The sequence below is a fragment of the Nocardioides speluncae genome (assembly GCF_003121585.1).
GTDB classification, from domain to species: domain Bacteria; phylum Actinomycetota; class Actinomycetes; order Propionibacteriales; family Nocardioidaceae; genus Nocardioides; species Nocardioides speluncae.
Genome location: NZ_QEOO01000011.1, coordinates 1 through 110,250 on the forward strand (window position 1 = coordinate 1; position 110,250 = coordinate 110,250).

Sequence of the window (110,250 nt, forward strand, 5' to 3'; positions counted from 1 at the left end):
TCGGGCCAAGCTTGCGATGGGTCACGAACACGGAGGAGAACCAGCCGGTTCACCCTGCCAGCCAGCCCCGGGCCAGCCACCACTGACACTCACAGCTTGCGAAGGGTGGTGCAGGTCCGGAGCTCCGCTGGCGGCGGTTAGCTCACGCTGATCTGGTCGCCGTTGACGGTGAGGGTGACCTCCTCGAGGTCGGCGACCGAGCCGGCCTCGGTGCCGTTGGGGCCGCCGGTGTTGGTGCCGTCCTCGACCGAGAACATGCTGCCGTGGCAGCCGCAGACGATGTTGCCGTCCTCGACCGAGGAGAAGATGCAGCCCTGGTGGGTGCAGGTCGCGGAGAAGCCCTTGAACTCCCCCGCCGTCGGCTGGGTGATCACGACGTTCTCGTCACCGAAGATCTTGCCGCCGCCGACCTCGATGTCGGACGTGGCCGCCAGGCCCGCCGCCGGCGCAGACGAGTTGCCGTTGCCGGGCGTGGACTCACCTGTGTTCGGCGTCTGGCTGTCCTCGGTGGCGGTCTGGTCACCACCGTCTCCGTCGTCCCCGCAGGCGGCGAGGAACGGTACGGCGACGCCTGCCGCAGCGGCTCCGGTGAGAGCCTTGCGCCGACTGATTCCAGGAGAGGTGGTCACGTGATGCTCCTTCAAGCCGAGAGTGATTGAAACCAGTACTACGACGACGCTAGCCAGTCGGTTCACCGATCACGACGCCGCGCGACAACTCTCAGCAGATTCCAAGCAACGTCCTACGAGACCTTCTTGCGGCTGGCGGCCTTCTTCGCGGGTACCCGCTTGACCGGCGGCTTGCGCTTGGACACCGTCGCCTCGCGGCCGTTCAGCAGCGGCGCGAGGTAGCGGCCGGTGTGGCTCTCCGGGCTGGCGACGACCTGTTCCGGCGTACCCTCCGCGACCACCATCCCGCCGCGCGAGCCACCCTCGGGACCCATGTCGACGATCCAGTCGGCGGTCTTGATCACGTCCAGGTTGTGCTCGATCACCAGCACCGTGTTGCCCTGGTCGACCAGCCGGCCGAGCACCAGCAGCAGCTTGCGGATGTCCTCGAAGTGGAGGCCGGTGGTCGGCTCGTCGAGCACGTAGACGGTCCGGCCGGTGGACCGCTTCTGCAGTTCGCTGGACAGCTTCACCCGCTGCGCCTCACCACCCGACAGCGTGGTCGCGGGCTGGCCGAGCCGGACGTAGCCGAGACCGACCTCGCACAGTGTCTTCATGTGGCGCGAGATCGCCGGCACCGCCGCGAAGAAGTCGGCCGCCTCCTCGATCGGCATGTCGAGGACCTCTGCGATGGTCTTGCCCTTGTAGTGGACCTCGAGCGTCTCGCGGTTGTAGCGAGCACCGTGGCAGACCTCGCACGGGACGTACACGTCCGGCAGGAAGTTCATCTCGATCTTGATCGTGCCGTCACCGGCGCACGCCTCGCAGCGGCCGCCCTTGACGTTGAACGAGAACCGGCCCTGCAGGTAGCCGCGCATCTTCGCCTCGGGCGTCGCCGCGAAGAGCTTGCGGATGTGGTCGAAGACGCCGGTGTACGTCGCCGGGTTGCTGCGCGGGGTCCGCCCGATCGGCGACTGGTCGACGTGGATCACCTTGTCGACGTGGTCGGTGCCGGTGATCTTGCGATGCCGGCCGGGCACGGTGCGGGCGTTGTAGATCTGCTTGGCCAGCGAGGTGTAGAGGATGCCATTGACCAGCGTCGACTTGCCGGAGCCGGATACGCCGGTGACGGCGACGAACATGCCGAGCGGGAAGGTGACGTCGACGTCGCGGAGGTTGTGCTCGCGGGCACCGTGGACGGTCAGCTCGCGGCCCTTGGTCCGCGGCCGGCGGATCGGCGGCACCGGGATCTCGCGCCGCCCCGACAGGTAGTGGCCGGTCATCGAGTCCGGGTGCTCCAGCAGGCCGTCGACTGAGCCGGAGTGGACCACCTGGCCGCCGTGCTCCCCCGCGCCCGGACCGATGTCGACCACCCAGTCGGCGGTGCGGATGGTGTCCTCGTCGTGCTCGACCACGATCAGCGTGTTGCCGAGGTTCTTCAGCCGGACCAGGGTCTCGATCAGCCGCTGGTTGTCGCGCTGGTGGAGGCCGATGGACGGCTCGTCGAGGACATAGAGCACGCCGACCAGTCCGGCGCCGATCTGGGTGGCCAGCCGGATCCGCTGCGCCTCGCCGCCAGACAGCGAGCCGGACGGCCGGTTCAGCGACAGGTAGTCGAGGCCGACGTCAAGCAGGAAGTTGAGCCGCTCCTGGATCTCCTTGAGCACCCGCTCCGCGATCTGCCGCTCCCGCTCGCTCAGGTCGAGGCCGCGCAGGAAGTCCGCCGTCTCGCTGATCGGCAGCGCACACACCTCCGCGATGCTCTTGCCGCCCATCGTGACGGCCATCGACACCGGCTTCAGCCGGCTGCCGCCACAGGCGGGACACGGGACCTCGCGCATGAAGCCCTCGAACCGCTCGCGGCTGGTGTCGGACTCGGCCTCGCGGTGGCGGCGCTCGATGTAGACCTTCACGCCCTCGAACTCGCTGTAGTAGCTGCGCTCGCGGCCGTAGCGGTTGACGTGGCGGACGTGGACCTTGGTCGGGTGGCCCTCGAGGATCGACTTCCGCGCCTTCTCGGGGAGCTTCTCCCACGGCGTGTTCAGGTCGAAGCCCAGCTCATCGCCGAGCGCACCGAGCAGCCGCAGGAAGTAGTCGGCGATGTGGGCGCCGGTCCAGGGCTGCACCGCACCCTCGCCGAGGGTGGCGCCCGGATCCTGGATCACCAGCTCCGGGTCGACCTCCATCCGGGTGCCGAGCCCGTGGCACTCCGGGCAGGCGCCGAACGGCGAGTTGAACGAGAACGACCGCGGCTCGAGCTCGTCGGTGTCGATCGGGTGCTCGTTGGGGCAGGCCATCTTCTCGGAGAACTTCAGCTCACGGCCGGGGTCGCCGTCGGGCAGATCGACGAAGTCGAAGACGACGAGCCCGCTCGCGAGGTTGAGCGCGGTCTCCACCGAGTCGGTGAGCCGGCGCTTGGACGACTCCTTGACCGCCAGCCGGTCGACCACCACCTCGATGGTGTGCTTCTGCTTCTTGTTGAGCGACGGCGGGTCGTCGAGCGGGTGGATCTCGCCGTTGACCCGGGCCCTCGAGAAACCCTGCGTCTGCAGCGACCGGAACAGGTCGACGTACTCCCCCTTGCGGCCGCGGATTACCGGCGCCAGCACCTGGAAGCGGCGCCCCTCCTCCAGCGCGAGGATCCGGTCCACGATCTGCTGCGGCGTCTGCCGCTCGATCGGCGAGCCACAGGTCGGGCAGTGCGGCCGGCCGGCACGCGCGTAGAGCAGGCGGAGGTAGTCGTAGACCTCGGTGATGGTGCCGACCGTGGAGCGCGGGTTCTTCGACGTGGACTTCTGGTCGATCGAGACCGCCGGCGAGAGGCCCTCGATGAAGTCGACGTCGGGCTTGTCCATCTGGCCGAGGAACTGCCGTGCGTACGCCGATAGAGACTCGACGTACCGGCGCTGGCCCTCGGCGAAGATCGTGTCGAACGCCAGGCTCGACTTGCCGGAGCCGGACAGCCCGGTGAACACGATGAGCGAGTCGCGCGGGAGGTCGAGCGAGACGTCCTTGAGGTTGTGCTCGCGGGCGCCCCGGATGATCAGCTGATCGGCCACAGGTGTTGTCCTCGGACAGGTTGGTCGGGTGCGGTCTGGTGAGGTTGCGGCGAACAGCCTAGCCAAACGTTCGAACACCTGTTCGCAGGACTCGCCATGTCGCCGTCATGGGATTCAATGACTCCATGACCGGCAATGTTCCCGCGCCTCAATTGTCCGAGCCCGATCTGACCGCCGTGCACGACGCAACCACACGCTACCTGCAGACCGTAGACGCCAGCACCGACAGTTTGCTCCGCGAGCCCTCGGTCCTGCCCGGCTGGAGCCGTGGCCACGTCGTCGCGCACGTGGCCCTCAACGCCCTCGGGTTCGCTCGCGCCCTCGACGGCATCACCCACGATAAGCCGGCGCCGATCTACGACTCGCAGGAGCGGCGGGACGCCGACATCGAGGAGTACGCCGGGTTCCCGGCCGACCGGCTCCGCGAGGTCTCCTTCGACGCCTGCGGCCGGCTGAAGGCCGCGTTCGAGCGCGAGTACGCCGCCGACGCGACCATCCATCGCACTCCCGGCGGTCCGGAGTGGCCGGTGTCCGAGCTGATCTCGACCCGGTGCCGCGAGGTGGAGATCCACCACGCCGACCTGCTGCTCGACTACGGCCCCGGCGACTGGCCGGAGCAGTTCGCCGAGTACCTGCTCGAGCTCGCGGCGTACGACCGCGGCGACGAGCACAACCTGCAGCTGCGGACGCCGGCCGCCAAGGTGGCCGTGGGCGACGGCAGCGGTCCGGAGATCACCGGATCGGTCGCCGATCTCGCCTGGTGGCTGCTCGGGCGCGGGACCGGCGACGGGCTGAGCGGCGAGCTGCCGGAGCTCGGGCCCTGGCACCGCCGTCGCTGAGGTGGCGCCGCCAGGTGGCTAGCCGCGGCGCCAGACGTAGTTCCAGTTCTGTGTGTACAGCCGTGCGGTCCGGGCGCCCTTGATGCCGAGCACGACCTCGTCGCGGTCGGCAGCCGGGTCGGTCCAGTTGTGCGAGCCGGTGAACACGCGCGTGGCCCAGGGGTCGCGGCCGATCACGCCGTTCACGATCAGGAGCTTCTGGTGGGTGTGCACCCACCGGTGCCGCGTGCCACGCCAGGGCACCCGGCCGGCCGTCAGCACCCGGCGTACCTCACCGCCCGGTGCGGCCCCGAAGATCACCTTCACGTCGCAGCCCTGCCGGCGCAGCGCCACCAGCCGGCGGGCCCCGGCCAGTCCGCGGCCGCCGTGCATGGCGCTCATCGCCACCCGGATCCGGGTGTGACCGCCGAGCCCGGCCCGCTTGGCGCCGGTGCAGCGAACCGGGTCGAGGTAGTCGAGCCACGGGTCGGGCGCGGTCCGGCCGGCCCCGGGTGCCGGGTAGAAGCCCTGAAGGTACGACGCTTGGTGCGCCTCGACGTACGGCCGCGGCACCGGCTCGTCGTGCTTCATCTGCTCGAAGACCCGCGCGAAGGAGTCGTAGACCGGCGAGGCGCCCGCGACGCTGAACAGGTCGTTCCACTGGTTGTCGACGGTCTCGCCCACCGTGTTCGCCGAGGTCACCAGCGTCACGTCGGCGACCCCGCCGGCCTCGCTGAACAGGTAGAACTTCGTGTGGTTGCCGCCGGTGGTGCCGCGGCAGCTGTGGTTGCAGAAGACCACGTAGCTGGCGGCGCGGACGTTGTTGCCGAGGCGCCGCTGCAGCCCGAGCGCCGGCTTCGAGCGGCGTGAGCTGTCCAGGACCATCCGGATCCGGACGCCGCGGTCGGCCGCCCGATGCAGCGCGCGGGCAACCGGGCCGTCGGAGAACCCGTACACCGCCACCCGGATGACTGCTCCTGCGGGCGCGGCGTCGATGGTCCTCACGAGATAGGCGAGGATCCGGCGCTGTTCGGCGACCGTGCCGAGCGGGTCGTTGAACACCGGTCCCCAGGCTGGCCGGAAGCTCGGCGCCGGCCCGGCCTGGTCAATGACCGGGGACGGCTCAGTGCCGGCCGGCGCGGCGGGGATCAGGCTCAGCAGGGCGAGGGTGAGGACGGTGGCGACGGGGCGGACGCGCGTGGTCACCCACCCAGCACAGCCGGGCCATCGGACCTACTCCCCCACGCCGGTCGACGCTCACGCCAACAACTACTGCAGACTCGCCGAACGTCGTGCCACGCCTAGGCTGGGGCCATGGAAACGACGTACGACGGCGAGGTAGCGGCCGGTGGCGATCCGGACATTCGGCAGCTCGACAGGCTGGTGATCACCAAGCTCGCGGTGGATCAGCAGATGTCGAACAACTGCTACCTGCTGCGCTGCACGGCGTCCGGGGAGCAGCTGCTGATCGACGCCGCGGCCGATCCCGACCGGCTGCTGTCGCTCGTCGGCGAGGGCGGCCTGGCCGCCGTCGTGACCACCCACCAGCACTGGGACCACCACCGCGCCCTCGCCGAGGTAGTCGCGGCAACCTCGGCGGTCACCTACGCCGGCGCCCCGGATGCCGACGCGATCACCGAGCAGACCGACGTACCCGTCACCGTCAGGCTCCAGCACGGCGACCACGTCCGGTTCGGCGAGGTCTCGCTCGAGGTGATCTCATTGGTCGGCCACACTCCCGGCTCGGTCGCGCTGCTGTACGACGACCCCGCCGGCCACCCGCACCTGTGGACCGGCGACTCCCTCTTCCCCGGCGGCGTCGGCAACACCTTCGGCGACGCCGCTGCCTTCCAGACCCTGATCGGCGAGGTCGAGGAGAAGGTCTTCCACCGCCTCCCCGACGACACCTGGTTCTACCCGGGCCACGGCAACGACTCGACGCTCGGTGCCGAGCGCCCCAAGCTCCCCGAGTGGCGCGAGCGCGGCTGGTGATCGGGCGAACGCGACGTCGCGAGGCCCGTCGCCAACGGTTCGAGCGGGAGTTCGCCGCCAACGCCAGCGTTGCCCTCGACCTCATCGACATCACCGAGCTTGCCTGGCACGACTGCTACGGCGAGCCGACGTTCCGACGAAGTGCTCGAAGACCTACTGACTCTCGCGAACGGCGACATCCACGAGCTCGTCTCAGCCTGCCTGCTCGCCGGCAGCGACTGGCGAGACCTCCGTGTGTCCGCCGACACCCTGCGCTGACAACCCCACCCGGCTGTTGTCGACGTACCAGCGCGCTGACCCGGCCCGTCTTCACGCGCACGGGCGTCGACCCGGCCGGTCTTGACGTCAGTTGGTCAACAAGAGCCGGGTCAGCGCTCCACAGCGTGAAGACCGGCCGGGTCAGCGCTCCACAGCGTGAAGACGGGCCGGGTCGGCGGGCGTCAGCCGAAGCGCCACATGTAGTACCAGTTCTGCGCGTAGAGCTTCATCGTCCGCTCGCCCTTCACGCCGAGGACGACCTCGTCGCGGTTGACGGCGCTGTCGGTCCAGTTCAGGGAGCCGGTGTAGACGCGGGTGGCGAGTGGGTCGTCGCCGATCTTGCCGCTGATCAGCAGCAGCTTCTGATGGGCGCGCAGCCCCTTCTCGCTCGACAGCCGCCAGATCACGCCGCCACCGGTCAGGATCGAGCGCACGCCCTTGCCCGAGGACGCGCCGAAGATGACCTTCACGTCGCACCCGGCCTTCTGAAGCTCGACCAGCCGCCGGGCACCGATCCGACCACGGTCGCCGTGCATGGCGCTCATGGTGACCCGGATCTTGGTCCGGCCCTTCAGGCCGGGCCGAGCCGCGCCTGTGCAGGAGACGTTGTCGAGGTAGTCCAGCCACGGGTCGCGACCGCCGTCGGCGATGCCGCGCGCGGGGTAGAAGCCCTGGAGGAAGGTGCGCTGCTCGGCCTCGACGTACGGCCTGGCCACCGGCTGGTCGAGCTTCAGCTGCTCGAAGACGCCGGCGAACGCGTCGTACACCGGCTTCGAGCCGGCGATGCTGAACAGGTCGTTCCACTCCTGGTCGACGTTGCCGCCGGTCATGTTGCCGGAGCTGACCAGCACCACGTGGCGGACGCCGGCCGAGGAGGTGAGCATGAAGAACTTCTGATGGTTCACACCCAGCTCGCCGCGACAGCTCTTCTCACACTCGACGAGGTAGCTCACCGCGCGGGGGTCGTCTCCGACCTGCGCCCGCAGCCTCTCGGCAGGTGCCGGGATGTCGTGGCCGCCGTCCAGCACGATCCGCAGCCGTACGCCGCGGTCCAGCGCCCGGTTCAAGGCGTGCCATACCGACCGGTCGTTGAACACGTACATCGAGATCCGGATCGTGCCGCCGGGCGGAGCGCCGTCGACGACCTTGATGATGTACTCCAGGATCCGGCGCTGGGCGCCGAGGTCGCCCATCGGATTGTTGAAGACCGGCCCCCAGATCGGCCGGAACGGCTTCGGGTACGACGGCACCGGCTGTGCCGGGATGGCGACCGCCGCCCGGCGCGCCTCTGGCTGCCGAGGTGCGGCGTTGGCGTCGTCGATGAGGACGGCGAGCGTGATCGGTAGGACCGTCGCGATCAGCGCGACGACGAAGGTACGGACGGGGAAGGACATCCGGAACTCCTGCAGTGGGGAAGTGCTGCTCTCCAATCACACCGCAGTGGCGTCCGAATACCGTGCAGAATCGCCGAGGTCTGCGCAAATTGCGCAATCAGGGCGTACGGCCGGTCAGTGGTAAGTGACCTTCACCTTCTCGGTCACCGGCACCGCCTGGCACGCGAGCCGGATCCCGTCGGCGATGTCCTCGTCGTCCAGGATGTCGTTCTGCAGCATCTTCACCTCTCCCTCGAGGATCCGGCAGGCGCACGCACTGCAGTGCCCCTCCCGGCACGAGAACGGCGCCGGCACCCCCTTGGCTTCGAGGTGGTCGAGCAGCTTCGTCCCGGGCTGCCAGTCGTCGAAGCGGTAGTCGACACCGTCGAGCTCGACCTCGACCGTGCTCGGCACCGACGGGCCGTCGGGCGGCCCCTCCTCGTGCTCGGCCGCGTCGATCTCGGCCTCCGCCTGGGCAGCGGCGACGACATCACCGAACGGGTTGCCGCCCAGCGAGACGAACTTCTCCTGATGCCGCCGCTCGCGCGGGAAGCCGAGCGCCTTCAGTGCGTCGGTCACCGCCTTCATGTACGGCGCCGGGCCGCACACGAACGCGTCCCACGTCGAGTACGACGCCGCGAAGGCCCGCAGCTGTGGCTCGCTCGGCAGGCCCTGGACCGACACCAGCCAGTGCACCACCTGCAGTCGCTCTGGGTGCTCGGCCGCGAGTGCGGCCAGCTCCGGCGCGAAGATCACCGAGGCCTCGTCCTGGTTGGCGTAGAACAGCACCACCCGCCCGCTCCCCGAGGAGAGCGCGGTCTTGGCGATCGAGATCACCGGGGTGATCCCGCTGCCACCGGCGAACAGCAGCAGGTCGGCGTCGTACGACTTGGGCGTGAAGATGCCGCTCGGCGGCAGCACCCGCAGGGTGTCGCCCGGCTGCACGTGGTCGCAGATCCAGTTGGACGCGTATCCGTCCGCGGTCCGCTTGACGGTGACCTTCGGCGGTCCGCCGTCGACCGGGCTGCTCGACAGCGAGTAGCAGCGCGCCGCCACACCGGTCTGGTCGCTCGGGATCGCCACGGTCAGGAACTGGCCGGCTCGGTAGCCGAAATGCTCGGCGATCGACTCGTCGACCTCGAACACGACCGACCGAGCGTCCCCCGTCTCCTCGATCACCTCGAGCACGGGCAGCTCGTAGGAGTCAGTAGCCATCCTCGGCTCCGATCGAGATCCGGCCGTCACGCACCGCGCGCTCGATGCTGTCGCGCAGCCGCGGGCAGCCTTCCGGTACGGCGCGGCCGCCGGGCTGCTGGGCCTGCCGGGCGAACTCCGCGCACTGGCCCAGCGCCTCGGCGTCCCACTGGATCGAAGTGTGGTGATGGCTGTTCTTCTTCACCCGCACCCGCGCCAGGCAGTCCAGGCAGTCCACCTCCACCATCCGCGCCTGGGTGTAGAGCCGCTGGTCCTCCAGCGTCTCGGCGCTGGTCGGCCGGAACGAGACCATCAGGAGCCAACCGCCGCGTCTGCCTCGGCCTTGCGGGCGAGGTTCTCGGCCACCTCCGCGTGCCAGTACTCGTTGGCCTTCGTGGTGTCGACCTCGAACTCGAAGCGCTCGGTCATCTCCGGCAGGACGTCGGCCTTGTCGACGTAGAACTGCTCGTACCAGCGGCGCAACTGGTAGACCGGGCCGTCCTCCTCGCAGAGCAGCGGATTCTGGACGGGCGCCTTGCTCAGCCAGATCGCGACGTCCTGCTCGAAGCCCTGCTTGAAGGTGTCGGAGTACCGCTTGCCGATGTAGGCCGCGGTCTCCTCGTCGACGCCCTCGGGCTTCTTGACGCACACGCCGTACTGCAGCCGGAACGAGTTCGGGCTGGTCGCGATGTGGCAGTTGACCAGGACCACGTCGGTGACGAAGCCCTTGTAGTCGGTGTTCAGCCAGTTGATCATGTACGACGGCCCGAAGTAGGTCGCCTCCGACTTCAGCACCAGGTCCTCGTCGCCGTACCCCTCGCCCTTCATGTCCGGCCGACCGGTGGAATCCATGAACTGGGTCGCCATGTGGCCCTCGAACACGTTGCGGAAGTTGGTCGGGAAGGCGAAGTGCACGTAGAAGAAGTGCGCCATGTCGACCATGTTGTCGATGATCTCGCGGCAGTTGGCGTTCGGTACGTCGAGCACCTCCCACGTCCAGTCGGTGTACGCGTCGGTGCCGATGCCGGGCACCACCGGCGGCAGGATGTCGTGGTCGGCAGGGCTGCCCTCCGGGTCGTACCAGACCAGCAGCTGGCCGTTGCGGATCGCCGCCGGGTAGGCCTGGGTCCGGGCCCGCAGCGGCACCCGCCGCGCGTACGGGATCGCCTTGCACTTGCCGTCGCCGCCCCAGCGCCAGTCGTGGAACGGGCACGCGACCTCGTCGCCCTTGATCGAGCCCTGGGTTAGGTCGCCGCCCATGTGCCGGCAGTAGCCGTCGACAACCTGGAGCTCGCCGGCGCTGTCGCGCCAGACGACGAGCTTGCCGCCGAACGCCTGTACGGCGTGCGGCTCGCCTGCGGTGAAGTCGCGCTCCAACCCAAGGCAGTGCCAGCCGCGGGCGTACCGATCCGGCGGCGCTCCGGGGTCGAGCTGCCTGGTGTCGCTCATCGAGCGCTCCTTTCCGCTGCATGCCGACGTCTAGACGAATACTAGAACAGGTTATAGTTTTCAGTGACAAGGCGCCACCGAGGAGGCCCCCGAATGAGGAGGCACAGTTGAGAGTCGCACTCACCAGCGAGCAGGAACAGCTGCGAGAGGAGCTGCGCGACTACTTCTCCCAGCTGGTCACCCCCGAGCGGCGGGCCGCGCTGTCCTCGGCGTCAGGCGAGTTCGGCGACGCGACGGTCTACAAAGAGGTGATCCGCCAGCTCGGCACCGACGGCTGGCTCGGCATCGGCTGGCCGAAGGAGTACGGCGGCCAGGACCGCTCCATGGTCGAGCAGCTGATCTTCACCGACGCGGCCGCTGTGGCCGGCGTACCGGTGCCCTACCTGACCCTGAACACCGTCGGCCCGACGATCATGCGCTTCGGCACCGACGCCCAGAAGGAGTACTTCCTGCCGCGGATCCTCGCCGGCGACCTGCACTTCTCGATCGGCTACTCCGAGCCGGAGTCCGGCACCGACCTCGCCTCGCTGCGCAGCAAGGCCGTGCTCGAGGGCGACAGCTGGGTGATCGACGGGCAGAAGATGTGGACCTCGCTGATCCAGTACGCCGACTGGATCTGGCTGGCCTGCCGCACCGAGCCCGACCTGCCCCGCCACAAGGGACTGTCGATCCTGCTGGTGCCCGCGGACGCCGAGGGCTTCTCCTACACACCCGTGCACACGGTCTCCGGCGTCGGCACCAGCGCGACGTACTACGAGGGCGTGCGGGTGCCGGCCGAGAACGTCGTCGGCGAGCGTGGGGGCGGCTGGGCGCTGGTCACCAACCAGCTCAACCACGAGCGGGTGGCGCTCACCTCGGCCGCGCCGCTGCGGCACTCCATCGACCTGGTGCGGGCCTGGGCGCAGGAGACCAAGAACCCTGACGGCACCCGGGTGATCGACCAGGAGTGGGTGCAGCTGCTGCTCGGCCGGGCGCACGCCCGCACCGAGGCGCTCACCCTGCTCAACTGGCAGCTCGCCTCAGCCACCGCCGACCTCTCCCCTGCCGACGCCTCGGCGACCAAGGTGTTCGGCTCCGAGCTCGCGACCGAGGTCTACCGGTCGCTGATCGAGATCGTCGGGCCCTCCGCGATGCTGGCCGCCGGCTCGCCCGGAGCTGCACTCGCCGGCCGGCTCGAGCGCTTCCAGCGGTCGTCGCTGGTGATGACGTTCGGCGGCGGCACCAACGAGATCCAGCGCGACATCATCGGGTACGTCGGCCTCGGCCTGCCCGCGGCGAAGCGCTAACGAAAGGGCCTGGACTACTCCATGGATTTCGAATTCACTCCCGAGCAGGACGCCGCCGGCGAGCTTGCGGCCACGATCCTTGCGAAGGGCACCACGCAGGAACGGCTGCGCGAGGTCGAGCAGGGCAGGGACCGGTTCGACCACGAGCTGTGGCAGAGCCTCGCCGACGCCGGCCTGGTCTCACTCGCGATCCCCGAGGAGTTCGGCGGCGCCGGCCTCGGCCTGCTGGAGCTGTGCCGCGTGCTGGTCGAGGCCGGACGCACGGTCGCACCGGTCCCGCTGGCCACCCATGGGCCGAGCGCCCTGCTCCTGGCGGAGCACGGCAGCGCCGACCAGCGGGAGCTCTGGCTGTACGGCGCGGCGACCGGCGAGCGGTTGGTCACGGCCGCGGTTGCTGAGGACTCCTCGCACCTCCCCGAGCGGCCGACGGTGACCGCCGCCGCCAATGGTGACGGCTGGCTGCTGACCGGCTCAAAGGCGCTGGTGCGGGCGGCGGCCCACGCCGACCTGTTCCTAGTCACGGCCTCCACGGCAGACGGGGTGGCCGTGTTCCTCGTCGAGCCGGGCGAGCCCGGCGTATCGATCGTTCCCCAGCACACCACCGATGGCGACACCGTCGGACGGCTCGACCTGGACGGTGCCGCCGTCGGGTCGGCGGCGATGCTGGGCGCGGCCGACGGCACGGTCGCCACCCGGCTCGGCCAGCTGCTGACCGTGGCGAGCGCCGCCGAGCAGCTCGGCATCACCGAGGGCGCACTCCGCCTGACCGCGGCGTACGCCAAGCAGCGCGAGCAGTTCGGCCGGCCGATCGCGACCTTCCAGGCGGTCTCCCAGCGGCTCGCCGACGGCTACATCGACGTACTCGCCCAGCGGCTGACGCTGTGGCAGGCGGTCTGGCGGCTGTCGGAGGGACTGCCCGCGGAGGCGGAGGTGGCGACGGCCAAGCTGTGGGCGGCCGACGCCGGCCACCGGATCGCCCACACGGCCGTGCACGTCCACGGCGGCGTCGGGATCGACCTCGACGGGACCGCGCACCGCTACTTCACCGCCGCGAAGCGCTTCGACTTCGCGTACGGCGGAGCCACCGAGCAGGCGATCGCCGTCGGCCGCACCCTCGCCGCCGAGCCGGTCTGACAGACCCTGGATTCCGGAGTCAGTCGGCCGCGACCCGGAAGCGACCCTGACCGAGCCGGGTGAGGGTCAGCGAGCCGGGGACGCCGTCGGCGTCGTCTCCAGCGAAACCCAGCCTGCGCTGCCAGCGGGCGTACGCATCCTTGGTCGGCGGGTCGAACAGGCCGTTGACCCGCAGCGACAGACCGAGTTCCTTGTTGAGCGCCTTCTGGATCAGTTTGACGCCCGGAAGCACGCGCATCGCCTGCGCCTGTTGCTCGACGTTCGCCAGGCTGACCAGCGGCAGGGCCGAACCCGGACGTCCGGCCGGGACCGGCGGCCCGGACAGCTCGCTCACGACGCCCGGGATGACCGAGCGACCGACCTGCCTGATCCGGGCGTCTCCAGGACAGCCTTTGCCGCGGGCCTCCGACCAGAGCTCGCCGTCCGGTACCCGGCCGGCGAAGATGCCCGAGGCCGGGAAGTTGCCGTTGATGCCCATCCGGTGCCAGCCGATGCCCTTGGTGCCGCCCCGAGAGGACCGCAGGCGCACGGCCGGGATCTGGTGCGTCGTACACAGCCAGGCCACGAGATCGATCAGGCCCGCCAGCTGGTTGTCGCTCCACCGAGGGACTGGGTCGGGGCTGGGCGGGTCCGGGTTCCAGAGCACGCCTGCCCCGTCCCAGCTCTCGACGGTGATGCAGTCGTGGTTGCCCTCCAGATTCGCCGTCGAGCGGATGTCGGTGTCGATGTACTGTTCGACCCGGCCTCCCCGGTCGACGTAGAAGTGGGACGTGGCCGTTCCCGGCACACTCATGCTGGGAAACAGCGACGGCTCATTGGAGACAGCGGTGTGGAGTACGACGCGGCGCTGGCCGCTCGACTCTCTGTGCAGCGCGCCGCCCGGCGCGTATCTCCTGACCGGTCTGAACTCGCCTTGCGGGTAGACAGCCATCTCGCACCTCCTATCGTGCTCTCAAAACCAGGCTGCTTAGACGAGGGGGGCGAGTGGCGTCTTGGATACCTTCCTGGGGTTTTCTTTGCCTAGTGGGTATCTCCGGAAGTTCGTCGAGGGTATGAGTGGTCAGGGTGCGTGCAGCGCAAGGCGTCGGAGGGAGGCGGGCCGGTGGCCCGTCGACCGACGACAACGCAGCGATGTGCGTGCCCTGGCCGCTCAGACCCCGACGAACTTCCGGAGATGCCCACTAGGGCTTCGGCGAGCTGACCATCGAGGACCTCGACGGGGAGGCGATCACGCTCGGCCGACGTCTCGCTGCCGAGCACGTGTGACCAACTCCTCAGCAGAAATTGTCCGAAATGTACGAGTCGGGCCGTAGCCCCTTTGAGACGTGCTCGTTGCCAAGGACGGGGAAGTACCCGCGCCCTGCGGCATGAGGCCCCCCAATGTACGAGTCGGCGTGAGCTCCTTGGCAGGGGAAGCTCACGCCGACTCTATTTCTGCCGGACTGCTCCCGCTCAGCGCGGATAGACCGCGACGAGATCGTTTCGCACTACCCGGCCGGCCGCGACCAGCCGGAGCAGCACCGCGGCAGTAACCGCCTGCGCGGCCAGCAACCCCACCAGCACCAGCAACTGCGTGGCGCCAGCCTCCAACGGCGTACCGCCACCCAGGAGTACGCCGACGAACGCGCCGGGCAGCGTGACCAGCCCGACGGTGCGCGTCTGGTCGATGCCCGGGAGCAGCGCCTCGCGCGCGGTCGGCTCGATCACCAGGCCCGCGGCCGTCGGTGACGGGAGCCCGAGGGCGAGCGCGGCCTCGTACTCGCTGCGCCGCTGGGCGAGCTCGTCGAACGCGCGGCGACCGGTCAGTGACGAGGAGGTCATCGACCCGCCGATGATGATGCCGGACATCGGGATCACGCCGGCGCCGTTGAGCGGGATCACCCCGGAGCCCAGGCAGAGCCCGATCACCGGCGCCGCGCCGGCGGCAACGGCCAGCGCCACCCACGCCGCCTGCGCCCGGGAGACGTCGATCCGGCGGGCCGAGGTGACCACGGCGACCGTCAGCATCATCGCCACGAACGCCAGTGACCAGAAGAGCGAGTCGAGTGCGGCCGCGATGACGACCGAGACCACGGCCAGCTGCAGCACCGCGCGGAGTGCCGCGGTGACCTGGTCGCGGGTCGCGCCCAGACGGGCCACCCAGGACGCCGTGGCCGCGGCCGTCACCAGGACCACGACCACCGCGGCCAGCCGCCAGTCCGGGGTGGGGGCCGGAGTGGCGAGCAGGTGCACAGGGCGAGCCTGCCAGACCGGTCGGGGCCGGCGGCGAGATCTCAGTCGGCAATGCCGTTGGTCAGCCGGACGGCGAAGAAGCCGGCGTTGACATCGGAGTACCAGACCGACTTGTTGGCCACGTCCCACGCGGGCTGCGACATCGCGAAGGCCCCGCCCTGGGGCGCGTGCGGCCGGGCGAGCGGCGCGACCGGCCGGTTGAAGTAGCCCACCTCGCGCGGCCGGCTGAGGTTGCTGATATCGAAGATCCGCAGCCCCGACAGGATCATCGAGCAGGCGACCAGCGTCGGGTTGGCACGCGTCGGCACCGAGCAGTAGTGGGCGGCGTACCCCTGGAAGGGCAGCGCCGCCCCGGGGTCGAGACGCTGCGAGCCGGCGCGCGCGGACGGCTGGTGCACCTTCAGCCGCAGGTTGGACACGATCCGTGGCTTCCGCGGGTCGTCGACGTTGATGATCCGGGCGGCGCCGACCGGCACCTCGGCGTCGTTCAGGACGGTGCCGAGGCCGAAGTTGGAGAACTCGTCGACCTCGAGCAGGTAGCGATGCCCGTTCTTGGTGAACGGCTCGGCGACCTGTGGGATGGAGTGCTCCGGCCAGGTCAGGTCCGAGAGCACCCGGATCTTCGGGTTCGCGCGGCGATCCTGGACGTCGCTGACATCGAGGATGCGCAGGCCGCCGGCGCTCGAGAAGCGAACTCCGTCCGGCAGCCCGATCCGGGCGACGTACATCGTCCGGCCGTCGTCGGAGAGCCGGACGCCGTGCAGGACGTCGAAGCCCTTGGTGAGGATCGTGCGCGGCTTCCGAGGGTTGGTCACATCGACGGCGGTCAGCGTCATCCCGGCGGCGCCGACCGACCAGAAGGTCTTTCCATCCGGCGCCCACCCGCTCTCATGGCCGAAGACACCGGTAGGAGTGCTCGACAGCAGCTTGGGGTGCCGGCAGTCGGTGCGCACGTCGTACACGTCGAAGACGCCGACATTGGTCGCCGGGTTGCCGAGGACCGCGCCGAGCAGCCCGCGCTTCTGGTTGACCAGCAGGGACTCGTGCGGGCTGAGCATCGCCGGGGAGGTGAGGTTCGCGGTCTGCCGGGGTCGAGCCGGGCTGTTCATGTCGAGCACGATCACGCCCTGGCCCTTCGTGCCCTGGAAGACGGCGTCCTTCGGGAAGATCAGCGTCGAGTCGTAGTACGCGCAGACATTGCCCTTGACGTCGCGGTAGCGCTGGACCTTGAACCCGCCGGTCCTCCCCTGCCTGCCGACCAGCCGGGTGTTGCAGGTGTAGCCCTTCGCGGCCCGGCCGGACACGTAGTCGGCCGTCGGCACCCGGCCCTGGACGCCGGTCTCCGGCAGTGAGCCCGGGCCGCACTTCGCGGCCGGCGTCGGTGGCGGCACCACGAGCTCGCCGGCGCCAAAGCTCCCGGTCAGCGTCGCGGTGAGGCCACCGGCGATCACGACGGCCAGCACCATCACCAGGCGGCGTACGGCGGAACGGCGTGCGGTCTGCTCTCCCATGAAGGAACCAACGGGACTGGGTGAGCCGCGTTACGCAGCAGTTCCTTCAGTGGTGTAGCAATTTCCTACACGGGTGTTGCAAGATGAGATCATGAGCACTGCCGTCACCGCCAGCACCGGCGCCCGGGCGGCCCACCTGGGTCCGGAGCGCCGTCGTCCCCAGGTGCTGGACGCCGCGATGGCGATCGCGCTGACCGACGGGATCGCGGCGGTCTCCTTCGGGGCGATCGCCCAGCGGCTCGGGGTCAGCAGGCCGGTCGTCTACGCCTGCTTCCCCGACCGCGTCGGCCTGCTGCAGGCACTGCTCGAGCGCGAGGAGGCCGCGCTCATCGAGGACGCCCTCGGCGCGCTCCCCCACGGCCGACGCAACGCCACCGAGGCAGACTTCGTGGACGGGTTCCAGAGCCTGCTCGCTGCAGTCAGCGCGAAGCTGGACGCCTGGCGGCTGGTCCTGGTGAGCGACCCCGACCCGGCGGTCGCCGAGCATTTCCGCCGGGCCCGACGGACGATGGCGACCGCCGTCGAGCACACCATCCGCCCCACGCTCACCGAGTGGGGCGTCGACGACCTTGAGCAGAAGCTCCCGGTCCTGGTCGAGTTCTTCCTGTCCACCTGCGAGGGCGCGGTTCGCTCTCTGCTCAACGAGGGGTCCGCATGGACCCCGGCCCAGCTGGGCGAGTTCATCGGTCTGGCCGTCTACCGCGCCATGCGCCAGGCCTGACGCCGTACGAGAGGAATCACTGCCATGTCCCGACTGAGCAAGCTTCGCGCCGAGACCGAGCCGATGGAGGACTACGGGTTCTTCGGGCCCGACTCGGTGACCTGGAAGGTCTGGGGACACGCCACCACCCCGATCATCGGCCTGCAGCGTGCCGTGGTCGTTGAGGAGCTTGACCCGGCGCTGATCGCCGCCGTGGACGCCACCGGCGCCAACTATGACCGCCCACGCACCCGCTACGACCGCACCGTGCGCTACTTCGCGATGGTCGCGTTCGCGGACAGCAGGACCGTCTCGAAGGCGGCCGACGTGCTGGTGAAGGTGCACTCGAAGGCGATCGGCACCGAGCCGGTCAGCGGCAACCGGTACGACGCCAACGACCCGCACTCCCAGCTGTGGATCCTGCTGACCGGCTGGCACTCGGTGCTCAAGGCCTACGAGCTGTACGGCGGCGGCAAGCTGACCGCCGAGGAGGAGAACCGCTTCTGGGAGGAGTGCGCGGTCGCCGCGGAACTGCAGACTTGCTCGGCCGCCGACGTGCCGCGGACCCGCGAGGGCATCCAGGAGTACTTCGAGCAGATGCGGCCGCGGCTGGCGGTCAGCGAGGCGGCTCAGCGAATGATGGACCACCTGCTCAACGCGAAGGTCGCGCTGCCGGAGCCGCCGCTCCTGCTCCGGCCGGCCGTCGAGGTGATCAACCTGGTGCTGCGGGCGGGCACCATCGCGACCATGCCGCGCTGGATGCGCCGGATGAGCGGCTTCGACCAGCCCCGGATCGTCGACTGGCTGGTCCGGCCGGTGCTGAGGATCGCCTTCGGCGTGGTCGACCGCAGCCCGCGGCTGAAGCTGCGGGTCGCGCACCTGATCGCGCCGTCGGTGACGGCCGTGGTGGCGCCGTACATCCTGGGCGTCGCGCCGCGCTCGGAGGACGTCCTGACGCCCGGCAAGGCGCGCGAGCTCTACGGCTACGACAAGCCGGCGCTTGCCCACCTCGCCCTCCGCGCCAAGCAGCATGACCGGGTCTTCGGCCAGCACCAGGCGCCCAGCGACGAGGGCCTCATCGAGTCCCAGGCGGTGCTCGGCAGCCTCGGTTAGCGGAGCCGGGCCACGGTCGCGTCGTACTCAGCGACCAGGTCGGCCATGATCTCCGCGACCGGGCGGACGGCGTTGGTGCGACCGACGATCTGCCCGGCGGGCATTGCCACGACGCTCGGGTCGTCGCCCGTGTTGAGCCGGTTGTGGGCGTCGGCGACGAGCAGGTTCTGAAGTGGCATCGGCAGCGGCGACGGTGCGTCCGCGGCCTCCCAGGCCTCTGTCCAGCGGTTCTTCAGCAGCCGGGCCGGCTTGCCGGTGTAGACGCGGGTACGCACGGTGTCGGCCGAGGTGGCGGTGAGCAAAGCGTCACGGATTCCGGTGCCGGGCGACAGGTCGTACTCCTCCGCAGTCAGCCACAGCGAGCCGGTCCACACCCCCTGCGCGCCGAGCGCGAGCGAGGCGGCGACCTGACGGCCGCAGCCGATGCCGCCCGCGCCGAGCACGGGTACGTCGGGCCCGACCGCGTCCACGACCTCCGGGGTCAGCACCATGCTGGCGATCTCGCCGGTGTGGCCGCCTGCCTCGTAGCCCTGGGCGACCACGATGTCCACGCCGTTGGCGACGTGAGCCCGAGCGTGCTTAGCCGCGCCCGCGAGCGCCGCGACCAGCACGCCGGCGTCGTGCGCGGTCTTGATCACGTCGGCCGGCGGCGAGCCGAGCGCGTTGGCGATCAGCACCGGCCGGTGGCCGAGCGCGACGTCGACGTGGGACCGGGCGATCGAGTGCAGCCAGCCGAGTACGCCGGCCCGCCCCTCGCCCTCCGGCAGCGGCGGCACCCCAAGCTGCTGCAGCGTCTTGTCGACGAAGCTCAGGTGTTCGGGCGGGATCATCGACGCCAGCTCGGCCGCCGCACCCTCGGTCGGCACCCGCTCCGGCATCACCACGTCCACGCCGTACGGCTTGCCGTCGGTGTTGTCGTCGAGCCAGGTCAGCGCGGCATCGAGGTCCTCGGCCTCGTTGAACCGGACCGCGCCGAGCACACCGAGGCCGCCGGCCCGAGAGACCGCCGCCGCCACCTTCTCGGACGGGGTGAACGCGAAGATCGGCAGCTCGATGCCGAGCCGCTCGCAGAGCGGGGTGCGGATCACAGGGCGGACGCCGCCTGTCGGAGGGCCAGCTCCTTGGCGAGCGGGTAGTTGGCCTTGCCGGTCGGGTGCCGCGGGATCTCGTCGACCAGGACCAGCGCACGCGGCAGCTTGTAGCCGGACAGCTGCGAGCGTAGGTGCTCCTGGAGCTCCTCCAGCGTGGGCGAGGTCCCCTCGCGGGCCTCGATCACCGCGGTGACCTGCTGACCGAGCCGCTCGTCGGGCGTGCCGATCACCAGGGCATCGAAGACGTCGGGATGCGACTTCAGCCCCATCTCGACCTCCTCCGGGTAGACCTTCTCGCCGCCGGTGTTGATGCAGTTGGAGCCGCGGCCGAGCAGGGTGACCCGGCCGCCCTCCTCGATCCGTGCGAAGTCGCCGGGTACGGCGTAGCGGGTGCCGTCGATCTCGATGAAGGCAGCCCGCGACTTCTCCTCGTCCTTGTAGTAGCCGAGCGGCACGCTGGTGCCGCGCGCCAGCCGGCCGACCGTGCCGACGTTCTCGGCCGGGTCGAGGACCTGGTTGCGCTCGTCGAGGACCACCGTCTCGGGACCGATGGAGATGATCGGGCCATCGCCCTTGATGTTCTCCTTGTCCTGCAGGCCGGTGCCCGAGAAGCCGGTCTCCGACGAGCCGACCGAGTCGGTGAAGAACGTGTTGGGGAACGCCGCCATCCAGCGCTCCTTGACCGCGCGGCTGAAGATCGCCGCACTGCTGGAGACCGCGATCAGTGCGGAGGCGTCGTACTCCCCCGCCTCATAGGTCTCGATCAGCGGCCGGGCCATCGCGTCGCCGGTCATGAAGATCAGCTGCACCTTGTCGCGCTCGACGATCTGCCAGATCTCCTCGGCGTCGAACTTCGGCACCAGGATCGTGGCGTGCCCGCCGAAGAGATGCATGAGCATCCCCCACTGGGCGCCGCCGTGCATGATCGGGCTGATCGGCAGCGTCATCATCGGCGCGCCCTCGGTCGCCTTGCGCGACTGGTCGAACTCGCCGTACCGCTCGCCGGTCATGAAGTCGATGCCGCCACCGAGGGTCCGCCACACGTCCTCGTGCCGCCACATCACGCCCTTGGGCGCACCTGTCGTGCCGCCGGTGTAGACGATGTACAGGTCGTCGCCGGAGCGCTCCTCGAAGTCACGCTCGGCCGGCTGGCCCGCGACCGCGTCCGCCCACGCGATTCCGTTGTACGCCGAGGCGTCACCGTCGCCGGCTGGGTCGGTGCCGTCCTCGATCACCACGACGGTGCGCAGCTTCGGGTGCTTGGGCGCGACCTTCGCGACCAGCGGCGCGTAGCAGCGCTCGTGGATCAGCGCGACCAGGTCGGCGTTGTCCACGAGGTAGTCGAGCTCGCCCTCGACGTACCGGTAGTTGATGTTGATCGAGACCGCTCGCAGCTTGTAGACGGCGAGCATCGCGACGACGTGCTCGACACCGTTCTTGGAGTAGATGCCGACATGGTCGCCGACGCCCACTCCCTGGGCGGCGAGATAGTGCGCGATCCTGTTGGCCTCGGCCTCCAGGTCGGCATAGGTGAGGTCCCGGTCCCCCACGCGCAAGGCAAGCCGGTCCGGCACAGCGTCGACGGCATGCTCGAAGAGATCAGCGATGTTCAGAGCCACACGCCGAGACTAGAACACGTTCTCATTCATGACTAGGGTTCGTCTTATGACCGAAGCACCTGCGCAGCCTTCTGCCGCCCCCCACTGCCTCGTCGAGCTCGACGGCCACAAGCTCGTGGTCACCATGAACCGGCCCGATGCCCGCAATGCCCTGTCCTCGGAGATGCTGGGGATCCTGGGCGAGGCGTGGGACCGGGCGAACACCGACGACGACGTGCGGGTGGTGATCCTGACCGGTGCCGGCGGGTACTTCTGCGCCGGCGCGGACCTGAAGGCGATGACCAAGCGCGCGCCGTCGGACAGCTTCGAGTCCGGCGAGTTCGACCCGGCCGTGATCAAGCCGCTGCTCAAGGGCTTCCGGGTGACCAAGCCGATCGTGGCCGCGGTCGAGGGCCCGGCCATCGCGGGTGGGACAGAGATCCTGCAGGCCACCGACATCCGGGTCGCCGGCGAGTCCGCGCGGTTCGGGGTGTCCGAGCCGCGGTGGGGCCTCTACCCGCTCGGCGGCTCCGCGGTCCGGCTGCCTCGCCAGCTGCCGTACACCGTCGCCGCCGACCTGCTGCTCACCGGCCGTCACGTCAAGGCGCCCGAGGCACTCAAGATCGGCCTGATCGGGCACGTCGTACCCGACGGCCAGGCGCTGGCCAAGGCCCACGAGCTCGCCGACCTGGTCGCGGCCAACGGCCCGCTGGCGGTCCAGGCCGTGCTGCGGACCATCCGCGCCAGCGACGGCCGGCACGAGGACGAGTGCTGGGCCGAGGACGCCGCCGTCGGCGCCGCCGTCTTCGCCTCGGACGACGCCAAGGAGGGCCCGCGCGCCTTCGCGGAGAAGCGCCGCCCCCAGTTCACCGGCGCCTGAGCGGGTGGCGTCAATCGGGTAGACCCGCCCCAGAGTCGCCGTCCCAGGGCTGACCCGGCGGGGTGTCGTGGCTAGGACGGAGAGATCCGAGTATCCGGGGGGATCCCAGGAGGGAACGACCATGATGCGACGTCTCACCACCTTAGTAGGAACGACCACGGCGGTGGTCCTGTTCAGCGCGACCGGCGCCATGGCGCACGAGTGCTACAACGCCAGCCGCAGCGCGAACGGCAACGCGCACGCCGTCAACGGCCAGCACAGCTCGTACGGCGAGCTGCTCGACGTGCTCTGTCCAGCCGGCGACGCGATCGTCGAGGCCGCGGTCGCCGAGCACGGCTTCGACTCCGACGGCATCCTGGTCAACACCAAGGCGCTGATGGGAGCCGGCAAGCACGAGACCGACGGGCACGCGATCGACTACCTGCCCGACTGGCTCTCGGCCGCCATCGGTGCGGCGTTCGGGACCTGCTTCGGCTGAGCCACGCCACCGCTCAGAACGCCGCGATGCTGTCCGGCGCGCGCTCGGCGCGGCTGAGCGCGCGCAGGACGGGGGTCGGGCCGTGCCTGCGCACGGACAGCCGGGTGAGCAGCACGGTCACCGTGTCGACGGCGCCCTGCGGGAGCGCGGGAGTCGGGAGGCCCGTGCTGACGGCGAGATCGTCGGAGTGGACAGCGAGTTCCATCATGCGGGTGGTCAGGAAGTCGTCGAGCATCAGCGAGTACGGCCCCCAGAACGGCAGCCGCACCGGCCGGTCCGGGACGGTGGCCAAGGCGTCGGCCAGCTCGCCGATCGCCGCTTCGAAGCGTGCCGACAGCGCCTCGGGGCCGTCGGCCGCGAGCTCCTCGCCGCCGCGCCGGAGGTAGACGTTGATGTCGTCGTCGATGCCGGCGTCGATCCACTCGACCCGTTCGTAGTGACCGAGGAGCGGGACGGTCGGCTCCTCCGGCTCCGGCTCGGCCAGGGCGGGTGGGACGGCCAGTACCTGGTAGGCCAGGTGGCCGGCCAGGCCGCCGACGCTGAACTTCTCCAGTGCGCTGGGGTCGCTCCAGGCGGCGGCGACGGCCGGATCCCGCAGCAGGTCGGCGGCAGAACGGGCGGTGGACAGGAAGTCGTCTCGAGTACTCGGCATCCCCCAAGTGTGGCCGCGATAGTCCAGAACGGTTGACATCACTTTCCGGCCGAACGTGATGTCAACCGTTCTGGACTATCCGCGGAGGCTCTTGCGGAGAGCGACCTTGTCGGGCTTGCCGAGGCCGGTGAGCGGGATCGACTCGACCGGGATGACCTGCTTCGGAACGTGGACCGGGCCCTTGCGCTCGCGCACCAGGGCGGTCAGCTCGGCGGCCAGGTCGTCGTCGTACTCACCGTCGCGGAGTACGACGACCGCGGTGACCGCCTCGCCCCACTTCTCGTCGGGCGTGCCGACGACGGCCACCTGGGCCACCCGCGGGTGGGTGGCGACCACGTCCTCGACTTCGCGCGGGAAGACGTTGAAGCCGCCGGTCACGATCATGTCCTTGGTCCGGTCCACGATGTAGAGGAAGCCGTCCTCGTCCTGCCGGGCGACGTCGCCGGTGCGCAGCCAGCCGTCCTGGAACGCGGCCGCGGTCTCGTCGGGCCGCTGCCAGTAGTCGCGGGCGAGCACCGGTCCGGAGACGCAGATCTCCCCTGGCTCGCCGGGCGCGACCACCTGGCCGGCCTCGTCGCGCAGCTCGAGGTCGAGGTGCACCGACGGCCGGCCGCAGGAGGCCAGCCGCTCGCCGGAGTGGTCGGCCTTGGCGAGGTAGCTGATCACCATCGGGCACTCGGACTGGCCGTAGAACTGGGCGAAGACCGGCCCGAACCGCTCGATCGCCTCGGCCAGCCGGACCGGGTTGATCGGCGCCGCGCCGTAGTAGACGGTCTGCAGCGAGCTCAGGTCGTACGCCGCCACGGCCGGGTGGTCGAGCAGCGCGTAGATCATCGACGGCACCAGCATGGTCGCGGTGATTCGCTGCTCCTGGACGGTTCTCGCGAACGTCTCCGGGTCGAACCGCGGCAGCACCACCATCGAGCCGCCGGCCACCAGCGTCGGCACGAAGAACGCCGCGCCGGCGTGCGAGAGCGGCGTACACATCAGGAAGCGCGGCGCCTCCGGCCACTCCCACTCCGCCAGCTGCACCTGGGTCATCGCCGCCATCGACGAAGCCGTGCCGACCACGCCTTTCGGCCGGCCGGTGGTGCCGCCGGTGTAGGTGATCGACACGATCGCGTCCGGGTCGAGCTCGACCACCTCGAGCGGACCGGCCGCATGCGCCGCGGCCGCGGCCACCAGGTCCTCGCCGACCTCGGCCGGACCGAGGGTGAGCACGGTGCGCAGGCAGTCGACCCGCTCCAGCAGCGCGGCGGCCCGCTCCACGAACACCGGGACCGCGTCGACCACAAGGGTTTCGATCCCGGCATCAGCGAGCACGTAGGCGTGGTCGTCGAGGGAACCGAGCGGGTGCAGCGCGGTACGCCGGGAGCCACCGATCTGGCCGGCGCCGATCAGGGTCAGCACCTCCGGCCGGTTGCCGCTGAGCAGCGCGAGCGTGCTGCCGGTGTCGACCCCGAACCCGCGCAGCGCGGCGAGATAGCGCGAGATCTGGTCGGCGAGGTCGCCGCCGGTGAGCACGTCGGCACCGATGTGGAGCACGTCGGCGTCGCGGTGCTCGGCCAGGGCGTCGGCCAGCAGCCGGCCGAGCTGCGGGCCGGCGGGCAGCGGCCTCATGCGAGCACCTCCGCCACGCGGCGTACCTCATCCGGAGACTGCAGGCTCACCAGCAGCGTGGTCACGCCGCACTCCTCCCACTGCTGCACCTTGTCCAGCACCTGTTTCTCGTCGCCGATGATGTGCATGTCGTCGACCAGCTCCGACGGGATCGCCGCGGTCGCCTCGTCCTTGCGGCCGGAGAGGAAGAGCTCCTGCACACGGTCGGCCACCTCGGCGTACCCCATCCGCTCGAAGACCTGCTTGTGGAAGTTCTGCTCCTTGGCGCCCATCCCGCCCATGTACAGCGCGACCACCGGTTTCAGCGCCTCGACGACCGCGTCCTTGTCGTCGGTGATCTGGAGGTGGCAGGTAGCGGCGATCTCGAACGTCTCCGGCGTACGCCGGACGCCCGGCCGCGCGAAGCCCTCCTCGAGCCAGGGCCGGTACATCCCGGCCGAGCTCGGCGTGTAGAAGATCGGGATCCAGCCGTCGGCAATCTCGGCGGTCTGGGCGACGTTCTTCGGACCCTCCGCGCCCAGCCAGATCGGGATGTCGGCCCGCAGTGGGTGCACGATCGGCTTCAGCGGCTTGCCGAGCCCGGTCGTGCCGGGACCGTCGTACGGCAGCGGGTAGTGCGGCCCGGGGTTGGTCACCTTGTCCTCGCGAGCCAGCACCTGCCGGACGATGTCCACCACCTCGCGGGTGCGGGCCAGCGGCTTGGCGAACGGCTGTCCGTACCAGCCCTCCACCACCTGCGGACCGCTCACGCCCATGCCCAGGATCACCCGGCCGCCGGAGAGGTGGTCGAGGGTGAGCGCGTGCATGGCGATCGAGGTCGGGGTGCGCCCGGACATCTGCACGATCGAGGTGCCGAGCCGGACCCGCGAGGTCTCGCGACCCCACCAGGCAAGCGGCGTGAACGCGTCCGACCCCCACGCCTCGGCGGTGAAGATCGCGTCGAAGCCGCTCTCCTCGGCCGCTGTCACCAGTTCCGCCACACCGCTCGGCGGCTGGGCGCCCCAGTAGCCGAGCTGCAGTCCGAGCTTCATCTCATGCTCCTCTTCGTCGGCGACCAGACTAGAACGAGTTCTAGTCTGGTGGAAGATCACTCCGGAGCGAGAGCCACCTCGAGTGCCCGGTCCCGGACCTCCGGATCCTCATGACGGCGCAGGTCGCGGACCAGTTCCTGCCAGTCAGGCGGCCAGCCGGCCTCGGCGCCGGCGACCGCCGCGACGGCCAGCGCCAGCTGCGCGGCACCCGAGCCGTCCGACCCGAACGCGAGCTCGCGGGCCTGGTCCAGCGTCCGCTCGGCAGGGAGCCGGCTCACCACCCGGCGCAGCGAGCCGGCGACCTCGTCCGCGGCGTGCCCGGCGAGCAGCGGCCGGTCGGCGAGCGCCGCGATCTCCTGAAGCGCACCGACGTCGTCCCACGCCAGCGCCGCGGCCAGCGCCGTGATCGCGCCCTTCGAGTGGCTGGACCGCAGCACCTCCGCCAGCTCGCCACCGACGGCGGGCATTGCCCGCGCGGACGAGACCGCGACGGCCACCTCAGCGACCAGTGCCTGCAGCCGCTGGCTGGCCGGCCGGTCGCGCTGCTCGGTGTCGCGGGAGTCGTCGTCGGCCTCGCTCAGCCGGCGTGCCGCCTCCGCGACCGGGGCACCCTTGCCGACGACGCCGACGCCCGCGACGAGGGCGGTGAGGGCAGGCCGCCAGGCAGCAGTGTGATCGAGGTCGGCAACCCGGTCGACGAGGGCGTCGACACCCTTGGCGTTCCAGGGCAGCCACTGCGGCAGCACGGCCAGCCCACGACGCGCCGTGTCGATGTCGGCCGACCGGGACACGTCCAGCACCAGCCGGGTGTACCGACCGCGCCGCTCCCGGGCGACCTGGTACGGCGTGAGCTCGAGGACCGCGGTGGCCAGCTCCGGGTCCGCGGCCGCGGACATCAGCACCTGCCACGCCGCGTCATCGTGGAGGTACCAGCGCTCGGCGCGAACGATCGCCCGCCGGATGTCTCGATGCTGGTTGGCCGCCGTCCAGAGCTGGTGCAGCCGGTCCTCCGCCCCGACCGCCTGGTGCTCGGCGATCAGCCGGATCCCCTCCTTCTTCGAGGTCACCTTGCGGCTGCTCAGCAGCGGCCGGAGCGCCGCGGCCAGGTTCTCGGGCGACACGAACCGGGCGCAGCGCGTCGCCGCATAGACGGCGACCCGCGCCCGGTCGCCATCGGCGTGCCTGAGCAGCTCGGGCAGAACGGCGGCCGGATCCTCAGAGTGCGCCAGCGCGGCGATCGCCGCCTCGGCGACGGCCACCTCCGAGTCGCCGACGAAGGCACGGATGGCGGGCAGGCTCCCGGGGACGCCGCGGAGGCTGCGTACGGCCTTGGCGCGCTCCCAGGTCATGGTCTTCGGCTCGGTCGCCAGCCCGGCGAGGTGCTCGACGTACGCCGCGACCTGGCGCGGCATCCATCCGTGGAAGCAGCCGTGGAACTGCGGGAGGAAGCGAACCCCGCGCTCGAGGAACCGGCCCTTCAGCGACTTCTTGAAGACCGGGTCGAGCAGGTCGGTACGGCGCCACGCGATGGCCGACGCGACGGCCGGAATCGTGATCGTGGAGCGGTCGGCGTCGAACACCTGCGCCACCCGCTCGGCGCGGGTGTCGGGCGGCGCCAGCCATAGCCCGATCGCCGACCGGACGACGTGGTCGTCCTTCGCGCGGCGGGCGTGGTCGATGTGCTTCTGCAGCTCGGGGATGTCCCACGCCCGGCGGCCCAGTCCCTGGGCGAGCGCGATCGTCACGTCGTAGCGGCCGCGCGCGGCATCGGACTCGATCCGGTCGCGGAGGGCGTCGTACACCTCGTGCTCGGCGCCGCGCGGCAGCGACCGGTACAAGCCGTAGAAGTGGAGCGAGCCCTGACTGGAGCCGCTCAGCTCCATCAGCGCGAGCGCGGTCGAGGTGAGCGACGGACGGCGCGCCGCGGCACCCTCGCGGAGCAGTCGCTCGCTCCAGGTCCTGATCGCGGACTGCGACCGCCACGAGCAGTCCCGTGCGGCCAGCGCGTCGGAGGCCAGCACGACCACCGTCGGCATGTCCTCCTCGCGGTAGAGCCACGGGGCAACGTCGGCCAGCGCCTCGAGGGCCGGCGCGCGGACCGGCTCCTGCTCGTTCCTCAGCCGGGTCAGGAAGCCGACCACGCCGCCGAAGGTGTTCGGGGATCGGGTCGCCGCCGCCGCGCCGATCAGCAGCGGGTATGCCTCGGCCCGCTCCTCGGCGGTCGCCCGACGGGTGGCGGTGACCAATAGCGGCTCAGCTTCCGCCCAGTCCAGGCGAGCGGTCATCGCCAGCCGCGACTGCGGGTCGTCCTGGACGCTGGCGAACTTCAGCAGCCGGGCGGCTTCCTCGGCGCGCGCCGAGCGCGGCAGCACGTCCACCGCCGCCAGCAGGTCCCGGTCACCCGGGTCGCGCTCCCCCACAACCGCGGCGTACACCGCAGGGCGGCGCGCCGGTGGCAGCCGGCGCAGGAACGCCGGCAGCAGCCCGTCCTCGAAGAGGCCGCGTGCGTAACCGACCAGGTCGTCCTCGGGCGCGTCGAGCAGGGCGTCCATGACCGCACGCCCGTGGGGCATCGCGCCCAGCCGGCGCGGGTCGTTGGCGAGCTTGAGGAACCGGGCCGGGTCGGTACGGGCCAGGACGCCGGCGACGCGGTACAGGTCCGCCGGGAACGGCGCGTAGGCCACGCTGGTCTCCAGGAGCTTGAACACCCGCTTCGGCTCGGCCAAGGTCGCCGCTGCGACCGCGCCGCCGACCCGCGACCAGGTCTGCGCCCACAGGGTCGCCGGCTGGGTACGGAACTCCCACTCGACGTAGTCGATGAGCACCGCCGGATGTTGCCGGCCGAGCGCGTACCAGTTTCGGACCGCGTGCTCCAGGTCCGGCAGCAGCTCTGCGACCGTCTCGGAAGAGACAGCGACAAGCAGCGCCGCGGCCTCGTGGTCGCCGTACCGTCGGCGCACCTCGGGCAGCAGCGCGTCGGCAAGCTCCGTGGCGCGGCGGCGCCGGACCGCGCCGTAGATGGCGTCGCGATGCGCCGCCGGCAGGACCGGCAGTGCGTCAATCAGCTCCGACTCCGCGACGCCGACCTTGACCGCCAGCGCGCAGGCCCTGACGGCGGCATCCGGGTCGGGCGACCGCAGCGCCGTGGCGACGTACTCGCGATCGCCCGCAATCCCGGCCAGCTGCAGCGCGAGCCGGCGGCCGTAGCCGTCGGTCGCGGCCAGCTCGGCCAGCAGCCTCGGCAGATCCTCGGAGCCGACGAGCGCGCGTGCCCGTTTGGCAAGGGCCGCCTGTCGCTGTGGATTTGGGAGTGGGTCAATCTCGCGGAGCAGTCGCTTGGCCGAGGTCACGCGTCATTGTTGCCTAACCCGGCGGGCGTTCGAGGCTTGCTGCCAGAACTAGAACCTGTTTCACTTCGAGTCATGGCCGAGACTTTGCAGGCTCCGATCACGGTGAGCTTCGACTACACCCGCTCGACGGGTCCGGTCCTCGGGGCGTTCCTGGGCGGACTGCGGGACCGTGTGGTGCTCGGCGGCCGGACCTCGGACGGCCGCGTCGTCGTACCGCCGCCGGAGTTCGACCCGGCCACCCATGAGCAGGTCAGCGAGCTGGTGCCGGTCGCGGCCGAGGGCGAGGTGGTGTCGTGGACGTGGGTCCCGGAGCCGGTCGCCGCGCAGCCGCTCGACCGCCCGTTCGCATGGGTGCTGGTCCGCCTCGACGGCGCCGACTCGACCTTCCTGCACGCGCTCGACGTGGCCTCTGCCGACGACGTCGAGACCGGCATGCGGGTCCGGGTCCGCTGGGCCGACGAGCGCGCCGGCGCCATCACAGACATCGCTTGCTTCGAACCATCCCACGCCCCGCCGGTTGAGGAGGTTGCGCAGCAACCGTCTCGAAACCAAGGTGCCGGCGGCGAGCCAGTTACCGGAGTGGTCACTCCGGTCGCCCTCGACTACACGTACGCCGCGTCGCCGGAGGAGTCGGCGTTCTACCGGGCGCTGGCCGACGGCCGGGTGGTCGGGCAGCGATGCCCGGTCTGCCGCAAGGTGTACGTCCCGCCGCGCGGCGCCTGTCCGGTCGACGGAGTGCCGACGACCGAGGAGGTCGAGCTGCCGGACACCGGGACGGTGACCACGTTCTGCATCGTGAACGTGCCGTTCCTCGGCCAGCGGATCCAGCCGCCGTACGTCTCGGCGTACGTGCTGCTCGACGGGGCCGACATCGCCTTCCTGCACCTGATCCAGGGCATCCCGGCCGACGAGGTGCGGATGGGGCTGCGGGTCAGAGCGGTGTGGCGGCCGCGCGAGGAGTGGAGTACGACGATCGAGAACATCTCCCACTTCGAGCCGACCAGCGAACCGGATGCCGACTACGCCACGATCGAGGGGCACCTATGAGAGACGTAGCAGTGGTCGGCTTCGCCCAGCGGCAGATGCCGGTCTTCGACGGATCGCCCACCTGCGTGGAGCTGCTGGTGCCGATCATCGCCGAGGCGTACGAGCAGACCGGCTTCACCAAGGTTGACATCGACTTCTGGTGCTCGGGCTCGTCGGACTACCTCGCGGGACGCGCATTCTCCTTCGTGGCCGCGGTCGACGCGATCGGGCCGACGCCACCGGTCGCAGAGTCCCACCTCGAGATGGACGCGGCTTGGGCGCTCTACGAGGCCTGGCTGAAGATCCAGACCGGACAGGCCGACACCGCGCTGGTCTACGGCTTCGGCAAGTCGTCCGCCGGGGTGCTCCGGCGGACCCTGGCGCTGCAGCTGGACCCGTACACGATGACGCCGCTGTGGCCGGACACCGTCTCGCTCGCCGCCCTCCAGGCGCGCCTCGGGATCGACGCCGGCCTCTGGGACGAGAAGGCGATGGCCGAGGTCGTGCAGCGCTCGCTGACCGACGCCGAGAAGAACGAGTACGCCGTACGCAGCGGCGGCTCGTCGGTGGCCGACCTGCTCGCGCGCCCGGTGTACGCCGACCCGCTGCGCAAGCACGACTGCGCTCCGGTCACCGACGGCGCGGCCGCGATCGTGCTGGCCGCCGGCGACCGGGCCCGGGAAGCATCCGACCGGCCGGCCTGGATCAGCGGCATCACCCACAGCGTGGACGCGCTGCACCTCGGCTCCCGCGACCTGACCCGGTCCCCCAGCGCTGCCCGCGCAGGTGCGGGCGTCGACCTCGACGAGGTCGAGGTCGCCGAGCTGCACGCGCCGTTCAGCCACCAGGAGCTGATCCTGCGCACCGAGCTCGGCCTCGGCTCCGCCGTACAGGTCAACCCGTCGGGAGGCCCGCTCGCCGCGAACACGATGTTCGCCGGCGGCCTGATCCGGATCGGCGAGGCGGCCCGGCGGATCTGGGACGGCTCGGCCGGGGTGACCCTCGGTCACGCGACCGCCGGCCCACTGCTGCAACAGAACCTGGTTTGCACGTTGGAGGTGCGCTGATGGGCGGACAGCGAGCAGCTGTGATCGGGGTCGGCCAGACCCACCACCGAGCGCGCCGTGAGGACGTGTCGATCGCCGGGCTCTGCCGAGAGGCGATCGACCGTGCGCTGGCCGACGCCGGGGTCGGCTTCGACGACATCGACGCGGTGGTGGTCGGCAAGGCGCCGGACCTGTTCGAGGGCGTGATGATGCCCGAGCTCTACCTCGCCGAGGCTCTCGGCGCCGCCGGGAAGCCGCTGCTGCGGGTGCACACCGCCGGCTCGGTGGGCGGGTCGACCGCGATCGTGGCCGCGTCGCTGGTGCAGGCCGGCGTACACAAGCGGGTGCTGACGGTGGCGTTCGAGAAGCAGTCGGAGTCCAACGCGATGTGGGCGCTGTCGGTGCCGGTGCCGTTCATCATGCCGGTGCACGCCGGTGCCGGTGGCTACTTCGCGCCGCACGTGCGCTCCTACATCCGCCGCTCCGGCGCCCCGGCCCACGTGGGCGCGATCGTGGCCGCGAAGGACCGGCAGAACGCGCTGCGCAACCCCTACGCCCACCTGCGCAACGAGGGCACCACGGTCGAGTCGGTGCTCGAGTCGCAGATGCTGTGGGACCCGATCCGGTACGACGAGACCTGTCCATCCTCCGACGGCGCGTGCGCGTTGGTGATCGCCGACGAGGACACCGCCCGCGCCGCCGACTCCCCCGCCTGGATCCACGCCACCGCGATGCGCTCGGAGCCGACCACCGCCGCCGGCCGTGACCAGGTCAACCCGGCCGCCGGGCGCGAGGCCGCCGCCGCGCTCTGGCGTGACGCCGGCATCACCGACCCGCTGGAGGAGATCGACGCGGCCGAGATCTACGTGCCGTTCTCGTGGTTCGAGCCGATGTGGCTGGAGAACCTCGGCTTCACCGCTCCCGGTGAGGGCTGGAAGCTCACCGAGTCGGGTGCGACCGCACTCGACGGCACGCTGCCGGTCAACGCTTCGGGCGGCGTACTCTCCTCCAACCCGATCGGCGCGTCCGGAATGCTCAGGTTTGCCGAGGCGGCGCTCCAGGTGCGCGGCCGGGCCGGCGAGCACCAGGTCGACGGCTGCCGCCGGGCGCTCGGGCATGCCTACGGCGGCGGCTCCCAGTTCTTCGCGATGTGGGTGGTCGGCGCCGAGCCGATCTGACCTGGGCCGCCCGCACAACCTAGGCTTGCCGGGTGATCGAGCACCGTACTCCCGCCCAGATCGAGCAGATGCGTCCCGCCGGACGGTTCGTCGCCGAGGTCCTCACCAAGCTCTCCGAGGTCGCCGACGTCGGCGTCGACCTGATCGAGCTCGACGCCCTCGCCCACGAGATGATCAAGGAGCGCGGCGCCGAGTCCTGCTACATCGACTACCACCCGTCGTTCGGCGCCTCGCCCTTCGGCAAGGTGCTGTGTACGTCGGTCAACGACGCGGTCCTGCACGGGCTCCCGCACCCCTACAAGCTGCAGGACGGCGACCTGCTCAGCCTCGACTTCGCGGTCAAGGTCGAGGGCTGGGTGTGCGACTCGGCGGTCAGCGTGGTCGTCGGTACGCCGCGCGAGGAGGACCTGCGGCTGATCGAGCTCACCACGCAGGCGCTGGACGCCGGCATCGCCGCCGCGACCGTCGGCAACAAGATCGGCGACATCTCGGCCGCGATCGCCGGCGTCGCCCGGGGCGCCGGCCTGAAGATCAACACCCAGTTCGGCGGCCACGGCGTCGGCCGCACCATGCACGGCGACCCGCACATCGCCAACGACGGCAAGGCCGGCCGCGGCTACCCGCTCAAGCCCGGCCTGGTGATCGCCATCGAGCCGTGGTTCCTGCACACCACCGACGAGATCTTCACCGACCCCGACGGCTGGACCCTGCGCAGCGCCGACGGCTCCCGCGGCGCCCACATGGAGCACACCATCGCGATCACCCCGGACGGCCCGCTCATCCTCACCGAACGCGGCTGAGCCGACTTGTAACGCGGAGTTATGCGCGCTGCCACACCGTAACTACGCTGCACCAGCGTGCATAACTCCGCGTTACAAGCAGCCTGCCCCGGCCCCCGGCTAGGCTGGCTGGCATGGGCGAGATCATCCCGTTCCCGGGCCGTGACCAGTCCGCCGAGCCGGCCGAGCCGGAGCCGCTGTGGCGGGAGGCGGCGGGGCGCGAGCTGCGCCAGGAGCGGCAGCGCACCGAGCGCACTCTCGCCGACGTGGCCGAGCAGGCCGGCGTCTCGATCCAGTACCTCTCGGAGGTCGAGCGCGGCCTCAAGGAGCCCAGCTCCGAGGTGCTAGGCGCGGTCTCCCGGGCGCTCGGGCTCAGCCTCGGCGACCTGACCATCCGGGTCGCGCGCACCCTCACCACCCGCCGTACGCCGAGCGCCCCGCAACTGCTCGCCGCTTGATCCTCGCCGGTCACCAACCGCCTGGAGCGAGCTTCTGGCTGTCCAGTACGACGTCCGCGAGGCCGTAGGCGACGGCCTGGTCGGCGTCCAGGATCAGGTCCCGGTCGGTGTCCTCGCGCAGCCGTTCGACCTCCTGGCCGGTGTGCTTGGACAGGATCTGCTCCATCTCCGCACGCAGCCGGACGATCTCCTTGGCCTGCACGGCGAGGTCGGGCAGCGTGCCCTGTCCGCCACCCGACGGCTGGTGGAGTACGACGCGGGCGTGCGGCAGCACGTTGCGCTGGCCCTTCGCACCGCTTGCCAGCAGCACCGCCGCCGCGGACGCGGCCTGCCCGACGCACGTCGTACTCACCGGTGGCCGGACGAACTGCATGGTGTCGTAGATCGCCATCATGGCGGTCACCGAGCCGCCGGGTGAGTTGAGGTAGACGTTGATCGGGCTCTCGCTGCTCTCCGAGGCGAGGTGCAGCATCTGGGCGATCACCACGTTGGCGACGCCGTCGTCGATCTCGGTGCCGAGGTAGATGATCCGGTCGGTCAGCAGCCGGCTGTAGATGTCGACCGCGCGCTCGCCGCGCAGCGTCTTCTCGACGACGCTGGGAATCGTGTAGCTGCTCATGACCCCGCACCTCCCGCCCGGAGCCCGATCCGGCTGGTCGAGCGCGCCGGCGTCACCGCGGTGACGTCGGTGAGGATCTGGTCGACGAAGCCGTACTCCTTGGCCTCCTCGGCGGTGAACCAGCGGTCCCGACGGGCGTCGGCCTCGACCTTCTCGACGGTCTGGCCGGTGTGCTCGGCGATCAGCGCCATCAGCACGTTCTTGGTGTGCTCGAGGTTCTGGGCCTGGATCTCGATGTCGATCGCTGTGCCGCCGATACCGGCCGACCCCTGGTGCATCAGCACTCGGGAGTGCGGGAGCGCGTAGCGCTTGCCCGGCGTACCGGCGGAGAGCAGGAACTGGCCCATGCTGGCGGCCAGCCCGAGGGCGAGCGTCGAGACGTCGTTCGGGATCAGCCGCATCGTGTCGTAGATCGCCAGCCCGGCAGACACCGAGCCGCCGGGTGAGTTGATGTACAGGCTGATGTCGCGGTGCGGGTCCTCCGCGGACAGCAACAGCAGCTCGGCGCACAGGCGGTTGGCGATCGCGTCGTCGACCTCCTGGCCGAGCACGATGATCCGTTGGTGGAGGAGCCGGGCGGTGAGCTGGTCGTCGAGCGATCCGGGCAGCGCCGGGGCATCGACTGCGAGGCGGGTCATGGAGACCTCCCTGTGGGGTTGGACGGGATACGTCCAGCCTCACCGGCCCGAGCCGGCGTTCCCAGGGAATCCGCTGTGGGCGGATCTGCCGCCAGCGAACCCCGCTACTTGTACTCCACCTGGAGGTCCTTAACGCCGTTCACCCATGCGTGCCGGAGCCGGCGCGGCTCACCGGCCTGACGGATGTCCGGCATCCGGTTGGCGATCTCCTCGAACATCAGCTCCACCTCCAGCCGGGCCAGGTTGGCACCGATGCAGTAGTGGGCACCGTGGCCGCCGAACGCCTGGTGCGGGTTCGGGTTGCGGAGGATGTTGAAGGTGTGCGGCTCGTCGAAGACGTCCTCGTCGAAGTTGGCGCTGCCGTAGAACAGTCCGACCCGCTCCCCCGCCTTCACGTCGACGCCGCCGACATTGATGTCGTTGACCGCCGTCCGCTGGAAGACCGTTATCGGAGATGCCCAGCGGATGATCTCGTCGGCGGCGGTGGCCGGCCGCTCGCGCTTGTAGAGCTCCCACTGGTCCGGGTTGTTCATGAACGCGTGCATGCCCCAGGTGATCGCGTTGCGGGTGGTCTCGTTCCCGGCGACGGTCAGCAGGATCACGAAGAAGCCGAACTCGTCGTCGGTCAGGGAGTGGCCGTCGATGTCGGCGGTGATCAGCTTGGTGACGATGTCGTCCTTGGGGTCCTTCCGCCGTTCGTCGGCGAGCTGCATCGCGTAGGTCAGGATCTCGATCGACGCCGCCTCCGGGTCTCCGGTTACGTCCGGGTCGGAGCCGGCGATCATCTGATTGGACCAGTCGAAGAGCTTGCCGCGGTCCTCCTGCGGTACGCCGAGCAGCTCGGCGATCGCCTGCAGTGGCAGCTCGGCGGCGACGTCGGTGACGAAGTTGCCGGTGCCCTTGGCCAGTGCCTCGTCGACGATCTTCACGGCCCGCTCCTGCAGGTGGCCGCGCAGGGCGCCGATCGAGCGCGGGGTGAAGCCGCGGGAGATGGTCTGCCGCATCTTGGTGTGGTCCGGCGGGTCCTGGTTGATCAGGATCACCCGCTGCAGCTCGACCTGCTCGCGCCGGATGCCGGGCTCGAACCGGATGAACGCGGTGTTCTCCGCAGTCGAGAAGTCGGTCGAGTTCTTCGACACCGCGGCCACGTCGGCGTGCTTGGAGACGGCCCAGTAGCCGCTTTGCTCGACGAACCCGTCGAGCGCTTCCCCCTCCTGGTCGACCCAGAACAGCGGGGCGTTCTTCCGCAGCGCGAGGAACTCGTCATGCGGGACCCGGGATTCGATCAGCTCAGGGTCGGTCGGGTCGAAGCCGGTGAGGGGCGAGGCGGTGTCGGTCACGGTGATTCCCTTCAGACTGGAACACGTTCTAGTAATGATCGTGACACAGGTCACCAAGGGTCGGTAGGGGTCTCACCATGATTTGGGCCACCTTGCCTGCAGAGAGAACGTGTTCTACTTTTCAGGAATGGGCAGTCCAGTGATCATCGATGCCGTCCGCACGCCGCAGGGAAAGCGGGGCGGCTGGCTGGCCGGCGTACACCCCGCTGAGCTGCTTGGCCACACCCAGCGCGCCGTACTCGAGCGGTCCGGCGTTGACCCGGCGCTGGTCGAGCAGATCGTCGGCGGCTGCGTCACCCAGGCTGGCGAGCAGGCCGCGCACATGGTGCGCCGCTCGTGGCTGCACGCCGGGCTGCCTCGGGCCGTCGGCGCGACCACCATCGACGCCCAGTGCGGCTCCGGCCAGCAGGCCGCGCACCTGGTGCACGATATGATCGCGGGCGGCTCGATCACGATCGGGCTCGCCTGCGGGGTGGAGTCGATGAGCCGGGTGCCGCTGCACGCGAGCGTATCCGGCGGGTTCGGGTCACCCCGGCCCGAGAGCTGGTCGATCGACATGCCTGACCAGTTCGGCGGCGCCGACCGGATCGCCCGCAACCGAGGGCTGTCTCGTGCCGACCTCGACGCCTTCGGGCTCGCTTCCCAGCTGAAGGCGCGGGCAGCCGTCGACGAGGGACGCTTCAAGCGCGAGATCGTCCCGGTGACCGCGCCGGCCGTCGACAAGGAGCGGCAGCCGACCGGCGAGATGATCGTGGTCGACACCGACCAGGGTCTGCGCGACACGACGCCCGAGGGTCTGTCGGCGCTGAAGCCGGTGTTGGAGGACGGGCTGCACACCGCCGGCACGTCATCGCAGATCTCCGACGGCGCGTCCGCTCTGCTGATCATGGACGAGGACGTCGCCCGCGCACTCGGCCTCACCCCGCGGGCCCGGCTGCGGGCACACTGCCTGGTCGGCGCCGACCCGTACTACCACCTCGACGGGCCGATCGAGGCGACCCAACGGCTCCTCGACCGCAGTGGCATGTCGATCAGCGACATCGACCTGTTCGAGGTGAACGAGGCCTTCGCGGCCGTCGTACTCTCCTGGGCGACCGTGCACGGCCCGGATCTCGACCGGGTCAACGTGAACGGCGGCGCCATCGCCCTCGGCCACCCCGTCGGCGCCACCGGCGCCCGCCTGATCACCACCGCACTCCACGAGCTGGAACGTCGCGACGCCACCACCGCCCTGATCTCCGCCTGCGCCGGCGGCGCCATGGCCACCGGCACCCTCCTCGAGCGGATCTGACGGACCGGGCAGTTTCGCAAGGTCCCTTGTGAAACTGTCCCAGCCCGCGCGAAAGATCTCCCGGGCTGGGACAGAAACGTACGGGAAACACGTCAACGGTCCGAGCCCCATCGGCCCATTAACCGTCCACAGAATTCGACTGGGGCGAACTATCCACAGGAGCGCACTGCGAGCAGGCAAGCGGCTCCCTGGTCGGGCAGGCTGCCGCGCATGATGGAGCTCGCCAACATTCACCATGACCCGGTGTTCCTGCGGCGCGAGGCGCTTGAGCACGGGTACACCGACAAGAATCTACGCTCAGCCTTACGTGACAAAGCCATCGTCAGGATCCGGCAAGGAACCTATACGACGCCTGACGTCTGGCAACCCACTGACGCCCAGGAGCGGCATCGACTCGCGGCTGCCGGAGTTCTGCTAACCCATGGTGACGCTGTCATGCTCAGTCACACATCCGCTGCGGTCGAGCACGGACTGCGCGTGTGGCAGCCCAACCTCGCCAAGGTCCACGTCACTCGCCTTGACGGCGGCACCGGCCGAGTCACCGACGACATCGTCTACCACGAAGGGACGTGGACGCCTGACGACGTCGTATCCAAAGATGACAAGCTCTTGGTCATGCCGGTCCGCGCGGGGCTCGAGGCCGCGACCCTGACGGACGTCGAAGGAGGCATGGTCGTCCTTGACTCGCTGCTCGATCTCGATCTTGCTACCGAGGATGAGCTCAGTGCCGCGGCCAAGCACACAGCACGGTGGCCGCACCACCGGCGTTTGCAAGTCACCGTCCGGCTGGTCAGGCGCGGTGCGCAATCTGTTGGCGAGTCTCGCGGTAGGTATCTGTGCTGGAGCCAGCATCTGCCAGAGCCTCAGTTGCAGTTCGAGGTGCGCGACGAGTCCGGCGAGGTCGTCGCTGTCACCTACTTCGGGTGGCCCGAACTCGGAGTACTCGGCGAATTCGACGGACGGTTGAAGTACGGCCGGCTCCTCAAACCAGGCGAGGAACCCGGGGACGCAGTCTTTCGAGAGAAGCAGCGGGAGGATCTCGTTCGCAGCCTGACGCAGTGCCTCTTCGTGCGAATGATCTGGCGCGACCTCTACCGCCCTCGTGTCACTGCCGCTCGGATCCGCACCACGTTCAGTCGATCCACCGCCGCCCGCCGGCCCGCCTAAAACTGTCCCGGCCCACGAGATGCTTCCAACGGGCTGAGACTGTTTCACAAGGGACCTTGCGAAACCGCCCGTCGCCCGCAGCTCAGCCAGCGCCGTAGACGGGCTCGGGTGGGGTGGCGGCAGCGAGGAGCTTGCGGAGGGCGGGGCCGATGTCGGCGGCGTCCCAGCGGCGACCGGCATCTTCGGCGGGGCCGTGGGTCCAGCCTTGCTCGACACAGATGCGGCCGCCCTCGATCTCGAAGACACGGCCGGTGACGTCGCCGGCGTCCTCCGACGCCAGCCACGCGACGAGCGGGGAGTTGTTCGCCGGGTCCATGGTGTCGAAGCCGTCGTCGACCGGCGCCATCATGTCCGCGAAAGCGGCTTCGGTCATCCGGGTGCGGGCGACGGGGGCGATCGCGTTGACGGTGACGCCGTACCGCCCCAGCTCGGCAGCGGCGACCAGGGTTAGGCCGGCGATGCCCGCCTTCGCCGCCGAGTAGGTCGCCTGGCCGATCGAGCCCTGCAGGCCCGCGCCGGAGGAGGTGTTGACGACCCGGGCCGCGCGAGTGCGGCCGGCCTTTGCTTCAGAGCGCCAGTACGCCGAGGCGTGGCGCAGCGGCGCGAAGTGGCCCTTGAGGTGCACCCGGACGACCGCGTCCCACTCCTCCTCGGACGTGTTCACCAGCATCCGGTCGCGGACGAAGCCGGCGTTGTTGACCAGGATGTCGAGTCCGCCGAACTCCGACACGGCCTGCCCGACCATCGCCTCGGCCTGCGCGAAGTCCGCGACGTCGGCGCCGTTCGCCACGGCCTCGCCGCCGGCGGCACGGATCGCCGTGACCACCTCATCCGCCGGCCCCGCACTCACCCCAGCCCCGTCGGCCGCGGCGCCGAGGTCGTTGACCACGACCCGCGCACCCTGCCGGGCCAGCTCCAGCGCGTGCGCGCGGCCGATGCCGCGTCCGGCGCCGGTCACGATCGCCACCCGGCCGTCGAGGATTCCGCTCACTGCCACTACTGCTCCTTCGTGTTCTGTACGGCGGCCAGGAAGGCCGGCGCCTCTCCCCCGCCATGACACTCCAAGGTCGCCCCGCTGACGTACGACGCCAGGTCGCTCGCCAGGAAGGCCACCACAGCCGCCACCTCGGACGGCCGAGCCATCCGCCCAAGGGGGATCGTCCGCTCGATGGCTGCGACACCCGCGTCGCCGCCGTAGTGGTCGTCGGTCAGCTCGGTCCGGCACATGCCGACGTCGACCGCGTTCACCCGCACCCGCGGCGCCCACTCGACCGCCAGCGACCGGGTCAGCGAGTCAAGGCCGGCCTTCGCCGCGCCGTACGCCGCCGTCCCGGGCGAGGGTCGCAGCGCGCTCACCGACGAGACGTTCACGATCGCGCCACCCTCGCCCATCACGGCGTACGCGGCCTGCGCGACCAGCAGCGGCGCGGCCAGATTGAGGTCGATCACCTTGGCATGGAACCGCGGCGACGCTTCCGCCGCCGGTGTGTACGGCGCGCCGCCGGCGTTGTTGACCAGGATGTCCAGCCGCCCGTGCCGCTCGACGACACCGGCCACCAGCCCCGCCACCGCATCCGGGTCGCGCACGTCGCAGACGACGTGGGTCGAACCGGCGAGCGACGAGGACGCCGCCGAGCGTGCACACGTCACGACCGCCGCCCCGGCGTCGACCAACGTCGCCGCGATCGCCCTCCCGATCCCCCGGCTACCGCCGGTGACGAGGGCGACTCTGCCGGACAGGTCGATCGCGAGTGTCATGGTGGACTATACTACCAAGCAAATGCTTGGTTTGGTGGAGGAGGACACCTTGGGAATCGCCACGGAGCAGCGTGACGACGGCATCCGCGTCATCACGATGGACACGCCACCGGTCAACGCGCTCACGGTGCAGGGCTGGTTCGACCTGGCCGCCGCCCTCGACGAGGCCGGCCGCGATCCGGCCTCCCGTGTCGTCGTACTCAGAGCCGAGGGCAAGGGCTTCAACGCCGGCGTCGACATCAAGGAGATGCAGCACACCGCGGGCTTCGACGCGCTGATCGGCGCCAACAAGGGCTGCTTCGCCGCCTTCAAGGCCGTCTACGAGTGCGCGGTGCCGGTGATCGCCGCGGTCCACGGTTACTGCCTCGGCGGCGGCGTCGGGCTGGTCGGCAACGCCGACATCGTGGTCGCCAGCGACGACGCCTACTTCGGCGTGCCCGAGGTCAAGCAGGGCGCCCTGGGCGCAGCCACCCACATGGCCCGGCTGGTCCCCCAGCACCTGATGCGCACCCTCTACTTCACCGCGCGCACGATCAAGGCCGCCGACCTGGTCCAGCACGGCTCGGTGTACGACGTGGTCCCCCGCGACCAGCTCGACGCGGCGGCGCTCGCCCTGGCCGCCGATATCGCCGACAAGGACCCACGGGTGATCCGCGCCGCCAAGGAGGCGCTCAACGGCATCGACCCGATCGACGTGAACAAGAGCTACCGGTTCGAGCAGGGCTTCACGATGGAGCTCAACCTCGCCGGGGTGTCCGACGAGCTGCGCGACGAGTTCGCCGGCACCGAGAAATCAGGCCGACAGAGGGAGAACAAGTGACAGGCCCGCGCGACAAGCAGATGAGCCTCGACGACGTCGTCGGCGAGCTCAAGGACGGGATGACGATCGGCATCGGCGGCTGGGGGTCCCGGCGCAAGCCAATGGCGCTGGTCCGGGCGATCCTCCGCTCGGACCTGCGCGACCTGACCATCGTCAGCTGGGGAGGCCCGGACGTCGGGCTGCTGGCCCGGGCGGGCAAGGTCCGCAAGCTGGTCTACGCGTTCGTCTCGCTGGACTCGATCCCGCTCGAGCCGAACTTCCAGCACGCCCGCCAGTCCGGCGGCATCCCCGACGTGGTCGAGCTCGACGAAGGCATGTTCCTGACCGGGCTGCGCGCTGCCGCGCAGCGGGTGCCGTTCCTGCCGACCCGCGCCGGCCTCGGCTCCGACGTGCTCGTCAACCAGCCGTGGCTGAAGACCGTGACAAGCCCGTACGACGACGGCGAGGAGCTGGTCGCGATGCCGGCCCTGAACCTCGACGTCGCGCTGGTGCACCTCAACCGTGCCGACGCTCACGGCAACGCGGCGTACCTCGGGCCGGACCCGTACTTCGACGACCTGTTCTGCATGGCCGCCGACCGCGCGTTCCTCTCCTGCGAGCAGATCACCGACACCGCGGGGCTGACCGTCGACACCCCAGTCCAGCGGCTGCTGATCAGCCGGATGATGGTCGACGGCGTCGTCGAGACCCCCAACGGCGCGCACTTCACCAGCTGCGTCCCCGACTACGACCGCGACGAGCCGTTCCAGAAGGCGTACGCCGAGGCGGCCCGCGACGCCGACGCGTGGGCGGCCTTCGAGGCGAGGTTCCTGCAAGGCGACGAGGCGGCCTACCAACAGGCAGTCACAGCGTTCCGCGAGGAGGCAGCACGATGACCCCTACCCCCGCCGAGGTCTGCGCCGCCGCGATCGCGGACGCGTTCGCCGACGATGGCGAGATCTTCGCGAGCCCGATGGGACTGCTGCCGACCCTGGGCGCCCGGCTCGCCAAGCTCACCAGCAACCCCGACCTGCTCATCTCCGACGGCGAGACGGTGTTCCTCGGCGGCGTCCCGCCGCTCGGCGCGAGTGCCGACGTGGTCGAGGGCTGGATCCCGTTCCGCCGGGTCTTCGACGTGGTCGCGTGGGGCCGGCGGCACGTCATGATGGGCGCCACCCAGATCGACCAGCACGGCAACCAGAACATCTCCGCGATCGGCGAGTTCGCCCAGCCCAAGCGGATGCTGCTCGGCAGCCGCGGCGCGCCGGGCAACACCATCAACCACCGGACGTCGTACTGGGTCCCGAAGCACTCGCCGCGGGTCTTCGTGCCGCAGGTCGACATCGTCAGCGGCGTCGGCCGGGCCCGCGCGGAACAGGCCGGCGCAGCCGCCACCCGCTTCCACGACCTGCACCGGATCGTCAGCAACCTCGGCGTCTTCGACTTACAGGGACCGGACGGCACGCTCCGGCTGCTCTCGGTCCACCCTGGCGTGACCACGGACGACGTGGTCGAGGCGAGCGGCTGCCCGATCTACATCGAGGGCGACGTGCCCGAGACCCGGCAGCCGACGATGTCCGAGCTGGTGCTGATCCGTGAGGTGCTCGACCCGAGGAGCCTGCGCGACCGCGAGGTCCCCTCATGATCGACCAGCTGCTCAAGACCCCGCTGACCGAGCTGGTCGGGGTCCGGCACCCGGTCGTGCAGACCGGGATGGGCTGGGTGTCCGGCCCGCGCCTGGTCACCGCGACCGCCAACGCCGGCGGCCTCGGCATCCTGGCCAGCGCGACGATGACGTACGACGAGCTGGAGCGCGCGATCGTCAAGGTGAAGGAGCGCACCGACCAGCCGTTCGGGGTCAACCTGCGCGCCGACGCGGGCGACGCACCCGAGCGGGTCGAGCTGCTCATCAAGTACGGCGTGAAGCTGGCGTCGTTCGCGCTCGCGCCCAAGCCGGAGCTGATCGGCCGCCTCAAGGAGCACGGCATCGTGGTGATGCCGTCGGTCGGCGCGGCCCGGCACGCCGAGAAGGTCGCTGCCTGGGGCGCCGACGCCGTGATGATGCAGGGCGGCGAGGGCGGCGGGCACACCGGCTCGGTCCCGACCACGCTGCTGCTGCCGAGCGTGCTCGACGCGGTCGACATCCCGGTGGTCGCGGCCGGCGGCTTCTTCGACGGCCGCGGGCTGGCGGCCGCGCTGTCGTACGGCGCCGCCGGGGTCGGCATGGGCACCCGCTTCCTGCTGACCAGCGACAGCGCCGTCCCGAACGAGGTGAAGAAGCGCTACCTCGCCGCGGGGCTCGACGGCACCGTGGTCACCGACCGCGTCGACGGGATGCCGCACCGGATGCTGCGAACGCCGCTCGTCGAGGAGCTGCACGAGACCAGCGCGGTCAAACGCCTCGGGCCGACCGTCAAGAGGACGCTGGCGTTCAAGAAGCTGAGCGGCATGAGCTGGCGGCAGCTGGCCGCGGACGGCCGGGCGATGAAGCATGGCAGCGAGCGCTCGTGGTCCCAGATGGTGCTGGCCGCCAACACTCCGATGATGCTGAAGGCCGGGCTGGTCGAGGGCGATCCGGATGCCGGCGTACTGGCCGCCGGTCAGGTGGTCGGCATGCTCGACGACCTGCCGAGCTGCGAGGAGCTGATCGACCGGGTCGTCACCGGGGCCGCCGACCGGCTGCGCCGGGCCGCGGCGTACACCGGCTGAGACTGGCTACGGCGTGTAGGGCAGCAGGGCGCCACTACGAGACGTCTCGCGGCCGTCGCTCCAGACCGTGGTGGTGCCGATGATCGGCGGGTCCGGCTGATAGGTGAGGTCCTTCGGCGCACCCGGCATCTGGGTCTCCCACAGCCGGCCCTCCAGGTTGCTCCAGCGGCCGGCGAAGTCGTGCACCCGCAGCTCGATCCGGCTCGGGTAGACGTCACCCACCAGGTAGTTGGAGTGCGCGAAGGCGAACAGCCCGCCGTGCGCGATCTGGACGATGCCGTCGCGGCTCACCTCGGTGACCGAGTGCACCTCACCGGTCAGATAGAGGTCGACGCCGTACTTCTTGAACACGCCCCACAGCTCCGACGACGCGCCGTTGCTGTACATCAGGCCCGACGAGGACGACTTGCGAACCGGGCCGACGATCGGAGTGTGGCCCTGGACGATGATCCAGTCGATCCCGTCGGCCTGGGCCTGGGCGAGCACGCCGCGCAGCCACAGCATCTGCTGCGGGTCGAGCCGGATCAGCATTTCCTCTGGCTGATCGTCGAAGACGTCGATGGTGACCATCTGCACCTCGGGATCCGGCCGCCAGGCGTACGCCGTGAACTCGTGCTCCGACCCGACGGGACGGTCCGCGAACCGCGGCTGCCCGTTGTTGCGGATCGTGAACTGCTGGGCGAACTCCTCGCGGAAGGTCGGCGCGAGGCGCCGCTTGTCGTCGTTGACCCACGGGTCGTCGCCGTACTCGTGGTCACCCATCGCGGGGTACACCCGGCCCTGCGGGAAGCCGTGGTCGATGAGCCGCTCCTCCCACTCCGGGTAGTAGGTGATCGCCGCCCGCCGGAGGGCGGTCTGCTTCTCCTCGAAGGTGCCGACCGGCCCGAAGTTCCCGGTGTTGTCGCTGTCCTTGCCCCAGTGCCCGTTGACCAGGTCGCCGGCGACCAGGACGTTGTCCGGCTCGTGCTCGCCCCACTCGCCCAGCACGGTGTCCAGGGCCAGCTCTTGGGCGTCGTTGGTCGAGTTCTCGCTGATCGTCGGGTCCCAGTCCGCGCCCGAGCCCGGCCGGGCCAGGTCGGCGACGTCGGCGTTGAGGAAGTCCGGGCTCGACAGGAACCGGAACGAGTGCGGCACGGTCGACCCGCCCGAGGTGATCAGCTTGGAGTACGGCGGCCGCGCCGTCGGGCCGCCGTTGAGGCTGGCGCTGACGTAGACCCGGCTGCCGGGAAGGTTGGCGACCCTGACCGGGATGTCGACGGTCTTCGTGCCGTCGGCACGCAGCGGGCCGATGCTGCACCTGAGACGGAGCAGGTCCTGGGTGATCGATGAGTAGGCGTTGAGGATGTCGCTGGCCCGGCAGGCGTTCGGGATGCTGGTGAAGCGGCCGTTCGCGACCGCCACCCAGAGGTTTGCCGTACTCGCGGTGCCGCCCTTGACCACCACCCGCGCGGTGATCATCTTGTTGCCCGCGACCGGCGCCGAGCCTGACGGCCAGCTCATCGAGACCGTCGCGGATGCCGCGACGGTGGCCGCGGCCGCCGGCGCGGACTGGGCTGCGGGAGGCACCGGACCCGACGCCAGCCCGGCGAAGGCCAGGCCGACGAGGCCGATCAGGGCGGTGGTGGCGAGGCTCCAGGAGCGCTGTCGGGCAGGTCGGCGCATCGCGCCATCGTAAGGGGATCGGCGGGCCGACCGGGCATTACTGGCTAAAGGTCTCGCTGGAACTGCAGGCCCCGGCCCAGGATCTGGTAGCCCAGCGCCTTGTTCACCCCGATCATGTGGTCGTTGCTCTCGGCGTTCCAGGTGTCGACGGTGAGTACCTGCGGCTGGTCAGCACGCAGCCAGAGCATCATGTCGGCCTTGAGAAGCAGCCCAAGCCGGTTTCCCCGGTGAGCCGGGGAGACCGCCGTGTCGTGCTGGTGGCCGATCCAGGGACGCTCCTCCTCGACCGCGACCACGGTGTGGCCGGCCAGCTCACCGGTCTCGCGGTGCCGGGCCACGATCCGGAACAGCGCCTGCTTGCGGCCGAGCTGCGCCTCTTCGTAGTCGCGGACCCGCTCGGGCGGGAACACCTCGTCCTCGATGTCGAGGTCGTCGGTCGGGGCGTCGTTGATGGCGGCGGTGAGCCCGGCCAGCGCGGACAGTTCGTCGTCGGGCGTGAGCCCGGTCCGGCGTACCAGCTCGTACGCCGCGGTGGCGGCCGCCGCCTGCTCCCGGTCCCGCTCCACGGTGGTCCAGTCGATGTCGGCGAGCGTCTGGCGCCGGTTGATAGCCTGCGACTTCCGCTCGAACCCGTGCTTGGTGGCGAAGGCGATGGCCGTCTCGGACTCCCAGGCGTCGATGCCGACCGAGCTCCGGCCCTCGCCGCGGGCCCGCTCGACCAGCGCCTCCAGGATCTGGGTCCCGTAGCCGCGGCGGCGGTGCTCCGGCGCCACGACGACACCGAGCCAGGCGAGGTGCTTGTTGTCCCACTCACTGGTCGAGTACTCGCCGAGCCCGACCGCCTTGCCGTCCTCGACCGCAACGAAGGCCAGCATCGGCTCCTTGTCCCAGCCGAAGCGGAGGAAGCCACGCTCGTCACTCTCGGTAGCCGGGTGGTCCCACGGGCTGTCCACGGCGGAGGCAGCGTTGAGTATCTCGACGCGGCCGCGTACGTCGTCGAGGTCGTCGGGTCCGAACTGGCGAAGCTCCATGGACAAGACGATCCAGCAATGGCCGCTCGGCGCGCACCTGGTTTTCTAGAGGCGCTCGATGATCGTGACGTTGGCCTGGCCGCCGCCCTCACACATCGTCTGCAGGCCGTAGCGGCCGCCGGTGCGCTCGAGCTCGTGCAGCAGCGTGGTCATGATCCGGGTGCCCGTCGCGCCGATCGGGTGCCCGAGCGCGATCCCGCCGCCGTTGACGTTGACCTTGTCGTGCGGCACGTCGAGCTCGCGCATCCAGGCGAGTACGACGGATGCGAAGGCCTCGTTGCACTCGAACAGGTCGATGTCGTCGACCGACACTCCGGCACGGTCCAGCGCGTGCCGGGTGGCCGCGATCGGGCCGGTCAGCATCCAGACCGGGTCGTCGCCGCGCACGCTGAGGTGGTGCACCCGGGCACGCGGGCTCAGCCCGTGCTCGCGTACGGCGCGCTCGGACGCCACCAGCACCGCCGACGCACCGTCGCAGATCTGGGAGGCGACGGCGGCGGTGATCCGGCCGCCCTCGGCGAGCGGCTGGAGCGCGGCCATCTTCTCCAGCGACGTCTCCCGCGGGCACTCGTCGGCGGCCAGCTCCCCGACCGGCGAGAGCTCGCGGTCGAACCGGCCTTCGGCGGCCGCCGCTCGCGCCCGCTCATGGGAGGCCAGCGCGAACTCCTCCATCTCCTCCCGGGAGATCCCCCACTTCTCGGCGATCATCTCGGCCGAGCGGAACTGCGAGACCTCCTGGTCGCCGTACCGCTGCTGCCAGCCGGGCGACTCCGCGAACGGCGTGCTGAAGCCGTACTGCTGGCCGACCAGCATCGCCGCCGAGATCGGGATCGCGCTCATGTTCTGGACACCGCCGGCCACCACCAGGTCCTGGGTGCCGGACAGCACGCCCTGGGCCGCGAAGTGCACGGCCTGCTGCGAGGAGCCGCACTGCCGGTCGATGGTCACGCCCGGCACGTGGTCGGGCAGCCCGGCCACCAGCCACGCAGTGCGGGCGACGTCGCCGGCCTGGGAGCCGATCGTGTCGCAGCAGCCCAGGATCACGTCGTCGACGGCGGCGGGATCGGCGCCGCTGCGCCGCATCAGCGCGGACAGCACGTGTCCGGCGAGGTCGGCGGAGTGGACGCCCGCCAGCGAGCCGCCGCGCTTGCCGACCGGCGTACGGACTGCTTCGACGAGATATGCCTCAGCCACGGTTGCGCTCCTTCGAGATGCCATCGAGCAGGATCGAGACATACTGGTCCGCGATGTCGCGGTGGGTCAGCTCGCCGCCGGGGCGGTACCAGCGGACGGCGACCCAGACCGTGTCCCGGATGAACCGGTAGACCAGCTCCACGTCGAGGTCCTTGCGGAGTACACCGCTGCGAACCCCCTCGTCGAGCAGCGTGATCCAGACCTGGCGGGACTGCTGGTTGCGCTCGGCGAGGTAGCTGAACCGCTCCGAGCCACCGAGGTAGTCGGCGTCGTTCTGGAAGATCGCGACCTCGGCGGGGTGCTGGTCGATCGCCTCAAACGACAGCCGCACGCACGCCTCGATCTTGGTCCGGGCGTCATCGTCGCCGGCCAGCACCGCGTCGTAGTTGCCGAACAGCTCTTCCTGGAAGGTCGACAGGATCTCGTCGACCATCGACTCCTTGGAGTCGAAGTGGTGGTAGAGGCTGCCGGACAGGATGCCCGCGGCGTCGGCGATGTCGCGGACGGTGGTGTTCTTGAAGCCCTTCTCGGCGAACAGCCGGGCCGCGATCGCGAGCAGCTGGTCGCGGCGGGAGCCTGTTGAGACCCCGGTCGATTGCTCAGACGTGCTGGCTGCTGACACTGGTCACCTCCATCGGGTGTTCAGGCGTGCTGGCTGCTGACACTGATCACCTCTCCGGTCAGGTACGACGAGTAGTCGCTCGCCAAGAACACCATCACGTTGGCCACCTCCCACGGCTCGGCGGCCCGGCCGAACGCCTCGCGCTGCTTCAGCTCGGCCAGCAGCTCGTCGCTGGTCACCTTTGCCAGGAACGGGTGCATGGCCAGGCTGGGGCTGACCGCGTTGACCCGGATGCCGTGTGGCGCCAGGTCCAGCGCGGAGCAGCGGGTCAGCGCCATCACGCCTGCTTTGGCAGCGGCGTAGTGGGCCTGCCCCTCCTGGGCCCGCCAGCCGATGACCGACGCGTTGTTGACGATCACGCCCTTGGTGGCGCGGTCGACCATCCGCCGGGCGGCTGCGCGGGTGCAGCGCATGGTTCCGGTGAGCGTGATGTCGATGACGCGTGCCCACTGCTCGTCGGTCATCTCCAGGAGACTCGCGGTGCCGCCGAGGCCGGCGTTGTTGACCATCACGTCGACACCGCCCGCTGCCTCGGCCGCGTCGAGCAGGGCGGCGATGTCGGCCTCGACGGTCACGTCGCAACGGATCGCGGTGACCCGCTCCTTGCCGAACTCGTCCGCGAGCGTCTCCCCCGCCTCGGCCAGGCGACGCTCGTGGGTGTCGCCGAGTACGACGTGGCTCGCGCCCTCCTCGAGCGCGCGGCGTACCACCGCGGCGCCGATGCCGGCGCCCGCCGCGGCGGTCACCACGACCACCTTGCCCGCGAGCAGGTCGTGGCCGGCGACGTAGGCCGGTGTGGGCTGTTCGGATCGGGTGGCGGTCATCGCTGGTCGCCCTTCGGCTCGGGAGGGAGGCCGAGCACGCGCTCGGCCAGGATGTTGAGCTGGACCTCGTTGCTGCCGCCGTACAGCGTGTCGGCGCGGCTGAAGAGGTAGAGCCGCTGCCAGCGGTCGGGCTGGTACGGCGCGCCGACCGTCAGCGCCGCGCGGCCGGCGACGTCCATCGCCAGCTCGCCCAGCTGCCGGTGCCAGTTCGACCAGACCAGCTTGGCGATCGAGCCGGCGCCCGGTGACGGGTCGCCGGACAGCGTGCGCAGGGCGTTGGCGCGCATCACCTCCAGGCCGACCTTGGCCTGGGCCAGCCGGTCGTGGAGGACCGGGTCGTCGTACGCGCCGGTCTGCCTGGCGAGCTCGATGACGCCGTCATGCTCGCGGGCGAAGCCGAGCTGCTGGCCGAGTGTGGAGACGCCGCGCTCCAGGCCGAGCAGTCCCATCGCCACCCGCCAGCCGTCGCCGGGCTCGCCGACCACCAGGTCGGCGTCGGTGCGGGCGCCGGTGAAGAAGACCTCGTTGAACTCCGAGCCGCCGGTGAGCTGCTCGATCGGCCGGACCTCGATGCCGGGCTGGTCCATCGGCACGAGCAGGAAGGACAGGCCGCGGTGCCGCTGCGAGTCCGGCTCGGTCCGGGCGATCACGAAGCACCAGTCGGAGAGGTGGGCAAGCGAGGTCCACACCTTCTGGCCGTCGATGACCCAGTCGTCGCCCTCGCGGCGAGCGCGGGTGGCGACGTTGGCCAGATCGGACCCGGCGCCGGGCTCGGAGTAGCCCTGGCACCACAGCTCCGTGACGTTGCGGATGCCGGGCAGGAACCGCGCCTTCTGGGCGTCGCTGCCGAACGCAATCAGGGTCGGCCCGAGCAGCTCCTCGCCGAGGTGGTTGGCCCGGCCCGGCGCGTCGGCGCGGGCGTACTCCTCATGGAAGATCGCCTGCTGGATCAGGCTCAGTCCGCGGCCGCCGTACTCCGCGGGCCAGCCGATGCAGGTCCAGCCGAGTGCTGCCAGGTGGCGGTCCCAGGCGACCCGCTCGTCGTGGGCCTCGTGCTCGCGGCCCGGCCCGCCGAGCCCGCGCAGTTCGCCGAACTCGCCGCTCAGGGCGTCGTCGAGGAACGCCCGCACCTCGGCACGGAACGCCTCGTCGGCGGCCGAGTAGGTCAGGTCCACGAGCGCTCCTTCCTGTTCCGGTGGGCGGGTTGTACGGCTACGCTAGCCTACCAAGCAACTGCTTGGTTGGGAGGAACGCCAGTGATCGAGACACCCGGCACTCTGCCGGCGCTGCTGGACGCCGTCGCGTCCGCGCAAGGAGACAGGCCTGCCGTCGTCGACGGCGAGGCCGCGTTGACGTTCGGCGAGCTGCGCGAGCAGGTCCGCTGCACCGCGCGGGCGTACGCCGCACTCGGTGTCGCGCCCGGCGACCGGGTCTCGATCTGGGCGCCGAACTGCTGGCAGTGGGAGGTCGCCGCGCTCGCCGTGACGTACGCCGGAGCCACGCTGGTCCCGCTCAACACCCGCTACACCGGCCACGAGGTGGTCGACGTGCTCCGCCGCACCAGCACCTCGCTGCTGGTCGTGGCCGACGGCTTCCTCGGCCGCAGCCAGCTGACCGAGCTGGAGGCCGCGGCCGCCGAGGAGGCATCCGAGCTCGGCTCCGAGGCCGACCTGGTCACCGGCCTCCCGGATCTCCGTGCCCTCGTCCGTATCTCGGGTGGTCGAGCAGCGAGCGCTAGCGAGCGTCGTCGAGACCACCTCAGTGGAGACCACATCGAGTGGGACGACCTCGCAACGGTCGCCGCGGACACCCCCGAGGACGAGATCGACCGGCGTGCCGCCGCAGTCAAGCCCGACGACATCGCCGACATCCTGTTCACCTCCGGCACCACCGGCCGGTCCAAGGGCGTGCTGACCGCCCACCGGCAGACCATCGCCGCCGCCGACGTCTGGGCGCGGACGGTGGGCGTCACCGCCGAGGACCGCTACCTGGTGATCAACCCGTTCTTCCACTCCTTCGGCTACAAGGCCGGGATCGTGGTCTCGCTGGTCTCCGGCTGCGCGCTCTACCCTCAGGCGACCTTCGACCTGACCGGCGCTATGGAGCTGATCGACTCGGCCGGGATCACCGTGCTGCCGGGAGCCCCGACGGTCTTCCTCTCCCTGCTCAACACCGACCGGTCTGCGTACCACCTGGGCAGCCTGCGACTGGCGGTCACCGGCGCCGCGTTCGTGCCGGTCACGCTGATCGAGCAGATGCACAGCGTGCTCGGCATCGAGACGGCGCTGACCGCGTTCGGGATGACCGAGTGCGTGGTCGCCACGATGTGTCGCCCGGGCGACCCGCCCGAGCTGGTGGCCGCGACGTCGGGCCGCGCCGTCGACGGGCTGGAGATCTGGATCGCCGACGGCGAGATCCTGTTCCGGGGGCCGATGGTGATGCGCGGCTATCTCGACGACCCGGAGGCGACCGCGGCGGCGATCGACGCCGACGGCTGGCTGCACACCGGCGACGTCGGCCACCTCGACGACAACGGCTACCTGACCGTCACCGACCGGATCAAGGACATGTACATCTGCGGCGGCTTCAACGTCTACCCCGCCGAGGTCGAGCAGGCGCTGGCCCGGCTGGACGGCGTCGTGGAGTCGGCCGTGGTCGGCGTACCCGACGAGCGGCTGGGCGAGGTCGGCCGGGCCTTCGTCGTACGCCGCGACGGTGCCACGCTGACCGAGGACGACGTGATCGCGCACGCCAAGGAGCGGATTGCGAACTTCAAGGTGCCGCGGTCGGTGGTCTTCGTCGACGCGCTGCCGCGCAACCTGTCCGGCAAGATCCTGAAGACCGAGCTGAGGAGCGGATCGTGAGCGAAGTCGAGTACGTCGTGGAGGGCGCAGTCGCCTGGATCCGGCTGAACCGGCCGGAGTACCGCAATGCCCAGAACTCCGCGATGACTTACGCGCTGGACGCCGCCTTCCGGGTGGCCACTGACGACGACGCGGTCAAGGTGATCGTGCTGGCCGGCAACGGCAAGCACTTCTGCGCCGGTCACGACATCGGTACGCCGGGTCGAGATGTCGACAAGTCGTTCGAGCGACAGGCCGTCATCTGGTGGGACCACGTTGACAAGGAAGGCGGCGACCAGCGGTTCGCGCGCGAGTCGGAGGTCTACCTCGGAATGTGCCGGCGCTGGCGGGAGGTGCCCAAGCCGGTGATCGCGATGGTGCACGGCGCCTGCATCGCCGGCGGGCTGATGCTGGCCTGGTCGTGCGACTTCATCGTCGCCTCCGACGACGCGTTCTTCTCCGACCCTGTGGTGCGGATGGGCATCCCGGGCGTGGAGTACTTCGCGCACCCGTGGGTGATGAACCCGCGCGCCGCCAAGGAGTTCCTCTTCACCGGCGACCGGTTCTCCGCACAGCGCGCACTCGAGCTCGGCATGGTCAACCAGGTGGTGCCGCGCGAGGAGCTGGAGGACGTCGTACGCGCGATGGCGGACCGGATCTCGGCGATGCCGCGGTTCGGGCTGGCGCTGACCAAGAAGGCGGTCAACCAGGCCGAGGATCTGCAGGGCATGCGGGCCGGCATGGACTCGGTGTTCGGCCTGCACCACTTCGCGCACGCCCACAACGCCGAGGTCTCCACCGACTCCCTCGGCGGCCTCGACGCGAAGTCGATGGCCGCCCGCAACAAAGAACAGGCCGGCGAGTGAACCTCGACTTCTCCGACGCCGAGCTGGCCTTCCAAGCGGAGGCACGCGCCTGGCTCGCCGCCAACGTGCCGGCCACTCCCCTGCCCTCGATGGACACGGAGGCCGGCTTCGCCGCGCACCAGGAGTGGGAGGCCAAGCTCGCCGAGGCGCGCTGGTCGGTCGTCTCCTGGCCCGAGGAGCACGGCGGCCGCGGGGCCTCGCTGATCGAGTGGGTGATCTTCGAGGAGGAGTACTACCGCGCCGGCGCTCCCGGCCGGGTGTCCCAGAACGGCATCTTCCTGCTCGCGCCGATCCTGTTCGAGCACGGCACCCCCGACCAGCGGGACCGCTTCCTGCCGTCGATGGCGACCGGCGAGCGGATCTGGGCGCAGGCCTGGTCCGAGCCCGAGGCCGGCTCCGATCTGGCCGCGCTGACCTCGACCGCGCGCCGTGACGACGAGCGCGGCGGCTGGGTGCTCAATGGCCAGAAGACCTGGTCCTCGCGGGCGTCGCACGCGCACTGGGGCTTCGGCCTGTTCCGCTCCGACCCGTCGGCGGAGCGCCACCGCGGGCTGACCTACTTCCTGTTCCCGCTCGACGCCGACGGGGTGACCGTGCGGCCGATCGCCCAGCTGGATGGCGAGGCTGGGTTCGCGGAGATCTTCCTGACCGACGTGTTCGTGCCGGACGCCGACGTGCTCGGCGCCGTCGGCGACGGCTGGCGGGTCGCAATGAGTACGGCGGGCAACGAGCGCGGCCTCTCCCTCCGCTCCCCCGGCCGCTTCTGCGCCGCCGCCGACCGTCTGGTGGATCTGTACGCCGCCCCGCAGGTTGAGGAGGTCGCTCTGCGACCGTCTCGAAACCAAGGGGCCGCCGACCGCGTGGTCGACGCCTGGATCAAAGCCCAGGCGTACCGGCTCTACACCTGGGGCACGGTCACCCGCCTCGCCAACGGCGGCGACATCGGCCCGGCGGGGTCGGTGAACAAGGTGTTCTGGTCCGAGCTCGACATCGCGCTCCACGAGACCGCGCTCGACCTGCTCGGCCCTGAGGCGGAGCTGGAGTCGGCGTGGAGCGACGGCTACCTGTTCTCGCTGGCCGGCCCGATCTACGCCGGCACCAACGAGATCCAGCGCAATATCGTCGCCGAACGGATCCTCGGCCTCCCCCGCGAGCCGAAGGGAGCCGGCCGATGAGGTTCATGGTGACCGAGGAGCAGGCCGACTTCGCGGCCTCGCTGGACGCACTGCTGTCCTCGGCCGACGTCGTTGGCGCTGCCCGCCGCTGGGCCGACGGCGACCACGCCGATGGGCTGAAGCTGTGGGCACGGCTGGCCGAGACCGGCCTCCCCGCCCTGCTGGTGCCCGAGGAGTACGGCGGACTCGGAGCCAGCCGGGTCGAGCTGGTGATCGCGTTCGAGGCGCTCGGCCGGCACCTCGTCCCCGGCCCCTGGGTCGAGTCCGCCGCCTACCTGGCGACTGCCCTGTCCGGCGAGCCACTCACCGCGATCGCGGACGGCGCGGTCGCCACGGTGGCGACACCGCCGCACACGCCGTACGCACTGGACGCCGACGTCGCGACCACGGTCGCCGTCGCGGAGAGCGACGAGATCCGGACCGGCATGCTCGGCGAACAGGCCCGGTCGGTCGACCCGACGCGGCGGCTGTTCGAGGTCGAGGCAGCCCAGGTTCTCGACGTGGGCGACCGCACGGCGACGGCATTCGACACCGCGGTCCTCGCGACCTCGGCCCAGCTCATCGGCGCCGGCGAGCATCTGCTGGCCGAGTCGGTGACCTACGCGAAGCAGCGGCGTCAGTTCGGCCGTGAGATCGGCAGCTATCAGGCGCTCAAGCACGCACTTGCCGACGTCCGGATCGCGCTCGACTTCGCGCGGCCGCTTGTCTACGGGGCCGCCCTCTCGGCCGGCTCATCCGACGCCAGCCGGGACGCCTCCGCGGCCAAGGTTGCGGCGAGCGACGCGGCGTACCTCGCCGCCCGGACCGCGCTCCAGGTGCATGGCGCCATCGGCTACACCCGCGAGCTGGACCTGAGCCTGTGGATCCTGAAGGTGCGGGCGCTGGTCGGCGCGTGGGGTACGCCGGCGTACCACCGCAGCCGGATCCTGGACGCGCTGGTGGCCCGATGAGGTTCGCCCAATGAGATTTGCACTGTCCGAGGAACAGCAGGAGCTGGCCTCGACCGTCCGCACTCTGCTGGCCCGGCGCAGCGATCCCGCCGCGGTTCGGGCTGCGATGACCTCCGATCAGGGCTACGACGCTGCGCTGTGGCAGACGCTGTGTGAGCAGATCGGCGTCGCGGCACTGCTGGTCCCCGAGGAGTACGACGGAGCCGGCGCGACGCTGGTCGAGGCACACGTCGTGCTGGAGGAGCTGGGCCGCGCCCTGACGCCCGGCCCGGCGCTCGCCTCGCTGGTCGCGACGGCCGCGCTGCTCGGCGCCGACGAGGACGCGCGGAAGCGGCTGCTCCCCCGGATCGCGACCGGCGAGATCGCCACCGTGGCCTGGGGAGAAGCGGTCCTGCACGGCGACCAGGCCGAGATCCTCCTGGTGGCCGCCGACGACCGGCTCTACGAGGTGGACGCGACCGCCGTGACCCGTACCTGGACGCCGGCGATGGACCTCACGACCCGGCTCGCCACGGTGAACCTCGATGACGCTGCCATGACCCAGATCGGCGATGCCGCCGCGGTCGCCCATGCGCACGCGGTCGGCACGATCGGGGTCACCGCACTGCAGGTCGGGCTGGCCGAGCGGGCGCTGGAGATGACCGTCAGCTACACCAAGGAACGGGTGCAGTTCGGCCGGCCGCTCGCGTCGTTCCAGGCACTCAAGCACCGGATGGCGCAGATGCTGGTCGACGTCGAGACCTCGCGGTCGATCTCCTGGGCCGCGGCGTACGCCGTGGCCACCGGCGCGCCGGACGCTGACGACCTCACCGCCGCGGCCTCGTCGTACTGCTCCGAGGCGCTGCAGCGGATCGGCGCCGAGACCGTGCAGCTGCACGGCGGCATCGCGATCACGTGGGAGCACGACGCGCAGCTGGTGTTCAAGCGGGCGCACGCCCTCGGCCAGCTCTTCGGCCAGCCGCACGAACGCCGGGCGACGCTGCTCTAATCAGTGCTAGTCGGGGGCGATGCCACCCGACCTGGGTGACCGCTCGTCGCTCGGCTGGAGTACGGCGCGGATCGCCGGCGCCACCAGGGTCACCAGCTCGTCGGTCGACAGCGATGCGACCGGCTCGACCTTCAGCATGTAGCGCGCGGTCGCCACGCCGAGCAGCTGCGACAGCACCAGCTCGGTCCGCAGCACGGTAGTGCGGACGCCGAGCGCCTTCGCGACCGGCATCATGACCACCCTGTTCATGCGCTCGTAGGTGCGCTTCTTGTCGTCCTCGTCAGTGGCGCCATTGCGGAGCATGGCGAGCATCCGGCGGCGGTGGCGCGGGTTCTCGCACATCCGGAAGAACCGGCGCGTCAATCGCTCGGCGAAGTCCTCGACCGGCTCGGGCCGGAGCGGGGCCAGGGCAGACACACACCGAGTGTGACAGCCCTGGGCCGGTCGTGGGGAGCGAGTGGGATCGGTCATACCGACAAATCGCAATCGGCTGCTAGCGTCCGGCCATGCGCAGCGCCAAGGACTTCTTCGCCCCACTCGCGGTCGGTGCTCCGGCCCCGGTTCGGGACATTCCGGCCCGGCCCAGCCGGGCGATCCACTTCTTCGACCCGAGCAACCCCAAGATGGCCGCCAAGGTCCCGGGGATGGTCGGCACCGTCGACGTACTGCTCGGCAACCTCGAGGACGCGGTCAAGGCCGACAACAAGGTCGCCGCGCGCGAGGGCCTGGTGAAGATCGCGCAGGAGACTGAGTTCGGGCCCACCCAGCTGTGGACCCGGATCAACGCGCTGGACTCGCCGTGGGTGCTCGACGACCTGACCACGCTGGTCCCTGAAATCGGGCACAAGCTCGACGTGATCATGGTGCCGAAGGTGCAGGGCGCCGAGGACATCCACTACGTCGATCGGCTGCTCGCCCAGCTCGAGGCGAAGGCCGGGCTGGAGCGGCCGATCCTGGTGCACGCGATCCTGGAGACCGCCCGCGGTGTCGCCAACATCGAGGAGATCTGCGGTGCCTCGCCGCGGATGCAGGGCCTCTCCCTTGGCCCGGCCGACCTGGCCGCGGACCGGCGGATGAAGACCACCCGGGTCGGCGGCGGCCACCCGGGCTACCTGGTCCGGCAGGACCCGGTCGACGGCAACATCGAGGGTGAGCGCGCGACGTACCAGCAGGACCTGTGGCACTACACGATCGCGCGGATGGTCGACGCCTGCGCGATGCACGGCATCTACCCGTACTACGGACCGTTCGGTGACATCGCCGACGTGGTCGCGTGCGAGGACCAGTTCCGCAACGCGTTCCTGCTCGGCTGCGTCGGCACCTGGTCGCTGCACCCCAAGCAGATCGAGATCGCCAAACGGGTCTTCTCGCCGAGCGTGGAGGACATCAAGCACGCCCGGCGCGTGGTCGCGGCGATGGGCGACGGCACCGGCGCGGTGATGCTTGACGGCAAGATGGAGGACGACGCCTCGCTCAAGCAGTGCCTGGTCCTGGTCGAGCTCGCCGAGCAGCTCGCCGCGATCGACCCCGAGCTGAAGAAGCAGTACGACGCGATCGAGGTGTCCGAGTGAACGAGTTCCGCCCCCGCCGCTCGGTCCTCTACATGCCGTCGTCCAACGAGCGCGCGCTGGAGAAGGCCAAGACGCTGCCCGTCGACGCGCTGATCCTCGACCTCGAGGACGCGGTCGCGCCCGACGCCAAGCCGGCCGCGCGCGAGGCCGCCTGCGCGGCCGTGCAGTCCGGTGAGTACGGCGGCCGCGAGCTGACGATCCGGGTCAACGGCGCCGACACCGAGTGGCACGCCGACGACCTCCGGGCCGCCTGCGCGGCCGGCCCGGACGCGGTCGTCGTTCCCAAGGTCAACAGCGCCGACGCCGTCCTGGAACTGGTCGAGGCGATGGCCGGCCACGATGCGCCGGAGCACACCAAGCTCTGGGCGATGGTGGAGACGCCGTACGCGATGCTGCACGCCGAGGAGATCGCGTCCGCGTCGGACCGGCTCACCGTGCTGGTGATGGGCACCAACGACCTCGCCAAGGAGCTGTACGCCGAGCACGTGCCGGGCCGGCAGCCGCTGCTCACCGGCCTCGGCCTGGCGCTGCTAGCCGCCCGGGCGACCGGCAAGGTGATCATCGACGGCGTCTACAACGACGTGAAGAACGCCGAGGGCTTCCTGGCCGAGTGCCAGCAGGGCCGTGAGATGGGCTTCGACGGCAAGACCCTGATCCACCCCGGTCAGGTCGAGGGCGCCAACGCCGCCTTCTCGCCGTCAGAGCAGGCCGTCGAGGACGCCCGCGGCATCCTCGCCGCCTGGGACGCCCGCGAGACCGGCGTGGTCACCTACAACGGCCGGATGATCGAGAACCTCCACGTCGACTCCGCCCAGCGCACCCTCGCGATCCACGACGCGATCACCCAGCTCGGCTGACCCAGACAGGGGCCGGGCGTCGGATAGTCCAGAACGTTTGACATCAGTTTCGGGACAGATGTGATGTCGAACGTTCTGGACTATGTGGTGACGAGCTCGTGTGAGCGACCGATGCGAGCGAGATAGTCGTCGAGGTGCTCGGGCACGTCGTACCAAGGTGGCGGTTCCAAGGTCCACGCCCGTGACTCCGAGGGCAGGAACTTGGCACGAGCGCGAGCATTGCGCATCCGAGCTGCCGAACGGTCGCGATCGCGTAGGTCCCCGCCGACGATCTCGAAGTACTCGAGACCGTGATTGCGGAAGACATCCTCGCGCGCGACATCACGGCGGTGGCGCTCGCCTTCCTTGTGGTCAGCGCCGTCGTACTCGCCGACCAGACCAGCCACGGGATCCAACAGATCCGGAATGCCGAGGAGGTTGCCTCGGAGGTCGAACACCGGTTGGTTGCAGAGCGGCGTTGGCAGCCTCGCGTCGACTACCCAGACCAGCCGCATCCTGGACTCTTGGGGAGAGCGACTGTCATCGCTTGCGAGGAGAAGCGCCTCGCGCACCCGTGGCACGCCGGTCCACGCTGATCGTTTCGCGACGTACTCAGCCATCAGACTTGTCGAGATCAGCCGTGCCGCAGCTGCCATGTCCAGCACCACTACTGCCTCGCGGAGCGAAGGTGCCGCACGCATCTCGTCGAACACGGCGCGCTGGACCGTCGTACACCAGACGCCGTCGATGAACTCGCGCTCCGACGGAGCCAGCTGCTCCTGGCTCAACGCGATCAAGGGATCACCACGAAGCTTGGCGAGGCCGACCACCAATGGCACAGGACGCACGGTCCGACCACCATCAGTCATGCCGTCGAAGAAGTTGGCCCCGCGCCACCGAAGTGCTGCCCACCCGGTGACGGCGCCGTACCGACGCAGCCGCGCACTCTGCTCGAGGATCCGCTGCTCAACGACATCGCCATCGACCTCGGCCGGCACGTAGAGCCCACGGCTGGTCGCCCGGAACCGGCCACGCTGCGCCTGCCCGCGCGTAGGGCCGACCAGGCCGTCGGGGTCGACCGGAACCGGCCGGACCAGACCGGCGGGCCTCTCACAGGTGGGACTCCATCGATGCTGTGGCACCCCGCCAGGTTCGGTCAGTCGGTCCTGTCACTCGGGCCCACGCGAAGCCGCTTGTGGATAAGTCGGCCCCTCTGAATCTGTGGATACGGGCGCGATAAGGCGATAGTCCAGAACGTTTGACATCACTTCTTGTCGAAATTTGATGACAAACGTTCTGGACTATCCGAGCTAGGCCGCCGTTAGCCGGGCCGCAGATCGGGTACCGCACTCTCCGTCCACCACTCAGGGGAGGGAATCCCAATGGTTGTTCTTGGTCTTGTCCTACTGGTCCTCGGGCTCGTCCTCAGCGTGCCCATCCTGGTCACGATCGGCGCCATCCTGCTTGTTGTCGGCCTGGTGCTGAACTTCGTGCCGATCGGCGGCACCAGCAGGCGCGTCTATTGACCGTCGTTCCAAGTCTCGTACGCCGCCCGCCTCACCCGGGCGGCGTACGGCTGTCTTGGGAGCTAGGAGCCGGTCGTGTGGTAGCGGCCCTGGAAGAACAGAAGCGGGGCACGGTCGTCGCCGAGGGCGAGGTCCTGGACCCGGCCGATGACGACATAGTGGTCGCCGGCCTCGTGGACGGCCTGGATCGTGCAGTCGACGTACCCGAGCGAGTCGTCCAGCAGCGGTGAGCCGGTGGCCTCCGACGGGCGCCAGCCCACGCCCGCGAACTTGTCGACCCCGCGGGAGGCCATCACGTCCGACAGGTCGGTCTGGTCGGCGGCGAGGAAGTTCACGCAGAACCGGCCGGCGCGCTGCATCAGCGGCCAGGCGCGCGAGGTGCGGGCCGGGATGAACATCACCAGCGGCGGGTTCAGCGACACCGAGGAGAACGACTGGCAGGTCATCCCGATCGGCGTCTCCCCCGACATCGCGGTGACCACGGTGACGCCGCTGCAGAATCGTCCGAGTACGTCGCGGAACCGGCGTGCCGCGGCCTTCACCGCCTCGTCGTCGGACGGCAGGTCGGTGTGCTCGCCGGGACGGAACTCGAAGTCGAACGGACCGAGGTAGGAGTCGATCAGCTCCCTCGGCGGCCACGACTCTCGGGCGTCCGGCTTCATGCCCGCGGGGATCTCGCCGTCGGGCTCGACAAGCTTCGGGTCGACCATGCTCCCCATTGTCGTTGCTACCCGCCGCCGCTGAAGTCGTGGCCCCAGTACGAGACGGCGGTGGACTCGCGAGCCACCCAGCGGGCGTCGTCGACCTGCAGCCCCTCGGTACCGAACTCCACGTCGAAGCCACCCGGCGAGCGGACGTAGAACGAGATCATCTCGTCGTTCATGTGCCGCCCGAGGGTCGCGGACAGGTGAGCCTTGTGCTTGCGGACCCGCTCCAGCGCCCGGCCCACGTCGTCAAGCTCGTCGACCTCCAGCATGATGTGCACGCACTTGGCCGGGTTCGGCATCGGCAGGAACGCCAGCGAGTGGTGCCGCGGGTTCACGCCGAGGAACCGCAGCCACACCTTCGAGCCCGCCTCCTTGCCGACGAACTCCCCCGGCATGCTCATCGAGTCGCGCAGCCGGAAGCCGAGCACCTCGGTATAGAACCGCAGTGCCTCCACGTCATCAGTGACGGGTACGACGATGTGCCCCATGCCCTGGTCGCCGGTCACGAACTTCGCGGCGTACGGCGTCACCACCGGCCGCGACTCGTAGGTGATCCCGTGGAAGAGCTCGAAGACGTTGTCCCACGGGTCGGCGAACCGGATCAGCTCCTGCACCCGGCGCTCGGCCAGCTCGCCCGGCGTACCCTCCTCGAACTCCACGCCCGCCTTCGCCAGGTGCTCGCGCGCACCCTGCAGCGCCTCGTGGTCGGCGACCTCCCAGCCGGTCGCGCTGAGCTGGTCGACGTCGGAGGGGAACACCACCAGCCGAGCCGAGACCTGGTCGATCCGGTAGTAGAGATTGTCGGGCGAAGGCCCGCGGCCGAGGGCCAGCCCGAGCACCTTCTCGGCGAAGGTCCGCCACTGGTCCAGGTCGGTGCTGGCCACCCGGACGTAGCCCATGGAACGGATGTCGATGGTCATGACCGGGTCCTCTCCACATGAGCGTCCAGGAAGGCCAGTACCAGGTCCCGGAACTCGTCGGCGGCCTCGATCTGGGCCCAGTGCCCGCAGTTGGGGAAGACGTGCAGCCGGGCCTTGGGGATCTGCTTGAGCGCGACGAAGGCGCCGTCGAGCGGGTTCACCCGGTCCTCGCGACCCCAGGTGAGCAGGGTGTGCGCGCGGATCTTGTGGGCGTCGCGCCAGACCATGCCGTCCTCGAAGGTGTCCGGGTTCCAGAACGACGCGCCCATCGAGGCCATCGCCTCCCGTGCGCCGGGCTTGGTCGCGTCGGCCAGCCGCTCGTCGACCAGCTCGTCGGTGACCAGGTCTTGGTTGACCACCATCACCGAGATGAAGGCCCGCATCGCCTCCCGGCTGGGCGCCGCGCCGAACTCCATCAGCCGCTTGACGCCCTCGGTCGGGTCCGGCGAGGTCACCGACAGGTTGAGCCCACCCGGGCCCATCAGCACCAGCCGGCCGACCCGCTTCGGGTTCTCGATCGCGAACCGAGCGGCAGTGCCGCCGCCGAGGCTGTTGCCGAGCAGGTGCACCCGCTCCAGGCCGAGCTCGTCGAGGAATGCCTCCAGGTAGCCCGCCGAGTGCCGGAAGTAGTTGCCCACCACCGGCGGCTTGTCGGAGTCACCGAAACCGGGCTGGTCAACCAGCAGGGTTCGGTACGACGCCGCGAAGCCGGGCAGCGCGGCGCCGAAGTTCGACCAGGCCGAGGCACCCGGCCCGCCGCCGTGCAGCATCACCAGCGGGAGGCCGGGACCGTCTCCGGCCTCGTAGTAGTTGAGCGTGATGTCGCCCGCCTTGGACGACTTGCGCACCGACTCCTTGTCGAGCGACACGTCAGTACATCCCCGGGTCGATCTTGTGGCCGAACTCGTGCGCGCCGTACAGCTGCAGCGCCCGCTCGGGGTCGTTGGCGGCGTGCACCCGGCCCGCGTGCGCGTCCCTCCAGGCCCGCTGCAGCGGCGTGCCCTCGGCGAGCGCGCGGCCACCGGACGCCTCGAACAGCGTGTCGATCGCCTCGATCGCTCGCTCGGTGCCGACCACCTGGTCGCGACGTACCTTCAGCCGCAGCGAGAGCGGGACCTTCTCGCCCATCTCCACCAGCGCCTGCTCCTCGCGGATGTTGTTGGTCAGCAGTGCCCAGGCGGCGTCGATCTCGCTGGAGGCTCGCGCGATCCGGACCGCCGCGAACGGGTCGAGCGACGCCTTCTCGCCGATGTACGCCGCCCGCACCCGCTTGCGCTGCATCTCGACGTGCTCCTCGTAGGCGCCGTACGCCATCCCGATGATCGGGGTGGTGATGGTCGAGGTGAACACCGAGTGGAACGGCAGCTTGTAGAGGTTCGAGGTGTTCTGGGCCTGGCCGGGGCCGTAGCAGCGGCCGGTGTCGCCCATCGACAGCGTGAACGCCTCGGGGATGAACGTCTCCTCGACCACGATGTCGTTGGACCCGGTGCCGCGCAGGCCGACGACGTTCCAGACGTCGACGATCTGGTACTTATCCCGCGGCACCAGGAAGGTCTTGAAGTCGACCGGCTGGCCTTCGTCGTTGAGGACCAGGCCGCCGAGCAGCACCCAGTCGGCGTGGTCGCAGCCCGACGAGAACGACCACTTCCCGCTCAGCGTGTAGCCGCCCTCGGTGAGTACGGCGCGTCCGGTCGGCGCGTACGACGAGCTCGCCCGGACCGACGTGTCGGCGCCCCACACGGCCTGCTGCGCCTCGTCGGCGAACAGCGCGATCTGCCACGGGTGGACCCCGACCACACTGGCGACCCAGCCGGTAGAGCCGCACGCTGACGCGATCTCACGGACCGCGGTGTAGAAGTCGATCGGGTCGGCCTCCAGGCCGTCGAAGCGTTTGGGCTGGAGCATCCGGAAGAAGCCGGTCTCCTCCAGCTCCTTGATCGACGCATCCGGTACGACACGCAGCCGCTCCGCCTCGTCCGCGCGCTCGCGCAGGGTCGGCAGTAGGTCACGTACGCCATCGAGGACTGACTTCGACATCGGCTCTCCTGTCCGGTGCGAGAGCACCCGCTCTCCCGTCCGATCATACTAGAACACGTTCTCATTTCGGTCCACGCGGGCGCGCGGCTTCGACGGAAGACGGGACAGAAGCCGGGCAGATTCCAGACAGCGCCCATCCCTAGCGTCGGCGTCGACCAGGACCCACCTGGTCGCCTTCACGAGGGGGACCACATGAAGATCCGCAAGCTCAGCCTCGCCCTGCTCGGCATCGCGGCGGTCGCGGCGCCGGCGCTCGGCGTACTCAGTGCGGCTCCGGCAGAGGCGGATGTCCGGCCCTGCCCCGGCGGCAACCCGGCGCGGTGCGCGCAGGTGATCAAGGTCAACACCTACCTGGGAGTCCGCACGGACCCGTGGTACGGCGCGCCCGTGGTCGCCAAGCTCTACAACGGCTGGTGGACTGAGGTGGAGTGCTGGACCTACGGCTCCGGCGCCGCGGACAACCCCAACTACAAGATCTGGACCCGGGTCTCCAGCGGCTCGTACTGGGGCTACGTCAGCGACTGGTACCTCGACACCGGAAACGTCCAGGCCCAGCTACCGCGCTGCTAGCAGCTGGCCGACTCCGCGGCAGCGATATCTCCGGGCCTCTCACTAAAGCGGCCAGCTTAGGACGCGATTACGCATTGACCCGCCAGAAACGGCAGGTCTACTTTCCAGGCACCATCTCGGGAGGCCTGACATGCACCTTCATCGCATCCGACCCACGCTGATCGCTCTGATCGCGACCCTGACCGCTGCCGCCGGAGTCGGCACCACGGCGTACGCCGGTCAAGCCGAGCCGGCGCCACGGAACTCGTCCGCGCCCCGGATCGCGGCGGTGACCTTCGCCGACGAGTTCAACGCGCCGGCCGGTACGCCGGTGGACGGCTCCAAGTGGCAGCTGGAGACCGGCGACAACGTCAACAACCACGAGCGGCAGTACTACACGAACTCCACGCGCAACGCCGTCCACGACGGCCAGGGCAACCTGGTGATCACGGCCCGGCGGGAGAACCCCAACAACTACCAGTGCTGGTACGGCCGCTGCGAGTACACTTCCGCCCGCCTCAACACCGCCGGCAAGTTCACCCAGACCTACGGGTCGTACGAGGCCCGGATCAAAATGTCTCGCGGGCAGGGCATGTGGCCGGCGTTCTGGATGCTCGGCAACGACATCGGGGATGTCGGATGGCCCCAGAGCGGCGAGATCGACATCATGGAGAACGTCGGCTTCGAGCCGAACACGGTGCACGGCACTCTCCACGGCCCGGGCTACTTCGGCTCCGGCGGCATCGGCGCGGCGTACTCGATCGGCGGACCGTTCGCCGACGGCTTCCACACCTTCCGGGTGGACTGGTCGCCCAACAAGATCGTCTGGTCGGTCGACGGGAACGTCTACCAGACCAGGACTCCCGCCGATCTCGGCGGCAAGGAGTGGGTCTTCGACCATCCGTTCTTCATGATCCTCAACCTCGCCGTCGGCGGTTACTGGCCCGGCGACCCCGACGCGAGTACGCCGTTCCCGAACACGCTGACCATCGACTACGTCCGGGTCACCAACGACACCAGCGCGGGCGGCGGCGGGCCGATCACCGGGATCGGCGGCAAGTGCGTCGACGTCGCCGGTGCGAACGTCGCCAACGGCACCCAGGTCCAGCTGTACGACTGCAACGGCACCGGCGCTCAGCGCTGGACTGTCGGCGGCGACGGCACCATCCGGGCCCTCGGCAAGTGCCTCGACGTCAGCGCCGGCTCGGTGGCCAACGGCGCGAAGGTCCAGCTCTGGGACTGCAACGGCACCGGCGCCCAGCAATGGACCGTCACCGGTGCCCGCGACATCGTCAACCCACAGGCGAACAAGTGCCTCGACGCCGCCGAGAACAGCTCGGCCAACGGCACTCGGTTACAGATCTGGACCTGCGCCGGTACCACCAACCAGAAGTGGACCGTGTCATGATCCGCGCTCGCGTAGGACTCCTCGCGGCCGGCGTACTCGCGGCTGTGGCGCTCGCACCGGTGTCTGGAGCGGACGCCGCGGCGACCGGCCAGATCACCGGGATCGGCGGCAAGTGCGTCGACGTCGCCGGCGCGAACATCGCCAACGGCACCCAGGTCCAGCTGTACGACTGCAACGGCACCGGCGCCCAGCGCTGGACCGTTGGGGACGACGGCACCATCCGGGCTCTCGGCAAGTGTCTCGACGTGAGCGCCGGCTCGCTGGCCAACGGCGCCAAGGTCCAGCTCTGGGACTGCAACGGCACCGGCGCCCAGCAATGGGTGGTCACCTCCGCCCGCGACATCGTCAACCCCCAGGCCGACAAGTGCCTCGACGCCACCGGGAACAGCTCGGCCAACGGCACCCGGTTACAGACCTGGACCTGCGCCGGTACCGCCAACCAGAAGTGGACCGCGCCGACCGGGTCCGGACCAGGCCCGGAGGGGCCGTCGGCGGTGCTGCCGTACCTCTACCTGGGCTGGGGCAACCCGCCGAACCCGACCCAGGTGATGTCGGCGACCGGCGTCAATGGCTTCACGATGGCCTTCGTCCTCAGCAACGGCTACTGCAACCCGATGTGGGACAGCCAGCGTCCGCTGACCGGCGGCGTCGACCAGAGCACGATCACCTCGATCCGGAACGCGGGCGGGGACGTGGTTCCGTCGTTCGGCGGCTGGAGCGGGCACAAGCTGGAGGAGTCCTGCTCGAGCGCGTGTGAGCTCGCGAACGCGTACCAGAAGGTGATCGACGCCTACAGCCTGAGCGCGATCGACATCGATCTCGAGGCATCGGCGTACGACAACCCGACGGTGCAGCAGCGCACCGTCGACGCGCTGAAGCAGGCCAAGTCCCGCAACCCCGGGCTGCACGTCGCCGTCACCATCGGCACCGGCCAGCAGGGGCCCGACCGGAGCCTGATCAACCGGGCGGCGGCCTCCGGCCTGACCGTCGACGCCTGGACGATCATGCCGTTCAACTTCGGCGGCAACGGCCAGGACATGGGCAGGCTCAGCACACAGGCGGCCGAAGGCCTCAAGGCGGCGCTGAAGTCGGCGTATGGCTATAGCGACGCGGACGCCTATCGCCGGATGGGCATCTCGTCGATGAACGGCACCACCGACGTCGGCGAGAACGTGACCCTGGAGGACTTCGGGCAGATGCGGAGCTACGCCCAGCAGCACGGCCTGGCCCGGCTCACGTTCTGGTCGGTCAACCGGGACCCGAGCCTGGACTTCACCCGGGTCTTCGCCCAGTACGGCGGGTGACCGCGATGACGATCCGCAGAACGCTCGCCCGGCTGGTCGCAGTCGTGGTGCCCGCGTCGGCGCTGGTGGTGCTGGCCCCGGCGCTCGCCTGGGCCGACCCACCTCCAGCGCTGCCGTGGAACGCGCCGTGGACCGACCGGTCCTATGAGCCGGCGTTCGACTACGACGGCGACGGGTGCTATCCGACTCCCGCCATCGGCAGCAACGGCGTGCTCAACCCCGGTCTGAAGACCACCGGCGCGGTCAACGGCAGCTGCCACGACTGGTGGGACCTCGACAACGTCAACGCCTACTCACGGTCCAAGTGCAACAACGGCTGGTGCGCCTACCTGTACGCGCTCTACTTCGAGAAGGACCAGGCGGTGCACGGCTCCGGCCTGGGCGGGCACCGGCACGACTGGGAGCACGTGGTGGTGTGGGTCCCCGACGGCGGCTGGCCGGCGTACGTCTCGGCGTCGGCGCACGGCGACTACAACATCCGGTCCCGCAACGACGTCCCATGGGACAGCAGCGGCACCCACCCCAAGATCATCTACCACAAGGACGGCGCCGGCACCCACGCCTTCCGGTTCGCCGGCTGGGGCGAGGAGCCGGAGAACCACGAGCGAGCGTGGCAGTACCCGCCGCTGGTCGGCTGGGACGGCTACCCACCCGGCTTCCGCGACATCCTGACCGGGGCGAACTTCGGCTCCGCCCAGCTCGGGATCCGGGACTCGTCGTTCAGCTGGGAGCTGTCGAAGGCCAAACCCGACGGGATCCCGTTCGACCCGAACGGCTAAGGCCAAAAGGGCTTGACCTCCGGTTGGTGGAGCTATCTACGTTGTGTCACATGACGCAACCCGAGCTTCGGATCGGCGGCCCGGACGACGCGGTTCTGGTCGGCCAGATGCTCTACGACTTCAACGCGGAGTTCGACCAGACCGAGCCGCCCGCCGAGCAGATGGGAGAGCTCGCCGGACCGCAGCTGTCGAGCGGCGAGGTCGCCGTGGTCTTCGGACCCGGCGACCCGCCGGACGGCTTCGCCCAGCTGCGATTCCGGCTCTCGCTCTACGAGCCCGGCCCGGATGCCTGTCTCGAGGAGCTCTGGGTGCGGCCGCACGCCCGTGGCACCGGCCTTGGCCGGGCGCTGCTGGAGGCGGCCATGGAACTCGCGCGGTCCCGCGGCGCCACCCGGATCGACCTCAACACCTCGGTCGACGACGAGGTCGCGCGGGCGCTCTACGTGAAGTGCGGCTTCACCAACCAGGAGTCACCGAGGACGGGCCGTCGATGCTCTACTACGAGCGCGACCTCTGAGCCCGCTCTCAGACGGCCTCAGCGGAAGGCGTCCGCTGCCGCCTGCACCGTCGCGACGTACGCCGGCCAGTCGTAGCCGTCATCCGGGAGGTTGGACGACGTCGTCAGGAAGCCGGCAGATCCGTCGATCAGCTCGCGCACGATGTCCGCGTGACCCGCATGATGGTGGGTCTCGGTCGCGACGTGGACCAGCATCTGGTGCAGCGTCACCGCCTCGTTGTCCCAGTGCGCGACCTGGCCCACCGTGTCCAGATCGCACTCCGCGAACGTCTCGGCCGCGTGTGCCCATGCCGTCCGGTAGAGGTCGACCACCCACTCCCGGGACTCCTCCGGCGTCGCGAACAGGTCGGCGTTGTGGTCCGCGTCGTCGGCGTACCACGGCATCTCGATGTCGGTCGGCCGCCCGAACGTCGCGCCGAAGTAGCCGAGCTCGACGCTGGCGACGTGCTTGACCAGCCCCAGCAGGTTGGTCCCGGTCGGCGTGAGCGGCCGGCGTACGTCGTACTCGCTGAGGCCGTCGAGCTTCCACAGCAACGCGTCGCGGGCGCCCTGGAGGTAGTGGATCAGCGTTTCCTTGGGATCGGGAGGCATGATCCCACCCTGCCATCGCAGCTGACCTGCGCAGACAGCAGCGGGACAGAATCGCGACAGCGGTGGTCCCTAGTTTCGTCGGTGGCCAGCCACCCTGGCCGGCTACAACAAGGGGGAAACAACATGAATCTCCGCAAGCTGATCATCGCGATGACGCTCGCCGTCGGCCTGGTCGCCTTCAGCGGCGCCGGTGCCAACGCGAGCCGTCCCGACGGCCACGCGGCCGGTCAGGCAGCCCTTGGTTCCAAGGCGTCGCAGGCGAGTCTCCAGGACACCTTCTACGGCTGCCCGGAGCTGTACCTCTGCTTCTACACCGGCGCCAACTTCAACAACTGGACGGGCAACCCGCAGTGGAAGAAGAAGTACTGCGGCACCTACAACCTGTCGGGCTGGGTCACCCGGCACGGCTCGTTCGTCAACAATCAGACGCAGTACACCGAGAGCGTCTTCTACAGCGGGTACGGCGGTGGCGGGCAGGTGCTGACCCGACACGTGGCCAAGGGCTGGGACCTCGACTACGACTTCTACCCGGTCAACTCGGTCAAGGTCTGCTGAACTGAGCGATACACGGCCGCGCCGGGCTTCGTCCGGCGCGGCCTTGCCAGGTACCGGTCAGGGTGCGTTGGCGTCCTGCTTCGCCGCTTCGCCGCCGATCCCGGCGACCAGACCCCGACCCGGTCACCGCTCTGCTCAGACAGAAGTGCGACAGAACCGCGACAGGGGCTCCCCCTACCGTCGTCGGCGAGCGGCGCCCGGCCGTTCACCACCACAGGGGGGTACTACATGAATCTCCGCAAACAGATCGTCACGATGGTCGCCGCACTCGGTCTGGTCGCAGTCGGGTCCGCCGTCTCGGTCTCGGCGACTCCGTCTCCGGACGCTCGTGACCGGTTCGCTGCCGCATCGGGAACTGACGGCGCGGTCCTCCGCGTCGCCTCGGTGACGCCGCGCACCACCAAGCAGACCCAGCTCGCCGCCTCCTCGCCGAGCATCTCACCGGCTCCACTGGAGAACTTCCACCTGCCTTCAGGCGGCGGCTACCTCTGCTTCTACGGCGAGCTGTGCCTTGAGGTCTGGGACCCGACCGTCGGAAAGGTCGAGGTGTTCATCCTCTACCGCTGCAACCGCTACTGGCTGTCGCACTTCAAAGACCACCGGTGGGGCGTGAACAACCAGACCACCGGAACCGTCGCCCGCTACTACGGCCAGGACGGCAGACAGCTCTTCGACTCGACGGCCTACGACAGGCGGTACGTCTACTGGACCCCCGTCTGGTCGGTCCGCAACTGCTGAGACCTGCGGATGTACGACGGCCGCGCTGGGTCCCTCAGTCCCGGCGCGGCCGTCGGGCTCATGGTGCGTTCGCGTCCTGCTTCGCCTTCAGCAGCAGCGCGATGTCGATCAGCTGGTCCTCCTGGCCGCCGATCAGCTTGCGGCGGCCGGCCTCGAGCAGGATCTGGGCGCCCGAGACGCCGTAGCGCTCGGCCGCGTTGCCGGCGTGCTTGAGGAATGAGCTGTAGACGCCGGCGTACCCCATCATCAGCGTCATCCGGTCCAGCTGGCACTCCTCGGGCATGGCCGGACGGATCACGTCCTCGGAGGCGTCGACGATGGTGAGGAAGTCGATGCCGGTCTTCCAGCCAAGCTTGTCGCAGACTCCGACGAACGCCTCCAGCGGCGTGTTGCCGGCACCGGCACCGAAGCGGCGTACCGAGCCGTCGATCTGGGTGGCGCCGGCCCGGGCAGCGATCACGGTGTTGGCGACGCCGAGGCCGAGGTTCTCGTGGCCGTGGAAGCCGACCGTGGCCTCCGCACCGATCTCGGCGACCAGCGCGGCGACCCGGTCGCCGGTCTGCTCCATCACCAGCGCGCCCGCCGAGTCCACGACGTACACGCACTGGCAGCCGGCGTCGACCATGATCCGGGCCTGCTTGGCCAGCACCTCCGGCGGCTGGGTGTGGCTCATCATCAGGAAGCCGACGGTCTCCAGGCCGAGCTCACGCGCCAGCGTGAAGTGCTGGACCGAGGTGTCGGCCTCGGTGCAGTGGGTCGCGATCCGGCAGATCTCGCCGCCGTTGCCCTGCGCGGCGCGGATGTCGTCCTTGGTGCCGACGCCCGGCAGCATCAGGAACGCGATCCGGGCCCGCTGCGCGGTCTCGGCCGCGAGCTTGATCAGCTCCTGCTCGGGTGTCTTGGAGAAGCCGTAGTTGAACGACGAGCCGCCGAGCCCGTCGCCATGGGTGACTTCGATGACGGGTACGCCGGACGCGTCCAGCGCCGCCACGATGTCGTGCACCTCCTGCGCGGTGAACTGGTGCCGCTTGTGGTGCGAGCCGTCGCGCAGGCAAGTGTCGGTGAGCCGGAGATCCAGGTCGTCGGACCAGGTACGGGTCAGCGTGTCGCGGTCGCTCATGCGGTGCCTCCGGGGGTCTGGACCAAGAGCTCGCCTACCTGGGCGGCCGCGGCGGTCATGATGTCGAGATTGCCGGCGTACGGCGGCAGGTAGTCGCCCGCGCCCTCGACCTCGACGAAGATCGACACCTTCGTCTGGCCGAGCGTGGCCGGCGACGGGTCGTCGACCTGGGGCTCCTGCAGCAGCCGGTACCCGGGGACGTACGCCTGCACGGCCCGCTCCATCTCCAACACCGAGGCGACGATCGCGTCGCGGTCGGCGTCGGGCGGGACCGCGCAGAAGATCGTGTCGCGCATGATCATCGGCGGCTCGGCAGGGTTCAGGATGATGATCGCCTTGCCCCGCTCGGCTCCCCCGATCGCCTCGACGCCGGCGGCGGTGGTGCGGGTGAACTCGTCGATGTTGGCGCGGGTGCCGGGACCGGCCGAGCGCGACGACACCGAGGCCACGATCTCGGCGTACGACACCGTCGCGGCGCGGGAGACTGCCGCGACCATCGGGATCGTGGCCTGGCCGCCGCAGGTCACCATGTTCACGTTGTCGGCGGCCAGATGTGCCGAGCCGTTGACCGGTGGGATCACGCCCGGGCCAACGGCCGCCGGGGTCAGGTCGACCGCGCGGATGCCCGCCTCGCGGTAGCGCGGCGCGTACTCGCGGTGCACGTAGGCGCTGGTGGCCTCGAAGATCAGGTCCGGCAGCTCGTCCTGCTTGAGCAGCCAGTCGACGCCTTCGTGGGACGCCTCCAGTCCCTGCTCCCGCGCGAGCGTGAGGCCCTCGCTGGCCGGGTCGACGCCGACCATCCAGCGTGGCTCGATATGGGCCGAGCGGAGCAGCTTGTACATCAGGTCGGTGCCGATGTTTCCCGGCCCGACGATGGCTGCGGTCGCTTTAGTCATCTCACTCCTCGAAGCTCAGGCGGACGCTGCCGAGACCGTCCAGGACGGCCTCGAAGTCGTCGCCAGGGTGTACGTCGATCGCGCGGTGCACGCTGCCGGGCATGATCACGTGGCCGGCCACCAGGCTCACGCCGAATCCGGCCACCTTGCGGGCCAGCCAGGCGACCGCCACCACCGGGTCGCCGAGCACCGCGTCGGAGCGGCCGGCCGCGACCTCCTCGCCGCCGCGGTGGAGCCGAGCCTCGATGCCGCGCAGGTCGATGTCGGCCGGCTTGACCCGGTCCTGGCCGAGCACGAAGCCGGCCGACGATGCGTTGTCGGCGATGGTGTCGCCGATCTTGATGTTCCAGTTGTCGATCCGGGAGTCGATCAGCTCGATCGAGGGCGCGATGTACTCGGTTGCGGCCAGGACGTCGGCCTCGGTGCACTCGGCGCCCGGCAGCGTCGCACCGAGCACGAACGCCACCTCGACCTCGACCCGCGGCATGCAGTAGCGGCCGGCGCTGACCGGGGTGTCCTCGGCGAGCGCCATGTCCGAGAGCAGGTGACCGTAGTCGGGCTCGTCGACGCCCATCATGTCCTGCATCGCCTTCGACGACAGGCCGACCTTGTGACCAAGCACGGTCGCGCCGGCAGCGAGCCGCCGGCGGATGTTGATCAGCTGGATCTCGTAGGCGTCGACCACGTCCAGGTTGGGGTAGGTCTCCCGCAGTGGTGGCACTGGCGAGCGGGTGCGTTCGGCCTCGGCGAGGGTGTCGGCAACCTCACGTCGTACGTCGTCGGAGAGCATGGCCGCCAGTGTAGAACCTGTTACAGTTTCTGGCCATGAGGGACTCCTACGACGTGGTCGTCGTCGGCGCCGGTGGCGCCGGGATGGCGGCCGCTCTGGCGGCTGCCAAGCGCGGCCTGGACACCGTCGTGATCGAGAAGAGCGGCTACTTCGGCGGCTCGACCGCGCGCTCGGGTGGCGGGGTGTGGATCCCCGGCAACTACGCCCTGGCGGCTGCCGGACAGGCCGACCCGGCCGAGGAGTCCAAGCGCTACCTCGACTCGATCGTCGGCGACGTGGTGCCGAAGCTACGCCGGGACACCTTCATCGACCGCGGCCCGGAGGTCATGGAGTTCATCCGGGACCACACCCCGGTGCGGTTCCAGTGGGTGCCGGAGTACGCCGACTACCACCCCGAGGCGCCCGGCGGGCGGGCCCGGGGCCGGAGCGTCGAGCCGGTGCCGATGGACGCCCGCTTCCTCGGCGAGGAGCTGCAGCACCTGCACCCGCCGTACACGAAGGCGCCCGCCAACCTGATCGTCACGCAGGCCGACTACCGCAAGCTGCACCTCGGCTTCCGCACGTTCCGTGGGCCACTGGTGATGTTGAAGGTCGGGGTGCTGCGGCTGCTGCACATGGTGCTCGGCCGCAAGATGTACGCGATGGGCAACGCCCTTTGCATCGGGCTCCGGCAGGGGCTGGTCGACGCGGGCGTCCCGGTCCGCTACGACACCGAGCTGACCGAGCTGCTGGTCGAGGACGACCGAGTGACCGGCGTACGAGTGCGGCACGACGGTGAGGAGAGCGTGATCCACGCCCGCCACGGCGTGATCCTGGGCAGCGGTGGCTTCGAGAAGAACACCGAGCTGCGCGAGAAGTACCTCCCGACGCCGACCTCAGCGGAGTGGAGCACCGCCGCGCCTGCCAACACCGGCGGCGGCATCCTGGCGGGCGTGGCCGCCGGGGCCTCGGTGGACCTGATGGAGGAGGCCTGGTGGGGGCCGACCATCCCGCTCCCCCGCGGTCCGTGGTTCTGCCTGTCCGAGCGCAACCTGCCGGGCGCGATCATGGTCAACGGCGCCGGCGAGCGGTTCATGAACGAGGCGCTGCCATACGTCGAGGCGACGCACGCGATCTACGACGGCGAGGCCACCGGGGTCTCGCACGTGCCGTGCTGGATGGTCTTCGACCAGCGCTACCGCAACCGATATCTGTTCGCCGGTCTCGGTGGCCGGCAGCCCTTCCCCAAGTCATGGCTCGCCAGCGGCGTGATCGTGAAGGCGTCCACACTCGAGTCGCTGGCCGAGCGGATCGACGTACCCGCCGACCGGCTGAGGGCCACCACCGAGCGGTTCAACGGCTTCGCGGCGAGCGGTGTCGACGAGGACTTCCACCGCGGCGAGAGCGCCTATGACAAGTACTACTCCGACCGGACGGTGAAGCCGAACCCGTCGCTGCACGCGATCGACCAGGCACCCTTCTACGCCGCCAAGATCGTGCCCGGCGACCTCGGCACCAAGGGCGGCCTGGTCACCGACGAGCGCGCCCGGGTGCTGCGGGCGGACGGCTCGGCGATCCCCGGCCTGTACGCCGCGGGCAACGCCTCCGCCGCGGTGATGGGCCGCACCTACGCCGGCCCCGGCGCCACCATCGGCCCCGCCATGGTCTTCGGCTACCTCGCAGCGGAAGACATCGCAAGCAACTCCCAGGAGAGCTGATCGTGCCCATCGACCCGTCCGTCGCCGTCGGCGCCGAGCTCGCACCCCGCACCTTCCGATGGACCGCCGACAACGTGCTGCTCTACCACCTGGCGATCGGCGCCGGGTCCCGCCCGGGCGACAACGTCGACGCGGCGGCACTGCGCTACACGCTGGACGACGACGGCCTGCAGGTGCTGCCGTCCTTCGCCGTGGTGGCGCCCACCTTCTTCGAGACCGACGCGCCGCGGCTGGACCTGCCCGGCTGCGACATCGACCTGCAGAGCGTGCTGCACGGATCGCAGGGCGTCGAGGTTCACCGTCCACTGCCGACCTCCGGCTCCGCGACGCTGAACATCCGGATCACCGACGTGTGGGACAAGGGCAAGGCCGCCGTCATCGTCCAGGAGGGCAACGCGTACGACGACGCCTCGGGCGAGCTGCTGTGGACGGTCCGGTCCTCGATCTTCGTCCGCGGCGAGGGTGGCTTCGGCGGTGAGCGGGGGCCGTCCGCGAAGGCCGAGCTCCCCGACCGCCCGGCCGACGCGTCGACGTCGTACACCGTGACCCCGCAGCAGGCGCTGCTCTACCGACTCTGCGGCGACCGCAACCCGCTGCACGCCGACCCAGCTTTCGCGAAGGGCGCCGGCTTCCCGGCCCCGATCCTGCACGGCCTGTGCTCGTACGGCATCGTGCTGCGCGAGGTGACCGACCTGATGCTCAACGGCGACGCGGCCCAGGTCGGCAGCTTCTCCGCCCGGTTCGCCGGCGTCGTCTTCCCCGGCGAGACCATCGCGATCTCCACCTGGGACGAAGGCGACCACATCGCCATCACCGCCACCATCGCCTCCGACCACCCCGACCGCGACGGCGCCCCCGTCCTCGCCGACTGCCTGCTGACGCGGGCGGCAGTTTCACTAGGTACCTAGTGAATTTGTCCCTCCCCGTCGGAAACTTCGCGTGGGGAAGGACGGTTTCGCTAGGTCCCTCGTGAAACTGCCCCGCCCTCACGCCCCATCCAGGCCGATCGAGCGGCGGAAGGCGGGGACGCCGTCGACCTTGAGCTCGTGCTCGCCGCGGACCAGGTCCTCGGGGCTCAGCACCAGCTGCTGGTTGATCGCCACCTCGCCCTCACGCCGCTTCAGGCGGCGCAGGCCGTTCTGCCGATAGCCGACCTTCCGGCTGACCGCGAGCGAGGCCGGGTTGTCCTGGAAGGCGCCGGACGTGATCTCGACGGCGTCGAGATGGTCGAAGACGAACGCGCAGATCGCCTGGCGCATCGCCGTACCGATACCGCGGCCCTGGTAGCGCTGCCCGAGCCAGGAGCCGGTCTCTCCGGTTCGCGTGACCAGGTAGTTGTTGGTGTCGAAGCCCTGCACGCCGACCAGGACGCCGTCGTGCCAGACCCCGAGGTTCATCACCCAGGAGTCGGTCGAGAACTCGGCTCGGGTGCGCCAGTGGTACTGCAGGAAGTTCCGCGCCAGCTCGCCCTTCGGCGCCTGCGTCCACGGAAAGAAGAACGGCATCTCATCCGGATCGTGGATCCCGTCCTCCACCAACCCGGCGAGTGTGACCAGATCCTCATCCAGCATCCCGCGCAGCTCCAGCGGGCCTGCCTGCACACGCAGGCTGAGCAGTGGAAACAGGTCCCCGACGGTCGTCATGGCGGCATTCTTCCGGCCGGCGCGAGCTGAGCCAACCGGATTCCGGGCGCGAGAGGTTAGGTGCGGCCGAGGATCAGGCCCGACGTGGGTACGCCGGTGCCAGCGGTCACCAGGACGTGCTCGGCACCGGCGACCTGGTTGACCGACGTGCCGCGAACCTGGCGTACCGCCTCGGCGATGCCGTTCATGCCGTGCAGGTAGGCCTCGCCGAGCTGGCCTCCGTGGGTGTTCAGCGGCAGCCGCCCACCCAGCTCGATCGCGCCGTCGGCGATGAAGCCGGGCGCCTCGCCGCGGCCGCAGAAGCCGAGCTCCTCCAGCTGCATCAGGACGTACGGCGTGAAGTGGTCGTAGAGGACAGCGGTGTCGATGTCGTCGGACTCAAGGCCGGACTGCCGCCACAGCTCGCGGCCGACCACGCCGATCTCGGGGATGCCGAGGTCGTCGCGGTAGTACGACGTCATCACAAACTGGTCCGGCGCACTCCCCTGCGCTGCCGCCACGATCGGTACGGCGCCGCCAGCAAGGTCGCGGGCCCGCTCGGTCGAGGTGACCACCAGCGCGACCGCGCCGTCGCTCTCCTGGCAGCAGTCCAGCAGCCGCAGCGGGTCGGCGATCATCCGGGACGCCTGGTGGTCCTCCAGCGTGATCGGCCGGCCGTAGAAGAAGGCGGCCGGGTTGGTCGACGCATGCAGCCGGTCGGCGACCGCGACCCGGCCGAAGTCGGCCGAGCTGGCGCCGTACTCGTGGCAGTAGCGGCGTGCCTGCATCGCCACCGTCGCGGCCGGTGTGGAGAGCCCGTGTGGGTAGGACCAGGAGTTGTCGAGGCCGTTGGTGTTGGCCTGCGCCGCCGCCCATGACTGCACCTGCCCGAACCGCTGGCCGGACCGCTCGTTGAAGCCGCGGTAGCAGACCACCACCTCGGCGACGCCGGTGGCGACCGCCATCGCGGCCTGTAGGACGGTTGCGCACGCCGCGCCGCCGCCGTAGTTGATCCTGCTGAAGAAGCGCAGCTCGCCGATCCCGAGCTCGCGGGCCAGTGCGATCTCCGAGCTGGTGTCCATCGTGAACGTCACCAGCCCGTCCACCTCCGCCGGCGCCAGCCCGGCGTCGGCCAGCGCGGCCAGGATCGCCTCGCAGGACAGCTGAAGCTCGGACCGGCCCGAGTCCTTCGAGAACTCGGTCGCCCCGATCCCGGCGATCGCCGCCGCACCGCTGAGCGCCGTACTCATGGCAGCACCACCCGGACCTGCGCGGTGACGTGGCTGCCGAGGGAGACGGTGCCGACCACATCAACGACGCTCACCCCGTCCTCGATGCCACTGACCGCGCCGGTGAACGTGAGCGTGTCGCCCGGGTACGCCGGAGCGCCGAGCCGCAGCGCGCAGGCCTTGATCACCGCCCGCGGGCCGGCCCAGTCGGTGACGTAGCGCTGCACCAGGCCCGTCGTGGTCAGGATGTTGAGGAAGATGTCCTTCGACCCGCGCTGCACGGCCAGGTCGCGGTCGTGGTGGACGTCCTGGAAGTCGCGGGTGGCGATCGCGGTCGAGACCACCAGCGTCGGCGTGATCGGCAGCGTCCACTCCGACAGCACCTGTGGGCCGGTCATCGCGCACCCTCCTCGGCCAGCCGCCAGGATGGCAGCGTGAGCGCGTCGTCCACCGTGACCAGGTCGACGACCACCGGCGCGCCGATCTCGACGGTTTCGGGCGGGTCGAGCAGCTCACCGACCATCCGGACGCCCTCGGTCAGCTCGACCAGCACCAGCGTCAGCGGCAGCCGCTTGCCCGGGATCTTCGGAGCGTGGTGCACCACCGACGAGTGCACTCGGCCGCGGCCGGTGGCGACGACGTACCCGCGGTCCATCGCGTGGCACTCCGGGCAGACCGGTCCCGGTGGGTGCCGGAGTACGCCGCACGCGTTGCATTTCTGGATCCGCAGCTCACCCTCGGCCGTCCCGGACCAGAAGAACTCCGTGTCACGGTTGACCACCGGCCTGACAGGCTCACCGAGGTCAGCGGCCAGGGCGGCCGCACGCGGTCGGAACTTCAGCACCCGGAACGTCATCGTGGCCACGACCTCACTCCGCCCATCAGGTAGGGCGACCCACCAGCGCGACTCGGTGGTGACGAAGTAGCCCTCACCGACCCCGGTCTGCTTCGGCCCGACGACCGACTCGAGCCGGGTGGTCACCGCGACCTGCTCCCCCGGCTGCAGGTGGCGGGCGTAGGTCTGGTCGCAGTTGGTGCCGAGCACCGAGGTGTAGCCGGCCTCGTCGAGCATCCGCATGGTGCCGTGCAGCGGGTCGTGGGCCGGACGCTCGGGGTCGAGCCCGTACATCGTCCACACCTGGGCCATCGCGGTAGGCGCCACCGGGCCGCCGTACAGCTCGCGAGCGATCTCGGTGTCGGCGTAGATCGGGTTGCGGTCGCCGATCGCCTCGGTCCAGTTGTTGATCATCGGCTGGTTGACCGGGTCGCGCGCCAGGCGGGGCGCGGTCTCGCCGAGCGCGGCCAGCCGCCCGGCCTCCGCCATGATCCAGTCGTGGTCCCGGCCCTGGTCCCGGTCCGTGTCGACGCTCATTTCGTCGGCGCCTTGCGCGGGCGGCGGGCGGCCTTCGGCTTGGCCTCGGGGAGTACGGCGTCCCGCAGCCGCTCGAGTGCGGCCGGCACCTGTCCGGCGAGCAGGTCCACGTCCGGGACCTGCTCGCGGCAGGCGATGATCCCGACGTGGACGGCGCCGTTGTTCGACACCACAGTCACATTGAGACCGGCGCCGTGGAAGACCGGGCCGAGCGGGTAGAGCGCGTCGATCCGGGCGCCCATGAAGTAGAGCGGGATTGGTGGGCCTGGGACGTTGGAGACGACCAGGTTGTGCACGACCGGGTGTCGCTCGGCCAGCCGGAGCGCGGCGTACGCCCGGACCGCCAGCCCGAAGGTTCGCGGCGCCGCGAACTCGGCCCAGTCCTGGAGCATGTCTGCGCTGACCGCCTTGTGGTGGTCCTTGGCGTTGCGGTTGGCGGCCGCCATCAGCCGCAGCCGCTCCGCCGGTTCCTCGACGTCGGTGAACAGCCGCGCGAACAGCGCCGAGACCTTGTTGCTGCCGCCGGACCGCTCCGAGGTCTGGTGCACCGAGACCGGGACCGTCGCCAGCAGCGACTGCGGTGGCAGCTCGTCCTTGGCGGCCAGGTAGGACCGCAGCGCGTCCCCCACCACGGCCAGCACCACGTCGTTGACCGTGGTCTCTGAGACGTTCTTGATCGCCTTGATCTTGTCCAGCTCGAGGTCGGTGAAGGCGACGGCGCGGTGTCCGGTGATGGTGCCGTTGAACGGCGCGCGCGGCGCGGAGAACGGGGTCGGCATCGCGGTGCCCTGGCGGCCGCGGGTGACCCAGTTGGCGACCAGCCGCGTGGACGGCGCCAGCAGCTTGGGCACGATCGCCGGCCGCTTCAGGGTCGACAGCAGGCCCTGGCCGAGCAGGGTGAGGTCGCCGGGAACGCTGACCGGCTCGGCTTCCGGCGCCGGTGGCCGCAGCGGCTCCGAGTCCGGCTCGAGGCTGCACAGGTAGGAGACCAGGTTGGCGCCGGAGACCCCGTCCACGGTCGCGTGGTGCATCTTGGTGAAGACCGCGACCTTGTCCTCGGCGTACCCCTCGATGACATGCATCTCCCACAGCGGGCGGCTGCGGTCCAGCGGGATGCCCGCTAGGTGACCGGCGAGCTCGACCAGCTCGTCGTACCCACCCGGGTTGGGCAGCGCGTGCCGGTGCACGTGCCGGTCGATGTCGAAGCTCTCGTCGGGGACCAGCAGCGGGTGATCCAGCCCCAGCGGTACGCCGCGCAGCTTGCTGGTGAACTCCGGGAGCCCCTGCACCCGGCGCTCGATCTCGTTGCGGAACACCGGATAGGAGTACGGCGTCGGCATCGTCGACGGGTCCACCACGACGATCGCGCAGACGTGCATCATCTGCTCCGGCGTCTCCAGGTAGAGGAAGCTCGCGTCGAGGCCCGAAAGTCGCTCCATGGCGAGCAGTGTAGCGGGCCAAATTGGAACACGTTCTAGTTTGTGAGTGTGGACACTAACAGGTCCGATGTGCGTTAGACCCGCTCGCGCAAGATCACAAGGATCTCCGGGCTAGCATGCGAAGCGTGAGCTACCTCCTCCGCCAGATCGTCACCGCCGCCCTCACTGCGAACGCGATCCGCCCGTCGCGGAACCCGCGGCTGTCCATCCCCACCTTCGCGGCCGGCTGGCTGACCACCGAGCTGGCGCCACACCTGCTCGCCCTGACTGCGACCGACACCGCGGTCCAGACGGCTCGTGGCAAGGCCGGACTCGCCGGGAAGACGCTCGCGGCGGCGAGCGTAGCCGGCCTCGGCTACACGCTCTACGAGTCCACCAAGGTTCGTAACGTGGTCGAGGACGCGCTCGTCGACGGCCTCGGCCTCGACTACGTCGAGCAGCTCGACGCGGCGCCTACCCCTGCCGAGCTGGCGACGCCGTGGCGGAAGCTGGTCAACCCGTTCCGGATGCGCGACGAGCGGGTGCGGGTGGACCGGGACATCCCGTTCACCCAGTACGGCGCCCGCGGCCACCTGGACATCTACCGCGGCGTCGATGGCCCGGCGTCGGGTGCGCCCGTGCTGCTCCAGGTGCACGGCGGTGGATGGACGATCGGCCGCAAGGACCAGCAGGGCATCCCGCTGATGCAGCACCTCGCCGCGAAGGGCTGGGTGTGCGTCTCGATCAACTACCGGCTTGCGCCCCGCGACGCGTTCCCGGCCCAGATCATCGACGTCAAGAGCGCCATCGCCTGGATCAAGGAGCACATCGCCGAGTACGGCGGCGACCCCGGCTACCTCGCGATCACGGGCGGCTCCGCCGGCGGCCATCTCTCGGCCCTCGCTGCGCTGACGCCGAACGACCCGGCGTACCAACCCGGCTTCGAGGACGCCGACACCTCCATCGACGTCGCGGTCCCCCACTACGGCGTCTACGACTTCGCCGGCGTCACCGACCTCCCCGAGGCCAAGCTGCTGCGCGACCACTTCCTCAGCACGCGGATCGTCCAGCGTCCCTACCAGGACGCGCGCGAGGTCTACGAGGCCGCCACCCCGATCCTGCGGGTCACCCCGGACGCCCCCGACTTCTTTGTGATCCACGGCCGCACCGACACCCTGGTCCCGGTCGGCCACGCCCGCCACTTCGTCGCCAAGCTGCGCGAGGAGTCCAAGCGCTCCGTCGTGTACGCCGAGCTCCCCGGCGCCCAGCACGCCTTCGACATCTTCCCGTCCGTCCGCTCGGCCCACGTCGTCCGTGCCGTCGACCGCTACCTGCACTGGCACTGGAACACCACGAGAGCGGCGCACCGCGCGGAAGTTTCACTAGGTACCTAGTGAAACTATCCCGCCCCACGGGAAACTTCCGACGGGGAGGGACTGCTTCGAACGGGCATGTCTCAGCGGGGCAGGCCCAGCAGCCTCTCGGCGGTGACGTTGCGCAGGATTTGGGTGGTGCCGCCGGCGATGGACAGGCAGCGGGTGAGCAGCATCTCGTGCACCTCGGCATCGGCCTCGCCGGTCAGCACCCGGTCGCCCATCAGCTCCACGACTAGCTCGGCGGAGTCCTGACGGCTCTGCACGCCGAGCAGCTTGGCCACGCTCGACTCGGCGCCGGGCGGCTGGCCGGCGAGTGACCGCAGGGTTGCGCGGACGCCGAGCAGGGCGACGACGGTCGCGGTGGCGACCTCGTGGCCGACCCGGGTCAGCGTCGCCGGATCCACGCCGGCGGCCGCAAGCTCCACGGCCCGCTCGGTGCTCAGGCCGAGCTTGCGGTTGGCCATCGCCACCCGCTCGCTGGCCAGGGTGGCGCGGGCCAGCCGCCAGCCGTCGTCGACCTCGCCGACGACGTACTCGTCCAGGACCACGACGCCATCGAGGAAGACCTCGTTGAACAGTGCGTCACCCGTCAGCTCGCGCAGCGGCCGGATCTCGATGCCGGGGCTGGTCATGTCGAGCAGGAAGTAGGTGATGCCCTTGTGCTGTGGCGCGTCCGGGTTGGTCCGGGCCAGGCAGATCGCCCAGTCGGAGGCGTGCGCGAGCGTGGTCCACACCTTCTGGCCGGTCAGCGCCCAGCCGCCGTCGACTCGTTCGGCACGGGTGCGCAGCGCCGCCAGGTCGGAGCCTGCCTCCGGCTCACTGAACAGCTGGCACCAGACCAGCTCGCCCAGCATCGTCGGCCGGACGAACTGCTCGCGCTGCGCGTCGGTGCCGTAGCCGAGGATCGTTGGCACTGCCCAGGCGCCGATCTTGATGTCAGGCCGGCTGACGCAGACGCGGGCCAGCTCCTCGTCGACGACCAGCTGTTCGACGGGACCGGCACCGAGGCCGTACGGCGCGGGCCAGTGCGGCGCCAGGTAGCCGGCATCGACCAGCGCGGCGCGCTGCTCGTCTACAGGGAGCGCCGCGATCGCGGCCGCGCGGTCCCGCACACCGTGCCGGATCGCCTCGTCGCGGCCGTCGAAGTCGATCCGCACCGCACGCCGCTCTCCCGCCACCGCCCGCTCGGCCAGGTCGCGCGCGGCGGCACCGGCACCGCCCAGCAGCGTCTGCAGGGTCAGCACCCGGCGCAGGTAGAGGTGGGCGTCGTGCTCGAAGGTGAACCCGATCCCGCCCAGCACCTGGATGCAGGTCTTGGCCACCTCGACGGCAGCCGGTACGGCGATCACGCCGGCCACCTCGACGGCGAAGGCGCCGCCCTCGTCGTCGTACGCAGCGGCCGCGTCCCAGGCCGCCGCGGTCACCGACTCGGCCTGCTCCAACATCTCCGCACACAGGTGCTTGACCGCCTGGAAGCTGCCGATCTTCTGCCCGAACTGCTCGCGGACCTTCGCGTACTCGACCGCGGTGCCGAGACACCAGCGCGCTACACCGGCCGCCTCGGCCGCCGCGACGACGACCGCCGCCCGGCGTACGTCGGCCGTGGTCAGCCCCGGAACCTCCACAGCGTCGGCCACTCCGTCGAGGGCGACGGCTCCGGCGCGCCGGGTCAGGTCGGGCAGCGGGTGCGGCTCGATCTGGGCTCGGTCGGCCGGGACGACGTACCACCGCTCCCCCGCACCCAGCAGCAGCCGGTCCGCACCTGGGGCGTCGAGCACGACCCGCACCTCGCCGGACAGCACGCCGTCGGTCTCGGTCAGCGTCGGCGCCAGCCCGACCGCGAACCGCTCATCCACCGCCAGTCCAGTGCCGCGGAGACAGAGTGCCGCGACCGAGGCCGACAACAGCCGCCCCGGTACCAGCTCTTGGGCGGCGGCCTCGAGGGCGACCGCCTGGTCGAGCACGCTGCCGCCCCCACCGCCGCCGCTCTCGGGCAGCGCGATCGTCGCGATCCCCATCTCGGTGACCGCCGCCCAGATCGCGTCGAAGGACTCGCCGGCCTCGGCCTCGGCGGCCCGGGTTGCGTCGAGCGGGCCGAGCGCGGCGGCCCACTTGCGGACCGTCGCGGCCAGCTCGGTGTGGTCGTCGGAGACGCCGATCGACACGCTCTTCTCCTTCACTGCCGAACTAGAACGTGTTCCACATGCTAGCGCGCCCTGCTCGGCAGATTAGGGTCGTCCGCGTGATGCCGCCAGATCTGCTCGAACATGCCCGCGCCGCGAAGGGCTTCATGCCCGAGGACGAGGGGCTGCTGCTGCACCGAGTAGCCACGGAGCGGCTGCCGCACGGACCCGCGCTCGAAGTCGGCACCTACTGCGGCAAGTCCGCGATCTATCTCGGAGCAGCGGCGCGCGAGGTCGGCGGTACCGTCTTCACCGTCGACCACCACCGCGGCTCGGAGGAGAACCAGGCGGGCTGGGAGCACCACGACGCCTCGCTTGTCGACCCCGAGTTCGGGCTGATGGACACGCTGCCGACCTTCCGGCACACCATCGCCCAGGCCGGCCTCGAGGACCAGGTGGTCGCGGTCATCGGCAGGTCCACGACGGTCAGTGCACTCTGGCGGACGCCGCTGTCGATGCTGTTCATCGACGGCGGCCACGCCGAGGAGCACGCGCAGAACGACTACACCGGCTGGGCTCCGTGGCTCGCGAGCGGCGCCTCACTGGTCATCCACGATGTCTTTCCCGACCCGGCCGACGGCGGCCAGCCGCCGTACCACGTCTTCTTGCGGGCGCTGGACAGCGGCGACTTCGAGGAGGTCGAGCAGCTGGGCTCGATGCGGGTGCTACGACGTACGCGCGGAGAAGCCGGCGACCCGGTCCGCTGACGGACAGCCGCACTCCAGCGCGAGCTCGTCGAAGTGGGCGGGCAGCGAGCTGCCGTGCATGATGTCCGACCCCGGTGTGGTGCCGCTGAGCGCGTCGGCGGCCAGGATCACCGCGGCGGCGGTGTACGTCGTCTGCTCACCCGGCCAGAACACGCCCTCCGGGTGCACCGAGCCGGTCCAGTAGTCGCCGTTGTCGTGCCGCAGGTGCTGCATGTCGGCGAACAGCCGGACCGCCCGCTCCCGGTCGCCCAGCGCGTCCAGCGCCATCACCAGCTCGCAGGTCTCGGCTCCGGTCACCCACGGGTTGGTGTCGACGCAGCGAATGCCGAGCCCGGGCATCACGAACTCGTCCCACCGCGATGCCAGCAGCGCATGACCGGCCGCGCCGCGCACCGCGCCGCCGAGCACCGGGTAGTACCAGTCCATCGAGAATGTCGACTTGTCTAGGAATAGATCTCTGTGCTCGCGCAAAGCGTGCCCAAGCCGGCCGCCGGTCAGCTCCCACTCCGGCTGCGGACGATCCAGGAGCTCCGCGAGTGCGACACCGGCCCGCAGTGACTGGTAGATGCTGGACGAGCCGGCCAGCAGGCCATCCTGATTCGTGCGTGCCGGCTTGCCGTCCTTCCATTCCTGCGACCAGGCGATGCCGCCGAACGGCAGCTGCATCCCGGCCACCCAGTCCAGCGCGCGCCGTACGCTCGGCCACATCCGGCGCACGAACGCCAGGTCGCGGCGTACCAGCCAGTGGTGCCAGACGCCCACCGCGAGGTACGCCGACATGTTGGTCTCGCCGCTCGCGTCTTCGATCTCGCCGGCCACGATCTTCATCGGCCACGAGCCGTCCTCGCGCTGCGTGGCCAGGCACCAGTCGTAGGCGCGCGCGGCGGCGGCCGGCTGCCCGCCGACCAGCAGCGCCATCGCCCCTTCAACGTGGTTCCAGGCGTCGGTGTGCTCGCCGACGGTCCACGGCACGGCCCCGTCGGCCTCCTGCATCGCCGCGATCCCCGCTGCGGTCTGCGCGACCTGGGCAGCGGTGAGCACGCCGGCGACGGCGGGGATGGCGCTACGCCGCATCCGGCTTGCGGAAGTAGAGGACCAGGCTCTTGCCGATCACCGGGTTGAGCACCTTCTCGGCCGCGCGAGTGACGGTGCTGTACCGCGGCGTCTTCATGATGTCCCACACCAGCACCTGGTGGTACGCCTTCACCAGCGGGTTGTCGTCGTTGTTGACGCCGACCGCGCACTTGATCCACCAGTACGGCGAGTGCAGGCCGTGGGCATAGTCCTTGCCGTCGTACTCAAGGCCGGCGTTGGCGAGCTTGCCGATCAGCTCCTTGTCGGAGTAGATCCGGATATGGCCGCCCGGGGCGTTGTGATAGTCGTCGGAGAGCTGCCAGCAGACCAGCTCCGGGAACCATCGCGGCACGCTCACCGCGAGCGTCCCGCCGGGCCGCAGCACCCGCACCAGCTCGCCGATCGCCTGGATATCGGCCGGGATGTGCTCGAGCACCTCGGCGGCAACGATCCGGTCGAACTCGCCGTCGGCGAACGGCAGCGCGAGCGCGTCGCCCTCCTTGATGTCGGCCTCGGCGCCGGCCGGGACCTCGCCGGCCTCCTTCATCGCTGCGAACAGTTCAAGTACGCCGGCCAGCTCGTCGGCGTCCTGGTCGAAGGCGATCACGTCGCCGCCGCGCCGGTACATCTCGAAGGCGTGCCGGCCCGCGCCGCACCCCATGTCGAGGACGCGATCACCGGGCTTGAGCCCGAGCCGGTCGAAGTCAACGGTCAGCATCAGCGGTTGTTCCTCTCCGCGGTTTGGCTCGCTCCGCTCGCAGCGATGGCCTCTTCGTACGCCGCGGCCGTCGCCACCGCGACCGCGTGCCAGCTGAACTTCTCCAGTACCCGCTCCCGGCCGGCCTTGCCCATCCGGGCCCGGCGCTCCGGGTCGTCGAGCAGGGCGGCGAGGGCGAGCTCGAGCTCGCCCACGTCGCCCGGCGGCACCAGGTCGGCACAGAGCCCTTCCGGCCCGACCACCTCGGGGATGGCGCCCGCGCGGGACACCACGAGCGGGGTCTCGCAGGCCATCAGCTCGGCGGTCGGCAGCGAGAAGCCTTCATAGAGCGACGGGACGCAGGCCAGCTCGGCCGAGCCCATCACCTGCACGAGCTCGGCGTCGCTGATCCCGTTGACGAACCGGACCGCGTCGCCGATCGCGAGCTCCTCAATGAGCTTCTCGGTGCGCCCGCCGGGCTCCGGCTTGGTCACCAGCAGCAGCTCGACGTCGCGCTCGGTACGCAGCTTGGCGAACGCCTCCAGCAGCGTGGAGATGCCCTTGATCGGGCTGTCCGCGCTGGCCATCGCGACGATCCGGCCCGGCACCCGGGGCTCGGTCGGCGGCCGGAAGCCGTCGTCGACGCCGAGCGGGATCACCTGGATCCGCTCCGGGTCGACGCCGAAGTCCTTGACGATGTCGCGCTCGGACGACTCCGAGACGGTAAGGATCTTGGAGACCTTGCGGGCGACCTTGCCCTGCATCCGCAGGAAGCCGTACCACCGGCGCAGCGTCAGCTTCTTGCGCAGCGTCGGCGCCGCCTCCAGGTCGATCCGGCGGTCGAAGGTGATCGGGTGATGGATCGAGGTGACCATCGGGAAGCCCATGCGCTCGATGTCGAGCATGCCGTAGCCGAGCACCTGGTTGTCGTGGACAACGTCGAAGTCGTCGCGGCGCTGCTTCATCAGCTTGGCCGCGCGCTTGCTGAACGTCTTCGGCTCCGGGAAGCCGGCCACGCACATGGTGGCGAACTCCTCGACGTCCACGAGGTCGCGGAACTCACCGAGGCCGGGCACCCGGAACGGGTCGGGGTCGCGGTACAGGTCGAGGCTCGGGACCTTGGTCAGCGTCACGCCCTCGTCGAGCTCGGGGTAGGGCTGGCCCGAGATGACCTCGACCTGGTGCCCGAGCTTGGTCAGCTCACGACTGAGGTGACGGAGGTAGATCCCCTGGCCGCCGCAGTGCGGCTTGCTGCGGTACGACAGCATTGCGATGCGCAAAGCCTGCGACCTTTCTTTTGCCAGCGTGTCGCCCACACTGAGCCCCCGTGACGACGAAACTGGAACGTGTTACTACCATCGTTGACGATTGATAGCCTAAACAGCCTGTCCAACGGGCGGACGACAACGTCAGTTCCGCAGGGTGGCATGTCACCTGCGTCACATTCGCGGCAAGGAGAACGGTGACCAGCAACTCGCTCACGTACGACGAGCCGGGCTCGGCCGCGCAACGCGACCGGCGCCGCCGGATCCTCGACGCGACCATCGCCCTCGCCAGCAAGGGCGGGTTCGACGCCGTACAGATGCGCGCGGTGGCCGAGCAGGCCGAGGTCGCCCTCGGCACCCTCTACCGCTACTTCCCGTCGAAGATCCACCTGCTGGTCTCCGCGCTCGGCCGCGAGTTCGAGCGGGTGCTGGCCTCGATGGAGGGCAAGACGGTGCCCGGCGACACGCCGGCCGACCGGGTGATGAACGTGCTCAGCAAGACCACCAAGTCCCTCCAGCGCGACCCGCACCTGACCGAGGCGCTGACTCGCGCGTTCATGTTCGCCGACGCATCGGTGAAGGACGAGATCCACGTCGTTGGCCTGGCGATGACCTCGATGCTCACCGCCGCCATGGACCCCGGCCCCGAGCACGCCCACGAGCCGACAGAGGACGAGATCGCCCTCGCCCGCGTGATCGGCGACGTCTGGCTGGCCGCCCTGGTCGGCTGGGTCACCGGCCGCCAGAGCGCCGAAGAGGTCACCAAGTCGATGGACGTCGCCGTCCGTCTGCTGCTGCGCGACCACTAGCCCGCTGGTTGAGGAGGTCGCTCAACGACCGTTAGCCCGCCGGTTGAGGAGGTCGCGCAGCGACCGTCTCGAAACCAAGGGCACGAAAAGCAGGTGCGCGTTGTCGGCGGACCTGCCTACTCTTGATATCGAAGGCCGCACCGGGCGGCCGCACCTCGACGCGGAAGGACGAGCCATGAGCAGCAGTTGGCACATCGCTCGCACCGCTGCCGAAGCCAAGCTGGCCAAGGCGGCGGACCTCCGCATGCCGTCGTACAGCTATGACTGCCAGTCCTTCGAGCGCGGCCACCGCAACCCGTCCCGGGAGCGGCTCCTGACCTAGTTCTGCATCAAGCGCAGACCAGCAGGCCGCTCGAGGACAGCTCCTCGCAGCGGCCTTCGGCATTTCCAGGGGCTGTGGCGCAACTGGGAGCGCATCCGTCTCCAACACGGAAGGTTGCAGGTTCGAGACCTGCCGCCCCTGCTGGACAACAACTTCATCGTGGAAGGTCCCACGGGCACCGGACCCGCGGACTGGTCGAGAGACCAGCCAGCACAGCGGCACCGGGCTAACGCATCACGCGGCCGTGGGGCAACCTCTCCCGACCCACACCCAGCGATGGGAGTGGGGGCGAACTCAACAGTGGACAGCAAGGCCGACGCGAGGAGCCACCTCGCCTCGGCACAACGCGTCGGTCGCATAGCGGCTATTGCAGCGGGTTGTAGCCCCGCCGCCTTCGGGCATCGCAGGTTCGAGTCCTGCCCGGCGCACCGCTCCCCCGTGGAGCCCAGGAAGAGCCAGCCGACTGGTGGCGGCACCTGTCTTGAAAACAGACTGCCCGCGAGGGCGTGTGGGTTCGACTCCCACCTCTTCCGCTGCGATTCACCTAGCTTCCGCAGAGCAGCCAGGAGTGCTCGCCTCGTTGTCAGCGAGGGGACCGCCGGTTCGAGTCTGGCCGGAAGCGCGTACGCCGGACCTCATGACCTCCCGCGGTACTTGCGCGGTGGCTCAATGCCTCTAGAGCGGAGCCTCTTGCGCACGGCGTTGTCGGAGACACCGAGCATCGCTCCAACAGACCGGTATGACGTAGCACGCAAGAGATCCAGCAAAACTCGATCGTCCAGCCAAGATGTCTGGAACTGTTCGTTGATGCGGTCGATGTTCTCGCGGTGGACCAAGGCGACACACTCCTCGCAGTAGTTGCGGCGCTCGATGATCGGGCCTCCGCAGCGCCGACAATCCTTGGTCTTGGGCAGTGCCATCCGGCGGGCCAGACTTGCGGCTCTTCGCGATGCGATCGTCTTCTGGCCGTGGCAGTTGGGACAAAGGAACTGGAGGTTCTCCAGCCGGTTGTCCAGGCGGTCATCGTTGATGTGATCGACGTGCAGCACGATCTCTTGCCCGAGCCAGTCGGTGAGTCCGCAGGTCGCGCACTTCTCGGGCACACCAGCCTCGACGAGGCATCGCGCGAGTGTCTTTCGGGCGACGCGAGCGCTCTTCGGCGGCAGCGCGACGAGTACGTCGGCGGCCGGACGCTTCACAACCGCGCCGCCGCGTCCGGAGACGGCGAATGGCATGAAGTGCGACGTGTCCAGCCCGAGCCCCTCGATTCGTCGTTTGAGGAGTCGGTGCGAGTCCCCGCTGATCGACATGCCGATCCGGCGAAGCACACCGTGAAATGAATGTGACTCAGCCACCAGGCCCTCCAGGGTCGTGTCTGAGATGTGCTTGGCGATCATTGCAGCCACGATACCCACACCTCTTTTGCGAATTCGATTGTGAGCAACGAGTCGCAGTTTCTATCTCAGACCACGCCTCACCATGCCCCCATCGTCTAGCGGTCAGGACACGACGTTCTCAGCGTCGAGGCCGGAGTTCGACTCTCCGTGGGGGTGCAAAGAAGTGCTCTCGTGGCGGAACTGGCAGACGCCCCGGATTCAAGGCCCGGTGTCCCGAGGGACGTGTGGGTTCGACTCCCACCGAGAGCACCAGGCTCACCTGCCGGAACAAGTAGACGGGCCGCGTTGAGGGCGCGGTGCCCTTCGGGACGTGAGGGTTCGATTCCCCCGGTGAGCACTCAACATTTGGGGACGTGGCCGAACGGTAAGGCACCTGCTTTGCATGCAGACGACTGCGGGTTCGACTCCCGCCCTCTCCACCGGCCGGCACGGCGGCTAACCCGTGCACGCGGATGATGCGCATGTGGACGCGCGCCTGCGCGCCGGGCAGGAGGTAGCTGGTTCGAGGCCGGCCATCCGCTCGCAGTTGATGGACAAGCCCACCTAGCCCAATTGGTAGAGGCGCCGGCCTCAGGTGCCGGAGGTTCAGGGTTCGACTCCCTGGGTGGGTACCAAACGGATATCGCGTAAGGGTCAGCGCCCCTGCTTTGGGGAGCAGGTAGGCGAGGTTCGAGTCCTCGTATCCGGACTGCAAAAACAGACGACCAGAGGCCCAGTCCGGTTTGGGCACCTCGCTGATAACGAGGGAGTCGAAGGTTCAAATCCTTCCTGGTCGACCGACCCGTGGGCGTAATCAGGCAGCGCTCCTGTCTTACAAACAGGTGGTCCAGGTTCGAATCCTGGCGGGTCGACCAAGGGACTGAAGCGTTGCAGGCGGCGCAGCCGGTTGAAGCCCGGCAGGGCGAGGTTCGACTCCTCGCGGTCCCACAGCTCCCTCGTGGAGCGCAATGCTCGATAGCTCAGTAGGCAGAGCGCCCGGTTGTTACCCGGAGGGCCCAGGTTCGAGTCCTGGTCGAGCAGCTGTTCGCGATCACCACGCGACCGATGCCAGGTGCGTTGACGGCTACGCGCCCAGATTCTGACTCTGGGGGACGGAGGTTCGAGCCCTTCCCTGGCAGCTGCGGGTGTCAGGGACGCCATGGGTCTCATAAGCCCGTCGGCCCACGTTCGATTCGTGGCCCCGCAACCAAGGTCGCCGTACGGCGGCCGCATGCACCGTTAGCTCAGTCGGTCAGAGCGGCGTCCTCTTAAGTCGATGGTCCTCGGTTCGAGTCCGAGACGGTGTACCAATCTCGCCTTCGTGGCTCAACTGGAGAGAGCAGCGGGTTTCTACCCCGCCGGTTGCAGGTTCGAGTCCTGCCGAAGGCGCGCTTGTCGTCCGCATCCGACGTCACGGGTGCACTTGCCCTCGTAGCTCAACTGGACAGAGGTCCTGGTTGCGAACCAGGCGGTTGCGCGTTCGAGTCGCGCCGAGGGTGCTGTGACCGTGGTGTAGCGGCTCTGCACGCCAGATTGTGGCTCTGGAGGTGGCGGTTCAACTCCGCCCGGTCACCCCATGCCGGAGTACCTCAGCTGGCTAGAGGGGCCGCCTCGTAAGCGGATTGTCGTCGGTTCGACTCCGACCTTCGGCTCTGGTGCCACCAGAGCACCGCGCAGTACCGGCATGCCTCCAGTCAGCGGACCTGCCACCGACCCTCCGAAGGTTGGTTGCCCGGTTCAACTCCGGGTGGGGGCTCCAGCTCAACCAATGGAGAGGCCAGCCGACAGCCGGCGGCGGCGCTCGCTTGCTAGGCGAGTTGCCCTTCGGGGCGTGCGGGTTCGACCCCCGCCCTCTCCGCGCAGATGCACCAAGGATCCCTTGGCCGAGTGGTTCAGGCAGCGGACTGCAACTCCGCTTACCCCGGTTCGAATCCGGGAGGGATTTCCAGCTTGCTGTCCGCTGTTGAGTACGCCGCCAAGTAGGCCGCTGTCAGCCGCCGAAGGCGTGGGTGGCGGTGACGCCGCCGTCGATCGCGATCTCCGCTCCAGTGACGTAACTGCTCTCGTCACTGGCGAGGTAGACATAGAGCGGCGCGACGTCGCTCGGCTCGCCGGTACGCCGCAGCGGCACCTTGGCGACGGCGACCGCGTCGAGCAGCTCACGGCCGCCGTGCGCCTGGGTCATCGGCGTGTCGATCATGCCGGGATGCACCGAGTTGACCCGGATCCCACGCCTGCCCAGTTCCATCGCGGCGGCCTTGGTCATGCCACGGACGGCGAACTTCGTGCCGACGTACCCGGTGAGCGTGGCCATCCCGCCGAGCCCCTCGGTGGACGAGGTGTTGACGATGGAACCGCCACCGGCAGCCTTCATCGTCGGCACGACGGCGCGCATGCCGAGGAAGACGCCGCGCTGGTTGACCCGGTAGAGCAGGTCGTAATCATCGAGGCTCATCTTCACGATCTCGCCGAAGCGCAGCAGCCCGGCGTTGTTGACCAAGACGGTCACCGGCCCGAACCGCTCGTTGACACCGTCAACGACAGCGGTCCAGGAGTCCTCGTCGCCGACATCGTGGTGCTGGAAGTACGCCGCATCGCCGAGCTCCTTGGCCAGCAGCTCGCCCGGCTCGTCGGCCACGTCGGCGATCACCACCTTCGCGCCCTCGGCCACGAACGCCCGGCAGATTGCCGCGCCCTGCCCCTGCGCGCCGCCGGTCACGATGGCGACCTTGCCGTCCAGTCGGTTCATGTCGGTTCCTTCCATGCCTGTGGTCTCGACAAGCTCGACCAACGAAGTGGGCTCACACGGTCAGCTTCATCACGGAGTCGGCGGCGAAGCTCAGCCCCGGGTCGCGGTCGGCGAAGTAGCCGCCGAGCTGCTTGTCGAGGTCACCGGCCTCCCAGCGGTCCGCGCTGGCGTCGAACCGCTGCTCGACCACGGGTGCGGACAGCAGCGCCACCATCCCGCCGTACACCACGAACACCTGGCCGTTGATGCCGTCGGCCGCGGGTGAGGCGAGGTAGGCGACGAGCGGCGCGACGTGCTCCGGCGAGTACGGGTCGACGGTCTTGCCGGACTCGTCGGCTCCGAAGACCGCCTCGGTCATCGCGGTCCGGGCGCGCGGGCAGATCGCGTTCGCGCGGACGCCGAGCTTGGCCAGGCCGCGCGCGGTGGACAGGGTGAGCGCGGTGATCCCGGCCTTGGCGGCGGCGTAGTTGGCCTGGCCGGGCGAGCCGGTCAGGAACGCCTCGGACGCGGTGTTGACGACCCGGCCGTAGACCGGCGCGCCGGTCTCCTTGGATCGCGCGCGCCAGTGCGCTGCGGCGTTGCGGGACAGCAGGAAGTGGCCGCGCAGGTGCACCTTCAGCACCAGGTCCCACTCCTCGTCGCTGAGGTTGAACAGCATCCGGTCGCGGGTGATGCCGGCGTTGTTGACCACGATGTCGAGCGCGCCGTACTCGTCCAGCGCGGCCGCCACCAACGCGTCGGCGGTAGCCCGCTCCCCCACGTCGCCGGTCACGACCACGGCCTCACCGCCGCGACCGCGGATCTCCTCGGCCGCCTCGTCGGCGGCACCCGGCAGATCGTTGAGTACGACGCGAGCGCCGGCCGCTGCCAGTGCGGTGGCCTCGGCTCGCCCCAGCCCGGCGCCGGCCCCGGTGACGACGGCGACCAGGCCGTCCAGCGACGTGCCGCTCACTCGGCCACGATCGAGATGGCGGACTTCGGGCAGGACGCGACCGCACGCTCGACCGCCTCGCGGTTCTCGTCGGTCACGTTCTCGTCGAGGATCTGCAGGAAGTCGTCGTCGTCGAGCTCGAACGTCTCTGGCGCCAGCGCCTCACACAAGGCGTTGGACTCGCACAGGTCGAAGTCGACTTTCACCTTCATGCCGGTCATGCCGTTGCCTCCTTCTCGTCGGCCTTGTCGTCGCCGCCACCGAAGGCGGCCAGCATCTTCGCGTGGTCCCAGGTGGCGACCTTGTCGGGTGTCACCAGCACGCCGACACGCTTGAGTGCCTGCTTCTGGACCATCGCCGTACCCATCTCGCCGAGCGCGGCCGGGTCATCGGCTCCGACCATCCGCATCGCCACGGCGGTGCCGAGGTCAAGCAGCTCGTCGTGGTCGCGGATCAGCTCGGCCGTGCCGGAGATCGACACGCCTCGCAGCTCGAAGTAGTCGGTGCCGTCCTCGACCAGGCAGCTGATCCGAGGATCGCGCTCGAGGTTGCGGATCTTCTGGGACTTGCCGTAGGTCCAGAACGCGATCTTGCCGTCCCGCATCACGTAGAAGAGCGTGGACAGGTGGGGTGAGCCGTCGGGGTTGACCGTCGCCGCCTGCACCTTGATCAGGCTCTCCAGGAAGTCGGCTACCTCGGCCTCGGTCATCTTGACCGCGTCTCGCTGGCTCATCCGCGTCTAGGTCCCTTCGCTGGAGTGGCCGGGGAAGATGTGCGCGCTCGGGTCGATCGCGACCGCGGCGTTGTTGACGGCGGTCGCGACCTCGCCGAAGCCGACGGCGATCAGCCTGACCTTGCCGGCGTACTCGGTGATGTCACCGGCCGCGAAGACCCGCGGCAGGTTGGTGCGCATCGCGGAGTCGACCACGATGTGCCGCTTCTGCAGCTCCAGACCCCACTCCTGGAGCGCGCTCAGGTCCGCCACGAAGCCGAGAGCGGCGACCAGCGCCTGCGCGTCGCGCATCACGGTCTGCCCGTCGTGGGTGATCTCGACTGCCTCGAGCGTGTCGCCGCCCTTCAGCGCGGTCACCTCGGCCTTCGTGATGATCTCGGTGCTGGAGGCGCGGACCGCGTCGACGGTGCGCTGGTGGGCGCGGAACGCGTCGCGGCGATGTACGAGCGCGACCGACTTCGCGATCGGCTCGAGGTGCAGCGCCCAGTCGAACGCACTGTCGCCGCCGCCGACGATGACCACGTCCTTTCCGACGTACGGGTCGAAGTCGGGGACGAAGAACTCCAGCCCCCGCCCCTGCCAACCGTCACCGGCCGGCAGCGGCCGCGGGCTGAACTTGCCGATGCCGGCGGTGATCAGCACGGCGCCAGCGGTGATCTCGGTGCCGTCGTCGAGCCCGACCGTGACCGAGTCATCGGTGCCGGTCAGCGTGCGCGCGGTGCGGTCCAGGAAGTACGCCGGACTCGCGGTGTCGGCCTGCGCGACCAGACCCGCGACCAGGTCCTTGCCCTTGATGGTCGGGAAGCCGGCGACGTCCAGAATGTGCTTCTCGGGGTACATCGCGGTGATCTGGCCGCCGAGCTCGGGCAGCGAGTCGACCACCGCCACTCGTAGGCCGCGGAAGCCCGCATAGTAGGCACCGAACAGGCCGGTGGGCCCGGCGCCGATGATGAGGAGATCGGTCTCGACTGCGTTCTGAGCTGGGGTCACGCTGTCGATCCTTCCTCTCCGTGCCGGTGCGACTCAACGATTTCCCCAATATAGAACACGTTCTACCGATTTGGGATCGCACTCACCACACGAGACTCAGGACGAGCCCGCCTCATTTGGCCTCGATCTTCTCCACCAGCCAGCGGCCGTCGACGCGGACGATCGTGACCAGCGCGCGGTACGGCGTGTACTTGCTGCCCTTGTCGGGACCGGCCCCCTTGGTCACCAGCTGGTTCAGGAACAGCAGCGCCTCGACCTTGTCCTCGTCGGCCTCCACCACCGACCTCCCGACCACGCCAACCTCCAGGTCCATCTGGTTCTCGCGGTAGTCGTCGGCCAGCGGCTCGGCGGTGTCGAGGTACTCCTTCCGGAAGCCCTCGGTCATCAGCTCGGTCGCCTCGTCCATCTGCTTGTCGTAGTCCTTGTAGCTGGTCGACAAGATGGTGCGAGCGTGGTCGGAGGCCGCCTCGACCGCGGCCCGCTCCTCCAGCTGCGACACCACGACCGGGGTCTCGGACGACACCTTCTGGTCGTCCTGACCCAGCACGTCCGGCGCCCAGATGTAGACCGCCTCGGCGGCGGCCAGCAGGGCCAGCAGCGCGAGTACGACGCCCAGGACGGCCGTCGTCGAGCCGCGGTCGAGGAGGCCGCGCTTGGGAACCTTCGCCGCCTTCGGCGTCTTCCCAGCCTTCGGCGTTTTCGGCTTCCGCAGCTCGAGCGGCGCGGCCGCCTTTGGCTCGGCCGTCGCCTCCTCAGGCGACGTCTCCTCGGTTGGCGTTGTCACGTCGTCCGGCTCGGTGCCGGTCTCGCGGCGCTGGTGTCCCGCGACCTTGCGCGGGCGGACGCCCGGTGTCCGCGAGCCCACCACGGGCCGCTTCGCCTTCCCGCTGTCGTTGCTGCTGTCGTTGGTAGGCATCGCCCTCACCCCACGAACTGAAGGTCGGAGGTCAGCCAGCGGCCCTTGACGCGCTGCAGCTCCAGCTGCAGCCGGAAGTTACGTACGGTCGCGCGGTTGTCGGTCTGCACGTTGGCGACCGTGCCGGACGTCGCGACCAGCACGGTCGCGCTGTCCTGGTCGACGTCGACCACGCCTGCCCAGAGGATCTCGCCGGTCATCACCGACTCGTTCTCCTTGACCAGCTCGACCACCGACGTGGACTCCGAGCGGTACTGCTTGGCGAAGTCGCCGGTCGCACCGTCGGCGACCCGGTCGATGCTCTCCTCGGCCGACCGGTAGTCGATGTTCACGAACGCCTCCGCCTCGGTGCGGGCGGCCTTCAGCACGTCGCCGTACCGCTCCTGCTCGACCCGTTCGTCGGCACGCTCCTGGTACCGCTGCCACGACATCACGCCACCGACCACGCACACGCAGGCCACCACCATCGCCAGCAGGTAGAGCGCCGCGTTCAGGTGGAACAGTCCAAGCTTCGAAGGCGTCACCGAGTCGCCACCGGGCCGACCAGCAGCCACTTCCATGAGTCCCCTCCCAGGATGGACAGGTTGCCCTGATCCCCGAGCCGGACCGACTCGCCGTTCGTGTCGGTCAGGCCGTCGATGATTCCCGAGGTCGGATCATACGACCGCCCGTAGGTCCGACCTGAGGAGTATGCACCGTTTGGTGCCGGAGCGTACTTGCTGCCCCGCATGTTGAACGGCGGGCCGCTCAGGCAGCGCGCCGGATAGTGCGGCCGGTCCGCCACGTCGTCACCCTGGCGCCACTCGCTCGGCGGCAGGTAGCCCTCCCGGCACGGCGCCTGCCCCGAGTCCAGCTGCAGGCTGGTGATGCCCCAGCCGCTCGGTGGCGTGGCCAGGTCGTTGGAGACCAGCCGCGGGAAGGTGACCAGCAGCTGCTCGATCCCGGGCAGGTGCGCGAGCAGCACCTGGTCGACGGTCACGGCGTTCGCGAGCAGCACCGGCAGCGACGGCTCCAGGTCCTTCAGCAGCGCGGTGAGCTCGCCGGACAGCGCGGGCGTGTCGCTCAGGACCGTCCGGAGGTTCTTGTCGCTGGCCCGCAGGGACGCGGTGATCAGCTTGAGGTCGCGGGCCAGGGAGCGGATATTCTCGCTCTCGTCCTGCTGGGTCTGGAGTACGACGAGCGCCTGGTCGAGCAGCGCGATCGTCTCGTCCTGGTTGGCGGAGGCCTCGTCGATGAACTCGGTGCCGCCGTCCAGCAGCTGCTCCAGCGGCCGGCCGGTGTCGCGGAACATGGTGCCGAGCTCCTCGACCACCGTGGCCAGATTCTCCTTGTCCACCGAGTTCACGAACTGGTCGACCTCGACCAGCAGGTCCTCCTCGCTCACCGGCAGCGAGTCGGCGTCGCCGGCCAGGGTCTGGCCGTCACCGAGGTAGGGACCGGACTCGTCCTCGGGCAGGAAGTCGAGGTACTGCTCGCCCACCGCGGACAGGTTGTGGACCTCTATCCGGGCGTCGCGCGGGATCCGCACACCCTCCTCCATCGCCAGGTCGAGCGTGACGCCCTCCTTGGTCGGAGTCATCTTCACGACCTCGCCGACTCCGACCCCGCGGTAGGTGACCTGGCTGCCTTCGTAGAGGCCGCCGGACTCCGGCAGCGTCGCATGGATGGTGTAGCCGCGACCGAGGATCCGGTCCACGATGCCGAGGTACTCGCCGGCGACGTACACGATCCCGACGGCGCTCAGCACCATGAACGCCGCGATCCGGATCCGCACTCCCCTGCTCATGGCGTCGCCTCCCCGCCGTACAGCTGGGACTCAGTAGGCGGCGCGGGGCCCTCACCGGCGAGCGCGCCACGTAGGCCGGGGATCGGCAGCAGCCCGCCGTCGGCGCCGCTGCCCAGCAGGTCGGGCAGGCCACCGATCAGCGGCAGACCACCCAGTCCCTTGCAGATCGGGTTGTCCTTGTGCTGGGGCTTGGCGCACTCGGTCTTCAGCACCTGGAACAGGTTGAGGTTGGTCAGGAACTTCGCGCACTCCGGGCTCAGCAGGTTCAGCGTCGCCAGGCACTTGCCGAGCTCGTCGAGGACCTGTCCCGGCGGCGGCAGCGGCAGCCCGGGCAGGGTGAGGTTCTCGAGGCTGATGTCGAGCTGCATCACCGCGTTGGCGAAGTCGCCCTTGACGACCTCGGCGGTCTCCTTCGGGAACGGGAAGCTGACCATCATCGCCAGTCCGGTCGGGAGGTCATCGCCGACCGCGCTCAGCGAGGCGAGGATCGGCTTCAGGTGGCGCAGCGATTCCAGCAGGTCGTCCTTGCTGGCCGTGATCACCCGCTTGCCGACGACGCCGAGCCGGTCCAGCGAGCGCAGCATCTTCATCAGGTCGGCGTGCTGGTCGGACAGTACGGCGACCGCCCTAGGCATGGTCTCCAGCGCGCCACTGATCGTCTTGCGCTCGGCGTTGAGCGTCCTGGCCAGCCCGTTCAGTGATCGCAGCGCGCCGAGGATGTCGGTCTTCTGGGCGTCGAGGGTGCCGACCACGCTGTCCAGGCTGTTCAGCAGATGCTTGAGCCGGTCGGTCCGGCCGCCCATCACGTCGTTGAGCTCTTCGGTGATGGTGGCGAGCTGGCCGACGCCGCCGCCGCTGAGCAGGAACGAGAGCGCGTTCAGCACCTCCTCCATCTCCGGGTTGCGGCCAGTCGCGGCGAGCGGGATGTTGTCGTTGTCGCCGAGCCGCCCGCGGGCCTGTTCGGTTTCTGGCTTCTCCAGCGCGATGTACTTCTCGCCGAGCAAGCTGGTCTGGCGGATGTCCGCGGTCGCGTTGTCGGGGAGTACGACGTTGTCGCGGACCCGCATCGTCACCCGGGCATGCCAGCCGACCCGCTTGATCTCGGTCACCTCGCCAACCGGTACGTCGTCGACCATCACCGCCGAGCGCGGCACCACGTTGAGCACGTCGGCGAACTCCGCGGTGACGACGTACGACTTGTCCTCGTCGATGCCGCCGGGCAGCGGCAGGTCGTAGGCGTCGAACTCGCAGCCCGACACCAGCAGGGCCAGCGCGACGACACCGGCGGGAAGCGCGCGGCGGAAGGTCCGGGAGATCATCACGAGCCTCCCATCAGCGTGTTCAGCGAGCCGTCTGTCTCGCTGCTGAACTGCTCCTGGGTCTGGTCCGCATCGCGTGCGGTCGGTCCGTCCGCCGGGTCGCCGGACTGTTTGCCGGACGGCTTGCCGGCCTGGTTGATCAGTGGTTCCAGCAGCTGCTTGAACAGCCGGCAGGCGAGCTCGGCGCCGGCCTTCGGCACGTTCGACTGCTTCACCACCGCGCACAGGAACCCGTCGGCGTCGGCGATGTTGCCCTCCAGGCCGAGCCGGGAGCCGACGGTCTTGGTCTGCGCGTTGTAGGCGAGCGCGAGGTTGCCCGCGCCGAGCGGGCCGGCGCGCAGCGTCGTGGCCAGCGCGTCCTTCTCGGTCGCGAGGTTCTTGACAACCCGCGTCAGCTTGGCGATGTCGGTCACCAGCGCCTTGCGGTGGGTCTTGACGAAGGTCTGTACGGTGCCGACCGACTTGGCCACCTCGGCGAGCGCCAGCTCCAGCTCGGTGCGCTCGGTCACCAGCGTCGCCGAAACGCCGGCCAGGTCCTTGAGGAAGGCGCGCACCAGCTTGTCGTTGCCGGCCAGCACCTTGGTGAACTGCGCCAGCTCGCGAACGGTCGCGAAGAGCTCGCCGCTGCCGTTGCCGAACGTGGTCGCCGCCATCGCCAGGTCGCGCACCATCTGGTTGCCGAGCTCACCCTTGCCCTCGAGGTTCTCCGCGCCGGCGCGGAGCACGTTGTCGAGGGTGCCGTCCTTGTTGACGCCGTTCGGGCCGAGCGCCACCGACAGGTCGCGCAGGCTGGCGTAGATCCGGTCCAGCTCGACGGGTACGCCGGTGTCGGGCAGCGCGATGTCGGCACCGTCGGCCATAGCCCGGTCGCCCTTGCGGAAGACCGGGGTGAGCTGGATGAAGCGGTCGGCGACCAGGGTCGGGGTGACGATGACGGCCTTCGCGTCGGCGGGGACCTGGTACTTCGCGTCGTACTCCATCTCGACCCGGACCGAGTTGCCCTCCGGCACGACCGCGGTCACCTCGCCGACGTTGACGCCGAGGATCCGGACGTCGGTGCCCACGAAGATGCTGACCGCGCGCGGGAAGTGGGCGGTGACGGTACGCCGCTCGGCCTCGCCACGGATCAGCAGTAGCGAGGCGAGCAGGGCCGCCAGCAGCACCACCGCGACCACCCGGACGTTCAGCACGCGGCTCATCAGAGATCACCCGGCCCAGGAAGGAACTCGCCGGTCGGGATGCTCGCGAGGTTGACGACGTACACGTCGAACCAGGGCCCGGTGCCAATGACGTTGCTCAGGATGCTGGCGTAGGGGCCGGCGTTGTGGATCAGTGCCTTGACCTGCTTCTCCTTGCGGACCAGCAGCGAGGTCAGCTCGTCGACCTCCTTGAGGGCGGGCCCGATCTCCTTCTGGTTGTCGGTCGCCACCCCGCGCAGCTCCCTGGACAGCGAGCGCGCGCCGACCAGCAGCCGGTGGATGGCCTGCTTGCGCTTGCGCAGCTCCTGGAAGACCAGGTCGCCGTCCTTCATCAGCTTCACGATGTCCTTGCTGCGCGCGGACAGGATCTTGCTGACCGTGTGCAAGCTCTTCAGCAGCGTCTGCAGCTCCTGGTCGCGGCTGGCAATGGTCCGCGACAGCCGGGAGATGCCGCGGAAGCTCTCCTGGATCTCCGGCCCGGAGGCGTCGAGCGTCTCGCCGATCGCGGTCAGCGCCTGCTGCAGCTGCTGAGTGTCGATCCGCTCGGTGGTGGTGGCCAGGTCGCCGAGCACGCCGACGATGTCGTACGCCGACTCGGTGCGCGCCAGCGGGATCACGTCGTCGCTGGCCTGCTGGCCGGGACCGTCCGGCTCCAGCTTGAGGTACTTCTCACCGAGCAGGTTGAGCACCTCCACCGACGCCTTGGTCTCGGTCCCGAACTCGACGTCGTTGTCGACCTCGAACGAGACCAGCACCCGGTCCCCGGTGAGCTCGACGCTCTTGACCCGGCCGGATCGGATGCCGCCGACCTGGACCATGTTGCCCTTGTGCAGGCCGCTCGCGTCGGCCAGCTCGGCGGTGTACGTCGTACCGGCCAGGCCCGGCATCTTCGACAGGTTGAACGACGCGGCCAGCGCCAGCAGCATCACGACCAGCGTGATCGCGCCGAGGCGCAGGATCCGGGCTTCACTCTCGCGACGGGCCATCAGTTGCACCTCGCTGCGGTGGAGTGGAACGAGAAGTTGTTGAGCTGCTCCTGGAGCTCGCGCAGGCCGGGCAGGTCGCTGATGATCGGCAGCCGGATCTTCCCCTTGAAGCCGCAGAGGTAGTAGTTGTACCAAGACCCGTAGGTGCCGGTCCGGGTCTGGTCGCTGAAGGACTCGGGCACCTTGTCCAGCAGCAGCTCGACCGCCTTCGCGTTCTCCGGCTTGTTGAGCAGCTGGGCCAGCTTGCGCAGCTCGACGATGTCGTCCTTCAGCAGCGGCCTGCCCTCGACCAGGAGGTCGGCGACGACCGTGGTCAGGTCGCCCAGGCTCTCGATCGACGAGCCGATGGACAGCCGGTCCTGGGACAGGTGCGTCATCCAGCCCTTGAGCTCGATGATGAGCGAGTCGAACTCCTTGTGGTGGCTGTGCACGGTCTCCAGCGTCTTGCTGAGGTTGGTGATCACCTCGCCGATCAGCTCGTCGTTGTCGGCCAGGGTGTTGGTCAGCGAGGCGGTCTTGGACAGCAGGCTCTTGACCGTGCCGCCCTCGCCCTGCAGCACCTGGACCAGGTTCAGGCTGAGCTCGTTGACCTGCGTCGGGTTGAGGGCCTGGAACAGCGGCTGGAAGCCGTTGAAGAGCACGGTCAGGTCGAGCGCGGGACTGGTGCGCTCGACCGGGATGGTGTCGCCGTCGGCCAGGGTCGGTGCCGCCTTGTCGGCGCCGGCCTCCAGCGCGAGGTAGCGGTCACCGACCAGGTTCAGGAAGCGGATCTCGGCGCGCGACGCATCGGTCAGCGGTACGCCGTCCTCGACGTGGAAGGTGACCATCGCCTGCCCGCGCTCGTGGTGCTCGACCTTCTTGACCTCGCCGACCGCGACGCCGGCGACCCGGACGTCGTCGCCCTTCTGAAGCATGCTCGCGCTGGTGAACACCGCCTTGTAGTCGGAGCCGGCGCCGAAGCTGAAGTTGCCCATGATCGAGGCCAGCGCGCCGGTGACCACGATCGAGGCCAGCGTGAAGATGCCGAGCTTGACCGCTGCGGCGGTGGTGACGCGGTTGCGACGGTCGTTAAGGATCACTTCGCCCCCCTCACCAGTGGGCCGTAGAGCAGGGCCGGCAGCGATCCGTAGCTGTCCGCCGGCCGGCCGGTCTCGGCGGCGAGCAGTGCGTTGAGCAGCTCCTGCTCCGCCTCAGTGCCGGCCGAGCCGCTGGTCGGGTTCGCGCCGTACGGCGTGGCTGCGCGTGGCAGCGGCAGCCCCGGGATCGGGCTGGTGGGCGGGTTGCCGTCGATGTCGGTGCCGTCGGCCAGGTCGCGGTCGCCGATCAGGCCGCCCGGGTTCGGCAGCCCGATGCACCACGGGCCGTGCCCGATCTCGCCGTACTCAGGGGCGTCGGCGGCGGTGTAGGCCTTGTACTGCGGCGTGAACAACCGCACCTCCTGGTGGATGACGCCGCCGCGGAAGATGTCCTTCAGCTTCTCCGACTGGATCGCCAGGCCCTTGAGCAGGCACGGGTTCTGCGGGGAGTACGTCGCGAGCAGCTGCAGCACCGGCTCGGTCACCTGGCCGACCCGGATCAGGTTCTGCTCGTTGTCGGCGAGGATCCGGGTGGAGACGCTGGACAGCCCGGTGAGGTCGTCGAAGAAGACGCCGAGCTTCTCCTTGCTGGCGATCACGGTCCGGCTGGTCACCGTCGCGTTCTTCAGCACGCTCATCAGGTCGGGCGCGGCGAGGTCGTAGGTCTGGGCGACCTGCGCCAGCAGCCGGATGTCCTTGCGGAAGGTCGGCAGGTGGTCGTCGATGGCGCCGAGGTAGCTGTCGAGCTTGTCCAGGGACTCACCGATCCGCTCACCCCGGCCGCCGAGCGCGGTGGCGAGCGCGTTCAGGGTGGCGTTGAGGTCAGCCGGCCGGACCGCCCGCAGCAGCGGGAACAGGTCCGCGAGGATCCTGTTCAGCTCGACGTTGGTTCGCACCCGGTCGGACGGGATCACGTCGCCGTCCGCGATCGCATCCTTGGCCGGGTTCTCCGGGCGCAGCAACGCGATGTACTTCTGGCCGAACAGGGTGGTCGGCAGGATCTCGACCTTCACGTTGGCCGGGATCTCGCGGGCGGCCTCGGGGCGCAGGCCGATCTTGATCGACGCCTCCTTGCCGTCCTGGTCGATCTCACGGACCTGGCCGACGAGCGCACCGTTGAGCCGGACGTCGCCGAACTTGGCCAGCTGGAGGCCGGCCCGGTCGGCCTTGATCGTCACCATGGTGACCGGCTCGAAGACCTTCTGGTACATCGCGATCGACAGGCTGATCAGCAGCGCGATCGTGAGCAGGAAGGCGATCCCGGCGACCACCAGCCGCCGGTGCTCCTGCGGGGAGTCGTGATGAATGTTGACCAGCATCGTCGCGTCACCTCACCCGGTGATCCGGACAGTGGTCGACGAGCCCCAGATCGCGAAGCTCAGGAAGAAGTCGGCCACCACGACGGTCACGATCGAGGTCCGGATCGCGCGGCCGACGGCCATGCCGACCCCGGCGGGTCCGCCGGACGCCGTATAGCCGTAGTAGCAGTGGATCAGGATCACCGCGACCGCGAGGAACAGCAGCTTGCCGAACGACCACAGCATGTCGACCGGCGGCAGGAACTGGATGAAGTAGTGGTCGTAGGTGCCGGCCGACTGGCCGTAGATGAGGGTGACGATCAGCCGCGGCGAGAGGTACGACGCGAACAGCGCCACGATGTAGAGCGGTATCACCGCGATGAACGCCGCGATCATCCGGGTGGTGACCAGGAACGGCAGTGAGGGCACCGCCATCACCTCCAGCGCGTCGATCTCCTCCGAGATCCGCATCGCGCCGAGGCGGGCGGTGTAGCCGCAGCCCACCGTCGCGGCCAGCGCGATCGAGGAGACCAGCGGCGCCACCTCGCGGGTGTTGAAGTACGCCGAGATGAAGGCGCTGAACTTCGCGACCCCGATCTGGCTCAGCGAGGCGTAGCCCTGCAGGCCGACCTCGGTGCCGGCGAAGAAGGCGAGGAAGGCGATCACGCCGACCGTCCCGGCGATCACCGTCAGGCCGCCGGCACCGAAGGTGACCTCGGCCAGGGTGTTGATGATCTCGCGGGGGTAGCGACGGATCGCGCGCGGCGTCCAGGCGAGTGCCTTGACGTAGAACAACAGCTGGTCGCCGTACTGCTCCAGCGAGTCGCGCCGCCCCTTGACGAAGGCGGACCCTGCTTCGGAGATGCTCGCCATCACAGACCTGCCGGGGGGACGACCTGGAAGTACACCGCGGTGATGATCGTGTTGATGAAGAACAGCAGCATGAACGCGATGATCACCGACTCGTTGACGGCTCGGCCGACACCGCTCGGTCCGCCGCCCGCGGTAAGGCCCTTGTAGGCGCCGACGATCGCCGCCAGCCAGCCGAAGATCACGGCTTTGATCATCGCGATGTAGAGGTCGGGCAGGCTGGCCAGAGTCGTGAACGACGACAGGAAGGCGCCCGCCGAGCCGCCTTGGATGATCACGGTGAAGAAGTAGCCGCCGCCGATGCCTGCGGCGATCACCAGCCCGTTGATCATCACCGACACGAACATCGTGGCCACCACGCGCGGTGCGACCAGCCGGGCCAGCGGGTCGACGCCGAGCACCTCCATGGCGTCGATCTCCTCGCGGATCTTCCGCGATCCCATGTCGGAGCAGATGGCGGAGCCGGCGGCGCCGGCGATGATCAGGGCGGCGGCGATCGGCGCGGCCTCGCGGACCACGGCCAGTACGGCGGTGGCGCCGGCGAACGACTGGGCGCCGAGCTGGCCGGTGAGGTTCGCGACCTGGAGCGAGATCACCGCGCCGAACGGGATCGAGACCAGGATCGTCGGCATCAGCGTGACGCTGGTGATGAACCAGGCCTGCTCGATGAACTCGCGGGTCTGGAACGGCGTGGTGAAGATGCGCTTGGTCACCTCGATGACCATCGACGCCAGCTCCCCGGGTCCCCTCAGCACCGAGACAGCCGAGAACGCCATCGCACCTCCCTCTCCACTTCGTGCGCCCCGAGGGGCGCCTCATGTGACCGAGGCGCCGACGCTACTAGAACATGTTCTCACTTTGGAAGGGACCAACGACTGTGACCCGGTCAGGTCACGCTGTACCTGTGGCCCAGTGAATACGATGGCCGTCGTGAGTGTGCCCGAGATCTGGCAGCAGTTCGAGCGCGACCCGCGCGCATCCGAGTACGCCGGCCTCCGCGCGTCGGACCGCGACCGTGACGTCGTACTCCAGATCCTCGGCGAGGCGTACGCCGACGGCCGGCTGGATCGCGCCGAGCTGGACGAGCGGACCGACGCGGTGCACCGGATCCGCACCCTCGGCGAGCTGCCCGAACTGGTCGCGGATCTGGTCCCACAGAGCGCCACCCGCGCGGTCGTGGCCGTGAGCGGGACCGCGTTCGAGCGCAAGATCAAGGCGCGGTACGACCGTGAGCGGCGGGACGCGCTGTGGGCTTTCCTGTCGGCCTCGACGATCTGCTGGGTGATCTGGATCGCGACCGGCATGAACGGCCACCCCTGGCCGATCTGGGTGATGCTCGGTACCGGCCTCAACATCGGCCGGGTGCTGGTCAAGCGCCAGGACATCATGGAGAGCGAGCGGCAGCGGCTCGAGAAGCAGGCCAGCCGCCGTGAACGACGCGAGCTCCGCGAGCAGCAGCGCCGCGACGAGCTGCCATCCTCGCAGGACGGCGACAGCAGCAAGGACCCAGAGACGCCCTGACGCCGACCCGGCCCGTCTTCACGCCCTACGCCCCTGACCCGGCCCGTCTTCACGCCTCACACCGCTGACCCGGCCCGTCTTCACGCCTCACACCGCTGACCCGGCCCGTCTTCACGCCTCACACCGCTGACCCGGCCCGTCTTCACGCCTCACACCGCTGACCCGGCCCGTCTTCACGCCTCACACCGCTGACCCGGCCCGTCTTCACGCCGTACACCGCTGACCCGGCCCGTCTTCACGCTCTACGCAGGTGACCCGGTTTGTCGTCGACGCATAGCTCGTCGACACGGGCCGGGTCAGCGCGTATGCACGTGGACACGGGCCGGGTCAGTGCGTATGTAAGTCGACACGAGCCGGGTCAGCGCGTGTGTACGTCGACACCGGCCGGGTCGCTTCTAGGTGTCCCAGCCGTCGGGGCGGTGCTTCTTGGGGAGCTTGCTAACCACGAGTCGGTAGGACTCGTCGACCGCCTCCAGCAGCTCGTCGTCGGGGATCGAGCCGCCGAAGGCGAGGTCGTTCCAGCCGGAACGGCCGATGTAGGCCATCACGGACGCGTCGTCTGGGAAGCGGTGGAGCCACTCATCGGCCACCTCGCGCGTCGCTCCTGCCTTCACACCGACCCCGCTGCGGCTGAGGAACGCGAAGATCTTCGCTCGCTCGCCCTCGCCGACCTTGACCACCGGGTATTCGTGCTCCCACGGGTTGTCTGACCAGCCACCCGGCTTGGCCAGGCAGTGGGCCTGCATCCGCTCGACGTCCATGACCGGAAACGCTAGTCGAGGCAGAACTCGTTGCCCTCGGGGTCCTCCAGCCAGATGTGGCCGGCGGTGAACTGGTCCGGCTCGAACCGCCGTACTCGGGTGGCGCCCAGGGCGACGAGGCGCTCGGCCTCGATCTCGAGCGCGGCCATCCGCTCCTCGCCCGTCAGGCCCGGCGCCGCGCGGACATCGAGGTGGACCCGGTTCTTCGCGGCCTTGCCCTCCGGGACTCGCTGGAAGAACAGGCGCGGGCCGGCGCCGGCGGGGTCGGAGACGGCCGAGCGGGAGTTGTGCTCGGACTCGGGCACGCCCCACGCGGTGAGCGCCTCCACCCAGCTGTCGAAGCCGGGCGGCGGCGGGTCCAGCTCGTAGCGGAGCACGTCCGCCCAGAACGCCGACAGCGCGGCCGGGTCCCCGCAGTCGAAGGTCACCTGAACTTCGCGGGCGTCACTCACTTCGTCGCCTCCAGCATCTGGCGGAGCTCCTTCTTGAGCTCGGAGATCTCGTCACGAATCCGGGCGGCGACCTCGAACTGCAGCTCGGCCGCCGCGTTGTGCATCTGCTCGGTGAGCTCGCGGACCAGCTCGGCGAGGTCGGAGGTCGGCAGGCCGGCGGTGTCGGGCTGGCTCTCCTTGAGCTTCGACAGTCCGGGAACCGGCGCCTTCTTGGTCTTCGGATCCATGTGCTGCCAGGTCTGGAGCAGCTCCTCGGTGTTCTTGTCCTCACGGGCCAGCATCTCGGTGATGTCGGCGATCTTCTTGCGCAGCGGCTGCGGGTCGATGCCGCGCTCGGTGTTGTAGGCGACCTGCTTGGCCCGGCGCCGGTTGGTCTCGTCGATCGCCGACTCCATCGACGGCGTGATCTTGTCGGCGTACATGAACACCTGGCCCGACACGTTGCGGGCGGCGCGGCCGATGGTCTGGATCAGCGACTTGTCGGAGCGCAGGAAGCCCTCCTTGTCGGCGTCCAGGATCGCGACCAGCGATACCTCGGGGAGGTCGAGACCCTCGCGGAGCAGGTTGATGCCGACCAGGACGTCGTACTCCCCCAGCCGCAGCTCCTTCAGCAGCTCGATCCGGCGCAGCGTGTCGACCTCGCTGTGGAGGTAGCGGGTGCGGATGCCGGCGTCGAGGAGGTAGTCGGTGAGGTCCTCGGACATCTTCTTGGTCAGAGTGGTCACCAGGACCCGCTCGTTGCGCTCGACCCGGGTGTTGATCTCGTGGATCAGGTCGTCGATCTGGCCCTTGGTCGGCTTGACGATCACCTCGGGGTCGACCAGGCCGGTCGGCCGGATGATCTGCTCGACCACGTCGCCACCGACCTTGTCGAGCTCGTAGTTGCCGGGGGTCGCCGACAGGTAGATCGTCTGCCCGATCCGGTCCAGGAACTCCTCCCAGCGCAGTGGCCGGTTGTCCATCGCGCTCGGCAGCCGGAAGCCGTGGTCGACCAGGTTGCGCTTGCGGGACATGTCGCCTTCGTACATCCCGCCGACCTGCGGGACCGCGACGTGCGACTCGTCGACGACCAGCACGAAGTCCTCGGGGAAGTAGTCGAGCAGACAGTTCGGCGCGCTCCCCCGGGACCGGCCGTCGATGTGCATCGAGTAGTTCTCGATGCCCGAGCAGGTGCCGATCTGGCGCATCATCTCAATGTCGTACGTCGTCCGCATCCGCAGTCGCTGCGCCTCCAGCAGCTTGCCCTGCCGCTCGAACGTGGCCAGCTGGTCGACGAGCTCGGTCTCAATCCCGCGGATCGCCCGCTCCATCCGCTCCGGGCCGGCGACGTAGTGGCTGGCCGGGAAGATATAGAGCTCGGCGTCGTCGGTGACCACCTCCCCGGTGATCGGGTGCAGCGTCATCAGCCGCTCGATCTCGTCGCCGAAGAACTCCACCCGGATCGCGAGCTCCTCGTAGACCGGGAAGATCTCCAAGGTGTCGCCGCGGACCCGGAAGGTCCCGCGGGTGAAGGTCATGTCGTTGCGGGTGTACTGGATCTCGACCAGCCGGCGCAGCAGCGAGTCGCGGTCGCGCTCCTCCCCCACCTTCAGCCGGACCATCCGGTCGACGTACTCCTGCGGGGTGCCGAGGCCGTAGATGCACGACACCGTCGAGACCACGATCGTGTCTCGCCGGGTCAGCAGCGAGTTGGTGGCCGAGAACCGCAGCCGCTCGACCTCCTCGTTGATCGAGGAGTCCTTCTCGATGTAGGTGTCGGTCTGCGGGACGTAGGCCTCGGGTTGGTAGTAGTCGTAGTAGGAGACGAAGTACTCGACCGCGTTGTTGGGAAACAGCTGCCGCAGCTCATTGGCGAACTGCGCGGCCAGCGTCTTGTTGGGCTGCAGCACCAGCACCGGCCGCTGCAGCCGCTCCGCGACCCAGGCGACCGTGGCGGTCTTGCCGGTGCCGGTCGCGCCGAGGAGCACGACGTCCTCGACGCCGCCCTTGATCCGGGAGGTGATCTCGTCGATCGCCGCCGGCTGGTCGCCCGACGGCTGGTAGTCCGAGACCACCTCGAACGGCGCCACCCGGCGCTCGATGTCGGTCACTGGTCGCATGGCGACGAGCCTACGACCCACCGCCGACAATCCTGCTGGGCGACGGTGAGCAGTGGTTACCATTACCCCCGGTAACACCTATCGAAGGAGCCGGTCCATGGCGTTCAACCCGGTCGGAGACACGCTCAAGCGGGTGGACAGGGTGCTCAAGAGCGCCGACACCGCACTCGCCAACGTCGACGC

Annotated in this window: 107 protein-coding genes and 21 tRNA genes (1 of these 128 only partly in view); 63 read left to right on the top strand and 65 right to left on the bottom strand. The window is 69.7% G+C overall.

All coding sequences use genetic code 11. The annotated features are described in order from the left end of the window. Positions 1 to 137: 137 nt before the first annotated feature. Positions 138 to 629, bottom strand: a complete 492-nt coding sequence (locus DDV73_RS04790) for a Rieske (2Fe-2S) protein (protein ID WP_240617124.1) — start codon at positions 627 to 629, stop codon at positions 138 to 140. Positions 630 to 742: 113 nt separating this feature from the next. Continuing rightward, on the bottom strand, positions 743 to 3,667 hold the full coding sequence (gene uvrA, locus DDV73_RS04795; RefSeq protein WP_109506118.1) for an excinuclease ABC subunit UvrA: 2,925 nt from the start codon (positions 3,665 to 3,667) through the stop codon (positions 743 to 745). A gap of 125 nt (positions 3,668 to 3,792) precedes the next feature. Here uvrA and DDV73_RS04800 point away from each other — a divergent pair, with 125 nt between their 5' ends. Next, positions 3,793 to 4,506, top strand: coding sequence for a maleylpyruvate isomerase family mycothiol-dependent enzyme (locus DDV73_RS04800; RefSeq protein WP_161962289.1), 714 nt, complete (start codon positions 3,793 to 3,795; stop codon positions 4,504 to 4,506). Between the two features lie 18 nt (positions 4,507 to 4,524). Here the strand turns inward: DDV73_RS04800 and DDV73_RS04805 are convergent, their stop codons facing one another. Beyond that, complete coding sequence (locus tag DDV73_RS04805) at positions 4,525 to 5,691, bottom strand: phospholipase D-like domain-containing protein (RefSeq protein ID WP_109506120.1); 1,167 nt, start codon at positions 5,689 to 5,691, stop codon at positions 4,525 to 4,527. 108 nt (positions 5,692 to 5,799) lie between these two features. Between DDV73_RS04805 and DDV73_RS04810 the strand changes: the two genes are divergently transcribed. Beyond that, a complete protein-coding gene (locus tag DDV73_RS04810; protein WP_109506121.1) occupies positions 5,800 to 6,477 on the top strand; it encodes an MBL fold metallo-hydrolase in 678 nt (225 codons plus the stop codon). 440 nt (positions 6,478 to 6,917) lie between these two features. Here DDV73_RS04810 and DDV73_RS04815 read toward each other — a convergent pair whose 3' ends face one another. The 4 genes from DDV73_RS04815 to DDV73_RS04830 form a co-directional block, all read right to left on the bottom strand. Next, a complete protein-coding gene (locus DDV73_RS04815) occupies positions 6,918 to 8,129 on the bottom strand; it encodes a phospholipase D-like domain-containing protein (protein WP_109506122.1) in 1,212 nt (403 codons plus the stop codon). A 114-nt stretch (positions 8,130 to 8,243) separates the two neighbouring features. Then, positions 8,244 to 9,323 carry a 2Fe-2S iron-sulfur cluster-binding protein gene (locus DDV73_RS04820; RefSeq protein ID WP_109506123.1) on the bottom strand — a complete coding sequence of 360 codons (1,080 nt, stop codon included), beginning with the start codon at positions 9,321 to 9,323 and terminating at the stop codon, positions 8,244 to 8,246. Beyond that, the gene (locus DDV73_RS04825) at positions 9,313 to 9,615 is read right to left on the bottom strand and encodes a hypothetical protein (RefSeq protein ID WP_109506124.1); all 303 of its coding nucleotides are present in this window, start codon (positions 9,613 to 9,615) and stop codon (positions 9,313 to 9,315) included. The genes DDV73_RS04820 and DDV73_RS04825 overlap by 11 nt, the downstream gene beginning before the upstream one ends. Further along, positions 9,615 to 10,751 (bottom strand): 3-ketosteroid-9-alpha-monooxygenase, oxygenase component, encoded by a 1,137-nt coding sequence (locus DDV73_RS04830; RefSeq protein ID WP_109506125.1) that lies wholly within the window; start codon positions 10,749 to 10,751, stop codon positions 9,615 to 9,617. The genes DDV73_RS04825 and DDV73_RS04830 overlap by 1 nt, the downstream gene beginning before the upstream one ends. 107 nt (positions 10,752 to 10,858) lie before the next feature. On the opposite strand from DDV73_RS04830, the gene DDV73_RS04835 reads away from it, so the two are divergent. Beyond that, positions 10,859 to 12,037 (top strand): acyl-CoA dehydrogenase family protein, encoded by a 1,179-nt coding sequence (locus DDV73_RS04835; RefSeq protein ID WP_109506126.1) that lies wholly within the window; start codon positions 10,859 to 10,861, stop codon positions 12,035 to 12,037. Positions 12,038 to 12,058: 21 nt separating this feature from the next. Further along, the gene (locus DDV73_RS04840) at positions 12,059 to 13,171 is read left to right on the top strand and encodes an acyl-CoA dehydrogenase family protein (RefSeq protein WP_109506127.1); all 1,113 of its coding nucleotides are present in this window, start codon (positions 12,059 to 12,061) and stop codon (positions 13,169 to 13,171) included. A gap of 19 nt (positions 13,172 to 13,190) precedes the next feature. On the opposite strand, the gene DDV73_RS04845 is transcribed toward DDV73_RS04840, so the two are convergent. The 3 genes from DDV73_RS04845 to DDV73_RS04855 form a co-directional block, all read right to left on the bottom strand. After that, positions 13,191 to 14,102 carry an N-acetylmuramoyl-L-alanine amidase gene (locus tag DDV73_RS04845; RefSeq protein ID WP_109506128.1) on the bottom strand — a complete coding sequence of 304 codons (912 nt, stop codon included), beginning with the start codon at positions 14,100 to 14,102 and terminating at the stop codon, positions 13,191 to 13,193. Positions 14,103 to 14,623: 521 nt separating this feature from the next. Further along, on the bottom strand, positions 14,624 to 15,403 hold the full coding sequence (locus DDV73_RS04850) for an ABC transporter permease (protein ID WP_240617125.1): 780 nt from the start codon (positions 15,401 to 15,403) through the stop codon (positions 14,624 to 14,626). A gap of 41 nt (positions 15,404 to 15,444) precedes the next feature. Beyond that, positions 15,445 to 16,914 (bottom strand): LVIVD repeat-containing protein, encoded by a 1,470-nt coding sequence (locus DDV73_RS04855; RefSeq protein WP_109506129.1) that lies wholly within the window; start codon positions 16,912 to 16,914, stop codon positions 15,445 to 15,447. 91 nt (positions 16,915 to 17,005) lie between these two features. Here DDV73_RS04855 and DDV73_RS04860 point away from each other — a divergent pair, with 91 nt between their 5' ends. Both DDV73_RS04860 and DDV73_RS04865 read left to right on the top strand, forming a co-directional pair. Beyond that, complete coding sequence (locus DDV73_RS04860) at positions 17,006 to 17,635, top strand: TetR/AcrR family transcriptional regulator (RefSeq protein WP_109506130.1); 630 nt, start codon at positions 17,006 to 17,008, stop codon at positions 17,633 to 17,635. A 24-nt stretch (positions 17,636 to 17,659) separates the two neighbouring features. Beyond that, positions 17,660 to 18,727 carry an oxygenase MpaB family protein gene (locus tag DDV73_RS04865; protein ID WP_109506131.1) on the top strand — a complete coding sequence of 356 codons (1,068 nt, stop codon included), beginning with the start codon at positions 17,660 to 17,662 and terminating at the stop codon, positions 18,725 to 18,727. On the opposite strand, the gene DDV73_RS04870 is transcribed toward DDV73_RS04865, so the two are convergent. Beyond that, positions 18,724 to 19,815 carry an NAD(P)H-dependent flavin oxidoreductase gene (locus DDV73_RS04870; protein WP_240617126.1) on the bottom strand — a complete coding sequence of 364 codons (1,092 nt, stop codon included), beginning with the start codon at positions 19,813 to 19,815 and terminating at the stop codon, positions 18,724 to 18,726. The two genes, DDV73_RS04865 and DDV73_RS04870, sit on opposite strands and share 4 nt — an antisense overlap. Beyond that, positions 19,812 to 21,437 carry an acyl-CoA synthetase gene (locus DDV73_RS04875; RefSeq protein WP_109506132.1) on the bottom strand — a complete coding sequence of 542 codons (1,626 nt, stop codon included), beginning with the start codon at positions 21,435 to 21,437 and terminating at the stop codon, positions 19,812 to 19,814. The genes DDV73_RS04870 and DDV73_RS04875 overlap by 4 nt, the downstream gene beginning before the upstream one ends. Before the next feature lie 46 nt (positions 21,438 to 21,483). On the opposite strand from DDV73_RS04875, the gene DDV73_RS04880 reads away from it, so the two are divergent. Further along, positions 21,484 to 22,296, top strand: a complete 813-nt coding sequence (locus tag DDV73_RS04880; protein ID WP_109506133.1) for a crotonase/enoyl-CoA hydratase family protein — start codon at positions 21,484 to 21,486, stop codon at positions 22,294 to 22,296. Between the two features lie 121 nt (positions 22,297 to 22,417). Beyond that, entirely contained in the window at positions 22,418 to 22,774 is a 357-nt protein-coding gene (locus tag DDV73_RS04885; protein WP_154402614.1) for a hypothetical protein, read from the top strand. Between the two features lie 13 nt (positions 22,775 to 22,787). Here the strand turns inward: DDV73_RS04885 and DDV73_RS04890 are convergent, their stop codons facing one another. From DDV73_RS04890 to DDV73_RS04905, 4 genes are all read right to left on the bottom strand, one after another. Then, positions 22,788 to 23,426, bottom strand: coding sequence for a maleylpyruvate isomerase N-terminal domain-containing protein (locus DDV73_RS04890; protein ID WP_109506135.1), 639 nt, complete (start codon positions 23,424 to 23,426; stop codon positions 22,788 to 22,790). Between the two features lie 75 nt (positions 23,427 to 23,501). Beyond that, positions 23,502 to 25,046 (bottom strand): AMP-binding protein, encoded by a 1,545-nt coding sequence (locus tag DDV73_RS04895; protein ID WP_109506136.1) that lies wholly within the window; start codon positions 25,044 to 25,046, stop codon positions 23,502 to 23,504. After that, the gene (locus DDV73_RS04900) at positions 25,043 to 26,077 is read right to left on the bottom strand and encodes an LLM class F420-dependent oxidoreductase (RefSeq protein WP_109506137.1); all 1,035 of its coding nucleotides are present in this window, start codon (positions 26,075 to 26,077) and stop codon (positions 25,043 to 25,045) included. The genes DDV73_RS04895 and DDV73_RS04900 overlap by 4 nt, the downstream gene beginning before the upstream one ends. Before the next feature lie 56 nt (positions 26,078 to 26,133). Then, positions 26,134 to 29,427, bottom strand: a complete 3,294-nt coding sequence (locus tag DDV73_RS04905; protein ID WP_109506138.1) for a hypothetical protein — start codon at positions 29,425 to 29,427, stop codon at positions 26,134 to 26,136. Positions 29,428 to 29,499: 72 nt separating this feature from the next. Here DDV73_RS04905 and DDV73_RS04910 point away from each other — a divergent pair, with 72 nt between their 5' ends. The 5 genes from DDV73_RS04910 (at position 29,500) to DDV73_RS04930 (ending at position 33,914) form a co-directional block, all read left to right on the top strand. After that, positions 29,500 to 30,474 carry a Zn-ribbon domain-containing OB-fold protein gene (locus tag DDV73_RS04910; RefSeq protein ID WP_109506139.1) on the top strand — a complete coding sequence of 325 codons (975 nt, stop codon included), beginning with the start codon at positions 29,500 to 29,502 and terminating at the stop codon, positions 30,472 to 30,474. Beyond that, positions 30,471 to 31,520: a thiolase domain-containing protein gene (locus DDV73_RS04915; protein ID WP_109506140.1), complete on the top strand. Its 1,050-nt coding sequence runs from the start codon at positions 30,471 to 30,473 to the stop codon at positions 31,518 to 31,520. Before DDV73_RS04910 ends, DDV73_RS04915 begins: the two co-directional genes overlap by 4 nt. Then, positions 31,520 to 32,677, top strand: a complete 1,158-nt coding sequence (locus tag DDV73_RS04920) for a thiolase domain-containing protein (protein ID WP_109506141.1) — start codon at positions 31,520 to 31,522, stop codon at positions 32,675 to 32,677. The genes DDV73_RS04915 and DDV73_RS04920 overlap by 1 nt, the downstream gene beginning before the upstream one ends. A gap of 32 nt (positions 32,678 to 32,709) precedes the next feature. Continuing rightward, positions 32,710 to 33,477: a type I methionyl aminopeptidase gene (gene map, locus DDV73_RS04925; protein WP_109506142.1), complete on the top strand. Its 768-nt coding sequence runs from the start codon at positions 32,710 to 32,712 to the stop codon at positions 33,475 to 33,477. A gap of 113 nt (positions 33,478 to 33,590) precedes the next feature. Then, positions 33,591 to 33,914 carry a helix-turn-helix domain-containing protein gene (locus DDV73_RS04930; protein WP_109506143.1) on the top strand — a complete coding sequence of 108 codons (324 nt, stop codon included), beginning with the start codon at positions 33,591 to 33,593 and terminating at the stop codon, positions 33,912 to 33,914. Between the two features lie 10 nt (positions 33,915 to 33,924). On the opposite strand, the gene DDV73_RS04935 is transcribed toward DDV73_RS04930, so the two are convergent. The 3 genes from DDV73_RS04935 to DDV73_RS04945 all read right to left on the bottom strand — a co-directional run bounded on the left by DDV73_RS04935 (position 33,925) and on the right by DDV73_RS04945 (position 36,511). Then, positions 33,925 to 34,533: a ClpP family protease gene (locus DDV73_RS04935; RefSeq protein WP_109506144.1), complete on the bottom strand. Its 609-nt coding sequence runs from the start codon at positions 34,531 to 34,533 to the stop codon at positions 33,925 to 33,927. Further along, complete coding sequence (locus tag DDV73_RS04940) at positions 34,530 to 35,171, bottom strand: ClpP family protease (RefSeq protein ID WP_109506145.1); 642 nt, start codon at positions 35,169 to 35,171, stop codon at positions 34,530 to 34,532. Before DDV73_RS04940 ends, DDV73_RS04935 begins: the two co-directional genes overlap by 4 nt. A gap of 104 nt (positions 35,172 to 35,275) precedes the next feature. Further along, positions 35,276 to 36,511, bottom strand: coding sequence for a cytochrome P450 (locus DDV73_RS04945; protein ID WP_276310087.1), 1,236 nt, complete (start codon positions 36,509 to 36,511; stop codon positions 35,276 to 35,278). 127 nt (positions 36,512 to 36,638) lie between these two features. On the opposite strand from DDV73_RS04945, the gene DDV73_RS04950 reads away from it, so the two are divergent. Next, entirely contained in the window at positions 36,639 to 37,802 is a 1,164-nt protein-coding gene (locus DDV73_RS04950; RefSeq protein ID WP_109506146.1) for a steroid 3-ketoacyl-CoA thiolase, read from the top strand. A gap of 210 nt (positions 37,803 to 38,012) precedes the next feature. Beyond that, positions 38,013 to 38,969: a hypothetical protein gene (locus DDV73_RS04955; protein ID WP_109506147.1), complete on the top strand. Its 957-nt coding sequence runs from the start codon at positions 38,013 to 38,015 to the stop codon at positions 38,967 to 38,969. A gap of 82 nt (positions 38,970 to 39,051) precedes the next feature. On the opposite strand, the gene DDV73_RS04960 is transcribed toward DDV73_RS04955, so the two are convergent. Further along, a complete protein-coding gene (locus DDV73_RS04960) occupies positions 39,052 to 39,966 on the bottom strand; it encodes an SDR family oxidoreductase (protein WP_240617127.1) in 915 nt (304 codons plus the stop codon). Continuing rightward, positions 39,966 to 40,727: an SDR family oxidoreductase gene (locus tag DDV73_RS04965; protein WP_109506148.1), complete on the bottom strand. Its 762-nt coding sequence runs from the start codon at positions 40,725 to 40,727 to the stop codon at positions 39,966 to 39,968. The genes DDV73_RS04960 and DDV73_RS04965 overlap by 1 nt, the downstream gene beginning before the upstream one ends. A gap of 49 nt (positions 40,728 to 40,776) precedes the next feature. Here DDV73_RS04965 and DDV73_RS04970 point away from each other — a divergent pair, with 49 nt between their 5' ends. From DDV73_RS04970 to DDV73_RS04985, 4 genes are read left to right on the top strand one after another with little or no spacing between them, the layout of a single operon-like run. Then, the gene (locus DDV73_RS04970) at positions 40,777 to 41,547 is read left to right on the top strand and encodes an enoyl-CoA hydratase family protein (protein WP_109506388.1); all 771 of its coding nucleotides are present in this window, start codon (positions 40,777 to 40,779) and stop codon (positions 41,545 to 41,547) included. Then, positions 41,544 to 42,422 (top strand): CoA transferase subunit A, encoded by an 879-nt coding sequence (locus DDV73_RS04975; RefSeq protein WP_240617128.1) that lies wholly within the window; start codon positions 41,544 to 41,546, stop codon positions 42,420 to 42,422. The genes DDV73_RS04970 and DDV73_RS04975 overlap by 4 nt, the downstream gene beginning before the upstream one ends. Beyond that, entirely contained in the window at positions 42,419 to 43,171 is a 753-nt protein-coding gene (locus tag DDV73_RS04980; protein ID WP_109506149.1) for a CoA-transferase subunit beta, read from the top strand. The genes DDV73_RS04975 and DDV73_RS04980 overlap by 4 nt, the downstream gene beginning before the upstream one ends. Continuing rightward, positions 43,168 to 44,235 (top strand): NAD(P)H-dependent flavin oxidoreductase, encoded by a 1,068-nt coding sequence (locus DDV73_RS04985; protein ID WP_109506150.1) that lies wholly within the window; start codon positions 43,168 to 43,170, stop codon positions 44,233 to 44,235. Before DDV73_RS04980 ends, DDV73_RS04985 begins: the two co-directional genes overlap by 4 nt. 6 nt (positions 44,236 to 44,241) lie before the next feature. On the opposite strand, the gene DDV73_RS04990 is transcribed toward DDV73_RS04985, so the two are convergent. From DDV73_RS04990 to DDV73_RS05015, 6 genes are read right to left on the bottom strand one after another with little or no spacing between them, the layout of a single operon-like run. Beyond that, a complete protein-coding gene (locus DDV73_RS04990; protein ID WP_109506151.1) occupies positions 44,242 to 45,897 on the bottom strand; it encodes a metallophosphoesterase family protein in 1,656 nt (551 codons plus the stop codon). A gap of 44 nt (positions 45,898 to 45,941) precedes the next feature. Then, on the bottom strand, positions 45,942 to 46,928 hold the full coding sequence (locus DDV73_RS04995) for a GNAT family N-acetyltransferase (protein ID WP_109506152.1): 987 nt from the start codon (positions 46,926 to 46,928) through the stop codon (positions 45,942 to 45,944). Between the two features lie 45 nt (positions 46,929 to 46,973). Continuing rightward, entirely contained in the window at positions 46,974 to 48,122 is a 1,149-nt protein-coding gene (locus DDV73_RS05000; protein ID WP_109506153.1) for an acetyl-CoA C-acetyltransferase, read from the bottom strand. After that, a complete protein-coding gene (locus DDV73_RS05005; RefSeq protein ID WP_109506154.1) occupies positions 48,115 to 48,744 on the bottom strand; it encodes a TetR/AcrR family transcriptional regulator in 630 nt (209 codons plus the stop codon). Before DDV73_RS05005 ends, DDV73_RS05000 begins: the two co-directional genes overlap by 8 nt. A gap of 20 nt (positions 48,745 to 48,764) precedes the next feature. Then, positions 48,765 to 49,568 carry an SDR family oxidoreductase gene (locus DDV73_RS05010; RefSeq protein ID WP_109506155.1) on the bottom strand — a complete coding sequence of 268 codons (804 nt, stop codon included), beginning with the start codon at positions 49,566 to 49,568 and terminating at the stop codon, positions 48,765 to 48,767. After that, positions 49,565 to 50,743 (bottom strand): acyl-CoA dehydrogenase family protein, encoded by a 1,179-nt coding sequence (locus tag DDV73_RS05015; RefSeq protein ID WP_109506156.1) that lies wholly within the window; start codon positions 50,741 to 50,743, stop codon positions 49,565 to 49,567. The genes DDV73_RS05010 and DDV73_RS05015 overlap by 4 nt, the downstream gene beginning before the upstream one ends. Before the next feature lie 81 nt (positions 50,744 to 50,824). Here DDV73_RS05015 and DDV73_RS05020 point away from each other — a divergent pair, with 81 nt between their 5' ends. Genes DDV73_RS05020 through DDV73_RS05040 form a run of 5 tightly spaced genes read left to right on the top strand, consistent with a single transcriptional unit; the run spans position 50,825 to position 56,390 of the window. Next, on the top strand, positions 50,825 to 52,432 hold the full coding sequence (locus DDV73_RS05020) for a FadD3 family acyl-CoA ligase (protein ID WP_206050718.1): 1,608 nt from the start codon (positions 50,825 to 50,827) through the stop codon (positions 52,430 to 52,432). Beyond that, complete coding sequence (locus tag DDV73_RS05025) at positions 52,429 to 53,277, top strand: enoyl-CoA hydratase (RefSeq protein WP_240617129.1); 849 nt, start codon at positions 52,429 to 52,431, stop codon at positions 53,275 to 53,277. Before DDV73_RS05020 ends, DDV73_RS05025 begins: the two co-directional genes overlap by 4 nt. Next, complete coding sequence (locus DDV73_RS05030) at positions 53,274 to 54,452, top strand: acyl-CoA dehydrogenase family protein (RefSeq protein ID WP_109506157.1); 1,179 nt, start codon at positions 53,274 to 53,276, stop codon at positions 54,450 to 54,452. The genes DDV73_RS05025 and DDV73_RS05030 overlap by 4 nt, the downstream gene beginning before the upstream one ends. Then, entirely contained in the window at positions 54,449 to 55,402 is a 954-nt protein-coding gene (locus DDV73_RS05035) for an acyl-CoA dehydrogenase family protein (RefSeq protein WP_109506158.1), read from the top strand. The genes DDV73_RS05030 and DDV73_RS05035 overlap by 4 nt, the downstream gene beginning before the upstream one ends. Positions 55,403 to 55,412: 10 nt before the next feature. After that, positions 55,413 to 56,390 (top strand): acyl-CoA dehydrogenase family protein, encoded by a 978-nt coding sequence (locus tag DDV73_RS05040; protein ID WP_109506159.1) that lies wholly within the window; start codon positions 55,413 to 55,415, stop codon positions 56,388 to 56,390. Between the two features lie 6 nt (positions 56,391 to 56,396). On the opposite strand, the gene DDV73_RS05045 is transcribed toward DDV73_RS05040, so the two are convergent. Then, positions 56,397 to 56,807 (bottom strand): TetR/AcrR family transcriptional regulator, encoded by a 411-nt coding sequence (locus tag DDV73_RS05045; RefSeq protein WP_109506160.1) that lies wholly within the window; start codon positions 56,805 to 56,807, stop codon positions 56,397 to 56,399. An 89-nt stretch (positions 56,808 to 56,896) separates the two neighbouring features. Between DDV73_RS05045 and DDV73_RS05050 the strand changes: the two genes are divergently transcribed. Next, a complete protein-coding gene (locus DDV73_RS05050) occupies positions 56,897 to 57,961 on the top strand; it encodes an HpcH/HpaI aldolase/citrate lyase family protein (RefSeq protein WP_109506161.1) in 1,065 nt (354 codons plus the stop codon). Further along, positions 57,958 to 58,818, top strand: a complete 861-nt coding sequence (locus DDV73_RS05055; RefSeq protein ID WP_276310088.1) for an HpcH/HpaI aldolase/citrate lyase family protein — start codon at positions 57,958 to 57,960, stop codon at positions 58,816 to 58,818. The genes DDV73_RS05050 and DDV73_RS05055 overlap by 4 nt, the downstream gene beginning before the upstream one ends. Positions 58,819 to 58,898: 80 nt before the next feature. Here DDV73_RS05055 and DDV73_RS05060 read toward each other — a convergent pair whose 3' ends face one another. After that, positions 58,899 to 59,939 (bottom strand): hypothetical protein, encoded by a 1,041-nt coding sequence (locus DDV73_RS05060; RefSeq protein ID WP_109506162.1) that lies wholly within the window; start codon positions 59,937 to 59,939, stop codon positions 58,899 to 58,901. A 240-nt stretch (positions 59,940 to 60,179) separates the two neighbouring features. On the opposite strand from DDV73_RS05060, the gene DDV73_RS28365 reads away from it, so the two are divergent. Continuing rightward, positions 60,180 to 60,323, top strand: a complete 144-nt coding sequence (locus DDV73_RS28365; protein WP_170126009.1) for a hypothetical protein — start codon at positions 60,180 to 60,182, stop codon at positions 60,321 to 60,323. 62 nt (positions 60,324 to 60,385) lie between these two features. Here the strand turns inward: DDV73_RS28365 and DDV73_RS05065 are convergent, their stop codons facing one another. The 4 genes from DDV73_RS05065 to hsaA are packed head-to-tail and all read right to left on the bottom strand — an operon-like array spanning position 60,386 to position 63,987. Continuing rightward, positions 60,386 to 61,033 carry a flavin reductase family protein gene (locus DDV73_RS05065; protein ID WP_240617130.1) on the bottom strand — a complete coding sequence of 216 codons (648 nt, stop codon included), beginning with the start codon at positions 61,031 to 61,033 and terminating at the stop codon, positions 60,386 to 60,388. A gap of 17 nt (positions 61,034 to 61,050) precedes the next feature. Then, the gene (gene hsaC / locus DDV73_RS05070) at positions 61,051 to 61,950 is read right to left on the bottom strand and encodes an iron-dependent extradiol dioxygenase HsaC (RefSeq protein ID WP_109506163.1); all 900 of its coding nucleotides are present in this window, start codon (positions 61,948 to 61,950) and stop codon (positions 61,051 to 61,053) included. Beyond that, entirely contained in the window at positions 61,947 to 62,819 is an 873-nt protein-coding gene (gene hsaD, locus DDV73_RS05075) for a 4,5:9,10-diseco-3-hydroxy-5,9,17-trioxoandrosta-1(10),2-diene-4-oate hydrolase (RefSeq protein WP_109506164.1), read from the bottom strand. The genes hsaC and hsaD overlap by 4 nt, the downstream gene beginning before the upstream one ends. A gap of 1 nt (position 62,820) precedes the next feature. Continuing rightward, positions 62,821 to 63,987: a 3-hydroxy-9,10-secoandrosta-1,3,5(10)-triene-9,17-dione monooxygenase oxygenase subunit gene (hsaA, locus tag DDV73_RS05080; protein ID WP_109506165.1), complete on the bottom strand. Its 1,167-nt coding sequence runs from the start codon at positions 63,985 to 63,987 to the stop codon at positions 62,821 to 62,823. Between the two features lie 192 nt (positions 63,988 to 64,179). Between hsaA and DDV73_RS05085 the strand changes: the two genes are divergently transcribed. The 5 genes from DDV73_RS05085 to DDV73_RS05105 all read left to right on the top strand — a co-directional run bounded on the left by DDV73_RS05085 (position 64,180) and on the right by DDV73_RS05105 (position 68,620). Next, entirely contained in the window at positions 64,180 to 64,557 is a 378-nt protein-coding gene (locus tag DDV73_RS05085) for an SH3 domain-containing protein (protein ID WP_109506166.1), read from the top strand. 130 nt (positions 64,558 to 64,687) lie between these two features. Then, positions 64,688 to 65,944: a glycoside hydrolase family 16 protein gene (locus DDV73_RS05090; protein WP_109506167.1), complete on the top strand. Its 1,257-nt coding sequence runs from the start codon at positions 64,688 to 64,690 to the stop codon at positions 65,942 to 65,944. Beyond that, positions 65,941 to 67,248, top strand: coding sequence for a chitinase (locus DDV73_RS05095; protein ID WP_109506168.1), 1,308 nt, complete (start codon positions 65,941 to 65,943; stop codon positions 67,246 to 67,248). Before DDV73_RS05090 ends, DDV73_RS05095 begins: the two co-directional genes overlap by 4 nt. Before the next feature lie 5 nt (positions 67,249 to 67,253). Further along, positions 67,254 to 68,027 carry an NPP1 family protein gene (locus DDV73_RS05100; protein WP_109506394.1) on the top strand — a complete coding sequence of 258 codons (774 nt, stop codon included), beginning with the start codon at positions 67,254 to 67,256 and terminating at the stop codon, positions 68,025 to 68,027. Positions 68,028 to 68,077: 50 nt separating this feature from the next. Then, positions 68,078 to 68,620 carry a GNAT family N-acetyltransferase gene (locus DDV73_RS05105; RefSeq protein WP_109506169.1) on the top strand — a complete coding sequence of 181 codons (543 nt, stop codon included), beginning with the start codon at positions 68,078 to 68,080 and terminating at the stop codon, positions 68,618 to 68,620. On the opposite strand, the gene DDV73_RS05110 is transcribed toward DDV73_RS05105, so the two are convergent. Beyond that, a complete protein-coding gene (locus DDV73_RS05110) occupies positions 68,563 to 69,135 on the bottom strand; it encodes a DinB family protein (RefSeq protein ID WP_109506170.1) in 573 nt (190 codons plus the stop codon). The two genes, DDV73_RS05105 and DDV73_RS05110, sit on opposite strands and share 58 nt — an antisense overlap. 123 nt (positions 69,136 to 69,258) lie before the next feature. Here DDV73_RS05110 and DDV73_RS05115 point away from each other — a divergent pair, with 123 nt between their 5' ends. Continuing rightward, on the top strand, positions 69,259 to 69,690 hold the full coding sequence (locus DDV73_RS05115) for a hypothetical protein (RefSeq protein ID WP_109506171.1): 432 nt from the start codon (positions 69,259 to 69,261) through the stop codon (positions 69,688 to 69,690). A 228-nt stretch (positions 69,691 to 69,918) separates the two neighbouring features. Further along, positions 69,919 to 70,428, top strand: coding sequence for a hypothetical protein (locus DDV73_RS05120; RefSeq protein WP_154402615.1), 510 nt, complete (start codon positions 69,919 to 69,921; stop codon positions 70,426 to 70,428). Positions 70,429 to 70,486: 58 nt separating this feature from the next. Here the strand turns inward: DDV73_RS05120 and dmpG are convergent, their stop codons facing one another. Genes dmpG through DDV73_RS05135 form a run of 3 tightly spaced genes read right to left on the bottom strand, consistent with a single transcriptional unit; the run spans position 70,487 to position 73,234 of the window. Then, a complete protein-coding gene (gene dmpG / locus DDV73_RS05125) occupies positions 70,487 to 71,548 on the bottom strand; it encodes a 4-hydroxy-2-oxovalerate aldolase (protein WP_109506173.1) in 1,062 nt (353 codons plus the stop codon). Then, complete coding sequence (locus DDV73_RS05130; protein ID WP_109506174.1) at positions 71,545 to 72,444, bottom strand: acetaldehyde dehydrogenase (acetylating); 900 nt, start codon at positions 72,442 to 72,444, stop codon at positions 71,545 to 71,547. The genes dmpG and DDV73_RS05130 overlap by 4 nt, the downstream gene beginning before the upstream one ends. 1 nt (position 72,445) lies before the next feature. Next, entirely contained in the window at positions 72,446 to 73,234 is a 789-nt protein-coding gene (locus DDV73_RS05135) for a 2-keto-4-pentenoate hydratase (protein WP_109506175.1), read from the bottom strand. Positions 73,235 to 73,269: 35 nt separating this feature from the next. On the opposite strand from DDV73_RS05135, the gene kstD reads away from it, so the two are divergent. Together kstD and DDV73_RS05145 are read left to right on the top strand one after the other, a co-directional pair. Beyond that, on the top strand, positions 73,270 to 74,931 hold the full coding sequence (gene kstD, locus DDV73_RS05140; protein WP_109506176.1) for a 3-oxosteroid 1-dehydrogenase: 1,662 nt from the start codon (positions 73,270 to 73,272) through the stop codon (positions 74,929 to 74,931). Positions 74,932 to 74,933: 2 nt separating this feature from the next. Continuing rightward, complete coding sequence (locus tag DDV73_RS05145; protein WP_109506177.1) at positions 74,934 to 75,839, top strand: MaoC/PaaZ C-terminal domain-containing protein; 906 nt, start codon at positions 74,934 to 74,936, stop codon at positions 75,837 to 75,839. 78 nt (positions 75,840 to 75,917) lie between these two features. Here the strand turns inward: DDV73_RS05145 and DDV73_RS05150 are convergent, their stop codons facing one another. From DDV73_RS05150 to DDV73_RS05170, 5 genes are read right to left on the bottom strand one after another with little or no spacing between them, the layout of a single operon-like run. After that, positions 75,918 to 76,574, bottom strand: coding sequence for a GNAT family N-acetyltransferase (locus tag DDV73_RS05150; RefSeq protein ID WP_109506178.1), 657 nt, complete (start codon positions 76,572 to 76,574; stop codon positions 75,918 to 75,920). Between the two features lie 56 nt (positions 76,575 to 76,630). Beyond that, positions 76,631 to 77,803, bottom strand: a complete 1,173-nt coding sequence (locus DDV73_RS05155) for a lipid-transfer protein (protein WP_109506179.1) — start codon at positions 77,801 to 77,803, stop codon at positions 76,631 to 76,633. Then, positions 77,800 to 78,180, bottom strand: a complete 381-nt coding sequence (locus tag DDV73_RS05160; protein ID WP_109506180.1) for a MaoC/PaaZ C-terminal domain-containing protein — start codon at positions 78,178 to 78,180, stop codon at positions 77,800 to 77,802. Before DDV73_RS05160 ends, DDV73_RS05155 begins: the two co-directional genes overlap by 4 nt. After that, positions 78,177 to 79,154: a bifunctional MaoC family dehydratase N-terminal/OB-fold nucleic acid binding domain-containing protein gene (locus DDV73_RS05165; protein WP_206050719.1), complete on the bottom strand. Its 978-nt coding sequence runs from the start codon at positions 79,152 to 79,154 to the stop codon at positions 78,177 to 78,179. Before DDV73_RS05165 ends, DDV73_RS05160 begins: the two co-directional genes overlap by 4 nt. After that, positions 79,151 to 80,593, bottom strand: coding sequence for a WS/DGAT/MGAT family O-acyltransferase (locus DDV73_RS05170; RefSeq protein WP_109506181.1), 1,443 nt, complete (start codon positions 80,591 to 80,593; stop codon positions 79,151 to 79,153). Before DDV73_RS05170 ends, DDV73_RS05165 begins: the two co-directional genes overlap by 4 nt. A 116-nt stretch (positions 80,594 to 80,709) precedes the next feature. Between DDV73_RS05170 and DDV73_RS05175 the strand changes: the two genes are divergently transcribed. After that, on the top strand, positions 80,710 to 81,966 hold the full coding sequence (locus DDV73_RS05175) for an alpha/beta hydrolase fold domain-containing protein (protein WP_109506182.1): 1,257 nt from the start codon (positions 80,710 to 80,712) through the stop codon (positions 81,964 to 81,966). A 62-nt stretch (positions 81,967 to 82,028) separates the two neighbouring features. On the opposite strand, the gene DDV73_RS05180 is transcribed toward DDV73_RS05175, so the two are convergent. Continuing rightward, positions 82,029 to 84,128: an acyl-CoA dehydrogenase family protein gene (locus DDV73_RS05180; protein WP_240617131.1), complete on the bottom strand. Its 2,100-nt coding sequence runs from the start codon at positions 84,126 to 84,128 to the stop codon at positions 82,029 to 82,031. Between the two features lie 65 nt (positions 84,129 to 84,193). Here DDV73_RS05180 and DDV73_RS05185 point away from each other — a divergent pair, with 65 nt between their 5' ends. Next, a complete protein-coding gene (locus DDV73_RS05185; protein WP_109506184.1) occupies positions 84,194 to 84,838 on the top strand; it encodes a class I SAM-dependent methyltransferase in 645 nt (214 codons plus the stop codon). On the opposite strand, the gene DDV73_RS05190 is transcribed toward DDV73_RS05185, so the two are convergent. The 3 genes from DDV73_RS05190 to DDV73_RS05200 are packed head-to-tail and all read right to left on the bottom strand — an operon-like array spanning position 84,797 to position 87,889. Then, entirely contained in the window at positions 84,797 to 85,912 is a 1,116-nt protein-coding gene (locus tag DDV73_RS05190) for a glucosidase family protein (protein ID WP_109506185.1), read from the bottom strand. The two genes, DDV73_RS05185 and DDV73_RS05190, sit on opposite strands and share 42 nt — an antisense overlap. Continuing rightward, a complete protein-coding gene (locus DDV73_RS05195; RefSeq protein ID WP_109506186.1) occupies positions 85,902 to 86,630 on the bottom strand; it encodes a class I SAM-dependent methyltransferase in 729 nt (242 codons plus the stop codon). The genes DDV73_RS05190 and DDV73_RS05195 overlap by 11 nt, the downstream gene beginning before the upstream one ends. Continuing rightward, positions 86,630 to 87,889: a glycosyltransferase family 4 protein gene (locus DDV73_RS05200; RefSeq protein ID WP_109506187.1), complete on the bottom strand. Its 1,260-nt coding sequence runs from the start codon at positions 87,887 to 87,889 to the stop codon at positions 86,630 to 86,632. The genes DDV73_RS05195 and DDV73_RS05200 overlap by 1 nt, the downstream gene beginning before the upstream one ends. A 182-nt stretch (positions 87,890 to 88,071) precedes the next feature. On the opposite strand from DDV73_RS05200, the gene DDV73_RS05205 reads away from it, so the two are divergent. The 6 genes from DDV73_RS05205 to DDV73_RS27720 all read left to right on the top strand — a co-directional run bounded on the left by DDV73_RS05205 (position 88,072) and on the right by DDV73_RS27720 (position 89,627). Continuing rightward, positions 88,072 to 88,683, top strand: a complete 612-nt coding sequence (locus DDV73_RS05205; RefSeq protein ID WP_109506188.1) for a TetR family transcriptional regulator — start codon at positions 88,072 to 88,074, stop codon at positions 88,681 to 88,683. 175 nt (positions 88,684 to 88,858) lie between these two features. Continuing rightward, on the top strand, positions 88,859 to 89,005 hold the full coding sequence (locus DDV73_RS27710) for a hypothetical protein (RefSeq protein ID WP_154402616.1): 147 nt from the start codon (positions 88,859 to 88,861) through the stop codon (positions 89,003 to 89,005). A 67-nt stretch (positions 89,006 to 89,072) separates the two neighbouring features. Beyond that, positions 89,073 to 89,146 (top strand) — tRNA-Trp (locus DDV73_RS05210). Positions 89,147 to 89,351: 205 nt separating this feature from the next. Continuing rightward, a tRNA-Tyr gene (locus DDV73_RS05215) sits at positions 89,352 to 89,433 on the top strand. A 20-nt stretch (positions 89,434 to 89,453) separates the two neighbouring features. After that, positions 89,454 to 89,538 (top strand) — tRNA-Ser (locus DDV73_RS27715). A 14-nt stretch (positions 89,539 to 89,552) separates the two neighbouring features. Beyond that, positions 89,553 to 89,627: transfer RNA gene (locus DDV73_RS27720), tRNA-Asp, on the top strand. A gap of 13 nt (positions 89,628 to 89,640) precedes the next feature. On the opposite strand, the gene DDV73_RS05220 is transcribed toward DDV73_RS27720, so the two are convergent. Then, entirely contained in the window at positions 89,641 to 90,402 is a 762-nt protein-coding gene (locus DDV73_RS05220) for an HNH endonuclease signature motif containing protein (RefSeq protein ID WP_109506189.1), read from the bottom strand. 84 nt (positions 90,403 to 90,486) lie between these two features. On the opposite strand from DDV73_RS05220, the gene DDV73_RS05225 reads away from it, so the two are divergent. The 17 genes from DDV73_RS05225 to DDV73_RS05295 all read left to right on the top strand — a co-directional run bounded on the left by DDV73_RS05225 (position 90,487) and on the right by DDV73_RS05295 (position 92,329). Then, positions 90,487 to 90,558, top strand: a tRNA-Glu gene (locus DDV73_RS05225). Positions 90,559 to 90,567: 9 nt separating this feature from the next. Then, a tRNA-Leu gene (locus tag DDV73_RS05230) sits at positions 90,568 to 90,654 on the top strand. A 95-nt stretch (positions 90,655 to 90,749) separates the two neighbouring features. Further along, positions 90,750 to 90,821, top strand: a tRNA-Ala gene (locus DDV73_RS05235). A gap of 118 nt (positions 90,822 to 90,939) precedes the next feature. Beyond that, positions 90,940 to 91,016: transfer RNA gene (locus DDV73_RS05240), tRNA-Leu, on the top strand. A gap of 1 nt (position 91,017) precedes the next feature. Continuing rightward, a tRNA-Pro gene (locus DDV73_RS05245) sits at positions 91,018 to 91,090 on the top strand. Between the two features lie 13 nt (positions 91,091 to 91,103). Further along, positions 91,104 to 91,178: transfer RNA gene (locus DDV73_RS05250), tRNA-Ile, on the top strand. A 1-nt stretch (position 91,179) separates the two neighbouring features. Then, positions 91,180 to 91,256: transfer RNA gene (locus DDV73_RS05255), tRNA-Val, on the top strand. Position 91,257: 1 nt separating this feature from the next. After that, positions 91,258 to 91,329, top strand: a tRNA-Phe gene (locus DDV73_RS05260). Positions 91,330 to 91,350: 21 nt separating this feature from the next. Then, positions 91,351 to 91,422 (top strand) — tRNA-Asn (locus DDV73_RS05265). A gap of 25 nt (positions 91,423 to 91,447) precedes the next feature. Then, positions 91,448 to 91,520 (top strand) — tRNA-Gln (locus DDV73_RS27725). Between the two features lie 94 nt (positions 91,521 to 91,614). Beyond that, a tRNA-Lys gene (locus tag DDV73_RS05270) sits at positions 91,615 to 91,691 on the top strand. Between the two features lie 5 nt (positions 91,692 to 91,696). Continuing rightward, positions 91,697 to 91,770, top strand: a tRNA-Arg gene (locus DDV73_RS05275). A gap of 36 nt (positions 91,771 to 91,806) precedes the next feature. After that, positions 91,807 to 91,880: transfer RNA gene (locus DDV73_RS05280), tRNA-Arg, on the top strand. Positions 91,881 to 91,882: 2 nt separating this feature from the next. Next, positions 91,883 to 91,958 (top strand) — tRNA-His (locus tag DDV73_RS05285). A 1-nt stretch (position 91,959) separates the two neighbouring features. Then, positions 91,960 to 92,033 (top strand) — tRNA-Thr (locus DDV73_RS05290). 118 nt (positions 92,034 to 92,151) lie between these two features. Further along, a tRNA-Ser gene (locus DDV73_RS27730) sits at positions 92,152 to 92,239 on the top strand. Between the two features lie 15 nt (positions 92,240 to 92,254). Next, positions 92,255 to 92,329: transfer RNA gene (locus DDV73_RS05295), tRNA-Cys, on the top strand. 42 nt (positions 92,330 to 92,371) lie between these two features. Here the strand turns inward: DDV73_RS05295 and DDV73_RS05300 are convergent. From DDV73_RS05300 to DDV73_RS05370, 15 genes are all read right to left on the bottom strand, one after another. Continuing rightward, on the bottom strand, positions 92,372 to 93,130 hold the full coding sequence (locus DDV73_RS05300; RefSeq protein WP_109506190.1) for a glucose 1-dehydrogenase: 759 nt from the start codon (positions 93,128 to 93,130) through the stop codon (positions 92,372 to 92,374). 52 nt (positions 93,131 to 93,182) lie between these two features. After that, entirely contained in the window at positions 93,183 to 94,082 is a 900-nt protein-coding gene (locus tag DDV73_RS05305) for a 3-oxoacyl-ACP reductase (RefSeq protein ID WP_109506191.1), read from the bottom strand. After that, positions 94,079 to 94,282 carry a ferredoxin gene (locus DDV73_RS05310; protein WP_240617132.1) on the bottom strand — a complete coding sequence of 68 codons (204 nt, stop codon included), beginning with the start codon at positions 94,280 to 94,282 and terminating at the stop codon, positions 94,079 to 94,081. Before DDV73_RS05310 ends, DDV73_RS05305 begins: the two co-directional genes overlap by 4 nt. Then, positions 94,279 to 94,794, bottom strand: a complete 516-nt coding sequence (locus DDV73_RS05315) for a pyridoxamine 5'-phosphate oxidase family protein (RefSeq protein ID WP_109506192.1) — start codon at positions 94,792 to 94,794, stop codon at positions 94,279 to 94,281. The genes DDV73_RS05310 and DDV73_RS05315 overlap by 4 nt, the downstream gene beginning before the upstream one ends. Before the next feature lie 6 nt (positions 94,795 to 94,800). After that, positions 94,801 to 95,784, bottom strand: a complete 984-nt coding sequence (locus DDV73_RS05320; RefSeq protein ID WP_206050721.1) for an NAD(P)/FAD-dependent oxidoreductase — start codon at positions 95,782 to 95,784, stop codon at positions 94,801 to 94,803. Positions 95,785 to 95,896: 112 nt separating this feature from the next. Further along, positions 95,897 to 96,700, bottom strand: a complete 804-nt coding sequence (locus tag DDV73_RS05325; RefSeq protein ID WP_109506194.1) for a hypothetical protein — start codon at positions 96,698 to 96,700, stop codon at positions 95,897 to 95,899. A 5-nt stretch (positions 96,701 to 96,705) separates the two neighbouring features. Next, on the bottom strand, positions 96,706 to 97,224 hold the full coding sequence (locus DDV73_RS05330; RefSeq protein ID WP_109506195.1) for a hypothetical protein: 519 nt from the start codon (positions 97,222 to 97,224) through the stop codon (positions 96,706 to 96,708). Continuing rightward, positions 97,221 to 98,486 carry an MCE family protein gene (locus DDV73_RS05335; RefSeq protein ID WP_109506196.1) on the bottom strand — a complete coding sequence of 422 codons (1,266 nt, stop codon included), beginning with the start codon at positions 98,484 to 98,486 and terminating at the stop codon, positions 97,221 to 97,223. Before DDV73_RS05335 ends, DDV73_RS05330 begins: the two co-directional genes overlap by 4 nt. After that, complete coding sequence (locus DDV73_RS05340; RefSeq protein WP_109506197.1) at positions 98,483 to 99,805, bottom strand: MCE family protein; 1,323 nt, start codon at positions 99,803 to 99,805, stop codon at positions 98,483 to 98,485. Before DDV73_RS05340 ends, DDV73_RS05335 begins: the two co-directional genes overlap by 4 nt. After that, the gene (locus DDV73_RS05345; protein WP_109506198.1) at positions 99,805 to 101,004 is read right to left on the bottom strand and encodes an MCE family protein; all 1,200 of its coding nucleotides are present in this window, start codon (positions 101,002 to 101,004) and stop codon (positions 99,805 to 99,807) included. Before DDV73_RS05345 ends, DDV73_RS05340 begins: the two co-directional genes overlap by 1 nt. Beyond that, positions 101,004 to 101,990 carry an MCE family protein gene (locus DDV73_RS05350; protein WP_109506199.1) on the bottom strand — a complete coding sequence of 329 codons (987 nt, stop codon included), beginning with the start codon at positions 101,988 to 101,990 and terminating at the stop codon, positions 101,004 to 101,006. Before DDV73_RS05350 ends, DDV73_RS05345 begins: the two co-directional genes overlap by 1 nt. Then, positions 101,990 to 103,069, bottom strand: coding sequence for an MCE family protein (locus DDV73_RS05355; RefSeq protein ID WP_240617133.1), 1,080 nt, complete (start codon positions 103,067 to 103,069; stop codon positions 101,990 to 101,992). The genes DDV73_RS05350 and DDV73_RS05355 overlap by 1 nt, the downstream gene beginning before the upstream one ends. Further along, positions 103,066 to 104,385, bottom strand: coding sequence for an MCE family protein (locus DDV73_RS05360; RefSeq protein ID WP_109506200.1), 1,320 nt, complete (start codon positions 104,383 to 104,385; stop codon positions 103,066 to 103,068). Before DDV73_RS05360 ends, DDV73_RS05355 begins: the two co-directional genes overlap by 4 nt. Before the next feature lie 12 nt (positions 104,386 to 104,397). Then, positions 104,398 to 105,237, bottom strand: coding sequence for an MlaE family ABC transporter permease (locus DDV73_RS05365; RefSeq protein WP_109506201.1), 840 nt, complete (start codon positions 105,235 to 105,237; stop codon positions 104,398 to 104,400). Beyond that, the gene (locus DDV73_RS05370; protein ID WP_109506202.1) at positions 105,237 to 106,010 is read right to left on the bottom strand and encodes an MlaE family ABC transporter permease; all 774 of its coding nucleotides are present in this window, start codon (positions 106,008 to 106,010) and stop codon (positions 105,237 to 105,239) included. Before DDV73_RS05370 ends, DDV73_RS05365 begins: the two co-directional genes overlap by 1 nt. Positions 106,011 to 106,164: 154 nt before the next feature. On the opposite strand from DDV73_RS05370, the gene DDV73_RS05375 reads away from it, so the two are divergent. Continuing rightward, on the top strand, positions 106,165 to 106,755 hold the full coding sequence (locus DDV73_RS05375) for a DUF1707 SHOCT-like domain-containing protein (RefSeq protein WP_206050722.1): 591 nt from the start codon (positions 106,165 to 106,167) through the stop codon (positions 106,753 to 106,755). 395 nt (positions 106,756 to 107,150) lie between these two features. Here the strand turns inward: DDV73_RS05375 and DDV73_RS05380 are convergent, their stop codons facing one another. From DDV73_RS05380 to uvrB, 3 genes are read right to left on the bottom strand one after another with little or no spacing between them, the layout of a single operon-like run. Beyond that, positions 107,151 to 107,516 (bottom strand): MmcQ/YjbR family DNA-binding protein, encoded by a 366-nt coding sequence (locus tag DDV73_RS05380; protein ID WP_109506204.1) that lies wholly within the window; start codon positions 107,514 to 107,516, stop codon positions 107,151 to 107,153. An 11-nt stretch (positions 107,517 to 107,527) separates the two neighbouring features. Then, the gene (locus tag DDV73_RS05385) at positions 107,528 to 107,968 is read right to left on the bottom strand and encodes a VOC family protein (RefSeq protein ID WP_109506205.1); all 441 of its coding nucleotides are present in this window, start codon (positions 107,966 to 107,968) and stop codon (positions 107,528 to 107,530) included. Continuing rightward, positions 107,965 to 110,067, bottom strand: a complete 2,103-nt coding sequence (uvrB, locus tag DDV73_RS05390) for an excinuclease ABC subunit UvrB (RefSeq protein WP_109506206.1) — start codon at positions 110,065 to 110,067, stop codon at positions 107,965 to 107,967. Before uvrB ends, DDV73_RS05385 begins: the two co-directional genes overlap by 4 nt. A 97-nt stretch (positions 110,068 to 110,164) precedes the next feature. On the opposite strand from uvrB, the gene DDV73_RS05395 reads away from it, so the two are divergent. Beyond that, positions 110,165 to 110,250: the start of a hypothetical protein gene (locus DDV73_RS05395; RefSeq protein ID WP_109506207.1), read on the top strand. Its footprint extends 184 nt past the window's final position; only the first 86 of its 270 coding nucleotides appear in the window; the start codon lies at positions 110,165 to 110,167; the stop codon falls past the right edge of the window.

Excerpts from the sequence above, each read along its gene's own strand:
- DDV73_RS04885 (WP_154402614.1), top strand. The coding sequence starts at position 22,418 with ATGATGCGACGTCTCACCACCTTAGTAGGAACGACCACGGCGGTGGTC.
- DDV73_RS05380 (WP_109506204.1), bottom strand. The coding sequence starts at position 107,516 with ATGGACGTCGAGCGGATGCAGGCCCACTGCCTGGCCAAGCCGGGTGGC.
- DDV73_RS28365 (WP_170126009.1), top strand. The coding sequence starts at position 60,180 with ATGGTTGTTCTTGGTCTTGTCCTACTGGTCCTCGGGCTCGTCCTCAGC.
- DDV73_RS05370 (WP_109506202.1), bottom strand. The coding sequence starts at position 106,010 with ATGGCGTTCTCGGCTGTCTCGGTGCTGAGGGGACCCGGGGAGCTGGCG.
- DDV73_RS04860 (WP_109506130.1), top strand. The coding sequence starts at position 17,006 with ATGAGCACTGCCGTCACCGCCAGCACCGGCGCCCGGGCGGCCCACCTG.
- DDV73_RS27710 (WP_154402616.1), top strand. The coding sequence starts at position 88,859 with ATGAGCAGCAGTTGGCACATCGCTCGCACCGCTGCCGAAGCCAAGCTG.
- DDV73_RS04900 (WP_109506137.1), bottom strand. The coding sequence starts at position 26,077 with ATGAAGCTCGGACTGCAGCTCGGCTACTGGGGCGCCCAGCCGCCGAGC.
- hsaA (WP_109506165.1), bottom strand. The coding sequence starts at position 63,987 with ATGTCGAAGTCAGTCCTCGATGGCGTACGTGACCTACTGCCGACCCTG.
- DDV73_RS05220 (WP_109506189.1), bottom strand. The coding sequence starts at position 90,402 with ATGATCGCCAAGCACATCTCAGACACGACCCTGGAGGGCCTGGTGGCT.
- DDV73_RS05340 (WP_109506197.1), bottom strand. The coding sequence starts at position 99,805 with ATGATCTCCCGGACCTTCCGCCGCGCGCTTCCCGCCGGTGTCGTCGCG.
- DDV73_RS04955 (WP_109506147.1), top strand. The coding sequence starts at position 38,013 with ATGATGGAGCTCGCCAACATTCACCATGACCCGGTGTTCCTGCGGCGC.
- DDV73_RS04940 (WP_109506145.1), bottom strand. The coding sequence starts at position 35,171 with ATGACCCGCCTCGCAGTCGATGCCCCGGCGCTGCCCGGATCGCTCGAC.
- DDV73_RS04895 (WP_109506136.1), bottom strand. The coding sequence starts at position 25,046 with ATGAGGCCGCTGCCCGCCGGCCCGCAGCTCGGCCGGCTGCTGGCCGAC.
- DDV73_RS05155 (WP_109506179.1), bottom strand. The coding sequence starts at position 77,803 with ATGAGTACGGCGCTCAGCGGTGCGGCGGCGATCGCCGGGATCGGGGCG.
- DDV73_RS04965 (WP_109506148.1), bottom strand. The coding sequence starts at position 40,727 with ATGACACTCGCGATCGACCTGTCCGGCAGAGTCGCCCTCGTCACCGGC.
- DDV73_RS04995 (WP_109506152.1), bottom strand. The coding sequence starts at position 46,928 with ATGGAGCTTCGCCAGTTCGGACCCGACGACCTCGACGACGTACGCGGC.
- DDV73_RS05345 (WP_109506198.1), bottom strand. The coding sequence starts at position 101,004 with ATGAGCCGCGTGCTGAACGTCCGGGTGGTCGCGGTGGTGCTGCTGGCG.
- hsaC (WP_109506163.1), bottom strand. The coding sequence starts at position 61,950 with ATGACCATCGACATCCGTTCCATGGGCTACGTCCGGGTGGCCAGCACC.
- DDV73_RS05360 (WP_109506200.1), bottom strand. The coding sequence starts at position 104,385 with ATGCTGGTCAACATTCATCACGACTCCCCGCAGGAGCACCGGCGGCTG.
- DDV73_RS04910 (WP_109506139.1), top strand. The coding sequence starts at position 29,500 with ATGGCCGAGACTTTGCAGGCTCCGATCACGGTGAGCTTCGACTACACC.
- DDV73_RS05165 (WP_206050719.1), bottom strand. The coding sequence starts at position 79,154 with ATGAGCGTCGACACGGACCGGGACCAGGGCCGGGACCACGACTGGATC.
- DDV73_RS05050 (WP_109506161.1), top strand. The coding sequence starts at position 56,897 with ATGCGCAGCGCCAAGGACTTCTTCGCCCCACTCGCGGTCGGTGCTCCG.
- DDV73_RS05115 (WP_109506171.1), top strand. The coding sequence starts at position 69,259 with ATGAATCTCCGCAAGCTGATCATCGCGATGACGCTCGCCGTCGGCCTG.
- DDV73_RS05365 (WP_109506201.1), bottom strand. The coding sequence starts at position 105,237 with ATGGCGAGCATCTCCGAAGCAGGGTCCGCCTTCGTCAAGGGGCGGCGC.
- DDV73_RS05190 (WP_109506185.1), bottom strand. The coding sequence starts at position 85,912 with ATGCGGCGTAGCGCCATCCCCGCCGTCGCCGGCGTGCTCACCGCTGCC.
- DDV73_RS04810 (WP_109506121.1), top strand. The coding sequence starts at position 5,800 with ATGGAAACGACGTACGACGGCGAGGTAGCGGCCGGTGGCGATCCGGAC.
- DDV73_RS05105 (WP_109506169.1), top strand. The coding sequence starts at position 68,078 with ATGACGCAACCCGAGCTTCGGATCGGCGGCCCGGACGACGCGGTTCTG.
- DDV73_RS05035 (WP_109506158.1), top strand. The coding sequence starts at position 54,449 with ATGAGGTTCATGGTGACCGAGGAGCAGGCCGACTTCGCGGCCTCGCTG.
- DDV73_RS05110 (WP_109506170.1), bottom strand. The coding sequence starts at position 69,135 with ATGCCTCCCGATCCCAAGGAAACGCTGATCCACTACCTCCAGGGCGCC.
- DDV73_RS04830 (WP_109506125.1), bottom strand. The coding sequence starts at position 10,751 with ATGAGCGACACCAGGCAGCTCGACCCCGGAGCGCCGCCGGATCGGTAC.
- DDV73_RS05300 (WP_109506190.1), bottom strand. The coding sequence starts at position 93,130 with ATGAACCGACTGGACGGCAAGGTCGCCATCGTGACCGGCGGCGCGCAG.
- DDV73_RS04985 (WP_109506150.1), top strand. The coding sequence starts at position 43,168 with ATGATCGACCAGCTGCTCAAGACCCCGCTGACCGAGCTGGTCGGGGTC.
- DDV73_RS05170 (WP_109506181.1), bottom strand. The coding sequence starts at position 80,593 with ATGGAGCGACTTTCGGGCCTCGACGCGAGCTTCCTCTACCTGGAGACG.
- DDV73_RS05150 (WP_109506178.1), bottom strand. The coding sequence starts at position 76,574 with ATGACGACCGTCGGGGACCTGTTTCCACTGCTCAGCCTGCGTGTGCAG.
- DDV73_RS05085 (WP_109506166.1), top strand. The coding sequence starts at position 64,180 with ATGAAGATCCGCAAGCTCAGCCTCGCCCTGCTCGGCATCGCGGCGGTC.
- DDV73_RS05120 (WP_154402615.1), top strand. The coding sequence starts at position 69,919 with ATGAATCTCCGCAAACAGATCGTCACGATGGTCGCCGCACTCGGTCTG.
- DDV73_RS05175 (WP_109506182.1), top strand. The coding sequence starts at position 80,710 with ATGCGAAGCGTGAGCTACCTCCTCCGCCAGATCGTCACCGCCGCCCTC.
- DDV73_RS05195 (WP_109506186.1), bottom strand. The coding sequence starts at position 86,630 with ATGCTGACCGTTGACTTCGACCGGCTCGGGCTCAAGCCCGGTGATCGC.
- DDV73_RS05325 (WP_109506194.1), bottom strand. The coding sequence starts at position 96,700 with ATGCCTACCAACGACAGCAGCAACGACAGCGGGAAGGCGAAGCGGCCC.
- DDV73_RS05310 (WP_240617132.1), bottom strand. The coding sequence starts at position 94,282 with ATGACCGGCATGAAGGTGAAAGTCGACTTCGACCTGTGCGAGTCCAAC.
- DDV73_RS05130 (WP_109506174.1), bottom strand. The coding sequence starts at position 72,444 with ATGACTAAAGCGACCGCAGCCATCGTCGGGCCGGGAAACATCGGCACC.
- DDV73_RS05315 (WP_109506192.1), bottom strand. The coding sequence starts at position 94,794 with ATGAGCCAGCGAGACGCGGTCAAGATGACCGAGGCCGAGGTAGCCGAC.
- DDV73_RS05335 (WP_109506196.1), bottom strand. The coding sequence starts at position 98,486 with ATGAGCAGGGGAGTGCGGATCCGGATCGCGGCGTTCATGGTGCTGAGC.
- DDV73_RS04915 (WP_109506140.1), top strand. The coding sequence starts at position 30,471 with ATGAGAGACGTAGCAGTGGTCGGCTTCGCCCAGCGGCAGATGCCGGTC.
- DDV73_RS05040 (WP_109506159.1), top strand. The coding sequence starts at position 55,413 with ATGAGATTTGCACTGTCCGAGGAACAGCAGGAGCTGGCCTCGACCGTC.
- DDV73_RS05100 (WP_109506394.1), top strand. The coding sequence starts at position 67,254 with ATGACGATCCGCAGAACGCTCGCCCGGCTGGTCGCAGTCGTGGTGCCC.
- DDV73_RS04865 (WP_109506131.1), top strand. The coding sequence starts at position 17,660 with ATGTCCCGACTGAGCAAGCTTCGCGCCGAGACCGAGCCGATGGAGGAC.
- kstD (WP_109506176.1), top strand. The coding sequence starts at position 73,270 with ATGAGGGACTCCTACGACGTGGTCGTCGTCGGCGCCGGTGGCGCCGGG.
- DDV73_RS05095 (WP_109506168.1), top strand. The coding sequence starts at position 65,941 with ATGATCCGCGCTCGCGTAGGACTCCTCGCGGCCGGCGTACTCGCGGCT.
- DDV73_RS05160 (WP_109506180.1), bottom strand. The coding sequence starts at position 78,180 with ATGACCGGCCCACAGGTGCTGTCGGAGTGGACGCTGCCGATCACGCCG.
- DDV73_RS04930 (WP_109506143.1), top strand. The coding sequence starts at position 33,591 with ATGGGCGAGATCATCCCGTTCCCGGGCCGTGACCAGTCCGCCGAGCCG.
- DDV73_RS05065 (WP_240617130.1), bottom strand. The coding sequence starts at position 61,033 with ATGGTCGACCCGAAGCTTGTCGAGCCCGACGGCGAGATCCCCGCGGGC.
- DDV73_RS04840 (WP_109506127.1), top strand. The coding sequence starts at position 12,059 with ATGGATTTCGAATTCACTCCCGAGCAGGACGCCGCCGGCGAGCTTGCG.
- DDV73_RS04935 (WP_109506144.1), bottom strand. The coding sequence starts at position 34,533 with ATGAGCAGCTACACGATTCCCAGCGTCGTCGAGAAGACGCTGCGCGGC.
- DDV73_RS05010 (WP_109506155.1), bottom strand. The coding sequence starts at position 49,568 with ATGACCGCCACCCGATCCGAACAGCCCACACCGGCCTACGTCGCCGGC.
- DDV73_RS04890 (WP_109506135.1), bottom strand. The coding sequence starts at position 23,426 with ATGCCGAGTACTCGAGACGACTTCCTGTCCACCGCCCGTTCTGCCGCC.
- uvrB (WP_109506206.1), bottom strand. The coding sequence starts at position 110,067 with ATGCGACCAGTGACCGACATCGAGCGCCGGGTGGCGCCGTTCGAGGTG.
- DDV73_RS05135 (WP_109506175.1), bottom strand. The coding sequence starts at position 73,234 with ATGCTCTCCGACGACGTACGACGTGAGGTTGCCGACACCCTCGCCGAG.
- DDV73_RS04845 (WP_109506128.1), bottom strand. The coding sequence starts at position 14,102 with ATGGCTGTCTACCCGCAAGGCGAGTTCAGACCGGTCAGGAGATACGCG.
- DDV73_RS05185 (WP_109506184.1), top strand. The coding sequence starts at position 84,194 with ATGCCGCCAGATCTGCTCGAACATGCCCGCGCCGCGAAGGGCTTCATG.
- DDV73_RS04980 (WP_109506149.1), top strand. The coding sequence starts at position 42,419 with ATGACCCCTACCCCCGCCGAGGTCTGCGCCGCCGCGATCGCGGACGCG.
- DDV73_RS05090 (WP_109506167.1), top strand. The coding sequence starts at position 64,688 with ATGCACCTTCATCGCATCCGACCCACGCTGATCGCTCTGATCGCGACC.
- dmpG (WP_109506173.1), bottom strand. The coding sequence starts at position 71,548 with ATGAGCGACCGCGACACGCTGACCCGTACCTGGTCCGACGACCTGGAT.
- DDV73_RS04820 (WP_109506123.1), bottom strand. The coding sequence starts at position 9,323 with ATGGCTACTGACTCCTACGAGCTGCCCGTGCTCGAGGTGATCGAGGAG.
- DDV73_RS04880 (WP_109506133.1), top strand. The coding sequence starts at position 21,484 with ATGACCGAAGCACCTGCGCAGCCTTCTGCCGCCCCCCACTGCCTCGTC.
- DDV73_RS04800 (WP_161962289.1), top strand. The coding sequence starts at position 3,793 with ATGACCGGCAATGTTCCCGCGCCTCAATTGTCCGAGCCCGATCTGACC.
- DDV73_RS04920 (WP_109506141.1), top strand. The coding sequence starts at position 31,520 with ATGGGCGGACAGCGAGCAGCTGTGATCGGGGTCGGCCAGACCCACCAC.
- DDV73_RS04855 (WP_109506129.1), bottom strand. The coding sequence starts at position 16,914 with ATGGGAGAGCAGACCGCACGCCGTTCCGCCGTACGCCGCCTGGTGATG.
- DDV73_RS04815 (WP_109506122.1), bottom strand. The coding sequence starts at position 8,129 with ATGTCCTTCCCCGTCCGTACCTTCGTCGTCGCGCTGATCGCGACGGTC.
- DDV73_RS04825 (WP_109506124.1), bottom strand. The coding sequence starts at position 9,615 with ATGGTCTCGTTCCGGCCGACCAGCGCCGAGACGCTGGAGGACCAGCGG.
- DDV73_RS04950 (WP_109506146.1), top strand. The coding sequence starts at position 36,639 with ATGGGCAGTCCAGTGATCATCGATGCCGTCCGCACGCCGCAGGGAAAG.
- DDV73_RS04990 (WP_109506151.1), bottom strand. The coding sequence starts at position 45,897 with ATGCGCCGACCTGCCCGACAGCGCTCCTGGAGCCTCGCCACCACCGCC.
- DDV73_RS05350 (WP_109506199.1), bottom strand. The coding sequence starts at position 101,990 with ATGGCCCGTCGCGAGAGTGAAGCCCGGATCCTGCGCCTCGGCGCGATC.